This is a genomic window from Arthrobacter sp. LAR12-1-1.1, assembly GCF_040676555.1.
In the GTDB taxonomy this organism is placed as follows: domain Bacteria; phylum Actinomycetota; class Actinomycetes; order Actinomycetales; family Micrococcaceae; genus Arthrobacter.
Genome location: NZ_JBEGIG010000079.1, coordinates 1 through 115,343 on the forward strand (window position 1 = coordinate 1; position 115,343 = coordinate 115,343).

Sequence of the window (115,343 nt, forward strand, 5' to 3'; positions counted from 1 at the left end):
GCCAGGCGGGATGTCATCCGCTACATCGAGGGCTTCTACAACAGCCGGCGCCGGCACTCCGCCCTGGATTACCGCTACCCCAACGAGGTCCACTACAGTTACCAGCAGCCGCCCGCGGCAGCGTAGAGAAAACCACTAATCCGCTGTCCGAAATCTCCCAAGCGGCCCACTGAACCCGCCACCCACACAACCGAATTGGCCACCGCGGCAGCCAGGACAAGCCGAGGAACAAGCGTCGGAGGAACCCAACCAGGGTCAATGTGCACACGTTAAAGCAAAAACCCCCTCTGACGAGGGGGTCTACTGTGCCCGAGGTGGGACTCGAACTGCATTCCCTCCCTTGCAAACACTGGGCTCCCGCGGAAACATGCGGAATTCGGCCCGATCCGACCTGTATACGGACCGGTCCGAAGCCCGAAGTGTGGACAATGTACACACCCCCAATTGGTCAGCCCAAGGCATCGCAGCCGATAGTCCCACTCACGTAGCAGAGGTGAGGCCCTTCTTTGTGAGGACAAAATACCAGTGCCCGTCACCGGCTTGATCACCCTGCGGCAGACGCCAGTGCGCGACGTGCGCAATCAGCAACCCCGTAGGCATCTTCCAGGTTCACAGCTGCGACCGGCCCATCAGCGGAGACAGCATATTCATACGGGAGCCAAGCAACCCTTGAATGTAACGCACCGTTAAACAGACGGCACGACAAGGAGCACCGCTTGTCCGCAACGCTGCGTAAGTTCGACCTGTTGACGTACCTGGCGTAAACAGGGGCGTATCCATCCATTCGCAGGCCGGCCTTTGCGAGCCTGCGCGCCCGCAGGGAGCATGTCATGGCGGTTGCAGTCATCTTGGAGTTCGACGGAACGACTCTCGAGCAGTACGACGAGATCAACAGGCTGATGGGGCTCACTCCAGGCGGACCGGGCCCTGTCGGATCCATTTCCCATTGGGCCACGATGACGGACAAGGGTCTGCAAGTGACCGACGTCTGGGAGAGCCGCGAGCAATTCGATGCCTTCGCCCAGGAAAAGATCATGCCCCTCAGCCGGCAGGCCGGTTTCGCGGGGCCTCCCAAGCTGACCTTCCACGACGTGCACAATTACTACACTCCCGGGAACGGCGCCTGAAGCTTGGTATTGCAGGGAAGCGCCGGCCGCTTCAGTCCAGGAACTCCTCGGTGTCGAAGTTGGGAGCCACAACCGCTGTTCACTCGCGGCGCGTCACATCAAGCGCCTTGAGAACCTGCCTCTTCTTGTGGAGGTGGGTCACCGGCTGCTCGGTCAGCTCGCGGCGAATGAACGTCCCCTGCTCTTCAGCCTGATTCAGCTCCTACCAGCGGATGCTTTCGTCGGCGAGCATGGCTTTGCGCTCGCTCACCGGCACGCCGGCCAGGGTCCGGTGGCTACAACGGTGGGTCACGAGCATCCCGACGCTGTTCCTCATCGCGTCGGGATGCCACCACCGCACGTATGCCAGCACGACGTCGACTCGTCAAGGTGGTGGGTGCGGCCAACGAACAGGGCCAGGGTCTCGACCTCGGGCCGGAGCCGGTTGAACTTAGACGTGGCCAGGGCAGCGGCAGTTGAGACGATCTTCTGCACCTGCCCGCCGAACCACGCTTGGGTGTAGGCGAACGGTACCCCCTCGGTGCTGTGCCGCTTGCGCTGTAACCATATGTCTCAGAGTCCAATCCCAAAGGCCAGACGCTCGTCCAGCGACGGCAATTCAACCGCCCAGATCGATGTGACGGATCTTCCCCCGGTGCGAGAATGTCTGCATGCTCACCTTCCTGGAGACTGAACGCCTTCTGCTCCGGCAGTTCACCGCCGACGATGCGGAGCTACTCGTGGAACTGGACAGCGATCCGGGCGTGATGCGGTACATCACCGGCGGTATCCCCACCTCCCGGGGCGAAATAGAAGGCGACTTCCTCCCGGCCTTCCTCGACTACTACCGGCGCTTTCCCGGCTACGGGTTCTGGGCCGCGCTCGAGAAGACGACCGGGGAATTCCTTGGCTGGTTCCACTTCCGGCCAGGCCCCGACGATCCACAAGATCAGCCGGAACTGGGCTACCGGCTGCGCCGCGCGGCCTGGGGAAAGGGCCACGCGACAGAGGGATCGCGGGCACTGATCGCTAAAGGCTTCACCGAGTTCGGGGTGCAACGGGTTGTAGCCTCGGCCATGGCAGCCAACACGGCCTCCCGAAGGGTGATGGAGAAATCCGGGATGCGCCTCGTGCGGGCCTTCGTCGGCGACTGGCCGGGGTCCGTTCCCGGCGAAGTGCACGGCTACGTCGAGTACGCGATCACCCGAGATGAATGGGAGGCTGACGATTCCCGCCTTCGTCCCCAGTGACCCGCCGGTATCAGCCGGCCGCACGTAAGACATTGCTGAGGTGCACCGCAGCGAGGTCCGCGATCGACTCTGAGGAGATTCCACAAGGCCAGACCAGCGCGAACATCACAGCGGCGAGGGCCGGACTGAGACCGAAAGCACCCTCCCTCTGCCCATCGCCCAGGTTGAATCGACCGTCTTTGGGGCCGGCCAACTCTTTTCGGCGCATGGAACCGAAGGGACGGCGCTGCGGAAGAGGATGGGGACTCCTGAACCTCGAGAGTTTGCCCGACCCGGATCTCAGCCTTGCGCGTCTCCGGGGACCTCGGGCCGTCTCGAGCTTTCATGGGGTCATGGCCGGCGGGCGGCCGCCGAGTCTGCCCCTGGCTCTCGCGGTCGCTTGCCCGGCCTTCATGCCTTCTTGCAGCCGCGGTCGTTCGTACGCTGCACGAGACGCGAACATGTCGAAATTTCGCTTCCGGTGCGATCTTGTTGTGTCCAGCCAGGGTTCGGTAGGTGACCGGAAACCTATCTCTCGACGTCCAAGAACCCAGACCCTTCGACTCCGGACCAAGTGGCCGCCCGCTAGCCGCCGGCGCTGCACGGGGCAATGGATCGGGGCGCAGGTTCGGCCGCGGCCAGATCCTTTATCTTGGCTATGCGGGCTTTAGTATCCGGGTCCGCCTCGAGTTTCGTGTAGACAGGGGCACCGGCAGCTTTAAAGGCGGCAACCTCGGCCACCGTCGCTACGACCACGGTTCCGCCTTCCTTGCAGAATTTCACCGCATCGTCCGCCGTCGCGGTCATTGTTTCCACGGCCCACGTGCGGGTGGCTGCCGCCGCGTCTTTCAGAGCCCGCCGCTGACCCTCGCTCAAGGCTTGAAACGACTTCGTGTTGATGACAAGGGAGTTTAACTTGGAGTAGAGGATCATGTTCCCGGTCGCGGTCGTGGCCTTCGGGAGCGACCCGGCCAACGCGAACGACGATTCCGCCGCCACCACCGTTCCCGCGGCCATCCCGTCATAGAACTGTTCGCCCACAAGATCGTCCGGAGTGGCACCAATCGTCCTCAGCAGATCGTAGGTCGTGTCGGACCGGGGAGCCCGTACGGTCTTCCCGGCAAGATCAGCCGGCGTCAGCACTGGTTCGAAGAAGGAGAAGAGCATCCGCGGGCCTTCTGGGAACAGGGCAAGACCGGACACACCGACCTTGTCCAGCCCTGCAAGCATTTCGCCCGCGACTGCCGGGTCCGACACCTTCGCCATCAGTGCATTGGATGTCACGAGGAACGGCGCATGAAGTGCCGCAAAGGAACTCACCCCTTCGGTGTCCCAGGCCCGGGCAGGGACCAGCCCCATATCGAAATCTCCGGTCACCACTGCGCGTGCCACTGCTTGATCCGGGTCGTCCTTGTCCTCACCCACGGCTTTCCACACCGGTTCGATCAGGACCTTGCCCCCGGAGTGTTCCTTCACAATGCGGGCGAATTCCTCAATCTGGGCGGCGGCCGGGCGGCCGGGCTCATCATCGGTGGCTATCCGCAGGGTCTTGGTCTGTTCTGCCGCCGGCGGCGGGCTGGCCGTCGTTGAGCTGCATCCCGCTGTGGTCAGAAGTGCTGCTAATCCGAACCCTACAGAAGTCATGAAGTTGAACGGATTTTTCATAACCACGCGCCTTCCGGACGATGAATCAGTGATGCAGACTTTGGGACGGGAGACTGGTGAAGCAGCGCAGCTGGAAACGTGCGTGTCCGCAAGCTACGCCCAACGCCGCAGCGAAGCAATAGCGGGCGGCAACGCCGGACCGCCGTCCTGTTGCGCAGCGAATCTTCCGCTGTGATGGCCCAACCGAGGACAGTTCGGGGCCCGTTTAACGGTGTGGACTATCTACACATCACGTATGGCCGGACAATGCAGTACACAAGGAATCCGGGGAAAAATCTTCAACAAACCCCCGCGAGTCATGCCAACACCACAACTCCACGGCATGAAGAGGTGCAAGACCAACCATGCCCACTGGGACAGGTCAGAAAGGAGGCTCGAATGACCCACATCCCAGCATACGGAGGACCTACAGCCAAGGCGCCTGACCCCGCCACCCACAGTGGCGGGCGGAGATGGCAAATCCGTGGGTTAGGTGATCTCCTCGCATGGTGGTGCCGGCTGAGCGGTTACTACCTGGGTATTCGGATCGTACTCCAGGGCCGGCCTTCCGGCCACGATCACTGTAGCCCGCTCCCACGGCCGGTCTTCAAGTAGAAAGGGAATTTCTTGTTCTTCCCACTCCCTGTGCAGGTCTTCTTCTTCCTGGCCATCTCGTGCCAGGAGGCGACGTCGGGCTTCAAAGTTGTCGCACTGCACCCAGATCGAAGCGTCGACTAGGTCGGAGAGAGCTTGGCGTGATGATCCGCTCCCTTCCACCCACACCACGGAACGCCCGGCGGGTAGAGCTATGGCACCTGAACGTTCTCGGGCCACCCAACCCGGCGGACGATAATGGACGGCCTCGCCTTGGAGCAGGGGTTCGAGGACACCGTCACGGAGTTCATCGGCCCAGTCAAAAAACGAGAGATGCCACGCCACATCGTCCGTGTGAACGACATCTGAGTCCGGCACCCGAGCTAACAGTCGATCGACCAGGGTGGTCTTGCCTGCCCCGCTCCTTCCATCTACCGCTACAATCCAGGGGCGGTCCGGACGTTGTCCTGCTGCCGGCAGTAACCGCCGCACCAGGCCTTCCAGTGACTCGGCTTGCCAGGGTCCCCCAGCGGGTTCGCCGACTTCCGGTTTCATATCCATGGTTACCTCGACTTCGACTATCGGTCCCACCCAAAGCTGCCTGGTATGGAGTCTCGAGAGTCGCCCTGTTTAGCGCAAGCTCTTTTCGTGGCCGAGGACGGCTGGTGTACTAATCTACGCCGGCCTGCCGTGTTGCGGGTGTCCGGCTGATTCAGTGCGAAGGTCTAAGGTCATTTCCCCTTTGGGGGGAGAGCGCGGTGCCGTAGCGCAGCAACGTGCGCTACTCGCGGACCGGCGGTTCGAAGGCCCATGCTGCCGAGTGCCGCAGCTTTTGAGCAGCACTTCACTCGGACACGGCGTCGATGCTTCTGGCACTCATTGAGCGCCTTACTGCCCATCGAGCATTAGGACACACGTCCAGCCAAAACGTCTGCGAAGCCATGAACAGAATTCGCGACAGAATGATACCCGACCTCGACGCGAGGGATACGCGGTGGGCTCCGTGATGCCCCTACGGGACCAGAACGCCCACTGCGAAGTCTTAGTGCTTGTAGCTCCCAGTGATTCCATTGGGCTATTCACAACCACCGGCAGCGAAGCTGCGGGGACGCCCCCAGGTTCCGGCAGTTGGCCGCTAAGACGCCCTGGCAGCCGACCAATGCGGAGTCGCGCTCATACGGCGTGACTGTCAGGTTGTACGTCGAATTGATAGTTTGGCTGTTGAGTGTCCCCGTGAAATTCAGCGTATGTACCGCCACCGGCCAGGCGCCAGCAAAATCCCGTAGCGCCATTCAATTCGGAGCGCGGTTCTGACCGAAGCGACTCGCAACTTAGCTGTCAAAGACGGCACGGCTGGCTGCCCGCTAGCGATCCGTGGCATGGGACCACATGAACAGATGCACGAAACGCACCGGGTCCCGCACGCACGGTCAAAGCTGGCGTGATGCCAGCGTGAACACGATTCTTTCCAACGTGGCCAGCATTGCCGCACTTGCTCAGGCCCGCAGGTTGGGGGCGTGGTCCTGATGTGGGGCCGGTGGCACTACCGGGACGGGTTGCCGCGAACCGACACCAGCCCGCGAAAGGATTGAACGCACGTTTGGGGCCGTCTAGAATCGGGACCAGCCCGCCATCCGGGCCGGGTCGGGCCGCGCCCCAGCACCAAACACCCCTTGCCGGGCACTAGCCACACTCCCCGATGCGCACCCGAGCATCAAATACGAGGGCGTTCTCCCTCTGGTGTGCCATGCAGTTTTCGAGCGAGGCGTTTTTCGGTGCCAGGCATGCCGATAAGGATCACGCCCATGGTGTGGCGGTCGTACTAATCCCTGACCTGCCACCCGCGCCGTTGTTTTCAGCGGCGCGACCCGCAATACCCTGGTCGTGCTCCCGCTGGCCTTGGCGCTGCCGGGCCGCTAGCGCTGGCAGCTTTGATGGTCGTCACCCAGACACTCGTTAAACTGATCGGCGTGGTCGTCTATGTCAGGTTCCTGCCCCTTGATCGTCCGAACGGAGCCCAATCGGGCAGCCCGCTTGGAACGCGCCGGATCCATGTGCTGATCGGAGCTTCTGCTAGGCGACTTGACCTTCAAGTCAGTTCGAAGGTTTACCCTTGCGCGGACCGAGGATAACGCTGGGGGTCAGCGGCCGGTTTTGAGCGTTTCGCTTGCGAGAAGGACCTTTGTGATGGCGTCATTGCCAGCCTGGGAAGGATGCGTGTAGTCAGCTGCAAGAAGGACACCGGCCGGGGAGCGCCCATCGACCCCGTTAAATGCATGGTATATATCAAGGCAGGCCGCCTTGATGGCCGCGGCCTCATTACAAAGTGCAGTGTTCCAAGCATCCAGCGCGTACGCTGACTTCTCTGCAACCGCTGTGACTTTATCAGGATATTTGCTGGCGGCTTCCCATCCGATCCATGAGTTGTAGGAGTTGAGCACCCCCACGGAACTATTGGGTGAAAGTTCACGGACGCGGGAAAGGATGGTCGTTGAAAGTGCACGCAAATCTTGGGTTTTGCTGTCCATGCACTCCGCAGTGGTGCCGGCCAGTCCGCTGACGAAAGCGGCGTCGTCGTCGCTTTCCTTGACGCTCTGACACGGCGAACCCCCTGAAGCGTATGGCGGCTGGTCGTTGAACCCGAAGGACAGGAGCACGACATCGGCTGTGCCCAACTCGGCTATGAGATTCTTGTCCACGCCCAGCTGCTTTGCGATGTCCTGTGTCTTGGCTCCGTCGTGACGCGACCTGTTCCGCACTGTTACTTCGCCCTTGCCCTCCGTCGCAAGCGCCTTGGCGAACGAGTCGGCGAAACCGGTGCAGCCGGGGCAGTCGTCGGGAGAGTTGAAAGGAATGGAATCGCCAATGACCAGAACTACCATCGGCTCATTGGTGGGCGTTGGACCGCCGTCAGCGCTGCTGCTCGGTACAGGATCGGCGCAGGAAGTCGTTGTTAGCAGAATTACCAAGGCTATGAGGGCCGCACCCCGGATCAGACGCATGGACGAAGGCTATACCCGAGGGACCCCAATGCCTAGGGTGCGCGTTGACTCGTAGAAAACCTCCGCGTAGCCGGATACGTTGCCTCATTTGAAAACCTCCGCCTGGCGGCGTGGTTGACGGTGTTGGCGGCGGTTGCCGGATATGCCCGTTTTCATGGAGCTCACGATGGCCCAGCGGCAGGCTGTGACGAAGAAGAAGGCCCTCGCGTATCGGGACGCATCGAGGAAGGCGAAGTCCCGGATCCTCGATGAGCTGGTTGAGCTGACCGGCTGGCACCGGGACTACGCCCGGGCGGCCCTGCGGGATGCCTTGGTCCTGAAGGCCGTTCGGCCCCGGCCGGGCAGGGCGCCGGTCTACGGCCCTGATCTGCTGCCGGCCCTGATCAGGTGCTGGGCGGTGCTGCGGGCCCCGGCCGGCCGGCTGCTGGCACCGATGCTGCCGGTCCTGGTGCCGTTGTTGCGCCGCGATAAAGAGCTTGAGCTCACCGACGAGCAGGCCGGCCTGCTGATGCGCATGAGCGCCGCGACGATCGACCGCAAACTCGCGGGCGAGCGGGCGAAACTGGTCCCGCGCGGACGGGCCCACACCAAGCCGGGGACCTTGCTGAAGTCCCAGATCCCGATCCGCACCTGGGCCGAGTGGGACGACGCGGTCCCGGGCTTTGTTGAGATCGACCTGGTCGGCCACGAGGGCGGCAACAGCTTCGGCGAGTTCTGCTTCACCCTCACGGTGACCGACATCGCCACCGGCTGGACGGTGAACCGGTCCGTGCGGAACAAAGCGGCCAAATGGGTCTTCGAAGCCCTCGAGCATGTCACCGCCGTGTTCCCCTTCCCCATCATCGGCATCGATTCGGACAACGGATCGGAGTTCATCAACGAACACCTGCTCGCCTACTGCCACGCCCGCCGGATCACGTTCACCCGGTCCCGGCCCGGCAACAAGACGGCGCCCACGTGGAGCAGAAGAACTGGGCCAGGGTCCGCGAACTCGTCGGCTACCTCCGCTTCGACACCGCCGCCGAACTGGACAAGCTCAATGAAATCTGGGACCTGGACCGGACCTTCACCAACTACCTGCTGCCCCAGCAGAAACTCATCGGGAAGCACCGCCACGGGGCCAAAGTCACCAGAAAACACGACGCACCGGCCACCCCGTACCAGCGCGCGGTCCGGCACGAGACCATGCCCAAACGCCCGGTCATCACCATGAATGCCGCCTTCAAACGGATCAAACCCGGCGCACTCTCACGCCAGATCCTGGCCCTGACCGGGGAACTGGAAACCCTCGCCCTGGCCAAGAAAACCGCGCCTCCCAAACCCGTCAACCGGGCCTGGAACGCCTGACCTTCCCGGAGGTTTTCAAATGAGGCAACGAATCACTCTTCCCGGAGGTATTGCAATGAGGCAACAGGGGGTGCGAGTAACTTCCACTGGACACTCGCGAAGTTCCGGCAGGCCGCATACTCCGTCAAGCCTCCCAACCGATTTCAATGCCTCGAGGTCACTAAGATCAACGATTCGGTCGGTCTCCACATTGACCTGCAACCGCTCAAGATTGGGAGTGCGATCGTCGAAGTGGGCGATCATCGCAGCGGCAATACCGTCCGGCGACGAGCTGAGGTACAGCGTTGGTACGTCCGGAGGTGAATACCGGCCGGCGGACCGTGGACGAACCATCGACGGCGGCATCCCCGTCCGGAAGTGTCGCACCTACCCACAGCTTTCCAAGACACCCACTCAGCTGCCGCCTAAGGGCGCCGAATAGAGGGGAAGCGGGCTCATGCATGTCTTGAAAACACGTCTCACATGAATAGTCTCGGCGGGCCACCTAGTGGGACTTTCTGAGCCGGAACTGCGAGGCAAGATATCTTGGCGCGTGTGAGTTCTCGAGGCAGGACGTGCAGAAGCACCTCTTCTCGAAAACGAAGGAATCTGGGATTGACTTCGAATCGATAATCCGCAGTACCGCCTCACCGGACACAGGCCTAGCCCGATTCTCACAACCCGCGCTCAGAACGGCGCCGTCGACCGCGAACGTCGGCACGAGTCTTGAAATGCGTGCGCCTCGCCGTCTTCGATGCCGCCGGGTCTTCTGGGCGCCGCGGAGATGGCGACGATTCGGGCGACGAATTCCATGGGGCTGCGAGGGCCTTGAACGTGTTGGTCCTGGCGGCCGTCCGGGCCGTCGATACTCTGGTCGTCACCAGACCCGGTCGGTTTGCCCAGTCCCTACTTGCTGTTCGAGAACATCATCGAGGACATGACGACGGTGTCCCAGGAATTCCGGGTGCCGACAGGGACGACCATGAAGATTTGATCCCAAGTCGCAGCAAGTCATGCAGTTCCAAGCACTCCCGGCCATGAAGGAGTACACAGCAATGCCGCTGTCCAAGCCAAGAGAAGGAGCCGCCAGACCAGCCGCCACCAACAAAAATGGGCCCCCGCAGGGGCCCATAAAGGAGATTTGTACACACTCAGTGGCCCACAAGCCTCTGAACAGGGGAATGCCGTGCCCGAGGTGGGACTCGAACTGCATTCACTCCCCCGCAAACACTGGCCTCCCGCGGAAACATGCGGAATCCGGCCCGATCCGGCCCCAGTACGACCCGATCCGCAGCCCAAAATGTGTACTTTGTACACACCCCCAAATTTGCCAGTTCAAGGCACGCAGCCATCAGCCGCATCGACGTCGCAGAGGTGAGGCTCGTCTGATTCGTACATCAGGTGCTTACGGAATGGATTTCCGGTCAACCGCAGCACCAGGCGCCCTCCGCCGCTGGAGACAGAACATCCGTTATCGGCGTTTGATCATGATGTTCAATAGTCGAGAGAATCACGCATTCAACGCCGGAACGATCCGCCGCGATATTTAGTAAGTTGGCCTCGGGTGGATGTGCAAGGAGGCACCGCGCTCTCCCCGCAACAGGGAAATGACCTAGACCTTTATCGCACTGAATCAGCCGGACACCCGCAATACGGCAGGCCGGCGCAGATCGAAGTACACCAGCTATCCTCAGCCATGAAAAGAGCTTGCGCTAAACACGGCAACTCTCGAGACTCCATACCGGGCAGCTCTGGGCGGGACCGATAATCGAAGTCGAGGTAACCATGGATATGAAACCGGAAGTCGGCGAACCGGATGCGGGACCCTGGCAAGCCGAGTCACTGGAAGGCTTGGTGCGGCGGTTACTGCCGACAGCAGGACAGCGTCCGAACCGCCCATGGATTGTAGCGGTAGATGGAAGGAGCGGGGCAGGCAAGACCACCCTGGTCGATCGTCTACTAGCTCGAGTGGCGGACTCAGATGTCGTTCACACGGACGATGTAGCGTGGCATCTCTCGTTTTTTGACTGGGCCGATGAACTCCGTGACGGTGTCCTCGAACCCCTGCTCCAAGGCGAGGCAGTCCATTACCGTCCGCCGGGTTGGGTGGCCCGAGAACGTCCAGGTGCCATAGCTCTACCCGCCGGGCGTTCCGTGGTGTGGGTGGAAGGGAGCGGATCATCACGCCAAGCTCTCTCCGACTTAGTCGACGCTTCGATCTGGGTGCAGTGCGACAACTTTGAAGCCCGACGTCGCCTCCTGGCACGAGATGGCCACGAAGAAGAAGACCTGCACAGGGATTGGGAAGAGCAAGAAATTCCCTTCCTACTTGGAGACCGGCCATGGGAGCGCGCTACAGTGATCGTGGCCGGAAGGCCGGCCTTAGAGTACGATCCGAATACCCAAGTAGTAACCGCTCAGCCGGCACCACCATGCGCGGAGATAACCTAACGCACGGATTTGCCATCTCCGGCCGCCACTGCCAATGCAACAAGATTGAGCGACTAACTGCCGGCGGGCCAGTAGTCCAAGTAGATTCCCCCACTGCCGTCAAGCAGCCTCCGATCCGGTGGTTGGACCCGGCCAACCTGAAAATCGATACCACAGCCGTCTACACCACCGGTGTCGCATTGGGGGGACCCTGGAGCGGCGGCCGTTCGGTGGAGTGGCTGGACAAGTCCTTCGACCATCTCTACGTCCCCGCCGACCATGCAGGCGAATGGATCTGGAACCGGGAAGCCCGCATCCCAACGACGTTCTTTAGCGAGGAAGCTAAAGCAGAGGACATCAAATACCAACAATCCCAGGCTGGCGAACCCAGCAGCACGGGAGAACTGCTGCGAGCACCGGGGGGAAACTTCTACGGAGAACAGCGGCTGCTGTTCGCCGGCTTGCCTCTGGATGAAGGCGTGAAGAATCTGCCCCGCGACCCCCAGGCCCTCCTGGAACGCAATTCGTCAGCGAGGCAAGCAAGGCAGGCCGGAGGCCGAAACGCTGGAAAGCATCGCGGCCGCGCTGAGGACCGGAGTCGTCCCGGCCGACCTCCGCGCTGCACTGTACAAAGCGGCCGCGCTCATTCCCGGAGTCACCGTCGTAGACAGGCAAGCGAACCTTGACGGCAAGGTAGGCACAGGGATCGGGATCGAGAGTCCGAACAGAGAAACCCGGATGGACATCATCATTGATCCCGCCACCGGGCTGCTGATCGGAGAAAGGGAGATCACGCTGACACCCGGCAAGACCTTCCCAGCCGGAACCGCGACCGCCTGGACCTCAGTCCAGACCTCAGTCGTCAATTCAGCGCCATAACCATCCAAGCACCGCGGGACAAGGCCGAGGCTGTCGACCACTCTTGGAGTGGTCGGCCGCCCATTCCTCTAACGGGCTCGCAGACCGCCACAGGCTGCCATCTAACGCCGTTCCCGGCTAAACGGTCACAGGGCTGGCGGTGGTTGCCCCTTCTCATAAACGAAGGATTTCGAGAACGGTCACAATCGAGAACTCAACGCCCGCGCGCCCTTAGGGAAAGGCACCACGATAACGGTTCTCGAGATCGTACTGGCGCTCAAGATCCGCGACTCGGGTTTTGAGAATCGAAGGGGATCCACAGGCTGGTGTCCTATGCGCCGTCCCTCACCGCGACGCATTTGACTGCCCTCCGGTCACAAAGAATTCTGTGGGTTCTCGGAGTCGTCTGCACATAATGTCCGAGGCCGCCTGCACAACTTGGCTGGAGCTGATCGATGTGTCGGCGTGGGAGGCGTTCTACGAGCGGGCGGGATGCTTCTGAGGCTTCCCAATCGTCTTGCGTTTTTCGGCCTAAACGCCCGATCCGGCGGCCTTCACGCACGGCTCGGCGCAGCCACTGGACACTAGGTCAAAGTCGGGCCCAAAGCCCCTCGTGAACCGGGCTGAGTACGCCTAATTTTAGTAATGTCCGGCCCGGGGCACCGCGGAAGCGAACCCCGGTTGATCATTGAAAGGCAGGATGCGTGATGGGCAGCGCAAGCGGTCCTGACGATGCGCGACGACTCGACGCAGACTGGGACGGCACTCCGGAACCCCTGAATCAAACGGAAAACCGCGCTTCTGACCACAGTGCTGACGACCGCTTCGACCAAGAGACTGACGGTGTTCTCCCCTATGGCGAGAACGACGGGTACTTCGATGACACAGGCGCCCCGGTCGACGGTATTTTGCCAGGAGACCAGGCCGCCGCCGCTATCCGTGAAACCGTGGTTGCCCGGGAAGAGGAGCGGTTCGGCGGCATCAAGATCGGCTCGGCCTTCTTCGGCTGGCTGGTCTCGACCGCAATGGCTGTTTTGCTGGGTGCTCTGGTTGCGGCGGCCGGCAGGGCCGGCTTTCTGCCCGGCACGGACCCGCTCCCCCGAGCTGGCCAGGAATCGTCAGGCGGCATGACCGGTATGATCGTGCTTCTGTCGCTCCAGCTCCTCGCCTATTTTTCGGGTGGCTACGTGGCAGGGCGGATGGCGCGTTTCAACGGTGTCGGCCAGGGGCTCATGGTGTGGCTGTGGGGCGTCATCGGAGCCGCAGCGATGGCACTGCTGGCGATTACTGGGCAATACAATGTCCTGACCACGCTCAACAGTTTCCTTCGCCTTCCACTGGTCGAGGGGCAGCTGAGTCTAAGCGGCATCATTGCGGCCATCGCGGTGGCCGCCACAGCCCTGATAGGCGCCGTGCTGGGCGGGCTCACCGGAGTTCACTACCACCGGAAAGTGGACCGTGCGGGCTATACTCCGACGGAGGAGTACTACCAGCCCTAGGAGCGCACCCGGTTTCTCATGCGTCACCAGGGCCGGCGAGTTTGAGCAGTAGTTGCTGGCTCCCGCTCTGAGCCTGCCCCACCGGAGCGGCACTCCTCCCCTTCGCTCCACTATTTGGCCATGTCGGTGCCGGATTGCCAGATGTCTCTGCGCGTCGCCTATATGTCGCCTAAATCAGGTATCGGTAGACCGTGGCGAGGGAGACTCCGAGCATCTTGCCGATATCGGAGGCGCTGACTGCTTTGCCTTTGAGCTCCTTGGCCCTGGCAGCGGCAGCGTCGTCCACTTTGCGGGGCCTTCCGCCGTGGCGGTTGTTGGCCGCGGCGACGGCGAGACCTGCTTTGGTGCGTTCGATCATCGTATCGCGCTCCAGCTGCGCGAACGCGGCCATGATCGTCAGCATCGCGGTGCCCATGGACCCGGTTGTGTCCAGTCCTTCGGTCAGTGAACGGAAACCAGCTCCCTGTTCCCGGATGTTCTCGATGACATCAATGACGCGCCGGGTGTTCCGTCCCAGACGGTCGAGCTTCCATACCATGAGCACTTCACCGGTCTCCAGCCGTTCCAGGGCCTTGGAGTTGAGGGCGTTCCGTCGTGGACCGCTGACGCCATTGTCGGCAAAGATCCTCGCAGCGCCGGCGGCATCGAGTGCAGTTAGCTGCAGATCAAACCGCAGCGCTAAATGGCGTCGTGTCCGCAGCACTAAAATGGCCGACTGCTTTATCAGGCGGGGAGTCCACGACAGCGGGGGGTGCACGATCCAAGTTCGTCAGCGTCAGGTCCCTGAAGCTGACTGTCAGGAGAACCTGACAGGAAGACCCGGCGCTTACCTGCCAGCTCCGCCGCCAGCCAAGCGATAGGACTCCTGCAGCAGCTCGTCCAGTTCCTCGACATCGATCCTATCCAAGCGGACCAGCACCAGTTTCGGGGACCGTTCGTGGTGGGGCGTCCAGAAGTAGGTGCCGGGGCCGGTCCCTGCGAGTGCTACCCGTTCCTCGGTTTTCACGGTGAGGACGCCGTCTTCCCAGATGCGTGCCATCAGGGTTTTCCCGAACCACGCAGGCTGGCCCCAGCTGGGCCGCTCGTTAACCCCCGGCAGTCCACGGCAGATCTGCCGGACATCTTCCTCAGTGGCCATGGTTCACTGTGGCACACCGGAGCCCTGACCAGGCAATCTCAGAACCTTGGAACCGGGACAGTCGATGGAAGCCGGCTTTGAATGCCTTCGCCATCACCCTTGAAGGAAAAATCAACTAAATGCCAACCGTGCAGAATCTCCCTTTCCGGAAAACGTTTAGACGATTGCGGCAACGGCGTTGTCGCACCGTAGTCGAAGATTCGCTCCCGTTTTTTCCAAGGTCGCAGAGGGACAATGATCGGGCCGGCGGCGGTCGCCCTCCAGGCTCGGCTGTCTAGCCCAGTCCGCCGCCGGTCTCAGCACCCGCAAGGGGGGCATCCCTCAAGTTGCCGGATGGGCAGCCCGGCTCCAATTTTCATACTTCCGACCGCTCATCCCTCCGGGACCGCGGCGTATCGGGCGTGTGGGTGAACCTGCGAAACCCCTGGATGCCGACTGGCTCGCGTGGTGTGTGCCAGCCCAACGCTTCAATCGTGAGGGCCTCGGTGTTGGAGCTTGCGTAGCCCATCCGCGGGAGCCCGCAGCCGCCGGGCTGGCTGCCCGCCCACTGTCATCAAGACCGGTAGACCTCCCGTGCCCACTGATTGAGGTGTGCCAGTGCGCTACTTCGGACCCCCTCTGCGCGACACCACACCACTTCGGGGCCGCCCGGCGAATGACCGGCATGTGAGGCTTCCCCTATGCGCTGCACGACCGGGAAAGTCTCACTGAAAACGAACTCATGGGCTGCGTGCTCAATTGCAGCCAGCCATTCTATTGCGAGCTGAATCGCCCTGGATCTGGCGAGGCCACCGCGGACTTGGCCGGCCTTCCTGCGTCCGTCGCGTCCTTCGGTGCCCGGCAAATCGGAAAGTTCGGCGTCAAGTACTGCTGTCCCCTCCCCAGCGTCGCGCCAGATAACCGCTGCTTCCACCAGGTCCTCGCTTCCGGCGGGAGTGAAGCGAAGATATACGTTCACTTTATGAAAATGATTCGGCAGAGCAAGCCCTTGAGCTGATTCGAACCGGACATCGGAAAGGATTCCGTTCATCTCCAGGCCCCGTACCAGAAGGTCCTTCATGAGACTCTCCCATGCCCCGACGGGGTCCTCCTTGCGGGCAATCCCGTTCAGCCAAGTCAGCGACTCGGCAACTGGGATGTGCTGGCTCTTGTCGCGGTGCACCTGTGTCGTCGCTGCATCCCAAATTTAGGACAGGGCCTGAATCGCCTCGTTGACGAGTTCTCTGGACGTCTCACTCTTGAGCTCTGGAAACTCCGAATAGCCTAGAACGGTTGACGCATCGTCAGGCAGTAACGCCGCTTCTGCGCCATTGAGGCTGATCCACTTTCGGCAGCCGGCTTCCCGGTCCCTCGGGTTGCCGGCCAGACCATACCGGAGCCGCAGCTCAAGATCGCCGAGGTCGGGGTCGAGGACGTGCCCGGACACTGCCAGCGAACGACCGTTGTGAATCTGGACGCGTTCGAGTCCGCCCCGCCCGCAAAGGCGTGCAAAGCGACGGTCATCGGCGGCTGGCGTGTTCATAGGCGGCTGGCGTGTTCATGGGCGGATCGATTCCTAGTTACCCCTGCCTTAACGTTAGAGAACTGAGGCGCCTGATGGGAATGCCAACTCGACCGGCCGATACCTGGCAATGACTTCTGAGTCTCATGGCTCGATGCAGGCGCGCTGGGCCGGCGTAAGTGATGGACAGTCCCACTCAACCCTTCAAGGATGGGGGCTCTTGCGGGTGGGTGCACAGCCGCAAGGCGAGGCGCTGTAGCCGCACTGTGGGACATCGATTCACTTGCGGAAAAGAGCCGGGAGTGGCCACCTCGCACTTCGAACAGTTCCTCCTCGAAGCCACTGTTCAGGATCAAACGCAATGCCCCCTGGGGTAGGTCCGACTGCCTCGACGGCCCCGTACACCAGCTGGTGGCTGCTCCACCACATCCACCCCGGAACCGAAATCACCTTCCGGGCGGCCATGCACCGCCGCGGCCGCGACCAGCACGGACGCCGACTGCGGATGGCCGGCCCCGGAGCGGCAGACCACATCCTGGCCAGCCATCCCGGCGGGGAATGACCGTGGCCATCCTCGAGGCAGCCTCCCCCCCGGGACGGCCACCGCCAGACCGACCACCACGGTCCGGCAAGAACAGGATCGGCGCACCTGAGGACTGGGTCCAGCGCTGGATTCAACCTGCACACAGCCGCCCCGACGCCGAAGACAGACCCGAGCACCCAGTGTCTTGCAAGAGGGTCTAGTCGACCAGTGCTGTGGGTTTGAGTAGCCGGAAGGCTTCATCGAGCAGTACCCGGGATGTCACGGCACCGTTGCGGTGTACCAGTTCGGCTGAGGAGACGTCGAGGCAGGTTAGAGCACAGAGGGTGATTGCCCGTGCGTGGTACTGCCGTTCCGCTTCGGGTCCAGTCAGGGCGGCGGCGACCAGTGGCACGAGAACAGTCATCCAGGCCAGGTGTTTCTCCGTGTTCCGAGCGCGCAGAGAAGGCGTGCGGATCATCACTCGCGTTGCACGCAGGGCCCATTCGGGGTTCGATTCGACTGTTTCCACCACTGCCTCGAACCCTGATCGCAGGGCTTCCCAGACCGGCATCGATTCCAGGGCCTGGGCGAGTCGCTGTCGAACGGGTTCGCCGTAGAGCATCGGGTCACCCAGAACGACGTCCTCCTTGGAGGCGAAGTACCGGAAGAAGCTCCGGGGCGAGATGCCGACCGCTGCTGCGATCTGGTCGACGGTGGTCTCATCGAAACCCTGCTCGTCGAACATCACAAGAGCAACCTCGGCGATCTGCTCACGAACCGCTTCTCGCGTGCGCTGCCTCAACCCAACCCCGCCACTCCTACTTCCACTCATGCATTAAGCATACAACGCCTTAGTTGACAGTCACTGCCACAAAGGGCATAAACTGCTCTTACCGCATTCGGTCAGATGCCCTCCTTGCAACGACCGAGGCACCCCGACTCACTCACCTAAGGAAAAGTCATGCCAACCACTGATCAGATCGATGTCTTCTTCACCTACCGTGTCCTCGATCAGGACCTCTTCGAGAAGTACCTCGCCGCGGTGCTTCCCGTCACAGAGAAAGAGGAGCCGTACGTCCTCGAGTACACCCTGGCACGCTCCGCTGACGGGACGATCCTGCAGCACGAGCGTTACGAGAACGAGGAAGCGATCGGCCGCCACCTCGCCCTGACCGCCGACGGGCAGAAGATGTGGGGGGAGTCCACCGAACTCACCAACATCCGCTTCGTCGGGCCCCTCAGCGAGAAGTTCCGGACCGAGAACGCGCTGGAACCCATCGCCTCCTGGTGGGACCGCTACCAGTCCATCGCCCGATAGCAGAAAGGCAACTCATGCAGACACGCACATTAGGCACACAGGGCCTGACCACTTCCGCCATCGGCTATGGCTCGATGGGAATCTCTCTGGCATACGGCCCTGGCGATGAACAGGAAGGCATTGCCGCGATCCAGACAGCGCACGACCTGGGCGTGACGTTCTTTGATACAGCGGAAGTGTATGGCTGGGGCGCGAACGAGGAAATCGTCGGCCGTGCCGTGAAGTCCTTCCGCGACGAGGTCGTGATCGCCACGAAGTTCGGCTTCACACCCGATTACGGCCTTGACAGCCGCCCCGAGCATATCCGCGAGGTGGTCGAAAACAGCCTCCGCTACCTCGGCATGAACCACATCGACGTGCTCTACCAGCACCGCGTGGACCCCAATGTCCCCATCGAGGACGTCGCCGGAACCGTGAAGGAGCTCATCGACGCCGGCAAGGTGAAGTACTTTGGCCTCAGCGAAGCCGGACCGGAGACCATGCGCCGTGCCCATGCCGTTCAGCCCGTCTCGGTACTCCAGACCGAGTACTCCCTCTTCGAGCGCGAAGTGGAGGTGTTGTTCCCCGTCCTGAAGGAGCTCGGCATCGGCTTCGTCCCCTACTCGCCCCTCGGACGCGGGTTCCTCACCGGCAGTGCGAAGCCGGCTTCCGAGTACGACGAGACCGACATGCGCGGTGGCGACGCCCGCTGGCAGCCCGGCAACTTCGAGAAGAACGTCGAGGCCACACGCCAGCTGACCGAACTCGCCGCATCCAAGGACGCCACCGTCGCGCAGCTCGCCCTCGCATGGCTGCTCGCACAGGGGGAACACATCGTCCCCATCCCCGGCACCCGCAGTGCCAAGCGCGTCGAGGAGAACACCGGCGCCGCCGACCTCACCCTCACCGGAGCCGATCTCACCCGGATTTCTAAGATTCTCCCCGAGGGAGGATTCGGCTCCCGCTACCCCGAGGGCATGAGCCCGGACTGGAAGTAAGAAGCAAAAGACACACAAAGGCGCGGGACCTTCAAAATAGGCACCCGCGCCTTTGGTCTGCGCCATGAATAGAGAGGGAGCGGGGAGGAAGGGGAGAGCCCCGCGCTGCTGCCATCGGTTCGATCCGTCCGAGCATGGTGTCAGGCCCGGCGGGCCCCATTCAGCGGATCGTGCGCTGTGTGGCCATTGAGACCAGAGCTCGGTAGGCGTCGCTCACTGTGCTCGTGTCGAGTGGGTCGTCATCGTTGAGGGCGCGGTAGCTCCACCACCCCCACATGAGTGCGTCGACAGCCCGGGCTGCGCCGTCCGATAGAGAGCGGCGGAGGATCACGAGGGACTCCTCCTGGAAGTCGCGGAGGAGGTCCGCGACCCGTGGACTGCGTGCACCGTAGCGGTGCATCTCCTCGTACAACCGGATGTCGTCGAGTGTCGGGGCCGTTGAGCCGCACGTGGCAGCCACGAGTGCGTCAACGATGTCGGCGTCGGTTCGCGCGTCGCGCACTGGGGCCGCGTATCGCGGTTCGAGTCCGTCTCGCAGGGTCTCGAACGCGCTGACGATCAACGTTTCCAGGTCGGAGAAGTAGTACGTCGTCGACCCGAGCGGCACGCCGGCCTGCGCGGCGATGCGTCGATACGACGCCGCGTGCACGCCTTCTGACGCGATGACTTCCAGTGCTGCACGGAGGATCCGGGTTCGGCGTTCCGGGTCATTCGGTTTGCCCTTCCGCATGCGCTCCTCCTCAATATCAGACCAAGTATGTACCATCGTACGCATATTCGGATAGGCTTGTTCCTGCCAGCGACCTCAGGAGGATGAACATGCAGGCCGACACGCTGCAGCAGTACGCCCGGAACCGCGTCGAGGAGCTTCCGGGTGCTGGGTTGGAGCCTCCTTTCGGGCCGGACTGGGAGGTGTTCAAGGTCCGCGGCAAGGTCTTCATGCTGATCACCGACATCAAGGGTGAGCCGATCGTGATCGTCAAGGCGGATCCGGAGGACGGCAAAGCGCTCCGCGAGCAGCACGAGGACATCACGCCGGGGACCACATGAACAAGCAGCACTGGATCACCCTGCATCCCGGCGGGGACCTCCAGAAGCGGCTTGTCGATGACCTGGTCACCGAGACTTACCTGCTCGTGGTCGAGAACCTGCCGCACGCGAAGCGCCCGGTCGACCCTGAAACGTTCGGCCGGAGGGACCAGTGACTCTCTCGGGCGAGCAACTGCAGCAGTACGCCCGTGACATTGCGGCATCGCTCGAGGACGTCACCAATGGGCGCCCGTTCACGCCGCACCTTGATGTGTGGAAGGTGCACGAAAGAGTGTTCCTCATCGTCACCGACGATGATCCGGACCTGCAGATCATTACCCTGAAGGTCGACCCGGACCAGGGGGATGCGCTCCGCCGCGACTTCGACACGATCACGATCGGGCACTACCTCGACAAGCACCACTGGATCTCCATCGGGCCCGGCACCGGGATCACGAAGCAGCTGATCGGAGACCTGGTGCACGATTCCCATGACCTCGCCGACAGCCTCCACCGGAAGCGGCACCCGTGAGTGAGGCGCCGTCGCTGTTCGACGTCGATGATGCCTCGCGGCCACTGGCTGACCGGCTCCGTCCGCGCACCCTGCAGGACGTCATCGGGCAGGACCATCTGCTAGCCGCGGACGCGCCGATCGGGCGGATGGTCGGCACGCAACGGCTGGTGTCGATGGTGCTGTGGGGGCCGCCAGGGTGCGGGAAGACCACGATCGCACGGCTCCTCGCCGAGCAGACCGACCTTGCGTTCGAACCGCTTTCCGCCACTTTCTCCGGCGTCGCGGACCTTCGTAAGGTGTTTCAGGTCGCGCGGCGTCGGCGCGAGGTCGGTCAGGGCACGCTGCTGTTCGTCGACGAGATCCACCGGTTCAACCGCGCCCAGCAGGACTCGTTCCTGCCTTACGTCGAAGACGGCACCGTCGTCCTCGTCGGCGCGACCACGGAGAACCCCAGCTTTGAACTCAACGGCGCGCTGCTGTCCCGCAGCCAGGTTTTCGTTCTAAAGCGCCTCGACGACGCCGCGCTCAGCACCCTCATCACCCGCGCCGAAGCGCTCATCGGTCGGCCGCTGCCACTGACTGATGAGGCTCGCCAGGCACTGACTGCGATGGCGGACGGTGACGGCCGGTACCTGCTGAACATGATCGAGCAGGTGCAAGCCCTGCCTGCACCCGTCGGCCCGGCCGCCCTCGCCGCCGCCGTGCAGAAACGGGCGCCGCTGTACGACAAATCGCAGGAAGGCCACTACAACCTCATCTCCGCGCTCCACAAGTCGATGCGCGGCTCCGACCCGGACGCAGCCCTGTACTGGTTGGCGCGGATGCTCGACGGCGGTGAAGACCCCCTGTTCATCGCCCGCCGCATCACCCGGTTCGCCACCGAAGACATCGGCATGGCCGACCCTAACGCCGTCCAACAGGCCCTCGCGGCCTGGGACGTCTACGAACGCCTGGGCTCACCCGAGGGAGAACTCGCAATCGCACAAGCTGTCATCTACCTCGCGACCGCGCCGAAGTCGATCGGCGTATACCGCGGCTTCACCAAGGCGCGCGCCGCCGCGAAACGCACCGGCTCGCTGATGCCGCCGGCGCACATCCTCAACGCCCCGACCCGGCTGATGAAAGACCTCGGCTACGGCAAGGGCTACCAATACGACCCCGCCACAGAGAACGGATTCTCCGGCGCGAACTACTTCCCCGAGGGCCTGCCCCGGGAGACATTCTACGAACCCACCACGTTCGGGTACGAGCGCGCCTTCACCGAACGGTTGCGTCACTGGGCGCAGCTCCGCCACGGCGATACTCCCCTCGAATCCGACGCGGACTAACTCACTTCCGAAAGGAACCGTCACATGACCGACACTTCCCCAACGCACACCGTGCGCTCCTGGCTCGGGATCCCCTACGCCACGGCGGAACGCTTCCGCCGCCCCACCAGCTGCCATTCGACCCCGACCTGCCTTACGACCAGAAAGGTCCCGCACCGCTCCAACCCGGGGACACCAGCTGGCTCGAAGCCGACAACGGATTCAGCGAGGACTGCCTGAACCTCAACTTGTGGGCACCCGAAGACGTTGGCGACGAACCCCTCCCCGTCATTGTCTACATCTACGGGGGCGGTTTCGAACTCGGCGCCAATACGCAGACCACATCCAATGCCTCTGGCCTCGCCGCCACCGGACGCGCGATCGGGGTGTCCCCGAACTACCGGCTCGGCCCGTTCGGATGGCTCTCCCTCTCCCAATACGGTGGTGCACTCGAGGAAGCCACGAACCTCGGCCTGCAGGACATCATCACCGCGTTGCAGTGGGTACGGAAGAACATCGCCCAGTTCGGCGGAGACCCGAACAATGTCACGGTCACCGGCCACAGCGGCGGCGCGTACTCGACCATCGGTCTCCTCGCCGCCCCCGCAGCCGACGGGCTGTACCACCACCTCGCCGCATTCTCCGGCGGTGCATCACGCATCGTGCCCGCCTGGTGGGCAGAAGAGCTCGCGCTCACCTTCCTCACGGAGCTCGGCATCGCCGTACGGCATCGTCGGCCAGGCACGACCAGGCCGCAGCGATCAGCAGACCATCCGCGACACCTTCGTCCGCGACACCCTCCTCACACTCGCATCAGGTCACATCGACGAGCTGTGGGACCCCGTGACGGCTGAGGCCACCACGAAGGGCATCGGCAACCCGCCCTACGACCCCACCACCCACGCGGTCGACGTCCTGCACACGTTCCAAGGCATCGAACGCACCTGAGCACAACCACCAAGCCGCGGGGTGTGGGCTTTTACCAAGAGCCGCACCACTAAATGGACATCGTTACAGGCCACGCCCCCCGGAAGCGTCGGGTCGGTAAGAGTGCGCGCCTTTGAGGACACGCTTCATGTCTCTCGCAGGTCACCCCACCGGTAGTTACGAGGCCGTCATACGCCGCCGACTGGATCTCTACCATGAGCAGACCGAGGCAGTTGTAGCTAAGTACGCCGACCGCCGCATCCTCACCCAGGTTGACGGCATCGGCCCCATTCACGAGGTCACCGACCGCATCATGCAGTCCCTTAAGCAAGACTCACCCAAGCCCGACAAAAGAGGCGGCACCGGCAGGTATGTGATCCGAAGTTGTGCGTCCTTGAACACTCCTAGTCAGCCATGAGCTGGCATCGCTGACGACATGTGGGTAGTAGCGGCGTGAAATTGCGAGCTGAACCAATAGCGTTAGTTTGAGTACACCTCACCCCGACGTCGGGCATGTGGACAAGGGCTGTCAGAATAGGGTTTGCCTCGTAGTTTTCTGACAATGGCCCGAGCAACTCTTAGATCCCAACCTGACACTACTAACCCTGTACAAATGGCAGCGCGACGTATGGTCCATTATCGGCACTCCGAATCGGCTGGAAGAGGCTGACATTTTTTTTCGCCGATAATCGTCGCTGGCGTCATTTTACCTAACTGAAATGGAAGCCATTTTCCATGAAATCTGCTCGTACGCATTGCTGTCGGCTCACTGCGCTTCCACGGCCCGCTCAGAAGGTTATTCCGACGCTTTCTGCGGCACCGATGACTCCAGGTAACCCCACCATTTGTGTAGCGAAGACGGAGATCCCTCCGGAAGGTGGCACACCTACTGTCACTATGCGACTGTATTCAAATGCGAGTTGCGTTAAAATGCCGACTACCTTGTTTTCCTCGTTGACGATGATGGACCCCGAGTCCCCGTAGTCGGCGAAGATTGGAGGAAAGATTCCTTGGCTCCAAATCTCGAAACTGTTCCTAGGCGTCCCTATGCCGAGCGGCTGAAACCCTACGCCACTTACTTTTCCCGTGGTGAGCAAGGTCGTCCTCCCCCGCTTACGCACAAGGTCTCCCACGTTTGCCCTAGCCATTCCCGCGTAGCTCCCGATGTCGGCGATCTCTTGGGCGAAGGCTGCATTATCAATTGTGAAAACAGCTGTGTCGGTAGAATCCGACCAGCGGTACAGACTGCCAATCCTTCGGTTGTCAGGTTGGAATATTGGATCACCCTGCTGCACGGCTTCAGCGCTCTCGGCGACCACGTGGGCACATGACACGCCAACCATGCCGCCGAACATCAAGTCCTCGGCAATTCCACCAATCGTGCCTGCACCGTTGCTCAATAGGAGAGGACCATGTGCCGCACGTATTGTGACGCCGCCAACGACAGGGTCGTACTGTCCATTGTCGGCTAGCGGCGTGAAGGCTCGTTGGACGAACACAACTGGAAATTCGACCGCCTGGGTCATCTGCACCAACTCGAACGGCACATCGCGTTCGTCCGTCAAAAAGATGCGGATAGCCAGTTCGTCCGTGAGTTCGGCGCCATCCTCACGCAAACCGATGTCGATGCCCAATACCCCTGGCAAAGGAAATTGTTGCAGCATTGATGTGAGTGTGTCCTGAGCAACCAGCATCTCTGTCGGGATTTCCATTATTCAGGGTCTCCTTGTGTATAAGTGCGTGTGTCTGTAACAAATCGCACTGCCCTGGTAGATCAATTAGAATTCCAGCAACGGTTTCATTGGGAATTCGACTCCGTGGTTTAAACCTTGTGTCGACCGCGAACTGCCTGCCTGGATCGTTGGTCGCACGAACTACGAGTACACGGGCCACGCCTTTGAAGAAAAAGTGTGGAAAAGACCGGTGTCTCTAAGAATCGTCCTTTGCAAGGAATATTGTCAATGGCCAGCTGCCTTGACACCTCTTCACCAGAAGGCCATTATTCTCATTAGGTGGCGGTCGGGCGAATTCTTCGGTCAGCATGCCTTATTTTGTCGCGTCAACTAAGGCGGCGGGCCGTGAACCGGATTACGAGTGTAGGTTCTTCTCACTTCCGTTGCCGTGTAACCGCAGGTCTCTGTGATGCCTGATCTGCCGAACAGTTTGTGGCTACTGCGCCCTGCTGACCTTCTGGTCTTGGAGGTCCGGTTTTCGAATCTTGAGACGTCTGACGACGGCGCGCGCCTGGTGCGGGTGGAGCCTGAGCTGCCCGCTAAGCTGACATACATTCTTCCCTACCAGCATGTGGCTGAACGGGCTTTTTTTGAGTTTGAGTCGAGCCGGGAGCACACCGACGACCCTCCCGTCCAAGCTTTGGCGGCCGGGCCCAGTCGGCTGGTGTTTGCCTTGCCCGATGGCCAGACGGACATAGCGCTGACTCCTGCCGGGTTGCTGGACTGGGCGGCTCTTGTTCCGCAACTGGCTGCAAACGCCCTTCCCGAGGGCGCCATGGGCACCGCCCGGCCTGCGCTGCCGTCTCCTGAGGAGACGGCAATCGAGTTTCCCTACCGGTTGTTTCTTTCGCCGGATGCAGCGGCGGTGTGGGGGCATCGTTCCGGACCCTTTACGTCCCACGGCCGGACGGAGCTGTGGCATTCACGTCTAATTTGGGATGGGTCACCGTCGGTTCCGTTGCGTGCGATAGCCCGAAGGGCCGTCGCGGATTCCATCCGGGGCTCCTTGAGCGATGAGGACCTCAACGACCTGGTCACTCTCACCTCTGACTTCGGCATCAAACCGAAGAGCGCACAGGAACTCGGGATGTTGCTGTATGACGAGTGGCGGCCGCGGCTGATCTCGGGCCGCCTGTTTGGTTTCCGGTACCAGCCCAAGCCGTTGGAGTCCAGCAAGTTCATGATCACGGCGTTGGGTGCGACAGCGCAGCTTCGCGGGAACTGGGAATATCCGCCCAAGGAGTACCCAGCCAGCCATGACAACCTTGTGCTGTTCGGGATGCCGACTCCAAGCATGCAGTCATACGAGCACGTGGCCGGGTTGGGCAGGGACCAGTTCGTCAGGGTGGTACGGCGGGGATGCGTTTCCTCCGGGCATCCGGCATCCTTGGTCAAGGTCACAGAACGCCGATTTGAACCGTACGTCGTCCGTACCGTCCAGGGACCCGAGGGCCCGGGCGCGGTCTTCGGCACTAGGGCGTATCTGCGGCAATATTTTCAGATCATCATCCAGAATCCTGAGCTGGACCTAGCTACGCTGGCCTCGCACGGCGGCTATGAGTTTGGCGGGCGGGAGATGCCGCTACGGACCCTGCGCCTCACCACCTTGGTAACGCCTAAAATTGACCTGCCCGTGGCCCAGAACCTGATCGAAAACGAGGCCCAATCGCTCTATAGCATCGACAATCCGCAGGCTGACTTTCCAGGCCTAGAAGATCCAGAAGCGCAGCCCTACCTGCAAGCCGCCATGGAGGCGGCCTTCCACAAGCCCTTCTGGATCCAAGTGGGTAATGCAGACTTCAGCTTCGGCGCTCACGGAACCGATTGGGAAGACAATTCGATCTCGTTCACGATGCCGCTGATGTTCATTCCCGACGCCGCGATCGACCCAGTTGCCGATGTCCTGCAAGCTTTCGATGCTCTGGCAGCCGAAAGGCCCGAGCGGAAGAGGCAGGACCTGCACAACCAGATCATGGCTGTGGCAGACCCCGCGGACACGGCACCAGGCTCCACTCGAGTACCGGTCGCAGCGCTGACCCTCGGGTTGCAGCCGCTGGCCGCGGCAGTAAGAGATCAATTCCTCCAAGCCGGCTACCGCCCCAGCTGGCTGTTGTTTGTGGACAACGCGGATGTGCACGTCGATGCTGCCGAAAGGGTCACCGGCCCGCAGCAGGCAGTCAACATGCTCTTCAACTCCACCTACCTGAAGTATGGAGTGGCGTCGGACCAGAACGCAGCCGGTGTTTTCGGTGACTTCCCGGAGATCAATCTCGGATTCTCCGGAGACAAGGGAGGAGGCCTCGCCCGGCCGAGTGCCCTGTTAGACCGGCTGTCCGCCCGGCAAGGTGCGATGTCCGCGGCGTTCACGGCCCCCTTGAACGCAGCCACACTCGCCACCTTGTTCGGTGAGGCCAAACTGTTCGGTTCAATACCGCTGGCGGCGATCTTGTCCGAACTTGACGTCCCGGACGGATCCCGGTTCGCCGCATCAAAGCTCAACGATACTGACCTATCACGCGTCATCGAGAATCCGGGAACCCAGCTGCAGGTCCCACTCCTGAAGGTCCGGCCACTGACCACAGCCGCTGGCATTCCCGCCGTCGAGGCACGGTACCTATGGTCACCCGCCATCCAGTGCCCCACTGGGCTCTTCGACTTCCTCAAGGTGGACGACGCGGTGCTGGTGTTGGACTCCCGGACCGTGACCTTCGATGACGGCAGCGGCTCGACTGCCACACTGTTGGGCGAACTGCGGAACTTTTCGCTCGAATTCGCGGGGATCATCCGGCTGACCATGGACCTGCTGAAATTCAGCGCCGAAACGGGCAGGAAACCGGACGTCACCGCTGAAGGCTTCGGCGTGGAATTCCTGGGCCCCCTGCAGTTCATCAAAACTCTGCAGGAAATCCTGCCCGCGGACGGGTTCAGCGATCCGCCATCGGTGGAAGTCACCACCGCAGGGATCAGCGCCGGCTACACCCTGGGCATCCCCACCGTGGGCATCGGAATCTTCAGCCTTCAAAACCTGTCCATCTCCGCGATGCTGAGCATCCCGTTCAACGACCAGCCGGCGGGCTTCCGCTTCGCGATCTCCGAACGGCACAGCCCCTTCATTGTCACAGTCACGATCTTCGGCGGCGGCGGATTCTTCGCCCTCGGCGTCGGCGCCAAAGGCCTGGAATCTTTGGAAGCCGCCATCGAATTCGGCGGCAGCGTCGCTCTGAACCTGGGCGTGGCCAGCGGCGGGGTCACCGTGATGGCAGGCATCTACTTCGGGATGACCGGAACCTCCACCGCCCTCACCGGCTACCTGCGCTGCGGCGGCTACCTCTCCGTGCTGGGACTGATCAGCATCTCGATCGAGTTCTACCTCGCCTTCACCTACCGGGACAAGGGCGGAGGACGCTCTGAAGTGTGGGGGCAAGCCAGCCTAAGCGTCTGCGTGAAGGTCGCCTGCTTCAGCAAGTCCGTGACACTCAGCATCGAACGCCGCTTCGCCGGGGCCGCTGGAGACCCAAGCTTCGACCAGGTGGTCGACCCCGGTGACTGGCAGCAGTACTGCCTGGCCTTCGCCGACTGAACAATTGGGGGAACAATGACCGTGCAACAACATATCTTGTGGACCGCACTGCCCAATGGGCCGGCGCCGGCCGACGGGCGACTGCGCCTGTCGGTATTCGTCACACCGCGGCTCCGCACCCAGGCGCTGCCAGGGGTGGTGACCACACTGGGCTCCTTCCCGGACTTCCTCCATTGGCCCGAACAAGTCGGGGCCCCGGGAGCCTCCTTCACCGTCGAGGTGGATGGCGGGGCGGCCATACCGGCCACCGTTGTCAGCGCACCACCCAGCCCCGATCTTTGGGCGTCCTTCTTTGACGGGACCACTCCGCTGGCGCCGTTCGAGTTTGATGACTACGCGGACCGGCCGCTCATCTCCTTCTCGGTCGTGGCGGTCTTGGACGAGATCCGTCGGGTCTACACGGCCGTGGCTGCCGCATCGCCCTCGGATCTTCCCCGGATGCAGCCCACACCCCACGGCGAGGAGCCGAACCTGGCCGGTATCTTCGAAGGCATCCGCGCCGTCGCCAGCAGCGGGCTCGCCGAGGCACGCGACGAAACGCATCTGGACCGCCGCATCAATGCGCTCCTGACCGACGCCCGCACAGAAGCCGCGCTCCGGCGCTCCGGCGCGGACCGACGTCGAGCGCCGCTGGAACCGCTGCCGCCCGCCGAGGATGGCTTCGGGAGGGTGCCCCGGGAGTTCTCCCGGGCCCTGCTGTTCCACCGCCGCCCCGGTGACGGCGTCCCCGTCGATATGCCAGCCGACGCCAGTCATTTCAAGGCAACCATTGATTTTCATCAGATGCTCGCCGCGCTGGGTGATCACCCTTGGCTGCTCCGGCGGTTGGGACTGGTGGTGGACCTGGAGGTTGATGCGGCGGACATTCCGTCCTCCCTGCCGGCTGCACCGCGGCGCCTGCGGGTGGTCCCGATCTGGCAGTCGGAGCTGCCCGCTGAACAACAGTCCTCAGCCAATCCATGGACCGCGTACGTGAACGGGGTTGCCGGGGAGCGGATGGTTTTTGCCTCTGCGGACCGGGCACCGGACCTGACCGGGCTTCTGCCCACCGGGCTGCTGGACCTCTCCGGTAGGGACTACAGCGTCCAGCAGGTGGACGTGGACGGCGCGGCGCTCAAGGCCCTAAACCTGGCGGCGACCCTCAACCGCGTCGATACCAGGGCCGAGGGGGACACCCCACTGGGCGAGGCCGAGACCGCCGGGGTCCCGGCCCTGCGGACCGGAGGACTCGCACTGGTCCACACCGGCCGTGCCGGAGCCCTGCAGGGAGACTTCGCGGACGCCGTCGAGGTCAATGACGCCATCGACGCCGGGACGGACCTGACGCTCCACGCCCAGGACCTGGTACGCGGATACCGCCTGGACGTCTGGACGCCCACCACGGATGGTGCCGGGGCATGGCGCTCCCTGCACCGGCGCCGGGTGCAGTACACCGCTGAACGGTTCGGGAACGCGCTGCCGACCGTGGTCGATGAAGGCTTCTTCCAGCTCAGCCTCGCAGGGAAAGCCGCGCCTCCGAACCAGAAGCCCGATCCCAACGGGGAGCTCTACATCCACGAAACGGTTGTCACGTGGGACGGCTGGAGCCTGTCGGCCGAGCGCCCGGGGAAGTCGCTCAGTAGGGATCCCCGGGCACCTCAGGACGACGCCCCGGAAACGCAGCCCTCGCACGTCAGGAATGACGCCGTCACGGCCATGGGCCTGGGGATTGAAAGCAGGGTGCAGCGCGCCAGTCTGCCGCGTCTGCGTTTTGGCGAGGGCTACAGGTTCCGGGTGCGCACCGTGGACCTGGCCGGCAACGGCCCCACACTGGACGCCGCCGACAGGATCCTCATGGACGCCGCCGTCCCGGACCAGGCCGCCCCCGCCGGCGGGCCCGCCAACTACCTCCGCTTCGAGCCCGTTCCGGCGCCTGCCCTGGCCCCCACCGAACGCTTCGCCGAGGGTGCCTCCTTGCTGCGCATGGTGGTCCGCAGCAACGCCGGCCTGAACACCGACGAGTACGCGGCGCAGTTCAATGCGTCCGACGAGGTCCTGGCCCGCGGGCATGCCCCCTACCGGCCGGTCGAAGACCGGCATGTCATCCCGCCCAAGGCTGCATTGCAGATAGTGGAACTGCACGGTCAGATGGACATGTCCATCGGTTCGGACGGCACCGATCCGGACGCCGCGAAGCTGGAGGCAATGTCCCAGGCCTACGCCGTCGCCCGCCGGGAGAAAGGGTCCCTGACCCAGGTCTCCACCGATCCGGACAATCCGCAAGGCTATGTGGTCTGCGGCAACGATCAGTTCGAACTGCCCTACCTTCCGGATCCGCTGGCCACCGGCGCCGTGTTCTTTGGCCTTCCGGGTGTGCCGGACACGGAAAGCTTCACAATCCGTTTCGAGGGCCCACAGTGGTACACCGCGGCGCCGTTCCGGCTCAGGCTCGCTGAAGGCACCGGCGCCCCGATCTGGGATCCTGAGCAGCGGCTCCTGGTCGTCAACCTCGCCCAGGCGGCAACCGCCACGGTCCGCGTCTGCTCCCTGCTGGAATCGGATGTTGCGAACTTCGGCATCATGCGGTGGTGCGAACAGTCCCTGCCGGCCGAGGACCTGGACCGCGTGTACCAGTCCGCCAAGGAGAACCACTTCTGGATGATCACGCCCTGGCACGAACTGAATCTGGTCCACGCCGTCCAGCAGCCGCTACAACAGCCACAGGTGCACGAATTTGACGTCGGCAGGTCTGGCTCGGAGTTGTCGGCTGACCTGTTCGGGCTGCTCTCTGTGGATGCCGCCAGTACGGAACAGATCGATTTGGTCGGCGCGTGGCAGGAACCCGTCGACGACCCGGCGGAGGCCGCTCCCGTGGTCCTTTCCAAGGAGGGTGTGGTCTTCCGGTTGCCCCTCGCCCTCGCAGCGACGGGCGCGCCGTACACCGGGCCGGGAAGCACATTCTGGAGCCTTGAAGACGGCAGGCAGCTGAGTTTCGCCACCATGGCGAGGGAGCAGCACACCCCTGAACTTCCGCCCCATGCCTTCGGCGACACCAAGCACCGGCACATCGCATACCGCGCCGTCGCCACCACCCCGTTCCGAGAGTACTTTCCCACGGAATGGGCCAACAAGAACCACCTCAGCAGGGCCAGCACGCCGGTTGAAATCGACGTGCCCAGCAGCGCCGCACCCCACCCGCCCAACGTGCTGTATGTAGTGCCCACCCAACAATGGGAAGAGCAACCAATGCCCGACGTCGGGCCACGCCGGCGCCACCGCCACGGCGGAGGCCTGCGCATCTACCTCGCCCGGCCGTGGTACTCCTCTGGGGATGGCGAGAAACTTGGCATCGTATACGGGCCGGATGCGATCTCCTCTCTCTCCCCCGAATACCCGTTCATCACAATCGTCGGGCAGGACCCTGTCCGCGGCGGACAAGGCCTGGCGTCAGCCCAGGACAGCACGTTCGTCAATGCCGAAGGGACCGCCGCCGGCATCACGGTCCCCGGAGCCCCCGGCCCCCTCCGAATCGCTTACTTCACCCCGGAATTCGACCCGGAAACGAAGAGCTGGTTCTGCGACGTCGAACTCGCCACGGAGTCCGCGTATATGCCCCTGCTCCGGCTGGCACTGGTCCGCTATCAACCGCAATCAGTGCCCGGGATGCATGCCTCCAGCGTCGTACTGACTGACCTAACAACCGTTCTGGCGGACCGAACCCTTAGCCTGACAACACCACACGGTGATGCTGAAGTCGTAGAAATAACGGTCACTGGCCCGTCCTACACCTCCCTGCGCGGTAGCGGCCCTGCACGGACAGATGCGCTGGCCCGAGCACGCATCGTGGCCACGATCGAAGAGCGGGATGCCACCATTGCCGATGAAACCCTCGGCTGGCACCCCATCGACGGAGCAAGGGTGGAGCTCCAGGGCTCGATGAACGCCGAAAACACGACATGGAGCGGGCAGCTGGAACTTCCAGCCGCCGCCGGAGCCGCCCGAAGGATCACAGTTGTGGAACGCGACTATCTGGCGGCCGACGCTGAAACGAGCGACGATCATGGCTTGGCTGGCCGGGTCGTGTATGCAGATTCCGTCCGAATCTGACACTAGCTAGCGAATATCCAGGATTCACCGGGGCATATCTATAAGAGATGAGGTCAAGACGTGAGTCCTATCACAATCAGCCAGACTAACGGGCCTGAACTTACGAACCCACATGAAGTGATCAATCCGGTGATCAACCCCCTGATGCAGGGGGACTTCCTCACTGAGATGCCGCTGAAAACGGCGATCCAGGAATTCCTCTTCAGGCTCGAAAAGGATGGGTCAATCTTTTGGGTCGGCGTCGCTTTGCCGCTCGGGACGACAGATTTCACGCGAGTCCAAGTCTTTTTTCATCCAACCGTCGTCCAGGCCGGCACCGTACACGCCGCAGACGCTGACTATCCTGCATTCGGCGGCGGTTGGTCCAGGTCTATCCAGAGATACGTCGCTATGGAAGGTGGGCAGCTGGCCGGAGCCCGCTTACTGCCGCTACTCGTTCCCTTCACCACCATGGGGGCCCTCAACGATCCCGCAAAGAACATGTTCAGCATCGAACCGCTTGAAACGCTCAATGCCGTCCTGACCGCCGTCCAGGCGGAGGTCAGCCCCTTTCCTCTAGGCGATGTTGAGCTTAGCAAGATTGGTGTCTCTAGCTTCAGTTCCGGTATCGGGGCTACACGGAAGTTTATCGAGACCATGAAACCGACTGGAACCGTCCAGGAGGTGACTGATTTTGACAGCCCATTCATCATCGCCGAGCCAAAGCATCTGACCCTCTCGCCTGGTGCCGTGTCCAGATGCTACACGCAGGTCGCACTTCCCCACCCACCGGTGGGTTGGATACATCTAGCGCCGAATAGCTTTTCGCACCTATCCAGTTTCAAGTCAGATCCGCACGCATGCATAGGTTGGATGCTGTATTTTGCGGGAATGCTTTCCAGCGTCATTGTCTGAGACTGGAGCCGCACCGGGAGGGTCGCGGTGTGCCTCAAGACGGTACTTCACCCGCTTTTTTGCCGATCCGTTAGGCATCAGGTGCTCACAGCGGTCCTGGTAGTTCAGCGCCAGGACGACCGAACAGTTCAAAGCCGCTGCGGATGTCGGCCGAATCGGCTGAAAAGTCGTGTTGAGCGAAGTGCGCGGCGACGGTTTTGGATGTCATGGACGTTCCCCGCCACAGCTGCTGGATCAGGGAATCTATCTGGGGTCCCCGTCGACTTTCTACCGGGTGCTGGCGGAAAACAGTCAGGTCAAGGAACGCCGGCGGCTGGCCAACACCCGCCCCGGGCGATTCCTGAACTGGTCGCCACGGCCCCGGGCCAGGTCTACACGTGGGACATCACCAAACTCGCGGGCCCGGTCAGAGGCGAGTACTTCGACTGTTACATGATGGTTGACATCCACTCCAGGTTCATCGTCGGCGCACACGTCCACGCCACCGAATCCGGGGTGCTGGCCATGGAGATGATGAGGGGAACCTTCGGGATCCACGGCATCCCGCACATCGTGCACGCGGACCGCTCTAGGAGGCACTCCGTTCGCGAACTCAACTCACTCATTGTGGTTCGTCCTTTGAACCGGCATCAGCTCGGTCGTTTGCTGGTACCTGACCCGCAGAGCCAGCGGTTCTTTGGACGCAGGAAAAACAATCGCGTCCATCCTGTTACAGGCTCCAAGTCCGGAGCGCCAGCTTGGACTGAGTGGAGACCGTGTCCATTGTTGCCCCCAAGTTTCCCAGCACGCCTGAGGCGTCCTCAATGACCTGCACGAGCCGTTCCGCATACTCCGGTAACGGATCATAAGAGCTGTATAAGTGATCCAATAGCAGAATCTGCCGAACAGGACCCAGTGATACGCCCTCCCCGGTGTGGCGCGCCTGGCGTCGAAAGCCGCGTCAGTACAAGGGTTTCCGAGTAAACCGGCTCTCCGCGGTTCGTGGTGATTTCCACTGTGCGGTGGATGTTCAGGCCGCTGTTCTGGCGGCGCTTCTGAGCATAATGCGGGTCGTGTAGTTCCGGCTATTGACGAATCCGCGTCCTGTCCGTTTCAGGTGTTTGATGGCGGTGTTGTTCGCTTCCAATTTCGCTGTTGTTGCGCCGGTGACAATGAGGACTTCGATTTCCTTCCACCATCGGCAGACCGTGCGCCAGAGCCTGGTCGTCTCGGGCTGGGCGGCGTGGTCGACGAGTTCCCCGAGCCTGGTCTTCGCGGCGCTGGCGTCCTGGAGCGAGCCGGTGCGCAGCAGGGCGCGCAGCTGTTCCTTGACGTTCCACGCGGCCTGCAGCTTGCCGGTCGGGTCATCGAGGTCGAAGACCTGGCTGAGCCGGTCGCTGTAGCGGTCCGAGAGTGTCTCGCCGGCCCGGAGCAGCAGCGCCAGCTGTCCCGGAGATGCCAGTACCAGGGGTGGCGGGTCGAAGATCTCCCCGACGTGGGTGAGGACTTCTGAGTCGATGACGTCGGATTTGTTCTTGCCCATGATGGCCCCGCGCAGCCGGGAGGAGTGCCGGGCGCCGATCATCTCCATCCGGCCGCCGGCCCGTTCGACAGCGAGGGCCAGCGCCAGCCAGGTCATCGATGTTGGTTCCACGACCGCAGTCAGCGGCGCCGGAACGGCGGCCAGCCGCTGCGAGAGTCTCTCCAGTCCGGCCAGGGTCGGGTCGACCGTGAAACGGCTCAGATGCTCTGTTCCGTCGTCGAAAAACTCCCGGACCGCGATATGGTGCCGTGCCGTGATCGCGGCGTCGATACCTGCCACTGCCCGCACGAGCCCGGCGGGTTTATCCTGATCCTGCATGATGGTTCTCCCTTTTCGCATCGAATACGTGCGATGGGAAAAACCCGTCGTTGCCGGTCCACCAGCCGAGTCACCAAGCCGGGCTTCCCCATCCTTGGGGAGAACCGTCATGCGCTAATCCGAGCGCCGGCGGCGACCTCCCTCACACGCCCGCAACTGCTGAGGAAGCGTCGGATACAGTTCCCGCGCTTGTGAGTCATTCGGTGCCCGCCCGGATGAAACCTGGTGCTGCGCACCGTTTTCTCCCGGCCACCAATTCCCTCAATCGGGTCTGCTTGGAAGACAGGCCGGGGGCGACGATCTCTTTCACGAGCCATGACGCCCAGCCGAAAACCGGAACCACCCCGGCCCCTCCCAAGGCCACCGTAAACGACGACCACCCCACCTCAACAGGGGGTACTTAAGAGATACAAGCCAGTAAACGGCGGTTTGCGGCTTCGATGTGCGCTGTTGCCGGACTCTGGATTCCTGATGCCCGATTCATTGACAACTAGGACCGGGCCCGGCGGCCCGGACACCCACTCCGTGATCCCGGCGCCTTGGCGGCCAGGGTCCGGCGCAGAATTTCACCAGTCACACGGTCAATCGCGCAGCATTCTCTAAAAACGCTCCGGCCCCTGGGTAACCAGTGGCTTCACGCATGTGCTTCACCAGTAACGGCCAAGTAACGGCGAATAGGTAGATTGCAGACTACATGCTGGTCCCCGAAGAGAATACTGTTCGGGGAATCCTCGTGCAGAATTGCACATTCCAAGGAGATAATCGAGGTCTATGATGCGCATTTACCGTCTTGGCACAGCAAGGCCTAGCACCAAAGATTTGCTGGACAGCGCCGCGCGTCTGTTCGAGATCGCTGATGGGGATGATTACCAGCTTACGGACGGACCTGAACGCCTCAGATTGCAGTCGAGATCCCACCTCGTCGAGCTGAGTTTGGCCAGCGGCGGGATCTGGGCCGCGGACCAGACTCAGTTGTTCAATCCGAACCTTCACCCAGAACTGCCTCGGGTTGAAGATACGCTGGGGCTTGCACGTGATTTCGTTGAGTCTCGCGCTCTGCTACCTAAACTCGAAGGACCTGCTTCGTGGGGAGGCTTAGTGGAAGCCGGGACGAGACTCGCCACATTGAGCGACGGCCAGCGAGCTGAAGTGGAACTGGACCGGCAAGTCGTCTTCCCCGTAACCGTTGACGGGCTCCCCGTTGTCGGCGGTGGCGGTGACTTCACTCTTGTACTCGGCGATGGAGGCCAGCCCATTGGCTTCCACGGCGTCTGGCGTGAACTGCTGGACGCCTTTGAGGTGGAAACCATATCGTCGGAGCAATCCGAAGAGGAATACCGTAAGAACTTCCAGGGGCTGAGCCTCAAACTCGAATCCGTTACGAGCTTCCTCGCGTACTATTCAGCACCAGTTTCTGAAAATCAGGAATTTCTCTTTCCCGTCCACGTCATGGGCGGCACGGCTCGTGTGGGGGATCAAATCATCCCCCTACGGAAGGCCATGCTCCCGGCTACAGAGTTTGGTCCGAAGCCGGACCGCGTCGAGCCAGAGCCTAAGCGTACGGCGCGGACAAAGCCGTCCGAGGAAGACCGAAATGAACAGCTGCACGCGCGTCGCAACTATATGGCGCAGACGGGGGCGGAGAATCTACTTTCTCTACACGCATCGGCGAACCCTTGGGAGGCAGGCGCGTCCTGGATCGGAGTCTCAGGCGGACTCAGCGGAAGCAAGAAGAATGCCCAGGGTTTCATTGACCAGTGGCGTGCGGACGGTTGGAACATTAACTTCAACTGGGGTGACGCCAACGCTTGGGAGTCTGATTGGCGGAGGAATGACGACACGTGGGTGGACGCCGCTGACTTCGTGTTTTACACCGGACATGCGAGCATGAACGGCTGGACGTTAGCCAGTCCGGACGATGGAGGACTGCTATTTAGTGAAGTCGGTGCCGCGCCGTCCAATCCAGGAGATCTTTGGGGACAAAATGACCTTGAGTGGGTCACTATCGCGGCCTGTGGTCCCCTTCAGGACGATATTCTGTCCAGCGGCGGCGGGAATGTCCTTAATCGTTGGGATGGTGCATTCGACGGCCTCCACTTGTTGATGGGATATGGTGCTATTACTTTCGACAATGAAAGTGAGGGTCGCCAGCTGGCAAAGTATGCACGCGAAGGACAGACATTGAAGGATGCCTGGTTTCGAACAGCTAAGGAAATTCAACCAGCCACCAACGGGGCCTCAGCCCCGGATGGGCCCACAGTCTGGGTGGGCCTCATGTGGGCAACCAAGTCGGGCATAGATCCGATCAATGACCATGCATGGTCCCATGGTTCGGTGTCAGCCGACCCCAGCTCACCGACGGGGCTGGCCTGCATGTGGACCGTCTGCTGAGATCACCCATTCGTTTCCCCCAACGGTTACATCAGGGCTGTCTTCGTTGAGGAAACTCATACTCCTGACTTGGCTCATTCGCTTAGTGCGTGAGTTTCGGTTGGTGGATGGCATCGAGGATGGCTTGCTGCTCTGCTGTGATGGCGGGTGCGAATGTCTGGGTCGTGCCGTTGATGGCGATGGTGGCCGAACGGAGGGTCCGGAGTTGTCTGATGACGTTACGCACGGCGAGCCCGGTCCAGGCCTGGACCGTTCGGGAGACGGCCAGCGCCGTGAAGACGATCGTCAGGTGGGCCTCGATCGCGTCGCGTGTGCGGTGGAACATGGGCCTGGCCCGCAAGTCCGACTTGCTCATCCGAAAGGAATGCTCGACGTGCCACAGGTCGTGGTAGGAGCCGATGACTTCCGTTGCGGCCATGACCGTCGGAGAAATGTTCGTCACGTAGCCTTTCAGCCCGGCCAACTGCCGGGCACGTGACAGCGATGCTTCGTCCAGACTGCGTTTCCCGCCGGCGGTCTTGACGAAGCGTGGGACCCGGGCCGCCTTCTGTCCCTCGATGACCTCCCGGGCCTGGTTCTCCTGGGCCGTGAGGGTGGTGGCATCACGGGCGGCTCTCTTGCTGGAGTAGGCCCACACGGCCCGCCATGAGCCCGGATGCCCAGTGGGGTCCCAGACCGGTTCGGTGCGCACGTCGGGATTGTTCTCGTTCCGGTGGCCGGTTCTGGGAGTGATGGTGTCGATCAGTTGCCCGTCAGTGAAGGCGTCGCCGTGCCAACGGAAGTGCGAGGCCAGATCGGTCGGGGCCTTCGTCATCCGGGAGCCGACGATAAAGCGCAGGTTCGCCTCGTCCAACTCGCGCAGATTGCCCGCTGAGAGCATGCCGGCGTCGGCCACGACGACCATGTCGGCCAGGTCGTGGCGGGCCTGGAACTGCTTGATGACCGGGATGATGGTCGCCGTCTCGGCCTTGTTGCCTTCGAAGCAGCCGATCTCCAACGGGAACCCGCCGCAGTCCACGAGCAGACCGACGACGATCTGGGGGTCGACGCGGCGTTCCTTGGAGTACCCGACCTTTCGCAGCTCGTCTTCCTTCTCGGCCTCGAAGTACAGCGTGGTGACGTCGTACAGCACCAGGGAGACGTCCCCGCTGGTGCTGGCGTGCTGGAAGCACCAAGTTGCGATCCGGTCGCGGTACTTGCCCGCGGCGGCCCGGCCGAGGGTGCGCTTCATGGTCGCATAACTGGCCGGGACCCGGCCCAGGTCCCGCAAGACTCTGCCGGCATCCAGCAGTGAGGTCGGTTCCACGACCCGGGCGATCACCAGGTCCCGGAACGCCGCGTCGCCGAGCCCGTCGAATCCCAACGCCGTGAACACCCCGGCCAACGCATCGAACAGGACCCGCGAGTCCGTTCCCACCACGCGTCCTGAACCGTCACGAGCGGCTGGCCCGACCGGCTCGGCCGCATCAAACAAGCCCGGCCCGCGGGCAGGCTCAACCAGGCTCTTCACCTGGGGTGTCGGCTCGACGCCGAGGTCAAGGACACCCTGTGCAGGGTCTTCAAGCAGCTCACGGGCGCGCTCCAGCAGCACGCCGAGCTCGGCCTCGGTATGCGCCGAGCCGACATGCTCCACGATCCGCTGACGACCGCGCATATACTCGGCGATCTGGACCGCCGTCGCTCCCGAGGCCGTCCGCACCTGCCTGATAAACACCACATCGGCGACACTAGGCCAAACCGTTAGTGCGTGAAAAGCCACCGGTCAGAACACATCACCGCAGGTCACGGCCCTAGCCGGCCATAAATAAACGACGCGTGAGCCAAGTCAGGTCGAATGGTTCGAAGACTGCCCTTACAACGAATTTTCGTGGCGTCGCGTTTCGCACGAGGCAGACTTGAGCAAATCTTGAACAAACGTAGGATTGATTCCTGAATCCTGTGCAGCAGGATCAAAGCAGCCGGGACTGCCGGGCCTCAGATGCCTTCCATGGCCGAAACTCCCACTGCGGCTAGCTGCTGATAACCAAGGGGACTCGGCGATGGGAAGTCCGCGATCTTCCATCATGTGGGCGGTCGCTGATAGAGAGTAAGGTGAAATGCCATGACCAATGATGATCCGTCAGGGATCTCGGACGAAGACGAGTCAGACCCGGTGATGCCGTCCATGGGCACGCTGGTCATCCGCACATGGCACGAGCCAGACCAGACGCCAGGTTTTCGCGCCAGGATAACCTACAGCCAAGCCCCGGGCGATGAGCCGAGCACTGTCTCCACTGCTGATCAGGACGAAGTCCTAAGCGTTGTCCGCCAGTGGCTCTCCACCCAGCCAGTCCCTCCTAGCGACGTCTAGATATCTCTCATTCGTTTGCAGCCTGGCTGTCACGAAACGTCAGCGACGAGGCGCCGAACGCCCTCCGACGGCGCAAGACCCATGTCCTGCTTCAGCTTCGCTCGATACCTTTCGAAAGCCCGAAGCGCGGCAGCATTGTTGCCCTGCTGCCTTTGAGCCTGAATGAGAAGTGCAACTGCACTTTCATAGAGCGGTTCAAGTTCCAGTGCTGCCTCCGAGGCCTCCAAGGCAGATTCATAGTCACAGCGCGCCAGCGACTCGCGGGCAATGATGTGGAATGCGTGGAGCCGGTCCTGCCGCAGCCTGCTCTGTTCGAAGAGCACCCAGTCGTCGTACCAGCCGGGGAGCAATTCGGCGTCCCGTAACTCGTGCAGACAGGAGGCCACATTTCCGTTGAGCCCGCTTCGGCGCAGCGCCCGGATCTGGTCCCGGACCCGGTGGAGGTCGACGTCGACCAGTTCGCCGAGGGACAGCACCGTCCCGCCATTGATCAGCAGGCCTGGGACCTGCCGCGAAACGAGATGCACGCTGACTCGCAGGCTTTCGAGGGCCCTGGACTCGCGACACTCAGGCCATAACAGACCGACCAGGAAGCTTCGGGGACGGGGACCGTTGATCGCCAGCGCAGCAATCAGCCGTTGTTGCCGCCCTGCAACGGGCACGACGTCGGTGTCCCGACGAAGTTGCCACGATTGAAGCAGGCTCAACTGAAAACCATAGCCGTCATTGCCCATGGGTACCCCCAAATCCGGCGTGGGTCTGAAGAGCTGGAAACCTATGTAGCAACGACTTTCCGCAGTTCGGAGCGTGAAGTCAATGGCGTGCGTCATCTGGCAGTTTCCCGAAGTAAAATAGCGTGAGCCTCAGCATCTTTGGGTTTAAATGAGCAACAATGCTGCTCCGAAGGAGAGAGCCTCCTCCGGAGCCTGACGAGTGCCTCGCCCACTCCTGCTCTCCTCTGTCTTGACTAATCCGCGCATCGCGAGTGTCGTGACGATCGAAAACTGAGCCATTGTGGGAAGTGTCGGATCGGGCCCAACGGGGCGTCGGCAATGTTTCTGCCACACCACGATTTTCGACGGCCCGGAGTGCCGGTGGCGAAGCTGCGCCGGCCGCGGTCTTGTTGGCGCCGTGGCGTGGCGCAGTTGCTTGCGGCCGGCGGCGGCCGCGAGGCCGGCCAGGGTGGAGGGGTCCTGCCGGTAGCGTGGAATGCTTGGCGTGCCCGGGGCCGGTCGAGGCGAGGCGTTCGGGCACGGCGTCGGCCGGGTAGGCGGTGTTGCCGGCCTTGACCGCCATCACCCAGGGGATGCCGCGGGCGCTCAGGCCGGCCCGGAAGTGCGAGTTGTCCCCGTACCCGGCATCGGCGACCACGACCGGGCAGGTGTGTCCCCAGACGGCGAGCTCGTCGACCATTTTCACTGCGAGCTCCACTTGGGCCGGTTCCGCACCGTTTCAGGGATCCGCGCCTTCGCCCGCCGGGGCGGCGATCGCTTCGGCCCCGGCGATGGCGTCCGCGCACGTGTCGTCCCAGGACTCGGGAACGAACAAGCGCCAGTTCACCGGGCACGAGGCCGCGTCGGTGGCCATGTGCACGGTCTCGGCGACCTGGCAGTTCCCGACCTTGCCCAAGGTGCCGGAGTACTGCCGGGCCACGCAGGCCGAGGCGGTGCCGTCCTTCCTGAACCCGATGTCGTCGATCACCCACGCTTCGGGCGTGATCGTTCCCTCGGCCAGCGCGGCCAGGCCGCGCCGGACGGGTTCGACCTTCCACGGCGAGGAGGAGACGAACTGCTGGAACTGCCGGTGGTCCACGTCCAGGCGCCCGGCCGTCGGCTGCATCGATTTCCGCCGCCCGTCCAGCATCAGGCCCTGCAGATACAGCCGGCCCTTCGCCCGCTGGTCCCGCCTCAGCCAGGCCCTGGCCGGACAAGGAGTCACACCAATAAGCTAAACGAGTCCCGAGTATGGCCAACGCCGGCGAACACCCGGTGGGCAGATCTGATGGCCATGACTGGGCAGATTTCATGGCCACCAGCTTGAATTCCAGCGGGCATTTCTGCTGGCCGCCCGTGGGCACAAACTAATGGCCATTGACATTCCTGGGACGTACCGGAACCTGACGCCCTCACTGGGTGAGCGCGTCAGCAGTAACTATGCCTAGGGGTCGAGGACCAGCCATGCATGCTGCGCGAAGTTGTCGGAGGTGGCCGTGCTGAAAGCAAGGCACGACTTGCCGGACACTGCGGCGACGGCGGCCTTCACTTTTTGTGTCTCGGCGCTCCTGCCCGGACGTACCTTTCCGCCTCCGTCGACGACAACGTAGCCCCATTCGAAAAGGGCGTCGCAGCCCAGGTTGCAGACAAGCATGGCTGCGGCCCGCCCACCGAAGCGATCAACGGCGTCATCGAAACAACCCGCAGAATCGCCCGCGGTTTCCGCAACTTCACCAACTACCGACTCAGATGCCTACTCGCAGCCGGCGGACATCGCCCCTACCGAATCAAACAGACCAACCATGCCTAAATGCGAAGGGCCTGAAAAGCATCAAGGGCGTTTTGAGGAGCAGAAGTGTCAGGCATTTGTTTTGTCCTCCGGGAGACACCCTTAGAGCTCGAAAAAGCCGCTGGAGCTCACCCCGCAGGGCCAGAATGCAGCCGGAAAACTCGTCGGCTCGGAGTGCCCGATTCCTGGTGCTCATTTTATCGGAACGACATTGAATCTAGCACCACGACGGGAGCATCATGTGAGGAAAGCCGGGACACAGATCGGCAGAGTGATGGATTCAATGTGGCGCAATAAGAGGGGTTTGTTCATAGGCCTATGCCTTTTCATACTCCCGGCCTGCTCTGGAATCGCGCCGGTTGAGAGCGACGCTACTGCCGCCGATGAGACGAGTCTCGTCCTCTCCGAAAACATCGACGGCACTGCGGCGGCTACAGTTCAAGGCCAGGCTGCTGTATCCCGGACTGGCGCTGCGACGTATACCGTTCCCATCTGGGTCCCTCCGGGACGCCTGGGCCTTCAACCCTCGCTCGCCTTACGCTACTCGTCCGAGAACGGCAACGGTGTGGCTGGTATGGGTTGGTCGGTTTCGGGCTTGTCCCGAATCTCTCGGTGTGCTCGCACGGTGGCACGGGATGGATTCGCACAAGGAATTACCTTCAGCGACGGTCTGGCTGGGGACAGGTACTGCCTTGATGGGGAGCGGCTTCTCTTGCGTGACGGCGAAGAGGGTGCGAGCGGGGCTACGTATCACCCAGAGACGCAGGCCGACACGAAGGTTACCATCGCGGAATCTGATGCCAGCGGACCGTTGACTTTCACAATGCAGACCGGAGACGGCGCCATTGTGAAGTTCGGAGGGCACGGGCAGGTGAGGTTCGGAGGGCGCGGACTAGAACCTGGAAGTGGCATAACCGAGGGCGAACGCTTCGGCGTTCCACCTAGTAATCCTCTGAGCCTGACACCGCAGGGCCAGTCATCGGTCCGGTTGACATGGCCTGCAACTCGAATTCAAGACAGGCACGGAAACTATCTCACTGTTGCCTATGCAAGGATGGAGGGCAAAGGTATTGAAGTCCTCCCCCAGGTCATTAGGTACACCGGTTTCGATTCAGAAACAGCTGCACTTGCGCCCGACAAAACTGTGACTTTCAAATATGAGGCACGTCCGGATCGCCAAACTTCCTATGTGGCCGGACTGGAATTGCAACAGGCATTTCGGCTCAAGGAAATAGGGGTTGCCGTACGCGGACAGGCGGTCATGACCACCGAACTGGCGTATAGCCAGTCTGCGGCCACACGGCGAACTCTGTTAAGTAGCCTCAAGCAATGTGACCGTGACGGTATCTGTACCAAGCCAACGATCATTCGGTGGCATGAAACACGCGGACCTTCCTTCAAAATCGTTGAGGGCGGGGAGTATAGGGCGAGCTGGGGAGACCTTAACGCGGACGGCGTAGACGACATGCTGGTGCCACCACAAGGGCTTGCACCCTACGCTCCCTCTAAAGTGCAACTCAGCAATGGATCAAGCTTCGGTGCACCCTTAGCAACCAATCTTCCGCTCCTCGATCAACTCTATTGCGATATTGGTTGGGCAACGAACGACCGCTTTCCGCAATTCGCACCTGCCACAAAGAACGCACTAACAGATCTAGACGCCGACGGGAAGGCGGACTTCCTGGGAGCACTATATCGGCTCGTGAAACATAGGAACCCAGATGGTTCACTCCAGTACTGCTCACTTGAGAGGTCTCTACAGATCTTCAGGAATACAACAAGCGATTTCACGAAGACGGTTACGTTCGAATTGATGTATTCCGAACCATTTAGAGAATCAGTTGCTTACGACGATAACCCAACCTTTGCTGACATGACCGGGGACGGATTGCCGGACTGGATTGGCAGGATCGACGCGGACCACCACGGTTTCCGTAAAAACCTGGGAAGTGCGGCGTTTACCCCGTCGGCAGCGTTCGACCACTATCAGTCGTTCGAGAACATGAGCTCCCTGAAAGCCACGGACTCCTACCTGGTCACGACGAATGATGGAACGGGACGAGCCAGCGTTGTGGGTCGCGGTCCGCAAGATTCGCTGGTGATGGTTGACTACACCGCGCGCCTCGCCACGCGAACAGTCGCGACAGAATGGCTCTCCCCGCAGATGGGGTTAGACAACTTCATCTCTGCGGATGTCAATGGGGACGGGTTAACCGACATCATTAGGCGTGTCCAGACCAAAGTGAGTCGCCAGGAGTGGGAGTTATACGTCGGCCTGAACACAGGGAACGGGTACACGGCACCATCCCGCTGGACAGTGGACGGCGTCAATACGGTGTACGCCACCGGGGATCCCAGCATTGATGATTTTGACGGCGATGGTGCGGATGACCTCCTTTGGGGTGGCCACTCCTTAGATGACAGCCTTTGTCTGCCTCATCCTGGAGGTTGCAGATCTTTCTTCCTAGCAAGTCGTTTAAACGGCAGTTTCGAAAGCGCAAAAATCCCCGTGGGAAGCATGCAAACGCCGAAGGGCGGCTTTCTTGATTTCCTTGATTTTCTCCGGCCACTAGAATCCTTGGACTTCAATGGAGACGGACAGCGTGACTTCTTTCAGGCTGCGCCTTCAACAGGGCATCCTGGCAATCGTATTTATGTTCGTGACGCAGACAATTTAGATCTTGTAGTGGGCGTAGTTGATGGATTCGGGAAGCAAGACTTATTCCGCTACGGCTCAACCGGAACACGTGATGTTTATACTCCCGGTCCAACAACGGCTGATAAGGGGCAGTCTTCCAGCCTCGGGGGGCAATGGGTCGTAAACAACTGGACCGCAGCAACCGGTGCAGGCTGTGCAAGCGATGCAGGGTGTGTAAGCGTAGATTACCGATACGAGAACGGACGATTCGACCTGCGTGGTTATGGGTGGCTGGGTTTCGGCAAGGTGATATCGAGAGACCGAGGGTCGGGCTTAGTCACGGAGCAAATATATGACGTCTCTAAGAATGTTGCAGGTCTTGCAGGTCATTATCCCGGCGGGGACCAGCTGCTGTCGGAGAAGCGAACGATAGTTGATGGGCAAGTTACACACGTTTCTTCTACGCTCCTGTCGCCAACCTACTTCGCGCGGTCCGATGGAGTCTACGGTCTAGCCCGCCTACGGGCAGTGACTGAAGAGAAGGAACAAGCGGCAGGCGCGCCAGAGGTAGTGATAAGCACAGACGTCACAAACGTAAGATACGACGCGTTTGGTAATGAAGCTTGGCGCGACTCGACGATAACTTGGGGGCCGACACAAGACGGAAAGTTGCACAGTTATTCCACTTCAGTTGACACTCGTTATCAGGATAATTTCGACGCTTGGCTGGTAGGCAGATTGCGGTCCGTTTCCACAACGAGCCGCGACGACGAGGGGCGCTCAGTAACCCGCGCCATGGCCTATGAGATTGATGCGGGAACCGGCGACTACATTGCCCAAGTTATCGAGCCTGCAACCAGCGACATGGCCGTCTGGGAGAGAACCGAGTACTCGTACGATGCACACGGTTTACTCGAACTCATCAAAAGGACCGACCGCTCCGGCAAGACGCACCAGGAATCAATCGGCTACGACGACCAGACTCACACGTTCCCGACTTCATTCACGAACCCGATGGGGCATTCCGAGCTACTGAAATACGACTCGACTTTCGGAGTCGCAGTCTCGCGCCAGGATGCCAACACTCTCACAAGTCGATGGACATACGACGGTTTCGGACGCCCGCGTCATGTGTCAATTCCCGGCAGGGGAGACCTTAGCTTGTCATACAACATCAACAGCAACGGTCTCATGGAACTTCGTGCCAACTATTCTGGCGGAAACGATGTCTTTGTAACGCTGGATGGATTCAGCCGCGAGGTTCAAAGAAGGTACCGGGGGTTCGACGGCAACTGGGTCTTTGAGGACCGAACATACAACAAGCAGCTGGGGTTTCCTGAAGCACGGACCCTGCCACATCAGCAGGGGCAAGTGCCGGAAAGTATGTTAGTAGAGTATGACGCGCTGGGTCGCCCTGTTCTTTTTTCCGCCCCAGACGGATCCAAGTCCCATCTTTCGTACGCGGGTCTCGCGATCTCCGCCGTGGACGAGGACGGGCATAGGACGGCAATTGAAGCTGACCCCATCGGCAACGTACTTAATACCGCATCCTGGGATGCGCAGGGGCGGCGCATCGCAACAAGCTATGTCTATGGGCCCTTTGGCCAGGTGTCTCGAACAATCGACCCAGAGGGTAACGAAGCGAGTTTGGGGTACGACCTGCGCGGCCGACAAGAATGGGTCATGGATGCCGATAGGGGGCTCTCACTCTTCCGCTACAACGCATTCAGTGACCTTGTGGAGACCTCCGAACCTTCAGGTGTGATCCAATTTGAATTGGACGCGGCAGGCCGAACAACGAAAGTCAGTTCGCGTGGGGAGTCGGCTTCCTATGAGTGGGATAGTGCCCAGAATGGAATCGGAAGGTTAGCTTCCGCTACCTCCCCGGATGGGACGAGGGTGTCTTTCGGTTATGATGCCGAGGGTCGACAGAATATGCAGGCGCTCGAAGTCGATGGTGAAGTCTTGTCAATGCAGCAGTCATACGATCAATACGGTAGGCCGTCAGTAATTAAGTACCCAGCCGTCGGTGGCCGGCAATTGGGTGTGGAGACTCTGTACACCGCCTACGGCGACGTTAGCGAACTCCGCAACGCCGCAAGCGGGAAAATCTATTGGAAGGCAATTTCAAAGAGCGCCCGTGGAGAACCTCTGGTCCAGAGTTATGGAAATGGGCTGATCTCCGAACGCACCTACGACGCGCGGGGTCGTGTGACAAATATTCTGAGCCAGGTCGGCGGGGGTACCGTTCAGGACATCCGCTACAGCTACTCAAACGCCGGTTTAATGCGTCAACGAACCGATGCTATCACCGGTTCAAATGAGACCTTCGAGTACGACCCCCTGGGCCGTCTATCTCACTGGAGACTTTCAAATGGCTCTGATTTGCTGCACTACCGGTACGCTTACAGCGACTCTGGCAACCTACTCTCAAGAACACTGCTAGAGGGCCAAGGTTCCGGGCATCAAATTACATATTCGACTCTGGGGGTTAGTCCGCACGCCGCGAAATCGATGGTCATGGATGCGGAAACGGTTGATTATTACAGCCTGATGGGCAACCAGTTCCAAGCCTATCGACGCGATGGGCAATCAACGCACTTGCTCCGTGAAATCGACTATAACCTGCATAATCTCCCCTCTACGATTCGACGCCCAGACCTCACCACTACTTATCGCTACGATGCCTTTGGTCGTCGGATTACACAAAACTCGCGTTCTGAAACAACTTTGAATTTCGGTCGGGAGATGCAGCGCCGCACAGGGGCGCACGGACAAGATACGTTTGCATTTAGATTGCAGGCCAGGGGTGAAATTGTTGCAGAGGAAATATGGGAAGTTGGGAATCGAGGCCTGGAAAAGGCGAAGATTCTTTACAGTCACCCGGACGCACTTGGGACACCTGCAGAAAGAACCACTGAATCCGGCCTCGTAGCGCAGAGACAGCGGTTCGACCCGTTTGGCGTAGGACTTAAGCCGGATAGCGTCGGGCCTGTTGAACCATCGACGTCCAACTCTATGTCCGACCTCGGTTTCACGGGTCATCATCTGGAGGATGCATTCGGCATCATTGACATGGGGGGGCGTCTCTATGACCCACACTTGGGCCGCTTTTTGACGCCTGACCCGCTCGTTGCGAGCTTGCCAAGCACGCAGAACCTAAACCCATACTCCTACGTGCTCAACTCGCCACCGAACTTGGTTGATCCGACGGGCTTCGAACCGGTCGGGTGGCTCACAGACACTTTCTCAACAGGGTCTGGCTCTGGCTTCACTTTCGGATTCCACTATTGCTCCTGTGCTGGTTCTCGATCTTCGCCGCCGGCCCCTCCAGCGCCTACGTTTGGAGAGATCGGGCGAGGTGGGGAAGTGCCTCGGCCAGAGCCGCGTTACGCTATCAGCACCAAATTCGGCTCCACCCCATCATCTGCTGGGAATCTCTCATATCGTGTGGGCCGTGTGAACCTGGACGGATCCAAAGTCCGTTACCCTGACCCTTTCGCTGTTCAAGCTGGAGCAAGCACTGGCCTCGCAGCCGCCTACTCTGCGGATGCGACCTTGGTGGCGATGGGCGCTGCATTCATTCGCGGGCAATTGACAGCTCTGGTCAGTGGAGTACGTTATGGCGCGAGGGCAGTCGTGAGCTATGTTGACAAGTTCTTTAACCGTGGTCGCTTGATGCTGCCGACACCTTCGGCTTCGGGGCCAGAATTCAAGCCCTATATTCCAAGAACCACCAGCGGTGAGGTCGTAGAACTCAGCATGAATCAACCAAAGGGGGGAATCGACGTACCCCTTCCCGATCCTCGCGCCAACGGATACGCGCACACGGTGCTGGGTGGCCGCTACGGAACTCAGGGCGAGGGGCTATACCGGCAATCGGCAACTTTTACAGAAGCGGGCAACCACACGGTTTACGGGGGACAGCCGGTACCGTTAGGGCGCATCGACTGGACCACACATAACCGCCCGCTACAGCATGCGTTCCCTCACATTCATGGATACTATTTCGATGGCCGGACGCTAAGGAAGGCTGAGGAGATCCTTGGGTTCCCGCTCCCCTCGCGATGACTTCGCACCCCTTCCAGCCCCGTTGCGAGACAGTGTGCGAGACGGTGGAACTTCGGATTTCGGCGAAGAGCAAGACACTATCGATTTCACCTCCGGCCCAATTTCCACGACGGCTCCGGCCAGCGGCATGCCCCGGACTACCTTCGTTTCGGGGCTCGCACTTCTCCGCGGTTTCCTTTCTGGTGGGCCCGTTCAATGAGTTCGCCGCCGTTGAGCCTCCCTCGCGGTTTGCTGATCAATTAGGTGCCGCGCCGGCCTTGTCATCTCGACATGTCGCCCGAAATCCGGTCGGGAGAGAAGGGGCCCAGGCCCGAAACTGGCCTAGAGTCCGATTCCAGGTCCGCGGTCGTGGCGAACTTCCTTCTCCCCACCTTGGCGGGTTTCCTCGTACCGGGTCTGTTCTTCGGCGCGGCGGGCCTTGATCTGCTCAAGGGCTTCCTTGACGGCTTCCGGGGTACTGGTGATTGCGTCGTCGGGTTTGTTGGTCTTGGCCCGGTTTTCGCGGACCTTGCGGGCCAGCGCGGCCATGCGTTCGGCACGTTCTTGGGCGGGGCTCAGCTGGGCCTCGTTGCTGCGGGTTTCCTGAAGGTGGTCCACGACGTGCTCTGCCGGGGTCTGGGTCTCCTTCACGATGGCTTCGACGTGGGCGGCTTCGGCCATGAGTGCGGCGTCGGCAGAGGACAAGGGTTCCTTAGCGGCTTGTATCTCTTAAGTGGCTCTTCGTGGTTCGTGGGGAAATGATTCCGTGTCGTAGCTAAAAAAGGGGCCCGTGGCCCTGCTGGGATGAGTGTGTCTAGCATTCAACCAGGAACAGGACCACGAGCCTTGACTGAGCCTACCGTTGTGGCGTTCGACGCTGCCACCAGCATCTTCAACCTGCCCGACTACCGCGTCATTTCGGCCACCGCACTGGCTGATGGCCGGCGCCAGATCATCGTTGAAACCGACCAGCCACCGGGCTGCCCCAGCTGCGGTGTCGTGGCGACACGGCGGAAGGAACGGCGCTTCCAACGGATCCGGGACATTCCCGTCGCCGGCGCCGTAGAGGTGCTCTGGTCCAAGTACCGCTGGCACTGCGAGGAACCCAGGTGTTCCCGGCTTTCGTTCTTTGAATCCACCGCCCAGGTCCCGCGCCGTGCCCGGTCCACGGGCCGGCTCCGGGACCACGTCGTTGACGCCGTCATCAATTCCGGCCGGGCCGTGTCCGAGACCGCCGCCGCGTTCGCGGTGTCCTGGTGGACGGTCCGTGCCGCGCTGACCGAAGCCTGCCTCCTGACCCTGCCGGACGTGGATGAGCTCAGGCCGCGGATGCTGGGCATCGATGAACACCGGTTCCGGTCCGTGCGCTACTTCCGTGATCCTCATTCCAGCTCGTGGGTCCGGCATGAGCCGTGGATGACGACCATCGTGGATCTGGACACCGGGCAGGTCCTGGGCGTGGTCGACGGCCGGGACCACAGGGGCGTCGGCGACTGGCTCTTCGCCCGGCCGCTTCAGTGGCGCTTGGGCGTGCAGGTCGTCGCGATCGACCCGTCGGCGGCGTTCCGGAAAGCCTTGAGGATGTGGCTTCCACGCACCGCTGTCGCAGTCGATCATTTCCACCTGGTCGCCCTGGCCAACCAGGCCATGACCGAGGCACGGCAGAACCTGTCCCAGCAGGTCAAAGGACGCCGCGGCCGCGGCGTCGACAAGGCATGGGCCCACCGGATGCTGCTCCTGCGCGCCGGCGACACGCTCTCCGGGCAAGCAGCCCGCCGCCTGGCCGCGTTCTTCGCCGCCTACGACGCCACCGGCAAGCTGCAAGCCGTGTGGAAAGTCAAGGAACAAGTCAGGGCCCTGCTGCACACCAGTTCCCTCCAAGACGCGGCCGCGGCGAAAGAGGAACTGAAGATACTCGTGGACGCCGCAGCACGGCCGGAGACAAACAAGCTCTACCGCACTGTCTGCAGGTGGTGGAACGAGATCGAAGTCCTCAACGTCACCGGCGCCACCACCGCGCCGCGCCACAGGCAAGGACGTGAGAAGAGTCCGAGCCTGTCCGCATCACAGCGGCGGCTGATCGACAGAGCGAGTGGTCCACACAAGTAGCTAAAGATGGGGGAAGTCGCACTTAGCCAGGGCCGCGTCCAAATCTGAAAAAGAGCTTCAGAGCGGACCCAGCGGACCTGTGGCAGGCCAGTTAAGCCTACGACCATAGTCCTCTACGTAAAAGGACGTAAACCGCCCGAACATCGCGGACAGACGCTCCGGAGATTCTACTTCTGGTTCCGGTTTGGTTCGTTCAAGGGCTGCATAGCAACATCGATGCAGTGTCACAATCGCCCGAACACCTGCAACGTCAAGCCGGCCGCTTTCGGATTCGAGTTCATCGAAGGTTGGAGTGCGCCGACTAATCAGGTACTCACTAAGGATTTCCTCACCGAGCAGGTCGCGTGTTTGCGGACTCAATAGGCTCATCATCCCCTTAGCCATATGGGCGCGGACTCATGGTCGAGAAGTTCTTGCCCGGCAACTGGCGCGACAGAGCCACCGTTGGCTTCGGCTCCGAGGCCGCCTCCACTGCCGCCCGGGCGCAATGAATGCCGGCGGATCCAGGCTAAGAGCGAGTTGCGATTACCTCTCAGGCTAGATTATCGCCGAGTTCGTAACGACGTTGTAACGCCGCTGCGTCACGCTGAGACAAGCAGGATTCGTAGGCTTGAGACGAGATTACCCTCGAGGTCCATCGGACTAATCGATTGACGGAGGTTTACCCGTGGCGTTACCGGTACGGCCAAGGTACATTGAACGACTTCCGGGAGGACTCCTTCGAGCGTTATTCGCTGGCCAGTGGCTTCCGATTGTCGGTGCGGGAATCAGCAGGACTGCCGCTACAGAAGACAACCGGCGGCCGCCGTCGTGGGCTGAACTGGGTAAGGCGCTGGAAGGAGATGTTCCGGGGGCGGCGTCAGACCATCCTATCGAAGCGATCTCGGCTTTTGCCGAACTCTACGGGCGCCCTGTTTTGATTGAACGTCTCACGGAACTGCTACTGGTTGATGATGTCGAGCCAAGCAGCGTTCACCTGGAATTTACAGGGCTGCCATTCGATACCGTGGTAACAACCAATGCCGATTTTCTCCTGGAGAGTGCCTATCAGCGCCGGCATCGCCCGTGCGTTCCATTGCTGGGTGAGTCGCAACTGTCGATAGCTCGTCGTCCCGAGGCAACGTACCTACTGAAGTTTCACGGTGATCTTAGGCATCCAGGGGATCTGGTCATGACCGAGGATGACTACGACGGATTTACTCGCCGGAGACCACTTCTTTTCACATACCTGTCCTGGTTGCTTCTGACACGTGAACCGGTCCTATTCGGGTACAGCCTGGACGATAGCGATCTCCGCGAGATACTCGCTTTGCTTCGGGACCGGCTGGGAAAGATGAGCCGGGCCGGATGGGCGATTCTGCCAACTGATAAAGGCGGGCTCGCCACCAAGTTCATGCGGCGGGGCTTGAAAGCGATTGTTTTGGACGAGAACCCAGAAGCATCCCGACAGGATGTTTTAGAGGAGTTCTTCTATGAGCTGCGTGAGGCCTGGGAACGCGAAGTCCTGCCAGAAATTGCGGCCCGGACCGATGCTACGACGGCGGAGCTACGTCGTGCATGAACCCTTCGCCCCGCAGCTTGCGATGTTTGTAGCAAGCAGGCCCCTACTTGCTCTCTACCGTGAGTTCGTATTCCCGTCGGTCCCGAGCGTGACGGGCCTTCTGCCATCTGGCATAGACGACATACGGGCCAACGTCCAAGCAAACACGCCGCTCGCAATTGATGTCGCACTGTCTCGCGCAGCGGTCGTCGTTTACGACTCTGGTGGAAGGAGCCGCCTACAACTGGAATACGTGCAGGCACTGAGAAACGGCGAAAGGATCATCGTCGTCGCCGCTCCCGCGGGAGAGAATGATGGACCGGTGAATGAGCCACAACGGCAGGCCTCACAGAACACCTTGGGCCGGCCGCGCGAGATGAGCGGCTGGCCTGAAAGTTTCGTTATGCCGCTGCTGACTCAACTGATGACATCGGCCATCGTACCGAGCCGCGAGGAAGTCGCTGCAACACTCAGCCGCCTGTCCGCTGCAGGCCAGCAGAGCGACCTAATTCTCACTGCTCTAGCCCTGCTGGAGCGCGAGATGCGCAAACCACAATTCGGGGCACCGGCGACTGGGCAGAATCTACCGACCCTCCTGCCCGTCAGTCCCACTGGCGGTGCAATGGCGCGGTTACAGGAGTATTTCGGTAATGACTATCGACCCGTAGTCGAGGCCGTATCTTTCCGGCACGATCTCCTGCAGAATTTGAAGCCGCCAGAAAAAGAGTTGAAACGCGTCGCAGACAGCGTTGCGAATATTGCCCGTCAGCGGCTTGCCTTGCCGCCGCTGTCAGGTCGCTCCCCAGAGAGCCATCCCTGATGACCTCCACCGCAGTCGGGGCGCCTTCGGCCGCGAGCACTATCACCCGATCGTTCACCTAATGGCGAGTCCCACGAGACCATTTCAAGATGATTGTCGGCAAGTCGCGCGATTTCGCGACCGGGATCAACCTCCTCGTGGCAGCCCAGGCGGATCGCTTCGTCTTTGAGCATCCGGAGGACAAAATCCACGAGAACCTGGCCGGCGGGACCGTCCCGCCGTCACTATTGTGAACAGATAAGGTCTGAACGACCGTCCGGGGCCATACGGCGGCGATGGCCTCGGGCAAGCCCTTGAGCCCGTCACAGACCACGATCAGGCAGTCCTGGGTGCCCCGGTTCTTGATCTCCGAGAGCACCCGCATCCAGTACTTCGCCCCCTCCCCGTCGCCGTGCTCGCCGGCCCACAGTCCCAGGATGTCCCGGGTGCCCTCGCCGGTCACCGCCAGCGCCACGTAGACCGGCCGGTTCGCGACCTGCCCGTCGCGGGTCTTCACGTTCACCGCGTCGATGAAGATGACCGGATAGACCGGGCGGTCGGTTCTGACAGGCCGCCAGGCCCTCCAGGGCCTTCTCCGTGATGGTGGAGATGGTCTGCTTGGACACCTCCGCGCCGTAGACCTCGGCCAGGTGTGCGCAGATCTCCCCGTGGGTGAGCCCTTTGGCGGACAGCGAGATGACCAGATCATCGAGCCCGGAGAGGCGGCGCTGGCGTTTTTTCACCAGCTGCGGGGTAAACGAACCGTCTCGGTCCCGGGGCACCGCGATCTGCACGGGTCCGGCCTCGGTCAGCAGCTCCTTGGCACGGGTGCCGTTGCGCGAATTCCCGCCGTCCCGGCCCGCCGGATCGTGCCGGGTGTAGCCCAGATGGTCCTCCATCTCCCCTTCCAGCGCCGATTCCACGACCATCTTCGTCAGCCGGGCCAGCAGACCGCCCTCGCCGGTCAGCTGCAGTCCCTCCGCCCGGGCTCGCTCGCCCAGCTGCCGCACGAGCTGTTCGTCCACCGCGTCCGCCTGAACCGGACCGGCAGCCGCTTCCGCCGCCTCCGTCTCTTTCACCACATCAGTCACGGCTACCTCCTAATTCACTGGAGTTACACCGTTTAAACTACAGTCCCGGAACGGTACCAACGGCTCATAGCAAGTCCGTTTAATCACGTGGGGCGAAAACCAGGAATCCAGTAATCATGTCCAGTCCAGTTTTGAGTGCAGTACGCGAAGATAGTGCTGTGAGTAGTAGTACTAGTAGTGACGGGCTGCGGGCCGGTGGTCCGCGGCCTCACCGCCCGGTCGTTCACCCCGGTCCAGAAGCTCGAGTTCTTGGCCGCGTACGAGACCGCCTGTGAGAGCGATAAGGGCGGTGCGTTCCTGCGTCGGGAGGGACTGCATTCCTCGCAGATGACCGAGAGTGGCGGCGGCTGAGGGACGCCGGCGTTCTGGCCGGGAAGAAGGCCGGGGAAACGATTGGGTAACTGTCGGCGGACCAGGCCGAGAACGCGCGTCTGCGCCGCCAGTTAGAGGTGAGTGAGAGCCGGTTGAAGAAGACCGAGGCAGCCCTGGAACTAATGGGAAAACTACAGGCGTTCTTAGAGAGGACCTCAGAGGATATGCCGGACGGCCCCGGTCCTAAGAAAAGCTGATGGCCACCTACCGGTCGATGCTGGAGCTGAAGATTCCCATGCGGAAGGCAGCATCATTGAGCGGTGTTTCCAGGACGACCACGAACCGGAAACCGGCCCCCGCCGCGGGACGAGATGCCGGTGTGCCGCAGAACAAGCTCAGCGCCGCTGAGCGGGCAGAGATCCTGGCTGTACTGAATTCGCCCGAGTTCGTGGACCTGGCACCCATGCAGGTCTACACGAAGCTGCTGGATCAGGGGATCTATCTGGGACCCCTGACGACTTTTACCGCGTGCTGGAGGAAAACAAGCAGGTCAAGGAACGCCGCCGGCTAGCCAAACACCCGCCTCGGGGCAGTTCCCGAACTGCTCGCTACGGCCCCGGGCCAGGTGTTCACGTGGGACCTTACAAAGCTCGCGGGCCAGTCAGGGGGAAGTATTTTGACTGCTACATGATGGTCGATATCCATTCCAGGCTAATCGTCGGCGCGCACGTCCACGCCACCGAATCCGGAGTGCTGGCTGTGGAGATGATGAAGGGGATCGTCGGCATCCATGGCATTCCCCAGGTCGTGCACGCGGACCGGGGCACGTCCATGACGTCTAAAACCGTGGCCGCGCTGCTCTCGGATCTCGAAGTCCCCGGTCTCACTCCCAGGCCCCGGGTGTCCGATGACAATCCCTACAGCGAGGCGCGGTTCAAGACCTTGAAAAACGGTCCGGAATTTCCCGAACGTTCGCCTCAGTCCACGACGCCGGGGCATTTATCAGCGGTTTCGTGGACTGGTACAACCATCACCACCAGCACTCCGGAATCGGCTTCCATACACCCGCGAACGTGGACTACGGCCACGCCGCCGGCGTAGTCAGGGAACGCTCGGCAACCCTCGCTGCAGCCCGGACGAAACACCCCGAACGCTTCACGACCACCATGGATCCCAAAGTCCTCGCGTTCCCCGGACCGGCGTGGATCAACCAACCAAAGGAAATCCCCGAACAGCCGCCTAACTCCCGTTGGTACCGTTCAGCTTGAAAAATTCCGCTGCAGAGATCTATACCATTCCACGGGGCCGTAACCGGTCAGACCGGTCATATGCCCCCGCTGGGTCCGAGTTTATCCAGACTCATCCGCTCGGTCCGGCCACAGCATGGCCAGCATTTCCTTCTCGATCGTAGAAGGTTGCACGGCGTCAGCGTAGTGTGGGGCGGCTCCGACCGGGATGAGCTCCAGCACGACCTCGTCAACCCCGTCAATATCCAGTATGGCTGCTACTTCATCATCGATGAAGCCGCCGACCGGAGTAGCCGCCAGGTCCAGGGAAGCAGCGGCGAGCAGAATATTTTCTGCGGTATGGCCGGCTTCGAGCACCATAAAGCGGTATGCCCGTTCCTGGTACTTTATCTGAGTGCGCCCCAACATTCCCGTGAGCATCACGGTGGCACCCGAGGTGGTGAAGAGGTGATCATATGAACTTGCACGACCGAGTTCCGGCGCAATGTCTTGGTCTGCCATCTGTTCGAGCCGGTGTCCCCTGACGTCGTAATGATAGGTGCCCGCCGCGATGCCCTGGACTCGGGAGACAGCGACGTATATCTCTATCGGATAAAGCGCGCCGGCCGAGGGAGCCGCCCTCAGGGGACGTTGGCGACCGTGGCCAGTGGATGCTGTAATCCCGTTCCCCAGCGCAAGGACGTAGGAGAGCTGGCTTATCCCCAGTGGGTTGGAGCCGAACCGGTCGACCGAGCGGCGGGATTCCACTGTCTCTTGCAGAGAATGTCGGTTGCATCTTTCAGGCGCCGGCAGGTCGATGGTCGGCGCTCCCGCGTATGTTTTGTAGCTTCCGGCGAACAGTTGCTGCATGGCGGGGCTGTTGTTCATTGCCATGATTCGCAGGCCGAAACCGCTGTCATATCTGCGCTGCTTCGAGTTCTCGTGGTACAGCTCGGCAAGCGATATGCGCTCTACACTCTCGGAATACCTGCCGGCAGCTGCCTCGGAATGCTCTTGGTTCATGGGTACGGATGAGGGTCGGGATTGAGGTCGGCGGGTGATTTTTCGCGGTCACTGAGCCCGAGGCGACGGGGAAGTTCATACAGCCGCCGGCCGCCCAAGAAACGCTTGCGGTAGTCGGCGTCGAGCGGTTGAAGCTCGGGTATGACAACCTTGACAACGCAGAAACCGCACTGGGCGGTGTCGGGCGTCGTCAAATCAATCACGATGGCATCAAGCCCGGCTTCGTGCAGTAGCTCTATTGCCCGGTGGAGTGCGGCATCTCCGCTACCTTCCCATGTTTGCGGCTGTCGCGGCTGCACAACAGGGCCATCAAGTAAGAATTCGACTGCCTCGAGCATCCCTCCATGGGCGTATAACGCAACATGATCCTCAAACGTTCTGACCTGCTCCGCATCGTTACGCAGCGCCGTTGCTCCCTCGGCCGGGAGTACTTTTGCCCATTCGCGTGTCTGGGCTGCCTCCATCATCGCTTTCAGCTGTGCCCTAGGCGTGTCAAAGCTGCTCGCTCCGCCTATCGAGATCATAGGGACCGAATTCCGATCATCAATGAGAACGCAGAGATAGGACGGAACTGGCGGGTCGAGCGTCACATCGAGGAGGGTGTAATGCAATCCTGGTTTTGCCAAACGCTCGTGATAGACGGAGGCGATGGCATCCTCGGCCTCTGGCGCGATCCGGCATGGGGTTATGCGGTTCATCCAATGGATAACAAACGCGTCACGCTCAAAGCATTCGTATAGTCCGCCGAGCACCGCCTCCGGGTAGGAACGCGCGCAGGCAAGGCCTGTGGAAATTGCGGGTGCAGGCACCACCTCACCCGCCTCTTGCGGATGGTAGGGCATGTACACAAGGCAGGCGGGAACGAGAGTTTGTTCATCCGAAATGAGTGAGCGTCCGATGACCCAGGCCAGGCGTGTAAAATTGTCGAATGTCGGGAATCTGGCTCCCTGGCTCGGATGAAACAACGCGAAAGTCCCAGGAGGCGCCACACGGTGCGTCTTGGCTAGTTCGTCTGCATTCCCGACTTTTAGCTCCGCCGGATCATAAACCGATGCGCAGTAGCGTTCCAGGCCTTCGCCAACTGCCGCGGCCTGGGCGGCCGACAGTGTTAGTCCGGCACCGCCGTTCATGTCATAACACGGTACGCCGAGATACCGCTCGGTCCGGGCCATCCGCACGAAGCAGTTAAATATCTCCGGCTCACCCGCCGCCCAAGGCAGACCTCCGAGTTCATGGATGATACCGGTGCGGGGGTCGACCGGGGATGGCACCTTGGTCGTGGCGTAATGAGGGTCGGCATATGACCGTTTGCTCCGATTGTGACCCTGGGGCGGGGTGGACTCAACCGGGTTCATGGGCCGCAGGAAATTGAGTTTGGAGGCCTGCAAATTCCCACAGGCGGGGCTGTGGACGCTGCTGATGAGAGGCGCCGCAGGATGGACAACGAGGGATCTTCAATACGGGGTGGGACTTGCTCGCAAGGGTGAGCAGATTCAGCGTGAACAGTTGTCCAATTGTCGTCGGTGCCACGAACCCTGTCAGGATCTTTGCTACTTCGAGGGCGGCCAGGTCCGTGCCTGGATTGATCATCAGCGCCCCAGAATGCAGGTCGTCCTCCTTGAGATGGGTTTCGAGCAGCAGGTATTCCTCGTAGTCGCTCATGTTGCTCTTCAGACGCAGGTCAAAGCATGTGTAGCATGCTGTCTCACCCGGGATCACCGTGGGTCCGATGCAGACGTCGAAGCCGTTCAGCCTGAAACCCGTCCACGTCGTTTTTGACTCCAACGCTGCGAGATTAAATTCCTCATAGCTCGTAGGGTTGAAACGGTCTTCTGCGAGCACCGCCGTCGTTGCCTCGCCGAGGAGATCCGCCAGCGGCTCGTTGTCGCTCCTGCCTGCAATGAACTCAGTGCTTGGGTGGCACGCCTGGATACGGGTTGCGACTCGCTCCGCACGATCGCTCCCTATGTCCGTACTGGCGAACCACGGATCCTGTGCCACATCGGCTGATCCAACAGCGGATGAGTCCAGCCCAATGATGGTGCCGACACCCAACGTGCAGAGGGCGCGACACAGGCCCGTTCCGATGGGACCCAGGCCACGCACAAGTACCGTGGCGTCTTTCAACTTCGATTGGAAGTCCGCACCAGGTGCCGCAAAGGCGTCAGCGCGAGGTCGTGCGAAATGAGAGAAAAGCGCTATCTGCTTTGCGTAGCGCTCCCGCTCGGCGCTCGTCAGGCCGTCATGATTCATATCGGCCTCGGCTTTCCCGAGGATCCCGGCCTCCACCAGGTCCTCGAGTAGACCGACAGCCGCTTCGGGACCCAGCGGCTCCATCGCGTCGAGGATCTCCTCGATATATCGTGTGCCGTCCGCCAGCAATACAATCCGACGAACATCGCCAACCGGGTCCTCGATCGATATTGCGTGGGTGAGGGACTGAAGAACCAGCCGCCCTGGGGACGGCGAGAGTGCCGTGAAGCGCCTGGCCATCTGGGGACGTGCCGGCAGGTTGCGCACTTCTCAGCCCCACGAGCAACTACAGCTGCTGCAGCCGTAGCAGGAACTACTGCATGAGCAGCCGCCGGGTGATGCTGCGGTTGTCATCAGCATCACGATGGCAGCGTCGGCCACGGAAGGCGCTTGCTTCGAGATGGCAATCAGATCGTCAGCGCCATACACTGCCCGAGAAAACTCGTCCCGGTGAAGGGTCGTAAAGGCTAAATGAGCAACCAAGCTCACCTGTCGGCCGGATAATTCGACCAGAGGCTGCGGAGAGTGCAGCATGTCCAGCCGTTCGACGACAGCCTCCACTCCCTCGGCGGCGAGCTCGTCTTTGCTGAATGTCTGCCGGAGCAGGTCACCCTCGTAAAAATCCAAGGAAATAAACTCAATCAGGTCAGTACGGCTCTGAACATGCACTACGACTGCTCGGGCAAACCCTCCTTCCGAGACACTGATGGCCCCATGGGCGGTTAGATCCTCCGTAACAAAAGGAAGGATGCCCACGCTAAGTGACTTGCGGCTCTCCCGGCTGTAGATCCCGAACAGCTGTGACCGCTGGGCATTGGGTGTCAGGCCTTCGTCTTGTAGCGCCCGAAACAATGCCTGCGCTGTTTCAGACGCTTCCAACTGTTTTTCGATGAAAGCTACCGCATCATCCGCGTCCAGTTGAAAGACAGTTCCGCTGTTCATAATCGTTCCCGCTTAAGATCGCAGATTGTTTGAATGGTCGGCGGTGTCTGGGCGTTCGCTGCGACACCTGACACCGCGCGGCAGAAGGAATGGGCAGGAACGCCAACTCACGCCATCTGATGGATGAACTCTAACTAGGGAACGTTACTGGACCGTTACAGATGTCCCCGTCTGTTGACGCCAACCGAAAATAGGGCAAAAACGCCAACTGAAAATGAGGCCACTGACCTTATGGAAGGTGATCACATTGGATGTTTGGCCGCAGATAGGCCACCGATACGCGACGGAGAAAATCTCCAAGAGGGAGCTGGCTAAACAGCTCGGGGTTTCCCGGGGGACGGTGGACCGGGCGTTGGAGGCGGAGCGGTCGCCGCAGTATGAGCGGAAGCCGGCCGGTTCGAGCTTTGATGGTTACGCGCCGCGGGTGCGGGCCTTGTTGGCGGTGACGCCGACGATGCCGGCCTCGGTACTGGCCGAACGCGTGGGCTGGACGGGCTCTGCATCCTTGTTCCGGGACAAGGTCCGTGGACTCCGGCCCGAGTATATGCCGGCAGATCCGGTGGACCGGCTGGTCCGTGAACCGGGCCAGGCGATGCAGTGCGATATGTGGTTTAACCGGACGGACCGGAACCGGTGTTCGTCGATGCCCAGCATCCGCGGCCGCAGCCGGTCCACGTCCGGCAGCCTGGTTGCCGCCATGTTCAGGGCCCGCTGGACCAGCCACCACGAAACCCCGTGCGCGGCGGCGGTCTCCGTGGCGGCGCGGCCGGAATCAATGACAGCGGAGACGAGCATGTTCCCCGCAGCCGGCGGGTGGAGCGGGGCACGGCGCGGGACCTCGAGGGTGGCTTCGAAGAAGGTTCCGCGCGGGCATTCTGATTCATCGCAGAAATACCGGCGCTTGGACCAGATGACCTCCACAGGTCCGGCGACGGGAATATCGCGGACCCGCTGGCGGCGCCGTGAATGCCGGCGGGTGCCGATCACACCGCAGTCCGGGCACCCGGATTCGACGGTGCTCTCGACGTGGATCCGGCGCTGTCCGAAGCCCAGAATCTCTGTTTCAAGAACACGGTAGTCCGGCAGGTTGAAAATGGCGGTGGCAGCATCAGCGCACCGGGAAGTAAGCTCGGTCAAGACTCGTAGTCCTGTCATCGATGAATGCGTCAAGAACATCCATCACAACAGGGCTACGGGCCCTCCGCGTCTAAAGACACGAGCCCGAATTCACCACCAACCACGGAGAGCCCCCTTGCTGGTCAGCCTGGCGAGCTCGGCCTCGATATCGTCGACAGTGAATTGAGCGAGTGGGATGCCGTCTTCGACACGCCTAGGAAGCCGCGATTGCAACCGCACCTAAGGAGCGCCGGACCGCTCAAAGCGAGAGTAGCCCGCGGTCAATCCTCCCGAGCTCCTCTGGCGCGAAGTTCCGCTGAGAACCATTCTTTGACCTGGGCGTCAGTGGCGTCGGACAGGTCCAGAATCGTACCTCCTGCCCGAAGCTGGACAGGCGATCGCTTGCCCCTATTGAGCAATTTTTTACGCCATTCGATGATTTGAAGAGCCATTGTTAGCCCAGCATTTGTAGCTCCCAGAACTGCGGCGATGTCTTTGGCCATCCCTACTAGTTCCGTCCACTCACCGGATAGATTCTTCCCGACGGGGCCAAACTCGTACTTCTCCTCAAGAACTTGGAGTAATTCTTCTCCATCAGCCTTGCTCAAAGCCGGCGAGATCGACACTCCTAATGCGGGTACTCTGGTCATGGCTTCTCCTCTCCGTTCGTTTCAAATAGATGCAGGTGACGGGAAATTTCGGTAAAATGTTCCACAAGATTTGGGACGCTTAAGAAATAACGCATCCAATCGCGCAATTCATCCTTAATTGTCTCGTGAATCGGATTATTGCTAGTGAAGTACGGAGCTAGTAGTGCCTTTGCGCGCACTTCAGCGCTTGGATGGCCTGAGGGCACCGCGGCGCTGGGCCCGATTTCGGGGTTCCTCTCGATAAGGTGACGTAGCGTGAAGTAGTCCATCGGCACGAGGAGGTCAGTGGTACTGAGGCTCCCCGAGAACCAAGGAGTCATCGTCCACGCGTTGAGATAGGTGAGCATGCCGAAACGGTCCGCGTCAAGCTCTTGGCGGCCACGGCGGCTCATCTCTTCGGATTCGTTTTGCCCTTGATCGAGCTCAGGCCGCAGATGGTTGAGAAGTACATGTTGAACTTCATGGGCGAGAATGAAGATCTCGGTGCGAATGCTGTGGATGAGCACCACGTGCATCTCCTCCTCTGTGATGCCTTCGAACGATCGTGGGTAGGAGGCCTGCCCGTTGTTGGCGTAGAAGAGGAGTAGAAACGAGTACGACTCCAAGAGGTGGCTTTCGGAAGCTTTAGGCCCACTCTTCTTGCGAATGTGATTCAATGCCGCCTTCATTTCCCACCAGTACGATACAAGCGACGCCACGCCTTGGTTCAGCAGGATCACAGGTTTTCCGTTGGGGGCCAGCCTTGTTTCGGCGTTCAGGGTCCGTAAGTTTGCAAAGGCAATGGGTACGTTGTCAATTCGCATTCGCTCCGCTGGGTCTAGCGTCTCGAGAATTGGAGCGAGGAGATAGTTGCGTATGTAGCTTTCCCTGAAATCGAGCAAAGCATCCTTCGAAGGAGGCGCATTTGAAATTCCCAGCTGTTGGTTGCGCGCCTGATGCCATGCCTGCTGCGCCGGGGTCCATTGGTCCCCTGGACCATCTGGTTCGCCATATAGTTCCAGCAGGGTCATAAGGTAATCTTGCTCGTCCATCGGCCGAATCCCTTGACTTGTCGAGTGTCGCAGGAGCGTCGACTAGGACACTCACATAGAAAAGATAAGGGAAAAGTCCATGTTCGTGCCATGTTTCGCGTAGCCGAACGCACGGCTCGCGTACGCAGTGGCCTTCTGCACTCGCGGTAGGGGCTACAGGATTGATCTGGAGTCCATGTTGCTGCCGCGTGGCGCTGGGGGACCACGGGCAAGGTTCTGTCAAGTGATTCCCGCCAAGCAATCGCACGCGTGCAGTTGCTTGAGGTATACGTCAACCGAACGTCAGGTGGGGGCCAGGAATCACGTCAGGCTAGGGTTGCATGCCGTATTTGTTGACGCCCGCAATTGGGGATCGTAGAGCTCAATCTGACACGCGGCAGATGCGCTGTTATCGGCGTTTCTCGATGTCGATCGTGGACTTCAGGACGATCCCGGTGCGTCCGAAGCAGCAGAGAAGTTCCGCCACCGCTGCAGTGCAAATACGAGAAGGTTCCTCGGGCGAGACACAATGGCCGGGAACGGGCTACGAAAAGGTAATAGAGGTCTCGGCGGTGGCTTCACGGAGCAGTCGGAGCAGTCGAAGGAGACGGCGGTTGAACCAGATGACTGCAACCGAGTCGGCGACGAAAATCTGACGGAACCGCTGCCAGTGCCGGTTCCCAATGACCCCGCTCTGGATTCCCTGGTGCTTTTAGTGTGGATCCGGCACTTGTCGAGATGACAGGGAACGGTGGTCGGGACATTTGAGGATCGCCCGTGGCCGAGACGTGGCACGAGAAATAAGCGCCGCCAGGGCTCCTGTCGCCAGCGATGTGCTTTAGAGACACGAGCCCTAATTCGCGACCAACTACGGAGATCCATTAAACTGCGTCGCTAATCAGCACCGTCCATGTTAAGGAAAGCGCACCTTATACTAGGCATCAAAGCTAAAGTCGGGTGAATTAAACGACATCGCCTCCAGCACTTACTTCTTCATAGGCGTCATACGCATCCAGAATTGTCTTAACAAGTTCCCAAATCGTCTCTGCCGCCTGGACTATGGAATCGATGAGGCCAGCTTTCGGATCCCAATAATGAAGAAAAATAACATGATCCACTTCATCGATGACATCGGGTGAGATCTCCCAAGACTCCGTCTCGTCCCTCATTCCACTGCCAAAGGCGCGGCCATCGCATCCATATCTGGTCCTAATCTCCACACTCGGTATGATGGTCCCGTTTTCCCGCACCAAAAGTGCCGTGACTCCTGCGCGCCATCCACCGAACCATGTGGTTGCCTGCGTTATTGTCCGCATGAGATATTGGTTCCCATCAAACCATCCCCAGCTTTCCAGCAAATGGCCGGATCGAAGGTCACTATAGAGATAAAATGTCTGATCACCAGGGCCGCGATCATTACTTTTTGGATAACTGGCTAAAACAAGAGGACTGAAAAATTTTACATCGTCTTGAGTGAGTTCGGAGGAAGCCTGTTCGGGGGATATCGATTCAAGTGTTTCCCCATCGAATAGAAAAAGTTGGTTTGGCTCAGTTTTTGATGCCACATAGTCACCGGCACTGGGATTCTCCTGTGCTGCCGTCCTTGAATCGGCCGCCTTCGCGACTCCTGGCGCACTCCGACCCCATGTATTGATGGAGCTCGGCGCTTCCTTTGCTTGGGCGGGGCCCGGCGCTTCCTTTGCTTGGGCGGGGCCCGGCGCTTCCTTTATTTGGGGATTCACGGCTATTCTTCCTTCAATAGAAAATGGAATTTGCGACTCGAAGGCCCTCCGGCGAGGTCCTTCACCCTGATAGCTCGGAGTCTGACTAGGAACAAGCGCATTCTGTATTTGAGAAAAAAATGACTCATAGCCTCCCTTGAATGTTCCATTTCGCCACACCGACTTCAGTGCAGCCGTAAAACGGCCGTTGGAAACTCCATCTGCTGCCGTCTCACCGTCGACGCTTCCCCCTAGCCCTATAAACGTTGCTCGTAAAGGCTCTTCTAGTTGCTGCCGAGCTTTTGATAGTTTCCCGTTGTAGAAAGCTTTACGTGACGCGTATGTGCGCTCGGCGACCCAAGTAGGCATCCCCCGACTCTTGATGCCAGGAGCCATCCGCGCTCGAGCCATAGGCGCTCGCGACGTGGTTCCAGAATTACAGCAATCCGTAATAAATAGCACGCGTACCCCTCGCCGGAAACCGCGAAGGGCCGCACGGGTCTCATCGTCGAGCCATTGTCCGTCGTAAAGACATAGGGTCTCGTCTAAGGCATCCTTTTCCTCGGAATTCAGATCACGCAACTGACCGCCATGCCCCGAGAATGTAAACAGAAATATATCTCCCGCAACTAATTCCTGTGCCGCAGTGGAGAATAGCTCCCCCAAGGCTTTGCGCGTGCACTGCTTAGTGGTCAGTCTTATTGTCCTAAAGCCCTGAGCTGCCGCAATACTCTCCATATCGCGGGCATCACTTTCACAAGCCCGAAGTGATCCATGCCAACCTGAATAAAACCGTGGATTTACTCGATTTAGGCCAAAACTAACACAAAGACCCGACATTGGTTATCTCCAAAGTTACCTTCATTGCCTTTTGACAGATCTGCAACCTGATGACACGAATGTAGCGCAGTGGCGTTACCGGGGCGTTACTGGGCCATGGACGCTGGCCGGGCACCACGCGGGCGCCCTCGCCATGGCCTGCAACCGGCCCTCTACACAAGACCGGTGAAAAATGGCCGCTGCGAGGCCTCTGTCAGCTCATCCGCAGTTACCTTTCAGGAATTCGCAAGTTCTGACGTTTCATCGCACCGGGCTTGATAGCACCATACGTAACCATCTACCAGATCATCATCCCGGGCACCTGAGCTCCCGGTAACCATTCAAGACAGCAGAGATGACGACCTTCTCCCGCCACCGGGCACGCCCGTGCAAAAATGTCTCTGCGGTACTCCTGGCTGCCGCACTGGCGTGCGCCGCACATCCCACCCGCACCTATCCAAGAGACGTGCCCACAAGCCTCACCTGAAGTCGCGCCTTCGGCGCACCCATACGAATGCAAGCCGTTTGTCTGGGAGGCGGCGTAGGAACCGGCCGCCGTCCCCACCAACACGGGAGCCATGAAACGCGGCTCGTGATGGCGGGTATCGACACGACTGTGAATCAATTGACCATGGGACGCCTCCGGACAGGCATGGCAAAATGGACCATCATCCTTCGGGCCGATCGACGGTATTTCCCCGAACGCCCACGTCCGCGTCATGCAGGCCCTCAAGACCGCCACCCAGGCAGACTGATCAGGGCATAAGTTATTCGAGGCCCCTCCGGACCGCGAGAGGGGCCTCAGAAATTTCGTGGAGTCGCTCGCGCTCGGCGATCACCGTTGCAGGCATCCTGGGATTGTCCTTCAACAGCGCCCGGATTTTCGGCTCCATGGCCTGGATCGCGGAATCCCCGGCCGCCCGCTCATACTTCGGCGGACTCCCGGATGCCACCGTCCCCGCGACGGTATTCCTCAAGACACCCAGCGGCGCCGATATCGACCTCACCGATTCACCCTCGCCCAGATGCAACCGCCGAATCAGCGACCAATCTTCCACTGTGATCACCCGTTCAATCCTTCGGAGCAAGTGGCTCACTTTTCGACCGTCACCGACACACCTGCCTTCGTGAGCCATTCCATTTACCCAGCGTCTGTCATGTCCGCCGCCCCAAACAATCGCATGGAGGAACGAAGGGAAGGTACAAACACGCTGGATACGACGACGTGGAACGTGAGCAGACAACGCAGCAATCCACGCCCCCATGAGCCAAAGGGCGCAGGACGCATGAACAGAATTGTCGCACCCTCAGGGATGTATGAAGCAGCGCCCTCAGCGCACGCACACAATTACAGGCCGCTGCCCGGAGAGCCATGCGGACACCGTGTCGCGGAAGCTTCCCCGCACAACGGTGGCGATGAAACGAACCTGACGCCACCGGGTATCCACACGCATGTGAAGCAGAAACTTCTGTACTGCGACTTCTACAACTTCATGTCCCTCGAAGACTTCCTGGCCTGGGTCGAGAGAAATGACGGTAGTGAGCCGGACATCTCGCACATACAGGGCCAATGACCACAAGACGCCCCTCACGCGCATCCGGACAGGCGTGAGCAGGATGAGCAGAGGCTCCGCGAGAATCCGGCCGAGTACTCGCCGGAGATTCGGACATGACCACTCTCAGAGTCATGCCAATCATCAGCGGTGCCTTCTGGTCCCCAATCATCGCTGGGCGGTCCCTTCACGCAACCCGGGCGCTCCGCGCCGGGCATTCCCCCAAGAATTCTTCCTCGGCGCTCCTCCGTCGCTTATTTCCTCGCAAGAATTCCCTCCTCCTGCCCGGTCCCCCAGGTTGCCCTCCGGGCCCTTAAACCCAGCGGTGATCTCCTATACCAGAAGACTCCACAAGAGCAGACGGCCAAACACACCGGCAACGCAAAACAGGAGGAGACCACCATGGAAACGCTTCACATCACCACCGCGGCTGACTTGATCAGCTTGATCGGGCACAGCCTAGGCTATTGGCCACACGAGAGCTTGGTCTGCATCTCGCTGCAAACCAACCGCATGGGCGCCACACTGCGGCTGGACCTGCCCTCCAACTCGGAACATGCAAAGATCTATGCCCAGAGCGTCGCCGGCCATCTCGGAACCGACGCCGACGCGACAGCAACAGTGTTTGCCATCTTCACCGACGCACCGTGGACAGCCCAACGACGGGAATTTCTCCGGCCGAACATCCACGAAGTCGCACAACAACTGTCACATTCCGGCATGCCAATCCGTGCAGGCTGGATCGTAGGGCCCTCATCATTCGCTGAATACCAGCCGCACACAGCGTCCTACGGCCCGGAAGTCCCGCTGGATGCTGTCCAGTCGAGCTGCATCAATGCGGAACTGGTTTTCCGTGGCAGCCAGGTACAAAGCGGTCTGTCGCTGGCACTTCCCCAGCGCATGCCGACGCCTAAATTTGAAATCGACGTGGAGACAAATAAAAAGATGATCTCCTCGCGAAGTGCCACCGTGCAGATGGCACAAGCTCGGGCGCTGTGGAACCTCCTGCTTGAAGGCGGGAATGATCCGACGCCGGCACAGCGGGCAGAGCTTCTGGCGATTCTACAATTTCCCGGGCTCCGGGACAGGCTTATCGCCGATATGCCCGGGCTTGATCTCCCAATGGGACTTCTGCTGTTCGGCCAGTCCGACAGCGCGCCCCGATGGGATCGCATCGACGCTGCGGAACGACTCCTTCTGCGACTGTTTTCTATCGCTTCCCCGCAGCATGCAGCAGCACCGCTGACGTTGCTGGGCTGCATCGCGTGGTGGAAAGGCAGAGGATCCACGGCAGCCGACTTCATGGATCTCGGCCTGTCCTTCGATCCCGGGTACCGCCTCGCCCAGCTGATGAAAGAGATGCTCAGCTGCGGGCTCGTGTCGGGGTGGGCCCGAAGCAAAACCCAGGCATACCGGCAGCTCTGACCGCAGATATCTGATCGCGTGGTTTTCCCAGAAGGGTGAGCACAGTGCACATCGTCATCTACAGCAAGCCGAACTGCCAGCAATGCCGCATGACCTGCTTCAGCTTCGACAGGGCAGGCGTCGAATACTCGACAGTGGATCTCACCACCAGCGAGACTGCCCTGGAGTACGTACAAGACCTCGGATACTCACAAGCACCGGTCGTGGTGGTGGACGATCATCACCACTGGTCAGGATTCAATCCACTCGAAATCGAACGGCTGGCGTTGTCGCTCCAGAATGACGCCAGCGAACAGCCCACCCGGCACAGCGTTCCCTAGATTCAACAAACGCGGCACTAACCCAAGACCGTCGACCCGCCGTCGACGGTCTTTCCTTATGTTCCAGCCAAATCACGGCTCCACTCCCCCAGGCATAAAGTCGCCCAGCGACTTCCCCACAGGTGTGCCATTAGTCCGCGTCCGCCCGCTACAGACAGCCTTACGACGCCGCCACCCAACGCCCACGCGCACGCCGACAAAGCGCCTCACACCTCTGGCATCTTGATGCGCCCGTAACGAACCGCCTAACGCCCAGTCATGCCGACTCACACCCTGGAGCCCATGGACGGGTGTGAACGACCAAAAATGCCCGGAATGCCTTGCCAGCTTCTCGCCCGTCCGCCGAGGACAGACATTCTGCACACCCGGCTGCGCGAATCGACAACGGCAGCGCCGGTACCGAGCCGCGCGCCGAGGGCGGACGCACAATCTCCCGCTCGCCCACGAGCCACTCCCCCTCCGTTCCGCCGTCCAGGATGCCGGTACGCTGTCCGAGCATCGCGCCGAGATCTCACGCCTCCACGCGAGCTACGAGCGAAGACTGCAAAGAATCACTGCCAATCACGACCAGGAACTTGCAATCTCCTACGACCGGCTAAACGAGGCGGCGGTGACAACCGATCGAGCCGTCATCATGTCGAATGCACTGGCTGAACGTGTCCGCACTCTCCCGAGCGAGAACTCGTCGCTGCGCCAACGCCACCGCCAGGACGTGGGTGATCTCCAAGTACTGGCCGCCCGGTTGGTGTCGATAGCGACAACGACGGCGGGCGCCCACCTTGGGAAACAAGTCACCGACGTCTTCGCTCGCCGGGGATGGAGCATGAGGAGGGCAGACCCATGACTGTTTCGATTGCCAGGCTGTCCGGTGAATCCGGGGTGAAGTACTTGCTCAAGACGACTCTGCGGGCTGACGTTGCCACACGAAGTCTGACCGACTACTACACCCAATCCAGCAACCCGCAGGGCAGATGGCTAGGAACAGGACTGGCCGGCATCGGCGTCGAACCGGGCGCCACCATCACTCCGTCGGCCGCGCAAGCACTCTTTGAACGGGCAGAAAATCCGACGACCGGAGAGGCCCTGAGGAGGCACACGCAGCGAGATCCACATGATTTGCGCCCGACGCCGTCCAGTCGACGCCCAGCAGTCGCGGGTTTTGACCTCACGTTCAGTGTCCCGAAGTCGATTTCAGTGCTGTGGGCGCTGGCCGGCAGCACCGACAAGGACAGGATCCTGCAGGCCCACCACGCAGCACTCGATGCAACCATGGCTTGGTTGGAGCAAACTGCAATCCACACCCGAGCCGGCCACAACGGCGTCGCCCGACTCAGCGTCCGCGGTGCGATCGCGGCCTCCTTCGATCATTGGGAGTCCCGAACAGGCGATCCCCAACTCCATACTCACGTCGTCATCGCCAACCGCGTCCAGCGCATCTCCGACGGCGCTTGGGGCACCTTGGACTCACGCACGCTCTACAAGGCCACGGTCGCGGCGAGCGAACACTACAACGGTCTGCTGTTTGACGAACTCAAGCGCGACCTCGGCACTGACGCCGACGTCCGCCGGCCTGGGAAAGCCGAACACAACCCCAAACTCGAGCTCACCGGCGTCGAGGACGAGCTGATCCGCGAGTTCTCGAGCCGGACGCGGCTCATCGACGTCGAAACTGACCGGCTTGTTCATGAATGGGCCCAGGCCCACGGCCACGAACCAACGGCAACCACCAAGATCCGGCTTCGGCAGCAGGCCACGCTCTCGACCCGCACGGCCAAACCCGACCGCATCGTTCCGCTCTCCACCAGGACCGAGGAATGGCGGAGCCGCGCGGCGGCCAAAGGGTTCGACGCCGAGCGGGTCATCGCCGAAACTGTCGACCGCTCACGTACAGCCCCTCTGCACGAATCTGACCTAAGCATCGCCTGGATCCAGGCCACCGGCCGGCTCGTGGAACAGGCTGTGGCAGGCAGGCGAGCGACCTGGAATCGGTGGAACCTGCTCGCCGAAGCGGAACGAATCTGCCTCGAAGTCCGCTGCGCCAGCCCGGAAGACCGTCGACAGATCATGGACGCTGTCGCAACGTCTGCCGAAGCACAATCCGTTCCCCTGAACGAGTTCCGCTACGGCCCGGCGACCTCCGCCGCACCCGACGTCGCCTTCAACGGGCACAGTGTCTTCGACTGGCCCGCTGGCCACCTCTATACCGACCTGTCCACGCTGGCCAACGAGGCCCGCGTCATGGCCGCCCATCAGTCGACGGATGCACCCAAACTGGACCCGTCCGCACTCTATGGACTCACCGGGTTCACAAACTCGAGCAGCGGCGGTTTGTGGCCGGATCAGCTCGACGCCGCAGCCATCATCCTGGCAAGCGGTCGGAGGCTGGACGCCGTCGTGGGGCCAGCCGGAACCGGCAAGACCACCACTATGTCCGCCGTGAAGAGTCTCTGGGAACAACGCTATGGGCCGGGAAGTGTCATCGGTCTGGCCCCTGCTGCGGCCTCAGCCGACGTCCTCGGCCACGAACTCGACTTGGCAACCGACAACGTCACCAAATGGCTTTACGAATCCACCGGCCCCGGCGCCACGCTGCGCGCCGAAAGATACTTCGAGTCCGAGCAACGGTATCTGGATGCCCTCCCTACCGCCGGGACTGACAGGAGGTCCACGCGCTACCTTCGAAGGCTGGCCCAGCAGCTCTGCGCCCTCGCCGCGACCCAATCCAGATGGCAGTTCCGGCCCGGCCAGCTCGTCATTGTCGACGAAGCGTCCATGGTCCCAACCCACCATCTTGCGGCCCTCGTCGACCAAGTAGAGGCTGCCGGGGCCAAACTCGTCATTGTCGGCGACCCCGCCCAGCTGGACGCGATTGATGCCGGTGGCATGCTCGGGTGGCTCGATCGCACTGGCAAGGCCGCGCAGCTGACAACGATCTGGCGCTTCGCTCAGCCTTGGGAGCGTCAGAGCTCCCTCAAACTCAGATCGGGTGACTGCCAGGCAATTCAGGACTACAACAGCCACGGACGGATCCGCTCCGGCACATACGACGCCATGGTCGATGCAGCCTACGACCGGTGGAACAATGATGTCCAGGCCGGCCGGACTTCCATCCTGATCGCGCCCGATAACGACACCGTGGCACTGCTCAACGAACGCGCCCAGGCTGACCAAGTCGCCACCGGCCGAGTCGACCCGGAGTCGGCCGTCCTGCTGAGTGATGGACTCCACGCCGGCCGCGGCGACAGAATCTTGGCCAGGCGCAACGACCGCCGCCTCACGGACTACACCGGCGACTTCATCCGCAACGGCACACTCATCACGATCACGCATGCGCCAGCCGCCGACGGATCCGTCACGGGCATCAGGCTGGACACCGGCGCCACCATCACTCTGAGCGGCCGCTACCTCACCGAGTCCGCCGAGCTCGGCTACGCCACGACAGCCCACCGCTCGCAGGGAATCACTGTCGATACCGGGCACGCCCTCGTCTCCGAAGGACGACTGACCCGCGAACTCTTCTACGTCTCGATGACCCGCGGACGCCAATCCAACACCGCTTACGTCTGCGAACTAGACCCTCGCGACCACCACGCCATCGATCCCTCAACTCTGCCGGACTGGCAGCAGATCCTCAGTCAAGTCCTCGCGGCCGAAGGCGCCGAACACACGGCCCACGAAATCCGAGCCGCTGAGGCTGCCAAGGCCAACTCGCTGAGCCAGCTCATGGCCGAGCGGGACTACCTCCTGCAGATTGCCGCGGACGACGACGTCGCTCGGCTCATCAGCGCCCACTCACCTGACGCTTTGGAGAGGTTGCGGGAATCCGCGGAGTTGGGCGCCATTGTTTCGGCGTGGAGGCAGGCCTCAGCGGTGGACCCCTCGGCTGCGGAGCAAGTATTCGTCGAAGGACTTCAATTCGGGGCTGGCGATGACCCGGCGTCTGGCATCCGGTCTCGGCTCCTCGACGTAGCGCAACGAGGTTGGCCGTCGGACTCCACCGCGGCAGCCTCTTCGATATCTCCCCGGGAAGACATCAGCCTCTTGCTGGAGGAAGTCGAGCATTGTATTGGCCAGCGAAATCGGAACATCGCTCGCGCCGCACTAGCCGACGACACCAGGTGGAAGGAAACTCTCCGGGCTTCACTTCCGGGACGGATCGCTCCGCAGACGTGGCATGGCCTCATCCGGGAGGTAGCCAGATACCGGGACCGCTGGGATATCGACAGCGAGACGCTTCCGCTCGGACCCAAGCCGGCCGCGGCCGACGCATTGCAGTCCACGGAACGCTCGAGGGTCCACTCCTTGGTCTCAGCTGTGGCTGCTGGGTCGCCTGAGACGAACGACTCGACAACTTCCGGGATCCCAAATGGAACCTCCCGCGCTGCCACCACTGTTCAGCCAGTAGACCTTGGGAGCTAATATTGGGTGGTTATTGGGCGGTGCAAATGAACACTAATCCATTCGTGAAGCCAAAAGTACTGACGGGCTGGCTGTTAGTTGCCACTGCCTCTGCGGTCCTCTGCTTTGCGTTCAGCGCATCCGCGCTCTTGACGACCCCAGCGTCTCCCTACCTATGGCTGCAGGTTGTTCTATCCCTCGTCTTTGCAGGGGCAGTGGCCGCAATCTGGGTCGTCCGAGAGCGTCGGGCGAAACGGTGGACCGCACAAGCAATTGAACAGTGGCAACGGCTCGAGTTGACTAGGCGTCAGATGGGAACGACCACTGAAGTCACAGTTCTGGCCATTGAGTCAGTCGAACCGACCGGCACGTGGGTGACGTTGCGCTGGAACCAATTCGACCACGTTCAGCGGGCCTGGATGGAAGCTCTTCCCGAGGAGATCTGGGAAGGTGCCGTCCTATTGATCTCCCCTGATCCGACACAGATCCAGGTCGGCAGCCCATGGCCACCGATCTACCACCTGAGCGCTCGGAACTACCATGGCTTCGCGCCGGCCGCTGCCCGGTCGGACTACGGGAAACTTCAACGCTAGGACATTGAGTCCATCCATTCGTGCCATGAGTACTTGTAAGAAGATTTGACGAATGCCTGGCCCGCTAGATCACGCCTTCCACGTCTTTGCATCCCTATCAGTGATGCGTTCAACATAGCGTGCGCATGAGGATACGCACCGGGGAATCCTCTCTTGTTAGCCGCACGCCTTCCGCAGAAGGGGGATTCACGGGATCTCCGGCAATTGGTGCGAACGGACATCTCGTCGGCATGGGCTGAAGGACCCATCCCAGTCTCAGTTGCCCTCATCAGCCCTCGGCAGCAATTCCTCGGCCGCATCCTTCCACCCGTGGCTCTCCAGATCGTCCATTCCAAAGTTGTCAGGGAGAGCGGTCCCAACGGGAGCCGTGAATGCTCGGACCTGTCCGGGTTGAACCCAAGAAGTTGCAGTCACCGTGACTTCGTCGGTGAAGAGGCTTTCCCGTAGCTCCAGCCAACCCTTCACCTGCAGCTGCTCGATCAGATGAAGGGTTTCGACGGTGGTAAGCATCTCGGAACAGACTGTTCGCATAGCTGACAGATAGATCTCTTCCAAGGGCATCAGTCCGCTGTACGAACGCCGAACAGCGTCTTCATGGAGCAAGTGACCGTACAGCCATGCGCCGGAGAGTTGTTTGTTTGACAGGGCACTTCCGTCCCAGTCTGATTCTGGTTTACCCGAAGGGTAGTCGGGGTCGGCCTGTCGAAAGCTGGTGCGGAGCTCCTTGGCCTTTGCCACCAAGTCGCCGGCCCCTGAGCGGCCCTTTAAGGCAGCGTTCACCGTATCCAGGACGCTGTCATAATGCACCTTGTCGCTCTTGAGAAAAATCGGCCTAACCCTGGCCGCTGCTGATTCCAACTGCTCAGTGGGGATCAGATCCACAGGCTTCAAATTGACGCTCGTTTCGCCGGTTGCCGGCTTGCGCGTAAATACGAATTTGAACGTGGTGTCAGCCTGTTTTCTCAGGTCCTCAATATCGCGCGCCAGAGAATGGTCTTGAACAATGCGGGCCCGCAGCACAAACCTCTCCAACAGCTTCAGTTGCTGCGCGTTCAATTCCCCCACCGACCGCTATCTCCCCTCACGCCGCAAACTCCCAGCTCATCCTAGGTGATAGTCGACACGGCCTCGGCCCATGCGCCGCTCATGCTCTCTTATTGGATTAGGGTCAAGGCATGGCCAACAGTCTTTCTCCTGATGACCTTCGAACCGGTCAGCTCATCGACGGCAACGATACGCCTTACCAATCCTGCAGCCTCAGTTATGAGCATCGTGTGGGACCGGTCCTTTCCGTACCTTACGTTGAACGTGAGGTGCAGTTCTCCCACACTGAACAGTGGTTTCAGGAACGACCCCCGGAATCGCTCATTTTTAAGGACAATCTCGGCACGGTCACTCTGACAGGGCTAAAAGTAAGAAGTGTGACCGGAAATACTTATGCTTTGGGCCGCCTCCGCTCCAACGTAGCCGTCTTCGGTCTACCGCGGGAGTTGAAACCGGAGTACCAATTCAAGACCCTGACGTCGAGAATTGACGGGCTGGATGACTTCGCATCGTTCAGTTCCGTGGCATCCGAAGTTGAGCAAAGCGAACACGGTCATCGAGTGACGGTCGTGGTCGAGTCGAAGGACAGGGTCCAGTTTGACCACGGAGATTTCCAGTACACGATCCGGCCAAGAACCCCTTGGACTTCAACGCAGGGCCAAAGTTTCGCCGCGAACACCGAGGCGGTTATTGAGACAACGTCGTCGGATGGTGCGACAGCTGATGCTCATCTGATAGCCCAGTGGCCGATCAGGGCACTGTTGATCATGGCAAACGGGAAAAAGCTGTACTGGCGTGGTCACCACATCCTCGACGAGCAGTTCCCGCTATGGATGCTCGATGGATCCAGTCGGATGCACGAGCCCTGCTCCGTGTTACTCAGGAGGACAGTCGAAGACTCAGAGCAACCGGAGCCTTCTCGCACTGATGTCGCCCTGCCCATGTTCAGCCTAAGGGATCTTGGGGAAAGGGGCCTGCGCAAGTGGCTGGACCTCTACCAAGACCCTGTTCTTCGCCGAGCCATAGAACCTGTCGTGGAAGTGATAAACGGTGCATCTCGCTTTCTCGAACCACAGGTCCTAATGACCGTTCTTGCACTCGACGCCATGGGGTACTACCGCGATGGACACCGTGCCGGCAACATTCCACTGTTCAAGCAAATCGAACGCTGTCTTGGTGCAGCCGGAATCGACTTCAGTTCGATCGGGCCTGCGCTGGGGATAGCGAAAGCGATTGCCAACACGAACAACGAATTGAAGCACCCGGACCGGCAGCAACGCCCAGATCCAGTCCACATGAGCCTGGTGGCGAGGCTGTCGATAGCGGTCATGCGGCTACAACTCTTTGATCTATTGGGCCTCCCCGAGGATAGTCGTACGCGCTGTGCGAGCTACGGCGACATTCGCCAAGCGATCAATGGCTTCGGACAGGCTGGGGTAAAGATCGACGCAACCGGTAAATTCGTTTCGCAGTTGGAGACAGCCCTAGACCTTTAGAGCCGTAGGCAGGAAGGCTGACGTCGTGCTGACACCGCCGACCCACTCGGCTACGGTCCCCCGCCGGACGCGAACAGGCTTTCCAACCTTGGACGGTGCCGTCACCCATCACTGCGAACACGACATTCGATCCTGCGGCCAGGGAATTTAGGTCCTTCAGGTTCGAGACTGTTTTCGCGGTCGCGTTGGCGCCCTCCGGACGCCGTCCCCCGTGAGTCCGAGATCGTCTGACCTCCACGACTGGAAAGTTCCCTTCAGTCGACCGCCCCGGCGCAACCGCCACATCCTAACCGCGAGCTTGGGCAGTGCTTTCCTTCAGGTCCGACACCTCGTCGCGCTTCGATTCCAACAAGATGGCCGCTGCGTCCTCCCATCGCTTGGAATCCACATTCCACTCATGTGAATGGCCCGTGGTGTCGAAGGCAACGAGCCGGACTATGTCCGGGCGAAGTTCAGCGACTCGGCGCGTCACATGAAAGGGCGTTGAGGGGTCCTCCAGACCGTGCAGCACAAGCATCGGCTTCTTGATCTCCGAAGCTCGGCTCAGCCAATCCAAGCGCGCGAAGTCGACGGGATCCTTCAGGCCGGTAACCCATCGCATCTCCGGCGATTGCAGGACACGGAGACCGAGGGCTGTAATTGGGCGTGGAAGTCCGCTGGCGTCGGCGTTCTCGATTAGAGTCGTCGTCCAGTCCATTACAGGCGCATCGAGGACCAACCCGACTATGCGACCCGAGTGGGCCGACAAATCCGCAAGGCGCAGGGCAATGGACGCGCCAAGAGACCAGCCGAAAAGGACTATCTGCTCCGCACCGTTGTCGACGGCATACTGCACAGCCGCGTCGACGTCGAGCCATTCTGATTGACCAAGGGTGTGCCGACCATCAAATGATGGCGGAGCTTCCCCATCATTCCGGAACGAAACAACCAACGACGTGAAGCCCAGCCGCTGGGCCACCGGAACGCCTCTAAGGGCTCCGGCCCTCTTTCCGCCCATTCCGTGAATGTGGATGGCCCAGGCATTTGGCTTTGTCGACGCCTCCCCCGGGTCAAACCTCCAAGCCGGCGCTATGCCAGCATCCACCGATATCTCGACTTCAGAAAAAGGCAACCCGAGCTGTTCTGCCTTCGAAAAGACGTATGCGCTCCAGATCCCCGCCTTTGCGGAACGAAGATCACCAGAGTCGACCCGTTCCACTACGCGAGTGACACTGCCGGCGTCAGGATCGTTCGCGACCACTGGTCCTATGCAGGCATGCCCTGAGCCCGTGGCGAACCAAAGGCTGTACCGGCCGGGTGCTGATGTCTGTCGCGACGCTGGCAGTTCAACCAACAGTTCGCCGTCAGCTCCGTCAAAGACACGTCGGATGGGAAGGTCCTCCTTCCGCGTGGTCTTAGGCACGACAACTTGGCGTGCGAAGTAAGCAGCGCCGAGAAGCGCAACCGAGGCGCCGACTCCGCCTACCGCCGCCAGCCCTAACAGCAACCTACGAACCGCCGTCGTCGCCCCCACCTCCCAATCGTTCGTCGATGACCTTCCGAAGCCGCACCAGGGTTTCCGGGGAGATGCCCTGCAGCTGCCGAGAGGCGAAGTTTCGGACACGAGCTTCCCGCATTGTGCGCAAGAGTTGCAACTGGGCATCCACCAGATCGGGAACTTCGTCGGTTTCGTCCAGCAGATAGTTGGAGTCGACGCCGAAGAACTCTGCGAGATTCCTCAGCAGAGCCGCATCGGTCGCCAGTGAACTGTCGCCGCTGCGCATATAGGCCCACCGCGAGCGCGACAAGGGCGTCCCGCGCTGAGCCATGTGGTGGCTGATCTGCGGATAAGTCAAAGGCTGCGAACCTTGGGCCTCAAACAAATCAAGCAGGAGGTTGAGCTTGCGAGCGAGTCTGGCTTGGGGCGTCTCGAGTGGCTCGCCAGCTGTGTCCGTCACGAAGTGCGGTCCCCCTCTCGATGTCCCGCAGCTGCCTTCCATTCGGACTCGAGCTTTGGTGAACCGCCAAATATTCCTCCACTCGCGCCAGCACCTGAATGTCCCGATCGTTCAATAACCTAGCAAGTGATGGATCAACGAGCAGTGCGTCCTGGGTCTCCACGAGCATCCTATGCAGATGCCACCTCGCGGAGTCACGCTGATCGGCAAAAATTGCGCTGGATTCAAGCCGAAGCTCCGTCCTAGTCCCAGTGGTCCTTTCCCAGATTTCAGTGAGGCCGTTGACCAGGAAGGGTTCTGTTTTCGCTTGGGTCCTTCGCCCAATACGGCGAGCAACCGGCGGTAATGCCAGGCCAGCGCACAGAAAGGTCATGGCTCCCAGCACTGCTCCGTCGTAGACCGCTGAGAGGGCACTCATGGAGTCCAGGTCGCCCAGCAGGTGGAACATGTCCATCCCAAGAACGGCCAAGACCAGAACGATTGCCAGCGCGCAACCCACACCGATCAGGGTGAAGGCAATCCGGAAGTAAGGCCTTGTCATGTCTCCACGGAACCTGAAGCACGTGTAGCCCGTGACACCGACGACTACTCCGATGTACACAAACTGCACCGCCGAGTAGACAGCCGCCGACCATTGGTCGCCATAGACCCTCATGAAGCTCGTCGATGTTCGGGGAGCATCGATCAAACTAAAGCTGACAACGAGGGCCGCCACCACAACACCAAGGACCGCCAGACCGAATTTGTACGAAAGTGCGGGCGCCTCGCTCGGGTCGGCAGCGCGGAGAATCGCCCTCGACAGGAAGTAGATTCCCACCACCATCAGGATGTTCGAGCCCAGATCCAGGACGTTGCGACCACCGAAGACTGCATCCCCACTCAAATACACAGGATCGATGTTCAATGTCAGCGCCGATGCTATCGTCACAGCGGCAACGACTATGCTGTGGTCCTTTCGCCGTCTGATCCCAGGCAAGAGGCACAGAACCAGCCCCCAAATGACGGCGGCGGCGATGGTCTGGATCATCCGAATACTCTTTCGAACGATCGAGGTTCCTGAGCGCTATCCCGAATGGCGGCTGCAAACAGATCGGCGAGAGTCTCCGCGGCTGCCTCGATCTGATCGACGAAGCTGCTCCGCATGAGGACTCGTCGCACCATCCGACCTGGGATGTTGGGGAAGACGCTACTCGCGTAGTCGGCCGGCACGCCCACCTCATCGTGGCGCAGAACCATGTGACCCAGCTCGTGCAGAACGAATTGCTGGCGGTGGAGCGCGGACGCGGTGTCTGCGTGGAGAATGATCTCTTTCGTGTCCGTAGACAACCAAAGCCCGCAGACGGATCCCCCGTTGAGGCCATCCGCGACGTCGATCTCAATGGGGCGACCGCGGAGAGATTCCACAACTGAAACGAGCCGTTCGAGAGTCAAATGGATTGGAAGCCGTAGGGAGCTGAACGCTTGCGCCGCACAATCCGCGGGCGTTGAGCCTGTGTCGAATGAAGGATCTTCCATATGCATCCCATCATTTCAGCGCCCGGCCAACAACAACCTCAGCCCGGCATTTATGAGTCAAACCCGTAGAAGAAGCGACCCGACGACTTCCACTATTGAACCCCTCGTGCTCTGGACATGTCCAGAGCACGAGGGGTTCACCCCGAATGCGCTACAGCTGAATCCCATTTGCAGCGTAGTCCGCGCCGACTGGAGCAGACGAACGCCCCTGAGGAGCAGCTCCCCAGTCCTGCCCCGGATTTAAGTCGCGCTGCGCGGGACCCGTAGGGGCTGGGCCGGCAAACACATCGGTGTTCGCCTTTGGCGTCCGCTGAAATGCGACCGTTCCGAATCGAAGGTCGGGTCCCACGGTGTCGGCAACGATGCGATGCGCTTCGTGCTGCACCCCATCCTTGTCGTAGTGGCGGAATTCCATCTCTCCGCCGATAGCAACGGGGTCACCCTTCTTCAGGGAGTTGGCCACATTCTCTGCCAGCGCACGGAATGCCGACACATTGTGGAAGAGCGGTTCTCCGTCCCGCCAGGAGCCGTCTGGATTCTGTAGTCGCTGATTGACGGCCACGCGTAGTTTCGCGTGGGCAACCCCCGACTCGCCGTAGGTGAGTTCCGGATCGGCGACGAGGTTGCCGGAAATGGAAACCGGGATTCTGGTGCCCATGGTTGGTGCCTACCTTTCTCGTTTCCAGGCGGCCAGTCCGACTGGAAATCTGGGGGATCAATTCGCGCGAAGGGCGGCGGGGCGCGGCGCTACAGCCATCGGACGGGAATCGAGTCCCACATCAACTAGGGATGACTGAAGCGCCGTCAGCTTCCCACCCGCTCCAGCAGGACGAGTGATCTCAAGAATGTCGCGGCAGGTTGCAGTCACCCGGCCGAGAGTCGATCGAGCGACATCCATCCGCGTCAAGTGGCCCGCCGGCTCCCCGGTTCCGGACTTCCCGGCCCGTTCAACGTCGATGACCCTGTCGGCCCAGCCGGCTAGATAGCTCGATGACTGAGACCCACGGTCGATGCCGTGTGCGCGCAGGACGGTGTATGCCACGGACTCGGCCTCCACCTCGGCCAGTCCACGGTGCTGCAGCCCGCTGCCATACAGCTTTCCCACCTTGTCGTGGGGGCCGTGGAGATATACATGTCCGAGCTCGTGAACCAGGACGGCCGCGGCGTCCTCCCTGCCAAGCCACGCACCGACCTGAATCCGGCGATCCGCAAAATCGGTGTACCCGCTCGACATAGACCGCTGGTTGTCCGAAACGTCCACGACGAAACGGCGGCGTTCCGCAGCCTCAACCAGAGCCTCCCAAAGTCCCGCAGGAATATTCGTCATTCCGACGCCGGGACGCGGCACATAGATGGGCTCGCCTTCCGTCTGAGAGACATCGAAGACCGCCTGGCCTCGCCAGCCGACAATCTTCCGGTCAGTCCCGGAATCGGCTACGGGCGGCTCTGCTCCCCTGCCGTCAACCTTGTCCCCCACAGTCGCCTCAGATAGCTGGGAGTCTTTGCGCGCGGTTCGTGGAGCCAGTACCCACAGCGCGTGCTCCCCTTTGAACACCGTGCGGCCATGCCGTTGCCACTCCCGGTACCCGGCCACCAACGTCGGCGGCTGCAGCCCGAGCATTTCCCGTTGCGCCATCAGCAGGGCCACGTTCCCGCCAGAGTACCGCCACAGGGTGGCCGAAGTGTCCAGGAGTTGATGCCATCGGCCAGGCGATGAAATCGCCCCTTCCAGAACGGCGTGCAACTGGTCTGTCAGCTGAACGATGCGGGCTTCTGGGCTTACCTCCACACCACGGCCAGAGCGCCCACGGCTCCTCTCGCCGTTAGGCGCAGCGTCTCTGTTAGGGGCCACGACAGCCACCTCCGTTGCTTCTCAGTCTGTGTCCGCCCCTGCTAAGGCCGGACACCTATCCATGCGTCGCACCCGGGCTGGTGACATGATCTGACGACACAGTGCGTACTTGGTGCGGCTCGGCAATCCAGGAGAGAAACTCAGAACCGGGCTCAGGCATCGCCCGTGGACTGAGCTCCCGGTGGGCCTGCAACCCGACACAACCAATCGCCTTAGTGTGGGTACGGAGGCGCTCGACCGCCAGCGGGATTCGTTCGTGGAACCCCAGCGGCCCGAACCCTGAGTCCGCCTCCCCAAAGGACGCCAGCTCCGCCCGCTGCAGGGCGTAGAGTTCCGCAACTAGTTCGGAATGTCTCCACCAGCAGTCTGGTACCACGGACGAAGACAGCCGGTACGTGGAAACGAACCAGCGCACCCAGCGGTCCAACTCCAGCCACGCCGTCCTGACCGTGTGCGGATCAAGGTCACGCCACCTGTACGTTGGCGTAGTTGTCGCCCGGGCTGCCGGCTCAAGTTCGTCAAAGAGCAGGGCCAGTGGGTCGCCGTCCTCCTCAAACTGTCCCATCGGGATCCTTCTCAACAGGCGCTAGATGAACGGCATGGCCCAAGGCCAGGGCTTCCTCAGCCTCCCGTTTGAACCGTCCCAAGTCTGCCGCGTCTTTCCGTTGATGCCAGCCGCGGAGATCCAAGAGGATGGGCCTCGTTCGCCTTCCCAGCATCAGGGCAGTACCGGGCGGGAGACGGCGGATCTCGTGTAGCGCGATGACAGGCAAGTCCCGGATTTGCTCACCAGTCTGCCGTCCTTGAGAGGACCAGGACCGGGTTCTGTAAGTGAATTGCCGATCCCCGATCAGCGCGGCAAGATCCCGCAGGTCGCGCTCGTCGGATCCACCGCCGAAAATGACCTTGATGATGGCCGATTCCCAGATGGTGGCGGCTTCCTCGATGGACCAGAGCCCGAACGTGCCTGGGACAGCGACTGGAGAACAACCATGGTGGAAATTCCGATGCCTCCTCCGTCCGACAAAGTCACCGGCAGGCCTGGCCAGGGCGAGAGATTCGCGATCTCGTCGAGAATGAGCGACAGGGGCGGATCGAGTCTGCCGCCCGCAGCCGTGAAGGCCATTTCTCGAGCTGTCGCGTCAATATCGTCGATGAGGGCCGACAAATATGGTCCTGCGGCGGCCGCTCCGGTCTTGGTACCGATCAGGTAGAGCGTGCCGCGCTCGCGTATGAATGTCCGGGGATCGAATTCGTCATCCGGATTTGTCGGGTCCAGGGCAGCGAGCACCTTCGGGGACGATAGCGGCGCCACTGCCGCGGAGACCCCGATCCAGGAGTTCGACGTATTCCGGGGATCGTCCTCGAGGATGCCCATCAGGTCGGACTGCCAGCCCAATGCCGCTTTCGGGCTCTGAAGTACTTCGAGTGCCTCGGCAGCGAGCACGGGGTTGGAGGACCAACGGCGGAAGGCCCTGATTCCCTCGCCGGAGAGGGCCGCCGCATGCAGGAGGGTCTGCAGGACGATCTGGGCACGTTTTTGCCAAGCGGCATTCTCGCCCGTCATCTGGGTGTCGGCCGAGATCACTAACGCTCGCCGGACAGCAATGTCAGGGTCCTCACAACCACGGACCGGCGACCAGCGAAGAGTCGAACCGAGCCCTGACATCCCCTGAGGATCAAAGACGGTAACCGGACGCCCTCCACTGGCGCGGGCTTTCATGGTGACTGCGAGGTTGTCAGCGCGCGTTGACGTTGTTACTACAGCGCCAGGGGCATCGAGAATGGCGTTGATGACCACGAAGAGGCCTTTTCCAGAGCGCGGCGCACCTTGGATGACCATTGATTCCTCGGTGGAGACATTGATCTTCACGCCACGCGATGTACCGAGAGTCCACGACACATCTGCCAGGCGTAGCTGTTGCAAGCCGGGCCTCGTCACGTGTCCCCGTCGCAGCGCAGCTCGACGCCCAAACTCCCGAACGATCTCGGCCCGCTTCGCGATCCCGTCTCGGCCCAGGATTTCCAGCCGAAGCCATGCGCCCGACTGCCGCCAGCTGTGCCAAGCAAACAAGAGAGCGACGGCACAGGCCACCAAGACGGCGAGCGCCGCACACACCAGCAACCGGACGAGGAAGATGTCGATCGCGCAGCCGTCCGGTATTCGGCCAATGGCGCCCACGTCGCCCGTGACCAGTCCTACGCCGGCGAACGGACCGTGAAAGGTCACCAGCCCTCTCCCGCATTGCCACTGCGCCACGAGGCTCGTAGCCGACTCTGCCACCGCGCAGGTAGCGACGTAGCCGGCTAAAAAGAGGAGTCCTAAGTTGAGGAGCGGGTTCTCGTCGTGATGACTGGATTTCATTCCAGCATCCTGTGGTCCGTAGTGAACACTTCAAGCTCGTCTGTGGTCACACGGTTTGCGACGATGAAGGACCGGCTTCCCACCTTCCACAGGCCGACGCCCTTCGGGAGGTTTTCGACTTGTTGGCATTCGGCGGCAGTGAGACCGAGCGCCTGCTTGGTCAGGCTCATGGAGTCATGCTTCTGCCGGTAGATGATTCGAGTGTCAGCTTCCGTGAGCAGGCCCAGGGCCTTTTGGCGGTGCCCACTGGAGCTGTCACCTATTTCATTGAGGTCTGCCACTTTGTGCATGATCAGCAAATTCGCGATGCCGTAGGTTCGCGCCAGCCGCCATTGCTCGCTCATCTTGACCAACATGAACGGGTCCGCCAGCATTCGCCAGCCTTCGTCGTACACAACGATCCGCTTGCCGCCATCCGGATTGGTGATGGCCGCCTCAAGCCAAGTGGCGCTACATGCCGCGGCCAGCGAGAGCGCCTGCTCGGAGGCTCCCATGAGCGCAGAGGTGTCCATCACCATCATCGGAGCATCGGCGTCGAACTTGACCGTTGAAGGCGCATCGAACATTCCTTCGAGGTCCCCGGACACGGTGCGCCGAAGCGAGTGTGCAACGGACGTGCCGCCGTCGGGCCCCACCAGCTTGCGCGTTTCCGGTGCAGGGTCCAGGAGCCGGTCCAGAACCATGGGAAGCGTAGGGGTCGCGTTAGCTGCTACAGCTTCGGTCAATGCCATGTCCAGCGCGGTGTGTTCGACCGGCAGCATGGGCTCACCCTGACGCATGAGTGACACGAGGGCCACGAGCAGCTGCCGGCGACGCTGCCTGACGACGGCCTGCCACTGGGCATTAGACAGATCGCTCGCCCGAGGTCCGGCGTCCAGCGGGTTAACGCGTGTCCGGCGCCCGGGTCCAACGGAAATCACCTTGCCGCCGACAGCCTGGGCAACTCGGACCCACTCCCCCTTCGGATCCGAGGCAACAGCAGCCTTACGGCCAAGCGTGATCGAGCGGGCCACAAGCGACTTGCCGCACATCGACTTGCCCGTCCCCACTGTGCCGATCACAACGATGGACGGTCCACTGATCACTCCCCGGTCGTAGAGAATCCACGGGTCATAGGAGAATGCGCCGGAACCGAAGACGTCGGAGCCGATGTAGGTCCCTTCGTGTCCGAGTCCCGACTCAGTGAGAAACGGATAGGCCGCCGCAAACGTCATTGTTGACGCGCGGTGCGGGGACGGTTGAAGTCGATGCTGACCGGCCATCTCGTGCGGACCACGACGACGGTTCCCGGGTCGTGCCTTCAACCCGCCGTCAGTTGGTTCCGCCGTCAGCCGCTTCCAGATTTGTTGCATGGCGCCATCGTCATTTCCCTGGCCTCGGCGGCGTCGTTCCCTGCGAGCGCTTCGCGTCTCACCGGCAGATACGAACTCGACGCATTTGCTCTTCGGCTTCATTTGAGGCCCCTACCGAAGGGCAGCGCGCCCGCAATGAAAGCCGCCCACTGTTGCCCGACCAGTAACCGAAGGTCGACGAAGGCGCTCGCAGCAGCGGACTCCAGTTCCTGCCGACAACTTGACAGTTCCTCCAGCGTCGCGGCGGTGATGGTTACATACGCCGCCTGCCGGACATCTCCGTGGCCGGCAACGATCTCTTCCTCGCGCTGTTGCACTTCCTGTTCCTCGGCGAGCTGTTCGCGCGTAGTTGGGCGGTCAAACTTCGCGTTGATTCGGCGTCTGGTCTCGTGGGCTTCCTGAGCGGACCGGATGTCTTTGAGTGCCCGGTCGGTGGGAACAGCCCGAAGCACCTGCGTGACAGTGTGCCGGAAGCCGCCGACGTAAACGAGCGGATGAAGAAAGCCTGCAAAGACCTTTTGCCGCGGCCATTCTGCAACCCAGAACGTCTGATGGAATCCGGTGTCTGTCCGAAGATGAGTCCAGTGTTCCTCCATACCCATCGGTCCGGCCTGCGCAGGGTCTATGCCCTTGGGGCCGCCTTTTCGCTGGCCGAGTTCGACGATCGAGGACGGGTCAAAAGTGCCCCTGAGGATCTCAGCAAGCTGCCTGTCCGAGAGCCATTCTTCGACTCTCACGGCGTGCGTGCTGAGTCCGGTTGCCAGCGCCTCAAGTTCGGAACGCATAGTCTGCTCCGTCCCGACAAGACCACCTCCAGCATCACGGATTCTCCGGCGAGCGCGCGCGGTGTCGACTACCAGTGTCACTAGGATGTCGTGGCTGCTCGCAGCTCCGGCTGCCGAGACGAGATCCTTGTACGAGCGATCTCCCCACTCGGTGCTGGCGGCAGTCGGATTGCGTGCCGCCACCCGACGGCTGTAGTACTCCTCCAACGCAGAGGCAGGGAACTGGACGGTGTAATCCTGAATTGCGATCCGGGCAACACCTGGACGTTTAGCAAGGTTGGCTTGCACGCGGGACCATTCCTGCACGGCATAGGCCTTGTCTTCGTCCTCCAGCAAAGCAAAGGCAGTCGCCCGGCACCTCATGACAGCAAATGCCTCGCGCGCCTCACTGTCGACGACGAAGCACCAACCCTGGGCTGTCTTGTGGATGGTCAATGAAGACAGTCCGCCCGGGAGAACCAGGGATCCCGTAGCTACGGGCTTCTCGGTGGACGCCAGGAAACTGGTTTGGTGTGTTGCTGTCCGGGCCACGAATCGAGCAGCGGTCAGGATCCACACCGGGTACGGGATCCTGTCGTACTGCAGGAAACCAAGTAACAGCAATGAGAGCCAGAGCGGACTCGTCCAAAACAACCTGTGAGGTCCGCCCGCAGCAGACGCCACGCATCCCGCGAGAACTCCGGCGCCTGCGAGCGCCAACTGATACCACTGCAGACCGAGCAGCACTCCGTGGCGTTCTTGCCGCGGAAAGCCGACCGGACTCAGGGCCCTGCTTTCGTCAGTCATTGTGGCCTCCAATCCGTGGTGAGATCACCGTCGTCGGCGTCTCGGGTTTTTGTACGGGCGCTGTTGGACCAGGAGGGTCAGGCCTCGGCTTGATCCTGAAGCGTTTGGCGGTACCGGTCTCATGCCCAGCAGTACGCCCGCGGGATGCTGTCTGGCTGGCCTTGGATCCGGTTTCGACTCGCTCCCCAGGCCGGGACGGCGCAGTCCCGGAGTTTGGAGACCCCGAGACCAATTCGAGCGGCGCTGACCCGACGGCTGTCGAACCTCCATGACCCGCAGATCGCGGGATAGTGGTTGCCGGCCCCGAGACTCTTGCCATGCTCGGCTGTGGAGTTGAGGGAACGGCTGAAGGGCCGGATGCTCTGCCGTGTCCCAAAGAAAAGTGATGGCTTCGGATCTGTTGCCCGAGTTGGCGTCCGGAGAAACCGGCTGCCGTGCGGGCGACGTGGCCACCACCTGCAGCACCCGCGGCCGCGGCCAGTTCGCCTCCGGCAAATCCAACCAACTTGAGCGCCAGCAAAGGCGCAGCGCAGGCAACTGTCATTCCGACTGCCCCTGCGGCGATGCCTGCAAAGGAAGTCGAATCGGCATAGAGCTTCACTGCGACGGCCAGCACTGTAGCGGCCAGTGGTTTGGCGAGCAGCAAGGCAACTACCACTTCGCACCAGCGCGCCATCCATGACTTTGTCTTCTCCCACGGCATCATCATGAGAGCTACGGGAGCAACGGCCCCGAGGACGATGAGGGCAAATGACCGGAATATCATCGAGCACATAAGAATGAAGGCAAGAATCCAGATGATCAGTGTGGCGAAGACGGTAATCAGCAAGGTTCCGCTGGCCGCCGCCTGGGTCGCAGGAAGCGTCTCGCTGATGAGCTTCCACTCGCTGGCGGCTCCTGCGGGTGCTCGCTCAAAGCCGAAGAGGCGCATGAAGACGACGTACGGATCGGAGCCCAAAGTTTCCAGGAGGGCTGTTGAGGCTTCGTCGCTCACGTGCGTCAGTGTCTGCATCACGTAGATCGCGGCTCCCACGGCCGGGATTGCCACCAAACCGCCTATTAGGGCCCTCCAGATCCGGCGCGATTGTTGGGCGATGAGACCGGACAGCAGTTGGAGAATCATGGCGACGGCGAGGGGTGTCGCCATGACGACAACCCACCATCCAGTGAGCCCCTTCACGGCAACCCACTGGGAGTCATCGACATTGGACACTCCAAACGCGCTGGAGATGAAGGACCACAGCCAGGTGGCGATGCTCGCAAGGATGCCGGCGAGAAAGTCGTTGAACGCGGCGATGGCGCCGTTCTGAGCTTGTGACACCAAGCCACAGCCCGGCGGCCACCAACTCCCGGGCTCACATAGATTCGGCAGCACTGTGGCGCCCTAGAAACCGAGTTGAAAAGCGCTCTGAGACCACAGGATGTAGCCGTTTATGCCGCCAAGGATCGCGGCGACGGGTCCGGTCCATAAGAGGATCATTCCCCCGCCGGATGCCAGGCGTGATGACTGACTAAGTTTGCCGGCCAGAAGCATTGCTGCGCCGATGACGGCGACGATCGCAATTACGATGAAGGCCCCGACGAGGATGCCACCACCGATCTGCCTCAAGGACTGCAGGAACGGGAAATCGGTGTTGGGGACGATTCCAGGGTCCACTGCTAAATACTTCATGACTTTTGCTCCTCTTTGGGTTTGGATGCAGGCCGCCAGACCTGCCCTTGCTTCTCCATGGCCGTGTTCGATCCGCCGTGCATGACCTGCGGGACCGTTCCTGGTTTGGGTCAGCGGATTAGCTCAGGAGTGTGAAGAAGCGGCTGCCGGGGTTCCAGTCGATGGGATGGAGCAGCGTTCCGACGCTGGGGTTAAGGGCGCTGTACATCATCCCGCCGCCCGCGTAGATCCCCACGTGGCCCCAGTGATCCGGGCCATCGGGGTTCTGCACCACCAAGTCACCGGGCAGAGGCGTCGTCGTCGGTGTACCCACAACCCATTGGTCGACGCGCGGCAGCCGCCTGCCGATCTGGGCGTAGACCCACATCAAGTATCCGGAGCAGTCCCATGCCCTGAAGGCTGTCCCTCCCCAGACGTAGCGTCCGGTGAGTCCCTGTTGGGCGAATCCCAGGATGGCGCGCCTTTGGTCATCCAACTCTGGCGGAATCATTGGCGCTGGACGGCCGCCGTTTTGGCGCGGACTCTCGCACAATGGAACGTTGCTCTGGCCATCTAAGGAGGCGATGATCGCGGCGGCAACCGGCTCCCATCTGGCGTAGAGCTCCGGGAATGCCGAGACCTGCACGGCTTGGGCGGCCTCGGCGGGAGACATCCGATCCCACCCTCCAACGTCCAGGAGTCCACGCGGTGAGCCGTGATTCGGACCTCTGGCGCCGCCGAAGAAGGCAGCAGCGTTGTACTCGGGGCGCATGAGGTCCTGCACGCGTCCCCATCCGGCGCTGGGCCGCTGTTGGGCGGAGCCGATGGAATCGTGGTCGTAGCCCAGACCGTCGTTGGGAAAGTCCAGGGACTCCGGAACTGCCGGATTGGCAAGCATGCGCAATCCCGATTCCTGCAGGGCTGTCATGATTGAAATCTGGATTGCCTGCCCGGACACATTGAGGGAACGCCCAATCGTGATATAGGCCATGGCGACCTCCTGTTGCCGCGTGTTGAGGGTCATCGGTGCCGCATTGAAGCCCGGGACCGTCAGAACTCCGCGGATGCGCCCGTGGAGGGCTTTGGCCTCACTGCCTCCGGATTGATCCGGCCATGTGCACACATCTGCCGCACCAGAGATCCCGGAGCCAACGAGAGCGAGCGACCCGCTGACAACAGCCGCCGAACCCATCAGCACGACCAGCGTGCCGGCGGCCATCGATCGAACGATGAGCCGGGCGCCTACTGCCTTCCGGATGCCCATCAGTAGACGATCCTGGCGGGATCGGTGTAGAAGGCGACCAGCGCGCATCGGTCTCGTGGAGCGGATTCTGCCGGCGGACAGTTAGCAACGACGCTCACAGGCACCGTGTAAGGCGCGGATCCCGTGTCCGACGTCGAGCGATCAGTCACGCTGACGGTCACCGTGCAAACGTGGAGGCCCTGCCAGGGAGCCGGATGCTCCACGTAATTGGCGAGTTCGCTGTCGCACCTGGTCTCGACTACGCGCGAGGTTCGGTGGGCCTTTCGGGAGGTCAGCTGGGCGAACGCTGCCGCATCGATGCCCGTTCCCTCGAACTGCGCCGTGTATAGGCTCAGAGGATTCGACCCGTCGTCCAGCACCATCCACCAGCCACGTACGCGGGCGTAGATGTCCGTGTATGCCAATGTCCGCGTATCCCACGTGTAGAGCGCTGTTGCTGTCGACTCGGCCAGAGATCGGTGGTCAAGCGTGTGGGGGCCAGTGTCCGAGGTTGGAGCGACGCTTATCGCCGGAACCGGTGAGGATGTCGTCGGTGTCTCTGACCGTGGGGCGGACTGAGTCGGTACCACGGCCACGTCTGCGACTACTGGCGCCTGGCTTGGGGCCAGCAGAAGGGCGGCAACAGCTATCGCGAGGACTATTAGGCCGCAAACCAGGATCCACAACCTCGTGGTTCCCGTTAAATGTCGGACGTGATGGTTGGTGTGCTTCACGGTGCACCTCCTTCACCGGTCCATGACGACCGCGCGTCTAGACGACATGACGTACGCGCTTCACAGGTTGCGTCAGGTCGGCCTTGGGCACTGGTTGGAGGATCGGAGCAGTAATTTCTGTGGCCGCCGCATAAAGTTGGCGCGCCCTGCCTATCTGCACCTCGACGTATCGCCGACTCACACCGAAGTCAGATGCGATCACCGCAATCGCCTCCGCCCGTTCCGCCTTGTGCAAGTCCAGCCTGATAACGTCCTGTGCAATGTGCTGCAGTAGCGGAGTTGGCAGGCATCGCGCCACGAACGTCGTTGGCTCCCCTATGTCGCGGCCCTCGGCATCAACGGCAGCCAGAGCCTGCCTCACCGTGATTGCCATTTGCCGGACGAATACGAGGTGCCGGTAAGACCGACGGTTTGCGGTTGAGCCGGCACTGACGCGGTCGTCCGCGAGCAGTATGGACATCGCGGCATTCCACGCAACGTCGCCGACATGGCGTCTTGTTGTCCGGAGGACGCAGAGTGCCCATTCTCTCTCCGCTACTCCTTCTGGCAAGAGCTCAAGTTGCCCGCCAACCTCCCGCTGCTTGCAATCCGCCGGATCAATAAAGAGCGGCAGCGCATCTTTCGAATGAGCCTTGGACAGGTAGGCCGAGCAAATGTGGGCTGCGATCCCTTGAACCCAGGCGCCAAATCGGATTCCGGGAATCTGCCGGTAATGGCCCTCCGCCACTCCTCGCCAGACTGCAATATGGATGTCTTGAAGAGCATCTTCAACCTCACAGCCATGTCCCGAGCGGGACATCCGCGATTTTACGTATCGCGAGACTTCGTTGATTGCCGAAGTCATCTGTTCCATCGAAATGGCTGGCGGATCTGCTTGTTGCTCACTTCGCTCGCCTGCAACTCTTACGACGTCCGCACTATGGCGTTTGAGAGAACGAGTCGTCATGACAGCTCCCGAGCAGAGAATTCCAGTGATGTTGTGAGAGGTCTGGCCTCCGCCTTCGGCGGTGAAGGTCAACCCAGAGAGAGAATACTTTAACTATTCTCAACACTCACTAAAATAGAGTCAAGAGTGCATCGCTGGAGATTCAGGACTCTTAGCGCAAGAATGAAGTCATGCCGAGAATTACGCAGCCTGAAGACGAAGCCTGGTCGCCGGACGTCGAAGCTGCCATCGCTACGTTCGGCAACAGGTCCCGGAATGAGATTCTGCGCTTCTTGGCGGCCAACGGCCCTTCAACTCGGGGGGACATTGTCGACGCAGTTAGCGCCACTGAGCCAAGCGTGGCAAAGCACTTGCTAGCGCTGGAGGAAACTGGCGCTGTCCGCGCGGATTTGGAGCCTGGACGGCGGCACGGCCGCTCGCCGCGCTACTCGGTAGATGACGCGCGTGTCAAAGCTCTACTAGCGGCCCATCTGGACTACCTTCTGAACCGTTAGCAGCGGACGACTCCCCCGCCGGGTGCCTGGCAATGTCCTGGTTGAGGTACTCGGTGATGGCCCGAAGAGTCTCCGGGGAAACGTCCCCCAAGGTTCGTGCGGCGAAGGTCTTCACCCTCGCGGCGCGCAGGGACTTCACGAATTCCAGCTGAGCGTCTATGCGTTCGGGAACTTCCGCCCCGTCGCTGCCAAGGAGATAGCTGGGATCGACCTGGAAGATTTGGGATAGCGCAGTCAGCAGTTTTGGATCGGAGACCATTCGGCCAGTGCCGTCCTTCATGTAGAACCACCGCGCCCGGGAAAGGTTCACACCGCGCGCGGCCAATGCCTCGCTCACCTCACGGTATGTGAGAGCTGCACCGCGCTCGGCAACAACGGTGTCGAGTAGGAGGTTCAGTTTTCGGGCGAGCTCCGCCTGCGGCGTGCGGCCAGCGTCGTCGCCCATCCTTGCACCTTCATTTGCTTCCACTTGTCGCCGTTCTGATGATCCGATTGCTGCCCCCAACAGCTATCCATGCGAGACCAGCGCTTTGGGTACAAGTATTGCTTCCGCTGCGCGGACCAACAAGGCTTTCACCCCGAAGCCATTACGCATCTAGCCAACCCGTTTACTTAGGCGTACATTGTGGTCATTGCAGACGGGTCTACACCTTCCAGCCTCCCAGGTCTCAAGCGGAAGTGGCAGCGATGACGAACCTCCTCATGAACAGGACGCGGAGCCGGCTCCTGCACTTCCTCAGCAAGAGTGGACCGTCGAGCAGCACTCAGATTGCCACCGGCATTGGACTCAGCCCGAGCACAGTCCGAAAGCATTTGTCAGTCCTCGTTTTGGGCGGCTGTGTCGAGGTGTCGCGAGGTGAGCATGCACGAAGCACCGCGGCGCTCTACTCCGCCAACGCTGGGAGGATCCAGGAGCGCATTGAAGCCGCCCAACATTTCACTCGGATGGACGAGTAGTTCCAGCCGCTCGTGACGCGGGATCTGTGCACCTTCAATGACCTGATCTAACAGCGGGAACGTGGCAAAGCAGGAGAATTATGTTGCACTCGTCAAGTCCTCAGAAGCGAGGACATAGCCCCTACCTGAGTAGAACAGCGAGCATCGAGCGTATTCGAACATATGTTCTATACTTTTCCCGTGATCAAGAGTGGTTCCCCGGAAGATGTCGAGCGCATGATGGCTCGCATGGACGCTGAGGCGAGCCGTCCGATTGATGATCGAGCTCCAATCCGAGAGTTCCCGAAGTATGGCCGGCCACTTGTGTACGTCGGCGGTGTCTACGGCAAAGCTGTGGGATGGACACACAGCTACGGCCTAATTGAGTGGCTCGATTCTTCTGGCAAGTACCACATGGGCTGGGCGCACGCATCAAGCATCGCGCGGGTGTCGCCCGAAGAGTGGAAGGGTAGCGGCCGACTGTAGCGAACGTGATTCAGGATTCAGCGCAACAAACCTTCGTGCATTACTAAGCCTTAAATCGGCGTTCCAAGCCGTCCAGTTTCTCAAACCGCCGCAACGCTTCCACGACCCCGGCAAGGAAAGCACGCTGAGTCTTTGTTGCCGTTACTGCGCCCCGGGCAACTTCCCGCACGAAGCCTTCCAGTTGCTCCGCCGACCCGTCTGCATCGCGATGCCGACTTGTTCGCTGTTCACAGGTAGTCCTTGCAGTCCAAGTTCCGGTTATTGGCGAAGGTCGAGTAGGTCGATCAGATCCATGCGGACTGAACACTTGCCCGGAATTACTCGATCAGCGGTACATCTTGGCGCGTTGTTCAGCTTGGACAAGAAGTGCACTGGAAACCATGGAGACAAGGAAACAGGCCGCAGCGCGACCGCCCGAGCAAGAAATCGTCCAAAACAGGCTCAACATTCTTGAACAGATCATGTCCCGACCGACTCAGCGCCGCATGAACTTCCAAGCGAACCACGCGACATAGGAGTTCCAGTGGACCTTGAGTTCTACGAGCCGGCTGAGGCGGCCGCCCTTATGCGGTGCACGGAGGCCTGGCTGCGGGAGGGCGCAGCCAGCGGGAGATTCCCGCACGTCTGTTGGGGCAAGGGAAAGATCATCTTCACCTCAGAGCACATCGCGGAGATCGCCCGTCTGCGCGAGGTCCCGGTACATGCCGGGTCAACTCCCCAGGAACGGCTGATCGGCACGAGGGCACGGCGCCGCCTCGCGCCGGTCAGCAACCAGCAACCATGACTGCGACGCGGACAAAGTCCAGTGTCAGCGCACTGCGACGGGGACAAAGTCCAGTGTCAGCGCGTGAACCCTGTAATCGACCTCTCAGTGGCGTCAGCGCCGGCCTGCAACGCCTCCGGCATCAAGTGGCCGTAGACCTCCTCCGTAGTCCGGGTTGAGGCGTGACCAAGGCGTCGCGAGATCGTAAACAGAGACACACCGTCCTGGATCAGCCAGGACGCATGCGTGTGCCGGAGGTCATGAATGCGGGGCGACTTCTTCAGTCCATGCGCCTGAGCCGCATGGACAGCCGGAACCCAGTAATCGTCCCAATACAGCTTGTGGACAATCCGCTCACCCTTGGGCGTCGTGAACAAAAGTTCATCGCCAGGCCGGCTGGCCACGAGGGGTACCAGAAGTTCCACCAGCGCCGGGTTGAGGCCGATGGTCCGCTTGCCCGCACCTGTCTTGGTGGCTCCGATGTAGTACTGCGACTGACCGTCCCGTTTCCAGGCCTTGTTGATTCGCACCGTGGGCGGCTTAGACAGCAAATCGACGTCGGCCACTTTGAGTGCCGTGGCTTCCCCGAATCTGGTGCCTGTCATCACGAGGAAGTTCGTGAAGGTCTTGTACCGCTCCCCCATGACTTCGAGGATCATGTTGTACTCGGCGTGCGTCAGGAACATGGTTTCGTCCTCAGCCTTGTCGATACTCGGCAGCTGAACGCCACGGCACGGATTCCGGGGAATGTAGTGCAGCATTTCCGCGGTGTTCATCGCTGCGGAGATGAGGCCATGAACGTTGTGGATCGTCTTAGGGGACTTGCCCTTCGCCATCATCGACTTAGCCCAATGGTTGAGGTGCCGGTAGTCGAGCTTGTCTACGGGAATGTGGCCAATGACGTCCCGGATGTGAAGGTCCAGCATTACCTGATAGGTCCTGACGGTTCCGCTGGACGGGCGGATCAGCAGGTCGATGTGTTCCTGGACAACCGCGGCGACTGTGGGAATTTTCGCCTGGTTGGAAAGTATGGCCTGCTGGGCAATCTCGAAGGACTGACCGTTCGCGTCCAGCAGGCGCTTGAGCGTTTCCGCCTCCGCCTGAGTTGCGACTGTCAGGCCTTGATTCTTACGTGTTCCCCGGTCACGCCAGCGCACCATGAAGGACTTGGAACCGTCTTTTTTCACGCGCGTGCTGATGCTGGCCACAGCAAAATGCTACGCCGCTGTACACACTTTTTGTAGTTTTGTACACATTCAGCGGCCCGAAGGCCGCTGACCTGCGAAAACACTGTGCCCGAGGTGGGACTCGAACCCACACACCTTTCGATACCGCATTTTGAGTGCGGCGCGTCTGCCAATTCCGCCACTCGGGCGCGGAGTACACCGGTGTAACAATCACTCAACCACAGTGCTGTGAGCAACGCGATCGCTTCCAGTGCGCGAAATTACTCTACATGCAGATAGGCTGAATTCCAGAATCGCGCCAGTGACGCCGCATCGAACCAAACCGGTCCAAGTACATCGGCGGACGAAACCTATGATGGTGTAGTTCCCGCCGTACCTTTCCAAGGAGTTCCCGTGTCAGAACAGACGGAGTCATCCCCCACTTCCCAGCCGGCTCGCCGCGTTGTTGTCGCCGAGGATGAGACTCTCATTCGCCTGGACATCATCGAGATCCTGCGCGGCGAAGGCTACGACGTCGTCGGCGAGGCGGACAACGGCGAGAAGGCCGTGCAGCTCGCCGAGGAACTCAAGCCCGACCTGGTCCTGATGGACGTCAAGATGCCCGTCATGGACGGCATCTCGGCCGCAGAGAAGATCGTCAAGGCCCGGATCGCCCCCGTGGTCCTCCTGACGGCCTTCAGCCAGAAAGAACTCGTGGAGCGCGCCCGCGACGCCGGCGCCATGGCGTACGTGGTCAAGCCGTTCACCCCGGCGGACCTCATCCCGGCTCTGGAGATCGCGCTCTCCCGCCACGAGGAAATCAAGGCCCTCGAGAGCGAGGTCACCGACCTGCAGGAGCAGTTCGCCACCCGCAAGCTCGTGGAGCGCGCCAAGAGCCTCCTGACCACCAAGATGGGCCTGACGGAGCCGGAAGCCTTCCGCTGGATCCAGAAGACCTCGATGGACCGCCGCCTCAGCATGCGCGAGGTCGCCGAAACCATCATCAACCAGGTCAACTAGCGCCGGGCTCGAAGCGACTCAGCACCAAGCAACACAGCCACAAAGCACCAAAAAGGGAGGATCCCCGCCAACCGGCGGGGATCCTCCCTTTTGCGTTCAAGCTTTCAGAACTAGGCCTGGGCCCGGTTCTTCTTCTTCTTTTCCGGCCACGGGCCGAGCTTGTCCTTGGCCACGGCTGCTTCGCCCTGGCCGCCGATGTCGGCGAGGTCGCCCACCTTGTGGACCTTCAGCAGGTTCGTCGAACCGGCCTTTCCGGGAGGCGAACCGGCGGCGATGACCACCAGGTCACCGTCCTCGACGACGTCCAGCTCCAGCAGGCTGCGGTCAACCTGGGCCGTCATCTCGTCAGTGTGGCCAACCATCGGGACCAGGACCGGCTGGATGCCCCACGTCAGTGCGAGCTGGTTCCAGACGTGCTCCACCGGAGTGAAAGCGAAGACCGGCTTGATGGGGCGCAGACGCGAGAGGCGGCGTGCCGAATCACCGGACTGGGTGAAGGTACAGATGTACTTCGCTTCCAGCTGGTCGGCGATCTCGACGGCGGCGCGGGTGATGGCACCGCCGCGGGTCTTGGGCTTGGTGCCCAGCGGGGGAACGCGCTCCAGGCCGTGCTCTTCGGTGGATTCGATGATCCGGGCCATGACCTTGACCGTCTCGATCGGGTACTTGCCCACGCTGGTCTCGCCGGAGAGCATCACTGCGTCGGCGCCGTCGAGCACGGCGTTGGCGCAGTCGGAGGCCTCGGCGCGGGTCGGGCGCGGGTTCTCGATCATGGACTCCAGGACCTGGGTGGCCACGATGACCGGCTTGGCCCAGCGGCGTGCCAGTTCAATGGCACGCTTCTGCACGATCGGCACTTCCTCGAGGGGAAGTTCCACACCGAGGTCGCCACGGGCCACCATGATGGCATCGAAGGCGTCGATGATCTCGTGCAGCTGCTCCACGGCCTGCGGCTTCTCGATCTTGGCGATCACCGGCACGCGGCGGCCTTCCTCGTCCATGATCTCGTGCACGCGGACGATGTCAGAAGCATCCCGCACGAAGGACAGGGCAACCATGTCCACGCCGCGGCGCATGGCCCAGCGCAGATCGTCCTCGTCCTTTTCGCTCAGCGCCGGCACGTTGACAGCAACGCCGGGCAGGTTGATGCCCTTGTTGTTGGAGACCCAGCCGCCAACAATCACCTGGGCAACCACCTTGACGTCGTCGACGTCGATCGCGCGGAGGGCGACCTTGCCGTCGTCGATCAGCAGGGCATCGCCGGGGTTGACGTCCTCGGTGAGGCTCTTGAGCGTCGTGGAGCAGATGTCCTTGGTGCCGGGAACGTCCTCGGTGGTGATCGTGAACGTGTCACCGACCTCCAAAAGGTGCGGTCCGTCGACGAAGCGTCCCAGGCGGATCTTCGGGCCCTGCAAGTCGGCCATGATGGCCACGGCCTTGCCGAGCTGACCCGCAGCCTTACGGACGTTCTCGTAGGTGTTGTCGTGCACGGAGTAATCGCCGTGGCTCATGTTCATGCGTGCCACGTCGACGCCGGCTTCCAGCACGGCAAGCGTGTTGTCAAAGCTTGCGATTGCCGGTCCGAACGTGGCCACGATTTTAGCGCGTCTCATATACCTACCCTAGTGGTCTGTTGCATGGATGAAGTTGAAGCGAGTGTGAATCCCAGAGGGCCTGTTGGATCAGCGACCTGTTGGACTACAGAACGGCCATCGCACGGTCGGTCGGCGCCACGGGTGCCGGCAGGATGGTGCTGCCCATCAGGAACTTGTCCACCGCGGCCGCGCAGGCGCGCCCTTCGGCGATGGCCCAGACGATCAGGGACTGGCCGCGACCGGCGTCGCCGGCGACGAAGATACCCTCAGTGTTGGTCATGTAGTAGCCGTCCCGGGCCACGTTGCCGCGGCCGTCGAAGTCGGCCTGGACCTGGTCCGTGATCCCGGCAGGCTCGGGGCCGGTGAAGCCCAGGGACAGGAACACGAGGTCCGCGGGGATGATCCGCTCGGTGCCGGCCTTCGGGAGGCGTTTGCCGTCGACGAATTCCGTCTCCGCCACCTTGACGCCCGTGAGTTTGCCGTTTTCCCCCACGAACTCAACGGTGGAGGCGAGGTAAGTGCGTTCGCCGCCTTCCTCGTGCGCGCTGGCGACCTCAAACAGGGTGGGGAACGTCGGCCACGGCTGGTGGCCGGCACGCTCGACGGGCGGCTGCTTGCCGATCGCGAGGGTGGTCACGGACGCGGCCTGGTGCCGGTGCGCCGTACCGAGGCAGTCGGCTCCGGTGTCGCCGCCGCCGAGGATGACGACGTGCTTGCCCGCGGCGTTGATCTGGTTCTCCACGGTCTCCCCCGCCACCACCCGGTTGGCCGGCACGAGGTAGTCCATGGCGAAGTGGACGCCCTCGAACTCGCGGCCCGGGATCGGCAGGTCACGCGGGACGGTGGCACCAGTGGCGATCACGACGGCGTCGTACCGGCGGCGCAGCTGCTCCCAGGTCACGTCGGTGCCGACGGCCACGCCGGTGCGGAACCGGGTGCCTTCGGCCTTCATCTGCTCCAGCCGGCGGTCCACCTGCTCTTTTTCCATCTTGAAGTCGGGGATCCCGTAGCGCAGGAGTCCGCCGATCTTGTCGTCGCGCTCGTAAACGGCCACGGTGTGGCCCACCCGGGTCAGCTGCTGGGCGACGGCGAGGCCGGCGGGGCCGGAACCGACGACGGCGACCGTCTTGCCGGTCAGTCGCGCCGGCGGCAGGGGATTGACCCAGCCGTTCTCGAAGGCCTGGTCCACGATGGATACCTCGACCTGCTTGATGGTCACCGCGGGCTGGTTGATGCCCAGCACGCAGGACGCCTCGCAGGGGGCCGGGCACAGCCGGCCCGTGAACTCGGGGAAGTTGTTGGTGGCGTGCAGCCGTTCCATCGCTTCCTCGCCCTTGTCCCGCCAGATGAGGTCGTTCCATTCCGGAATGAGGTTGCCCAGCGGGCAGCCCTGGTGGCAGAAGGGGACACCGCAGTCCATGCAGCGGCCGGCCTGGCTCTTGAGGACACCCTTTTCCTGGGCCTCGTAGACCTCTTTCCAGTCCATGATGCGGACCGGAACGGGACGGCGGGGCTGGGTTTCGCGCTGACGTACTTTCAGAAATCCGCGTGGATCAGCCACCGGTCACCTCCAGGATTCGAGACCAAACTTCTTCGCCGTCGGGGTCCAGGCCCTCTTCGATGGCGTCAAGACGGGTTTGCAGGACTGCCGCGTAGTCGCGCGGCAGCACCTTGGTTATGCGGGCTGCAGTGTCATCGAAGTTCTCGAGGAGCCGGGCCGCGTGGAGCGATTCGGTTTCCTCGACGTGCTTGACGAGCAGCCCGTGGACGATGTCGCGGTCCTCGGCGTCGAGCTCGAGCAGCTGCAGCTCGCCGGACTCGAGGGCCTGCTTGTTGACGCGTTCGGTCTGCAGGTCCAGCACATAGGCCGTGCCACCGGACATGCCGGCACCGAAGTTGCGGCCGGTGCGGCCGATGATGAGCGTCTGGCCACCGGTCATGTACTCGCAGCCGTGGTCGCCGATGCCTTCGGCCACTGCGGTGGCGCCTGAGTTGCGGACCAGGAAGCGTTCGCCCACCTGGCCGCGCAGGAACATTTCACCGCTCGTGGCGCCGTAGCCGATCACGTTGCCCGCGATCACGTTCCGCTCGGCCGGGAAAACGTTGGTGCGGTCCGGCCGGACGATGATGCGGCCGCCGGACAGTCCCTTGCCGACGTAGTCGTTGGAGTCGCCGAACATGCGCAGCGTGATGCCGGCCGGCAGGAACGCCCCGAGCGACTGGCCGGCGGTGCCATTGAGCGTGATGTCAATGGTGTCCGTGGCCAGGACGTCGGTGCTGAAGGTCTTCGTGACCACGTGGCCGAGCATTGTGCCGACCGAGCGGTCCGTGTTGATGACGTTCACGGAGATCTTCACCGGCGTGCGGTCACTGAGGGCTTCGGCCGCCATGGCGATCAGGCGCTGGTCGAAGTGCTTGTCGAGTTCGTGGTTCTGGCCGGTGAGGTTGCGCAGCGGCGCGTCGTCGTCGAACTCGAGGCCGTGCAGGATCGGATCCAGGTCCAGCCCTTCGGCCTTCCAGTGGTTGATCGCGTCGCGGGAGTCGAGCATCTCGGCATGGCCGATCGCCTCCTCGATGCTGCGGAAACCCAGTTCCGCGAGGATTTCGCGGACTTCCTCGGCAAGGAATTCGAAGAAGTTCACCACGAACTCGGGCTTGCCGTTGAACCTGGAGCGCAGCTCGGGGTTCTGGGTCGCGACGCCGACCGGGCAGGTGTCCAGGTGGCAGACACGCATCATGATGCAGCCGGAGACCACCAGCGGGGCGGTGGCGAAACCGAACTCCTCGCCGCCGAGCAGCGCGGCGATCACGACGTCGCGGCCGGTCTTGAGCTGGCCATCCACCTGCACCACCACACGGTCGCGCAGGCCGTTGAGCATGAGCGTCTGCTGGGTCTCAGCGAGGCCGAGTTCCCACGGGACACCGGCGTGCTTGAGCGAGTTCAGCGGCGAGGCGCCGGTACCGCCGTCGTGTCCGGAAACCAGCACGACGTCGGCCTTCGCCTTGGTGACGCCGGCCGCCACGGTGCCGATCCCGACCTCGGAGACGAGCTTGACGTGCACCCGCGCCGACGGGTTGGCGCGCTTGGCGTCGTAGATCAGCTGCGCGAGGTCCTCGATCGAGTAGATGTCGTGGTGCGGGGGCGGCGAAATGAGGCCGACGCCGGGTGTGGAGTGCCGCGTGCGGGCCACCCAGGGGTAGACCTTCTGCGCCATCAACTGGCCGCCTTCGCCGGGTTTGGCACCCTGCGCCATCTTGATCTGGATGTCGTCCGCGTTGGACAGGTACAGGCTGGTGACGCCGAAGCGGCCGGAGGCGATCTGCTTGACCGCGGAACGGCGTGCGGGATCGAGCAGGCGGTCCACGTCCTCGCCGCCTTCACCGGTGTTGGACTTGCCGCCCAGCCGGTTCATGGCGATCGCGAGGGTCTCGTGGGCTTCCTTGGAGATGGAACCGTAGCTCATGGCGCCGGTGGAGAACCGCTTGACGATGCTCGAAACCGCTTCCACTTCCTCAAGCGGCACCGCGGGACGCAGACCGGCCTTGAACTTCAGCAGCCCGCGCAGGGTCATGAGGTTCTCGGACTGGTCGTCCACGCCCCGGGTGTAGGCCTTGAAGATGTCGTAGCGGCGTTCACGCGTCGCGTGCTGCAGCCGGAAGACGGTCTCCGGGTTGAACAGGTGGGGTTCGCCGTCGCGGCGCCACTGGTATTCGCCGCCGCCGAGCAGGGGCTGGTGCGGCAGTTCGATGCCGTTCTCAGGGTAGGCCATGCGGTGCCGTGCCAGGACTTCGGCAGCAATGACATCGAGGCCGACGCCGCCGAGCTGGGAATGCGTGCCGGAGAAGTACTCGTCCACCAGGTCCTGGCCGAGGCCGAGGGCTTCGAAGGTCTGGGCACCGGTGTAGGAGGCCACGGTGGAGATGCCCATCTTGGACATGATCTTCAGGACGCCCTTGCCGAGGCCCTTGATCAGGTTGTAGACGCCGTCCTGCGGGGTGACCCCCACGACGTCGCCGGAGGCGATGAGCTGTTCCACGGATTCCATGGCCAGGTACGGGTTCACGGCAGAGGCGCCGTAGCCGATAAGGACGGCGACGTGGTGCGTCTCGCGGACGTCGCCGGCCTCCACCACGAGGGCGGTCTTGGTGCGGTTGGCGCTGCGCAGCAGGTGGTGGTGAACGGCGCTGACGAGCAGCAGGGACGGGATGGGCGCCCACTGGGCGTTCGAGTCGCGGTCCGAGAGCACCACATACTGGACGCCACGGTTGATGGCGCCGGAGACCTGCTCGCAGATTTCGGTGAGCCGGGCGCGGAGGGCGTTCTCGCCACCTTCCGGGCGGTACAGTCCGCGGACTTTCATGGCGACCTTGCCGCCGTCGGCACTCTCGATGTTCGCGATCTTGGCGAGCTGGTCGTTGTTGATCACGGGGAACGGCAGCGAGACCTGCGGCTGGCGGACCTGCTTGGTGTCCAGCAGGTTGCCGTTCGGGCCGATCGCGCACGTCAGGGACGTGACGAGCTCTTCACGGATGGCGTCCAGCGGCGGGTTGGTGACCTGTGCGAAGGACTGCACGAAGTAGTCAAAGAGCAGCCGCGGGCGCTTGGACAGCACGGCCACCGGAGTGTCGGAGCCCATGGCGCCGAGAGGTTCTGCGCCGGTGCGGGCCATCGGGCCCAGCAGGATCTTCAGTTCCTCGGTGGTGTAGCCGAAGGTCCGCTGCCGGATGTTGACCGAGGCGGCGGTGTGCACGACGTGCTCGCGCTCGGGCAGGTGGTTGAGGTCGATCAGGTTGTCCTTGACCCATTCGGCCCAGGGGTTCGCGGCGGCGACCTCGGCCTTGACCTCGGCGTCGTCGATGATCCGGCCGGCCCCGGTGTCCACCAGGAACATCTTGCCCGGTGAGACGCGGCCCTTCTTGACCACCTTGGAGGGTTCGACGTCGATCACGCCGACCTCGGAGGCGAAGATGATGAGGCCGTCCTCGGTGATCCAGTACCGGCCCGGGCGCAGCCCGTTGCGGTCCAGCGTGGCGCCGACCAGGTTGCCGTCCGTGAAGGAGACGGCCGCCGGGCCGTCCCACGGCTCCATGAGCATCGAATGGTACTCGTAGAAGGCGCGGCGGGCCGGATCCATGGTGGCGTGGTTTTCCCACGCCTCCGGGATCATCATCATGATCGAGTGCGTGATGGGCCGGCCGGAGAGCCAGAGCAGTTCCGCCACCTCATCGAACGAAGCCGAGTCCGAGGCGCCCGGGGTGCAGATCGGGTACAGCTCTTCGGGTGAGTCCCCCAGCAGCGGGCTGGACAGTTGCGACTGCCGTGCCCGCATCCAGTTGCGGTTGCCCTTGACCGTGTTGATCTCGCCGTTGTGCGCGATGGTGCGGAACGGCTGGGCCAGGGGCCAGGACGGGAACGTGTTGGTGGAGAAGCGCGAGTGGACGATCGCGAGCTTGGTCTTGAAGCGCTTATCCGAAAGGTCCGGGTAGAACGGTTCCAGCTGCGCGGTGGTGAGCATGCCCTTGTAGACGATGGTCCGGGAGGACAGCGACGGGAAGTACACGCCGAACTTGTTCTGGGCTCGCTTGCGGATCCGCCAGGCGCGGGAATCGAGCTCGTTGCGCTCGAGGGTTTCCCCGGTGCTGGAAGCGAAGAAGGGCTGCGAGAAGTGCGGCATGCAGGCCCGGGCCATGGCCCCGACCAGGTCGGCCACGATCGGGACTTCGCGCCAGCCAAGGACGGTCAGGCCCTCGTCCGCGGCGAGGCCTTCGATGCCGGACCGGGCGGCGTCCGATTCGCGCTGCTCGGCCGGCAGAAAGGCGGTTCCCACGACGTACTGTCCGGGGGCCGGAAGTTCGAAGTCCGTGACCGCGCGGAAGAATTCGTCCGGCACCTGCATGAGGAGGCCGGCGCCGTCGCCGGTACCTTCATCGGCGCCCACGGCACCGCGGTGCTCGAGGTTGCGCAGGGCGGTCAGGGCGGCGTCGACGATGTCATAGCCAGGCTCGCCGCGGAGCGTGGCGATGATGGCCAGGCCGCAGGCGTCCTTTTCGTTCTCCGGGTTGTAGAGTCCGGCGGCTGCCGGAATCGCCGCGAACCGGCTGAAGGGTGACGCGGCAGCCGGGGTCGGGTCCGGATCGGACCAGCTGGGGCTGTGAAGAGTTTGGGTCATTGGAGACGTCCTTCCTCCTGATCGTGCGTATGGGAGGGACAACATTGGCCCCACTCGGAACGCCGGTGTGTGACGGGCGCAACAGAGTGTTTTCTAACTGGAATTGTAGGCCAGCCCGGCCTCCTGTACTAACAGTTACGCAGGTGCTGGCCCGGGCTTGCACGGACAGCGTCTATCTGCTGTCCGCAGCAAGCCCTCTTGCCACGACGCTGTGGAGCCGGGTCTTGCGAGCGGTGGCTCCGCAACCCGAGCTGCCGGTGCTGAGCTACTTGGTGCCCTCAGCCTCCGGCGCGGTTCCAGATCCCTGGCGGCCGGATACTACTCCGGCTGCCGGAGCTCAGTTGGCGGGCGCGGTGCCGCCGGTGGAGTCCTTGTCCGCATCCTCGGATGCGCGAACTGGTCCGCTTTGATTATTCCGGAGATTAGCACGGGATTCACTATCTGAGACAGCAGAGTCCGCATGGCGGACAACTGTTGCCTCCGCGGGAACGGTGGTGCGGTCCCCCTCGGCGGCGTCATTGGCCCGGGCGTTGGCCCCGGCGACGGCGGCCGGTCCGGCAGCGCCCGCCGCGCCGGTGGTGCGGTCGGCGTCGGTGGTGCGGTCGGCGTCGGCCGCTTCAGTGTCCGTCTTTGACTCTGCCGACTTAGACTCCAACGGCTTGCTCTCCGCCGGTTCGCGGCCCGGGAGGAACGGGGTGTCCGGCTCGGAGGGCTTGCGCAGGCCCAGGATGATGAAGGCGAGCAGGGCTCCGGCAAAGACAATGATGCTGGTCCAGACGTTGAGCCTGGTGGTGAGCCCGAAGAGGGTGATCTGCTCGGCGTCGTCGATCCGCATGGCCTCGATCCAGACGCGGCCAAGGGTGTAGTACATGGCGTAGACGCAGAAGAGCCGGCCACGGCGGAAGTTGAATTTCCGGTCCAGGGCCAGCAGGATCAGCACGCCGGCCAGGTTCCACAACGACTCGTAGAGGAACGTCGGGTGGAAAAGCGTCTCTGCCGGCATGCCAGCCGGGAAGTTCGGGTTGTTGGGATCGATCTGCAGCCCCCACGGAAGCGTGGTGGGGCCGCCGAAGAGCTCCTGGTTGAAGTAGTTGCCCCACCGGCCAATCGCCTGGGCCAGCAATAGCCCGGGGGCCGCCGCGTCCATGAAGGCGCTCAGCTTCACCCCGGCACGCCGGCACCCGATCCAGGCGCCCACGGCACCCAGCAGGACGGCGCCCCAAATGCCCAGGCCGCCGCGCTGGATCTGCGGAATCAAGGACAGATCGCCCGTGCCATCGAATCCGGGACCAAAGTAGGCATCCGGCGAGGAGAACACGTGGTAAAGCCGTCCGCCGATGATGCCGAACGGGATGGCCCAGATGGCGATGTCCCAGACGCTGCCCTCGGGTGCGCCGCGGCGCGCCCAGCGGACGGAGGTGAGCCACAGGCCGGCAATGATGCCGGCGAGGATGCACAGGGCGTAGGCGTGGATGCGCAGGGCCCCCCACGGCAGCGGGATGTCGAATCCGGACCAGCTGGGGCTCGGAATGCTCGCGGGAATCATCGCCGCCGCGTGGAGGACTGACTGCATTGCTTACGCTTCTTCCCTGGTAAGGCCGGTGCTGAGGTCTTTCGTCAAGGACGCTACCGCATCCACGCCGCCGTCCCGGATAGCCGCGACGAGGGCGGTGCCCACAATCACGCCGTCCGCATACTCGGCGATCTCGCGGACGTGGCCTGCGTTGGAGACGCCGAGGCCCACGCAGACGCGTTCGGCGCCCGCGGCGTGCGCGGCGGCGACTACGTTCCTGGCCGCCGAGCTGACCGAGGTCCGGGCGCCGGTGACGCCCATGATGGAGACGGCGTACACGAAGCCGCGGCTCGCATCGACAGTGCGTTTCATGCGTTCCGGGGAAGACGAGGGAGCCACGAGGAACACCCGGTCCAGTCCGTACTTGTCGGAGGCGGCCATCCATTCGGCGGCCTCGTCCGGGATGAGGTCGGGGGTGATCAGCCCGGCTCCCCCGGCCTCGGCCAGGCGGCGGGAGAACTCGTCCACGCCCATCCGGACTACGGGGTTCCAGTAGGTCATGACCAGCACGGCGGCGTCGGTCTTGCTCGTGATGCCGCGGACGACGTCGAAGACCTCCCGGACGTGGAAGCCCTTCGCGAGGGCCTCAGTCGTGGCCGCCTGGATGACCTGGCCGTCCATGACCGGGTCGGAGTACGGGATGCCGATCTCGATGAGGTCGGCGCCGTTCTCGGCCAGGGCGATGCCGGCGGCGATGGTGTCTTCAACGCTCGGGTAGCCGGCCGGCAGGTAGCCGATCAAGGCCGCCCTTCCCTGGGCGCGGGCGCGGTCAATGGCCGCCGCCGACTTGCTGGCGTGCTGCGCGGCGTTCTGGTTGCCGTCCTGGCTGGTGCTCACAGCTGTTCCCCCTCTTTGGCGATTACTGCTTCAGGTGAGTCCTTGTCCAGCAGGTCGAACCATTCCGCGGCGGTGGCCACGTCCTTGTCGCCGCGGCCGGAGAGGTTCACGATCACAATCTTGTCGGCCGCGCCTGTTGCGTTGCCTGTGGCCGCGTCCGCGGCGAGCCGCTGCCCCACCTTGATGGCGCCGGCGAGGGCGTGGGCGGACTCGATGGCGGGGATGATGCCCTCGGTGCGGCACAGGAGCCGGAAGGCCTCCATGGCTTCGCTGTCCGTGATGGGCTCGTAGCTGACCCGGCCGATGTCGGCGAGGTAGGAGTGCTCGGGGCCGACCCCGGGGTAGTCCAGGCCCGCCGAGATGGAGTGCGACTCGATGGTCTGGCCGTCGTCGTCCTGCATCAGGTAGGACCGCGCGCCGTGCAGCACACCGGGTTTGCCGAGCGTAATGGTTGCCGCGTGGCGTCCGGTTTCGACGCCTTCGCCGCCGGCCTCGAAGCCGTAGATCTTGACCGACGGGTCATCGAGGAAGCCGTGGAAGATGCCGATCGCGTTGGAGCCGCCGCCGATGCAGGCACAGACGGCGTCCGGAAGCCGGCCCGTCTGATCCAGGATCTGGGCCCGGGCTTCCTCGCCGATCACTTCGTGGAAGTAGCGGACCATGGCCGGGAACGGGTGTGCGCCGGCGGCAGTGCCCAGCAGGTAATGCGTGTTGCCCACGTTCGCAACCCAGTCGCGCAGGGCCTCGTTGATGGCGTCCTTGAGCGTCTGGGATCCGTTGGTCACCGGGATGACCGTGGCGCCGAGGAGCTCCATCCGGGCCACGTTGAGGGACTGTCTGCGGCAATCCTCGGCACCCATGTAGACCACGCATTCCAGGCCCAGCAGGGCTGCCGCCGTGGCGCTGGCAACACCGTGCTGGCCGGCACCGGTTTCGGCGATGACGCGGGTCTTGCCCATCCGCTTGGCGAGCAGCGCCTGGCCCAGGACGTTGTTGATCTTGTGCGAGCCGGTGTGGTTGAGGTCTTCGCGCTTCAGGAAGATCCGAACCCCGCCGGCGTGCTCGGCGAAGCGCTTGGCCTCGGTCAGCAGGGACGGGCGGCCCGAGTAGTTCTTGTTCAGGTCGGCGATCTGGGCTGTGAACTCCGGATCGGCCTTGGCCTTCTCGAAGGTGTCCTCGAGCTCGTCCAGGGCCGCGATGAGCGACTCGGGCATCCAGCGGCCGCCGTAGTTCCCGAAGTATGGCCCCGGGGCGTGCCGCAGGGACGGTTCGCCCTGCGCGGGATGCTCCTGGGGGCGTTCGCCCTGCAGGAACGCGTCCACGGCACTTTCGTCAGAGCCGGCTGCTGGCGCATCGACCATCAGTCTCACCATCCTGTTCCACTGCTAGCTTTGCGGATCTGCAGACGAGATCCGCTCATTGTCCGGGCAAATGGCGGGCCCGGTACCGCTTACGGTCCGGACGGAGGCGCCAGGACCGGCCGGCCTCAGGCGCGGGCGGCGATTGCCGTTGCGCCGGCAGCCATGAACTCGGCGATCCGCTTGCGGGGCGTCGCGTCACTGACCAGCGCCTCGCCGACCAGGACCGCGTTGGCGCCGCGGGCCGCGTAGTGTTTGACGTCCTCAACGTTGCGCACACCGGATTCGGCGACCACGAGGGCGCCGGCGGGAATGCTGCCGGCCAGATCCGCGAAGACGGAACGGTCGACGTCGAGCGTCTTGAGGTTGCGCACGTTGACGCCGATGATCCGGGCCTCCGCGGCCACCGCACGCTCGATTTCCCCGGCGGTATGCGTCTCCACCAGCACGTTCATGCCGAGCTCGCGGCTGAGGGCCGTAAATTCGCGCAACTGGGCGTCCGAGAGCGAAGCCACGATCAGCAGGATCAGGTCGGCACCGTGGGCACGGGCCTCCCAGATCTGGTACTCGTCAACCATGAAGTCCTTGCGCAGCAGCGGAATGTCCACTGCGGCCCGTACGGCGTCGAGGTCGGCGAGGGAGCCGCCGAAGCGGCGCTCCTCGGTCAGGACGCTGATCACGGCGGCCCCGCCGTCGGCGTACTGCGCGGCGAGGGACGCGGGATCGGCGATGTCCGCCAGCCGGCCCTTGGACGGGCTGCGGCGCTTAACTTCGGCGATGACCTTGAGCTGGTCCCGGGTGCTGGAGGTGCCGCCCAGGGCGGCCCAGGCGTCACGGGCGGGCGCCGCCGCGGCGGCGCGCTCCTTCAGTTCCGCGAGCGTGACCAGACGCTGGCGCGCCTGCATATCCTCCCTGACACCGGCATTGATGTCGTCGAGAACGCTCACGCTCAGTGGCCGGAGTTCTTCAGCTTGCTGCCGCCGACGCCGTAGCCGGCCTTGCGCATGGCCCAGCCGGCGAGCAGCCCGATCACCATGATCGCCGCACCCGCGACAAAGATCGGCGTGTTGGCGATGACGAAGGCGATGGACGCAATGAGGGCGCCGACCAGCATCACGATCACGCAAGTCCACGCGGCCGGGCTGTTGCCGTGACCCGGTGCTTCGCTGTGGTCGACGTCGTCGTAGACGCCCTTCGGCGCAGCGGACGTGGATGCGGAAACAGTGGCTTTGCTCATTGAAATCTCCTCAGGATGAATACTGCTTACATTCTGCCATTTTTTGGCTGTGTGTTTTGGCCGCGTTGCTAGTCGCGTCGCTGGCCGCGCCCGCGGCATCGGCTCAGGTGGGGTCGTCGCCGCGGGACAACCGGTCCCAGCTGTCGATCTCGTCCGCGGGGGCGGCCGCGGCAGTACCACCAACTGCAGTCCCGCCGGCGGCGGGCCCGGCGGCTGCCGCGTCATATTTGGTGCGGCTCTTCCAGTAACGGCCGGCCGGCACGATCGCCAAGGCGCTGAGTCCCAACAGGGCCCCGGCGACGACGGCGAGAACGGGGAACACTGTTACGTCCACGTGCACGCTGCTGCCACTGATCCCGGTGGCGGCCGCGATTGATCCCTGCGCCGCGGACAGAGGGTCCGCCAGCACGACCGCTGCCGCGGCGACGATGCCCGCGGCCGCGAGGAGGATGATCGCCGTGATGACCCAGCGGGCCACGCGGCCAGCGATGGAGGCCGCCAGGCCGCCGGCCAGGGCAACAAGCGCCAGGGCCGTCACAGTGGTCGCGGCCTTGCTGCCCTGGACCTGCAGGCCGTCCTGGCTGGCCACGGCCGCGCCGAGCTGCGTGGGGTCAAGGTGCACGGTGAGCCAGGTCTGGGTGGTGGTCCCGAACACGGCCAGCGCAAGGGCAGCGATCACCAGGACCAGGGTGGACTTGCGGGCCCAGCCGGGAACGGCGGGCCGCGTGGTGGTCTTCACGGTGTTCTTGGCGGTGTCCTTGGCAGAGGCGTGCGGCTGCTCCATCAGTTGTCCGCCCCGGCGTCGGGCACCGTGTCGGCGGTGATGTTGTGCAGCGAAGTGGCGGTGTGCACGGCGCGGAGCGGCGCGGCGGCCTTGTTCACGGTTTCCTGGGCCTCGGTGGGGTTGACGGAATCGGCCACGATCCCGCCGCCGGCCTGGACGTAGGCGCGTCCTTCCCGGAGCAGGGCCGAGCGGATAGCGATCGCCATGTCCATGTCCCCGGCGAAGTCCAGGTAACCCACCACGCCGCCGTAGATGCCGCGCCGGTGCGGTTCAAGTTCGTCCAGGAGGCGCAGGGCCCGCGGCTTAGGGGCACCGGAGAGGGTGCCGGCCGGGAACGTGGCCTTGAGAACGTCATAGGCCTTGGCGGCCGGGGCCAGCTCGCCGACCACCGTGGACACCAGGTGCATGATGTGGCTGAAGCGTTCCACTTCCATGAATTGCGTGACGTCGACAGATCCTGCGACGCAGACCTTGGAGAGGTCGTTGCGGGACAGATCGACCAGCATCAGATGCTCGGCGCGTTCCTTCTCGTCTGCCAGCAGTTCCTCGGCCAGGGCCTTGTCCGCCTCCACCGTCTTGCCGCGCGGCCGTGAGCCGGCGATGGGGTGGGTGATGACCTCATCCCCCGTCACGGTGACCAGGGCCTCCGGCGAGGAGCCGACGATCGTGTACTCGCGGCCCGCGGCGTCCTCGAAGCTGAAGAGGTACATGTAGGGGCTGGGGTTGGTGTTCCGCAGGACCCGGTAGACGTCGAGGGGGTCGGCGCCGCACTCCATTTCGAAGCGGCGGGAGATCACCACCTGGAAGACCTCGCCGTCCACGATCGCCTCCTTGCCGCGGTCCAGGGCGGCCAGGTACTCGGATTCGTCCCAGCGTTCCTGCACGCTCGACGCGAAATCCAGGGCGGCTGTTTCGAGTACGGAGACAGGCTGCTCCACGGGACGGCTGATCTTTTCCAGCAGGGCTTTGACGCGGGCGACGGCGTCGTACCAGGCGTCGTCGACGCGTTCGGTGCTGTTGTCGAAGTTGATGGCGTTGGCGATCAGCAGGACGGTGCCGTCCATGTTGTCGTGGACCGCCATGTCCGTGACGAGGTTGAGGGCCATTTCCGGCAGCTGGAGGTCGTCCTCCGGCGGGCTGGTCAGTTTCTCCCAGTGCCGGACGGTTTCCCAGCCCAGGAATCCGACCAGGCCGGACGTGAACGGCGGGAGGCCGTCGAAGCGCTCGGTGCGCAGCGCTGCGACGGTGTCGCGGATGGCGTCCACCGGGTTGCCGTCCAGCGGCACACCGACCGGGGGCTCGCCCAGCCAGTGCGCGTTGCCGTCCTTGGTGGTCAGGGTGGCCCGGGAGCGGGAGCCGATGAAGGAATAGCGGGACCAGGCGCCGCCGACCGCCGCCGATTCCATCAGGAACGTCCCGGGCTGGCCCTGGGCGAGCTTGCGGTAGAGCCCGATCGGGGTTTCGGCGTCAGCCAGCACCTTGAGCCGGACAGGGATGACGCGGCTGTGGCCTGCGAGTTCGCGGAACTCTTCGAGGCCGGGGCTGATGATTCCAAGGTCCTGCATGGCTGTGCTTTCCGCCTGTTCTTTAGGTGGACCTGTCACAGGATCCGGTGATGGGATCCAGTGTGGGGTCCGGTTCGTGAAGCTGTGGAAGCGCCGGGGCGCTCTGCCGGTGTTCCTTTGCCTGTGGCGTTTGCCGGGGTCCTTCGCCGGGGGCGCTTAGCCTCCGTGGCCGACGACGGCGTCGAGCTCGCGCCCGTCGAAGCAGGTCCGGGTTCCGGTGTGGCAGGCCGCGCCGACCTGGTCGACCCGGACCAGCAGGGCATCGCCGTCGCAGTCCATGGCGAGCGACTTGACCCATTGCACGTGGCCGGAGGTGTCGCCCTTGCGCCAGTACTCCTGGCGGGACCGCGAAAAGAAGGTCACGCGTCCGCTCGTCATGGTGCGGTGCAGCGCCTCGTCGTCCATCCAGCCCAGCATCAGTACCTCGTGGGTATCGAACTGCTGGACGATCGCGGCCACCAGGCCGGCACTGTCCCGTTTGAGGGCGTCCGCCAGCCCGGCCGGAAGGGGGCTGCCGTTGGTGGGGCTGCCATCGACGGCGCTGCCGTTGACGGGGCTGGGGGCGGGGGCGGGCTGCTCAGACATCAGATCAAGTCTAGTGCCTCCGGGCAGGCGGTCGGCCTGCGGGTCCGTCCCGCCGCTTAACACTGTGGCCCAATCAGGGCGCCCGCCGCGGTGCCCCGCCGGATGATGCCGCCAGGGACGGTTGCGGCGGCGATTCCTGTGCCCACGCACGGCCGTCTCGTGCTAGTTTCACAAGTGATGCATTTCGTCGAACCGTCCCGAGAAGTCCTGGCCGAAACCCTGCTGGCGGCCGGCCCTGATGCCGCCACGCTCTGCACAGGTTGGCTCACCCGCGATCTTGCCGCGCACCTGTACCTGCGCGAGCGCAAAATCGCCGTCGGACTGGGCCTGCTGATCAAACGCCTCTCCAAGGCGTCAGACCAGGCAACGGCCGAACTGGCGCGCACGCTGAAGACCTCAGAGGACTACGCCAAGCTGGTCAACGACTTCCGTGCCGGTCCCCCGGCCCTGTCTCCGTTGCGGATCAAGGCCCTGGACGAGAGCTCCAACCTGATCGAGTACTTCGTGCACACCGAGGACGTCCGCCGCGCTGTGGACCGCTGGGCACCGCGGGCCCTGGACCAGGCCTACTCGGACGCCCTGTGGGATGAGCTCGTCAAGCGGGCGGCCATCCTGTACCGCGGCGTGGACCTGGGCATTGTGCTGGTGAGCCCCTCCGGTCCGCGGCATGTGGCCAAACGCGCCCCCGTGTCGGTGGCCATCGTCGGCGAGCCGGGCGAGCTCCTCATGCACGCCCACGGCCGCACCCGCCACGCCCTCGTGACGTTCGAAGGCCAGCCGGACGCCGTCGCGCTCCTGCAGTCCGCCGAAGTTGGACTTTAACCCAGCGCTGCAGCCTAAGAATACAAACGAAAACGCGGGGCTGGTACCAGATACCAGCCCCGCGTTTTTTGTCCGCAGTCTCAAGTCCGGAATCAGCGGACTTCGAAGCCTGCCTCGCGGATCGCTGCCTTGACCTGCGCGATCATGTCCAGCGGGCCGAAGTGGAAGACCGAGGCCGCCAGGACGGCGTCTGCGCCTGCTGCCACGGCCGGCGGGAAGTGCTCCGGTTTGCCGGCGCCGCCGGAGGCGATGAGCGGGACCTTGACCCCGGCCCGCGCCAGGCGGATCAGTTCCAGGTCGAAGCCGTCCTTGGTGCCGTCGGCGTCGATCGAGTTCAGCAGGATTTCACCCACCCCGCGGTCGGCCGCTTCCCGCGCCCAGGCGATGGCATCGATTCCGGTCCCCTGCCGTCCGCCGTGCGTGGTGACCTCGAAGCCTGACGCCGTGGGCTGCGAGCCCGGACGGGTGCGCCTGGCGTCGAGGGAGAGCACCAGGACCTGGGAACCGAAGTGCCGGGTGATCTCGTCGATCACGTCCGGCCGGGCCACGGCCGCGGTGTTGATGGCAGCCTTATCCGCGCCGCAGCGCAGGAGTTTGTCAACCTCAGCCACGCCGCGGACGCCGCCGCCGACCGTCAGCGGGATGAAGACTTCCTCGGCGGTGCGGCGGACGACGTCGAACGTGGTCTCCCGGTTGCCGGAGGACGCGGTGACGTCAAGGAACGTCAGCTCGTCGGCGCCGCTGTTGTCGTAGCGGTGCGCCAGTTCCACCGGGTCCCCGGCGTCGCGGAGCCCCTCAAAGTTGATGCCCTTGACCACGCGGCCGGCATCGACGTCGAGACACGGGATGACGCGCACGGCAACAGTCATGACTTCTCCTGGTAATGGCTGGCGGGTAATTGCTGCAGGGATTTAGCGGTGGGACCCGGCGGGTGGGCGCCTAGATGCGGCAGGCGTGGATGCTGCTGACCAGGATGGCGCGGGCGCCGAGGTCGTAGAGCTCGTCCATGATCCGGTTGGTTTCCCGCTTGGGGACCATCGAGCGGACGGCCACCCAGTCCGAATCGCGCAGCGGCGAGACGGTGGGCGATTCCAGGCCTGGAGTGAGTCCGGCGGCCTGCTCCACGAGTTCCTTGCGGATGTCGTAGTCCATCATCACGTACTGCCGGGCCACGAGGACGCCCTGGAGCCGGCGGATCAGTACCTCGGTGGCCGGATTCTGCTCGCCCTTGCGGCCGATCAGCACCGACTCTGAATTCAGGATCGGCTCGCCGAAGATCTCCATGCCGGCGGCCTTGAGCGTGGTGCCCGTCTCGACGACGTCGGCGATCGCGTCCGCGACGCCGAGGCGGACGGAGGATTCCACGGCGCCATCAAGGCGGACCACCTTGGCGTTGATGCCGCGCTCGGCCAGGTAGCCGCGCAACAGTCCGTCGTAGCTCGTGGCCAGGCGCTTGCCCTCGAGCTGGGCGACCTCGGTGAAGTCGCCTATCGGGCCGGCGAAGCGGAAGGTGGAAGCGGCGAAGCCCAGCGGCAGCAGCTCCTCAGCCTCGACCTCTGCGTCGAGCAGCAGGTCGCGGCCGGTGATGCCGACGTCGAGCGTTCCCTGGCCCACATACACGGCAATGTCGCGCGGGCGCAGGAAGAAGAACTCAATATCGTTGTCCGGGTCCACCATGACAAGCTCGCGGGTATCGCGGCGCTGGCGGTAGCCGGCCTCGGCCAGCATCGCCGCGGCAGCTTCGGACAGGGATCCCTTGTTCGGGACGGCAACTCTAAGCATGGGAAAAGTCTCTCTTGGATTCGGAAGGATCTGTTGGGGCACATCGGCCACGCGGTGCACGGGATCCGCCAGCAAAGTCATGGCGGTTTCCGGTGCGGGCGCGGCTAAAGATGCTTGTAGACGTCTTCCAGGGTGAGTCCTTTGGCGAGCATCAGAACCTGCAGGTGGTACAGCAGCTGCGAAATTTCCTCCGCGGCGGCCTCATCGGATTCATATTCGGCAGCCATCCAAACCTCGGCTGCTTCCTCCACGACCTTCTTGCCGATGCCATGGACTCCGGAATCCAGTTCGGCGACGGTGCGGGAGCCCTCCGGGCGGACGGCTGCCTTTTCACTCAGTTCTGCGAACAGCGACTCGAAATTCTTCACGCCCCCAAGCCTACTTGCTCCCGGCGCGGGAACGCCTGCCGGGCCGTTGCATGACGGTGAGGATGTGAGGTATTGCACAGCACGTCAACCACGGCCGGCGCGGGCGGCCAGGGTGGCGCCCGCGCCGGCCGTGGCTGCAGCTTGGGGACTCAGCCGAACTGCTTGAGGGTCACTGCCGTGGCCAGGGCAGCGGTAACCGCCTCGTGCCCC

General features: G+C 62.1%; 90 protein-coding genes, 1 tRNA gene and 10 pseudogenes (1 of these 101 running past the window's edge). 41 read left to right on the forward strand and 60 right to left on the reverse strand.

Annotated elements, in window-relative coordinates:
* A pseudogene (locus tag MRBLAR12_RS23085) lies at positions 1–126 on the forward strand (IS3 family transposase); the annotation flags it as partial.
* 704 nt (positions 127–830) lie between these two features.
* A complete protein-coding gene (locus tag MRBLAR12_RS23090; RefSeq protein WP_364748766.1) occupies positions 831–1,127 on the forward strand; it encodes a hypothetical protein in 297 nt (98 codons plus the stop codon).
* 312 nt (positions 1,128–1,439) lie between these two features.
* On the opposite strand, the gene MRBLAR12_RS23095 is transcribed toward MRBLAR12_RS23090, so the two are convergent.
* Positions 1,440–1,601, reverse strand: coding sequence for a hypothetical protein (locus tag MRBLAR12_RS23095; RefSeq protein ID WP_364748768.1), 162 nt, complete (start codon positions 1,599–1,601; stop codon positions 1,440–1,442).
* A gap of 176 nt (positions 1,602–1,777) precedes the next feature.
* On the opposite strand from MRBLAR12_RS23095, the gene MRBLAR12_RS23100 reads away from it, so the two are divergent.
* Positions 1,778–2,356: a GNAT family N-acetyltransferase gene (locus MRBLAR12_RS23100; RefSeq protein ID WP_364748770.1), complete on the forward strand. Its 579-nt coding sequence runs from the start codon at positions 1,778–1,780 to the stop codon at positions 2,354–2,356.
* 322 nt (positions 2,357–2,678) lie between these two features.
* Here MRBLAR12_RS23100 and MRBLAR12_RS23105 read toward each other — a convergent pair whose 3' ends face one another.
* Both MRBLAR12_RS23105 and MRBLAR12_RS23110 read right to left on the reverse strand, forming a co-directional pair.
* Positions 2,679–2,939 carry a recombinase family protein gene (locus MRBLAR12_RS23105; protein WP_364748772.1) on the reverse strand — a complete coding sequence of 87 codons (261 nt, stop codon included), beginning with the start codon at positions 2,937–2,939 and terminating at the stop codon, positions 2,679–2,681.
* Positions 2,921–4,000, reverse strand: coding sequence for a TRAP transporter substrate-binding protein (locus MRBLAR12_RS23110; protein ID WP_364748775.1), 1,080 nt, complete (start codon positions 3,998–4,000; stop codon positions 2,921–2,923). Before MRBLAR12_RS23110 ends, MRBLAR12_RS23105 begins: the two co-directional genes overlap by 19 nt.
* Before the next feature lie 2,409 nt (positions 4,001–6,409).
* Between MRBLAR12_RS23110 and MRBLAR12_RS23805 the strand changes: the two are divergent.
* Positions 6,410–6,570 (forward strand): annotated as a pseudogene (locus MRBLAR12_RS23805) (arsenic resistance protein); the annotation flags it as partial.
* Between the two features lie 144 nt (positions 6,571–6,714).
* Here the strand turns inward: MRBLAR12_RS23805 and MRBLAR12_RS23120 are convergent.
* Positions 6,715–7,575, reverse strand: coding sequence for an SGNH/GDSL hydrolase family protein (locus tag MRBLAR12_RS23120; protein ID WP_364748778.1), 861 nt, complete (start codon positions 7,573–7,575; stop codon positions 6,715–6,717).
* Between the two features lie 166 nt (positions 7,576–7,741).
* Between MRBLAR12_RS23120 and MRBLAR12_RS23125 the strand changes: the two genes are divergently transcribed.
* The 4 genes from MRBLAR12_RS23125 (at position 7,742) to MRBLAR12_RS23140 (ending at position 13,688) form a co-directional block, all read left to right on the forward strand.
* On the forward strand, positions 7,742–8,788 hold the full coding sequence (locus MRBLAR12_RS23125) for a transposase family protein (RefSeq protein WP_364748781.1): 1,047 nt from the start codon (positions 7,742–7,744) through the stop codon (positions 8,786–8,788).
* A complete protein-coding gene (locus MRBLAR12_RS23130) occupies positions 8,761–8,922 on the forward strand; it encodes a hypothetical protein (protein ID WP_364748783.1) in 162 nt (53 codons plus the stop codon). The genes MRBLAR12_RS23125 and MRBLAR12_RS23130 overlap by 28 nt, the downstream gene beginning before the upstream one ends.
* Positions 8,923–12,069: 3,147 nt before the next feature.
* Positions 12,070–12,210, forward strand: coding sequence for a hypothetical protein (locus MRBLAR12_RS23135; protein WP_364748786.1), 141 nt, complete (start codon positions 12,070–12,072; stop codon positions 12,208–12,210).
* 686 nt (positions 12,211–12,896) lie between these two features.
* On the forward strand, positions 12,897–13,688 hold the full coding sequence (locus MRBLAR12_RS23140) for a hypothetical protein (RefSeq protein ID WP_364748789.1): 792 nt from the start codon (positions 12,897–12,899) through the stop codon (positions 13,686–13,688).
* A gap of 169 nt (positions 13,689–13,857) precedes the next feature.
* Here MRBLAR12_RS23140 and MRBLAR12_RS23145 read toward each other — a convergent pair whose 3' ends face one another.
* The 4 genes from MRBLAR12_RS23145 to MRBLAR12_RS23160 form a co-directional block, all read right to left on the reverse strand.
* Positions 13,858–14,391, reverse strand: coding sequence for a recombinase family protein (locus MRBLAR12_RS23145; RefSeq protein WP_364748792.1), 534 nt, complete (start codon positions 14,389–14,391; stop codon positions 13,858–13,860).
* A gap of 123 nt (positions 14,392–14,514) precedes the next feature.
* The gene (locus MRBLAR12_RS23150; RefSeq protein WP_364748795.1) at positions 14,515–14,826 is read right to left on the reverse strand and encodes an MmcQ/YjbR family DNA-binding protein; all 312 of its coding nucleotides are present in this window, start codon (positions 14,824–14,826) and stop codon (positions 14,515–14,517) included.
* Between the two features lie 553 nt (positions 14,827–15,379).
* Positions 15,380–15,886 (reverse strand): hypothetical protein, encoded by a 507-nt coding sequence (locus MRBLAR12_RS23155; protein WP_364748798.1) that lies wholly within the window; start codon positions 15,884–15,886, stop codon positions 15,380–15,382.
* Positions 15,887–16,012: 126 nt separating this feature from the next.
* The gene (locus MRBLAR12_RS23160; RefSeq protein ID WP_364748801.1) at positions 16,013–16,348 is read right to left on the reverse strand and encodes a hypothetical protein; all 336 of its coding nucleotides are present in this window, start codon (positions 16,346–16,348) and stop codon (positions 16,013–16,015) included.
* A 340-nt stretch (positions 16,349–16,688) separates the two neighbouring features.
* Here MRBLAR12_RS23160 and MRBLAR12_RS23165 point away from each other — a divergent pair, with 340 nt between their 5' ends.
* Positions 16,689–16,889 carry a hypothetical protein gene (locus MRBLAR12_RS23165; RefSeq protein ID WP_364748804.1) on the forward strand — a complete coding sequence of 67 codons (201 nt, stop codon included), beginning with the start codon at positions 16,689–16,691 and terminating at the stop codon, positions 16,887–16,889.
* A 178-nt stretch (positions 16,890–17,067) separates the two neighbouring features.
* On the opposite strand, the gene MRBLAR12_RS23170 is transcribed toward MRBLAR12_RS23165, so the two are convergent.
* Positions 17,068–17,682, reverse strand: a complete 615-nt coding sequence (locus MRBLAR12_RS23170) for a TetR family transcriptional regulator (protein WP_364748807.1) — start codon at positions 17,680–17,682, stop codon at positions 17,068–17,070.
* Positions 17,683–17,811: 129 nt separating this feature from the next.
* On the opposite strand from MRBLAR12_RS23170, the gene MRBLAR12_RS23175 reads away from it, so the two are divergent.
* The gene (locus tag MRBLAR12_RS23175; protein ID WP_364748810.1) at positions 17,812–18,168 is read left to right on the forward strand and encodes a hypothetical protein; all 357 of its coding nucleotides are present in this window, start codon (positions 17,812–17,814) and stop codon (positions 18,166–18,168) included.
* A 14-nt stretch (positions 18,169–18,182) separates the two neighbouring features.
* The gene (locus tag MRBLAR12_RS23180; protein ID WP_364748813.1) at positions 18,183–19,145 is read left to right on the forward strand and encodes an aldo/keto reductase; all 963 of its coding nucleotides are present in this window, start codon (positions 18,183–18,185) and stop codon (positions 19,143–19,145) included.
* Between the two features lie 160 nt (positions 19,146–19,305).
* Here MRBLAR12_RS23180 and MRBLAR12_RS23185 read toward each other — a convergent pair whose 3' ends face one another.
* Positions 19,306–19,875 (reverse strand): TetR/AcrR family transcriptional regulator, encoded by a 570-nt coding sequence (locus MRBLAR12_RS23185; RefSeq protein ID WP_364748816.1) that lies wholly within the window; start codon positions 19,873–19,875, stop codon positions 19,306–19,308.
* A gap of 89 nt (positions 19,876–19,964) precedes the next feature.
* On the opposite strand from MRBLAR12_RS23185, the gene MRBLAR12_RS23190 reads away from it, so the two are divergent.
* From MRBLAR12_RS23190 to MRBLAR12_RS23215, 6 genes and pseudogenes are all read left to right on the forward strand, one after another.
* Positions 19,965–20,195: an MmcQ/YjbR family DNA-binding protein gene (locus tag MRBLAR12_RS23190; RefSeq protein ID WP_364748819.1), complete on the forward strand. Its 231-nt coding sequence runs from the start codon at positions 19,965–19,967 to the stop codon at positions 20,193–20,195.
* Complete coding sequence (locus tag MRBLAR12_RS23195) at positions 20,192–20,350, forward strand: hypothetical protein (protein ID WP_364748820.1); 159 nt, start codon at positions 20,192–20,194, stop codon at positions 20,348–20,350. Before MRBLAR12_RS23190 ends, MRBLAR12_RS23195 begins: the two co-directional genes overlap by 4 nt.
* Positions 20,347–20,706, forward strand: a complete 360-nt coding sequence (locus tag MRBLAR12_RS23200; RefSeq protein WP_364748823.1) for an MmcQ/YjbR family DNA-binding protein — start codon at positions 20,347–20,349, stop codon at positions 20,704–20,706. The genes MRBLAR12_RS23195 and MRBLAR12_RS23200 overlap by 4 nt, the downstream gene beginning before the upstream one ends.
* Positions 20,703–22,016, forward strand: a complete 1,314-nt coding sequence (locus MRBLAR12_RS23205) for a replication-associated recombination protein A (RefSeq protein ID WP_364748826.1) — start codon at positions 20,703–20,705, stop codon at positions 22,014–22,016. The genes MRBLAR12_RS23200 and MRBLAR12_RS23205 overlap by 4 nt, the downstream gene beginning before the upstream one ends.
* A 110-nt stretch (positions 22,017–22,126) precedes the next feature.
* Positions 22,127–22,849, forward strand: a complete 723-nt coding sequence (locus tag MRBLAR12_RS23210; RefSeq protein WP_364748977.1) for a carboxylesterase family protein — start codon at positions 22,127–22,129, stop codon at positions 22,847–22,849.
* 254 nt (positions 22,850–23,103) lie between these two features.
* Positions 23,104–23,340: pseudogene (locus tag MRBLAR12_RS23215) on the forward strand (hypothetical protein); the annotation flags it as partial.
* A gap of 370 nt (positions 23,341–23,710) precedes the next feature.
* Here MRBLAR12_RS23215 and MRBLAR12_RS23220 read toward each other — a convergent pair.
* Positions 23,711–24,634, reverse strand: a complete 924-nt coding sequence (locus tag MRBLAR12_RS23220; RefSeq protein ID WP_364748829.1) for a S1 family peptidase — start codon at positions 24,632–24,634, stop codon at positions 23,711–23,713.
* A 1,027-nt stretch (positions 24,635–25,661) separates the two neighbouring features.
* Between MRBLAR12_RS23220 and MRBLAR12_RS23225 the strand changes: the two genes are divergently transcribed.
* The 4 genes and pseudogenes from MRBLAR12_RS23225 to MRBLAR12_RS23240 all read left to right on the forward strand — a co-directional run.
* On the forward strand, positions 25,662–28,235 hold the full coding sequence (locus MRBLAR12_RS23225; protein WP_364748831.1) for a hypothetical protein: 2,574 nt from the start codon (positions 25,662–25,664) through the stop codon (positions 28,233–28,235).
* 15 nt (positions 28,236–28,250) lie between these two features.
* A complete protein-coding gene (locus MRBLAR12_RS23230; RefSeq protein WP_364748833.1) occupies positions 28,251–32,321 on the forward strand; it encodes a hypothetical protein in 4,071 nt (1,356 codons plus the stop codon).
* Between the two features lie 117 nt (positions 32,322–32,438).
* A complete protein-coding gene (locus tag MRBLAR12_RS23235; protein WP_364748836.1) occupies positions 32,439–33,215 on the forward strand; it encodes a hypothetical protein in 777 nt (258 codons plus the stop codon).
* 223 nt (positions 33,216–33,438) lie between these two features.
* Positions 33,439–33,786 (forward strand): annotated as a pseudogene (locus MRBLAR12_RS23240) (IS3 family transposase); the annotation flags it as partial.
* 438 nt (positions 33,787–34,224) lie between these two features.
* On the opposite strand, the gene MRBLAR12_RS23245 reads toward MRBLAR12_RS23240, so the two are convergent.
* A complete protein-coding gene (locus tag MRBLAR12_RS23245; RefSeq protein ID WP_364748838.1) occupies positions 34,225–35,055 on the reverse strand; it encodes a transposase in 831 nt (276 codons plus the stop codon).
* A 771-nt stretch (positions 35,056–35,826) separates the two neighbouring features.
* On the opposite strand from MRBLAR12_RS23245, the gene MRBLAR12_RS23250 reads away from it, so the two are divergent.
* Positions 35,827–37,446, forward strand: coding sequence for a DUF6345 domain-containing protein (locus MRBLAR12_RS23250; protein ID WP_364748841.1), 1,620 nt, complete (start codon positions 35,827–35,829; stop codon positions 37,444–37,446).
* 82 nt (positions 37,447–37,528) lie between these two features.
* On the opposite strand, the gene MRBLAR12_RS23255 is transcribed toward MRBLAR12_RS23250, so the two are convergent.
* The gene (locus MRBLAR12_RS23255) at positions 37,529–39,163 is read right to left on the reverse strand and encodes an IS1634 family transposase (RefSeq protein WP_364748844.1); all 1,635 of its coding nucleotides are present in this window, start codon (positions 39,161–39,163) and stop codon (positions 37,529–37,531) included.
* Between the two features lie 384 nt (positions 39,164–39,547).
* On the opposite strand from MRBLAR12_RS23255, the gene MRBLAR12_RS23260 reads away from it, so the two are divergent.
* On the forward strand, positions 39,548–39,796 hold the full coding sequence (locus MRBLAR12_RS23260; protein WP_364748846.1) for a hypothetical protein: 249 nt from the start codon (positions 39,548–39,550) through the stop codon (positions 39,794–39,796).
* Between the two features lie 29 nt (positions 39,797–39,825).
* Here MRBLAR12_RS23260 and MRBLAR12_RS23265 read toward each other — a convergent pair whose 3' ends face one another.
* The 3 genes and pseudogenes from MRBLAR12_RS23265 to MRBLAR12_RS23275 form a co-directional block, all read right to left on the reverse strand.
* A complete protein-coding gene (locus MRBLAR12_RS23265) occupies positions 39,826–40,530 on the reverse strand; it encodes an AfsR/SARP family transcriptional regulator (protein WP_364748849.1) in 705 nt (234 codons plus the stop codon).
* A 79-nt stretch (positions 40,531–40,609) separates the two neighbouring features.
* Positions 40,610–41,659 (reverse strand): annotated as a pseudogene (locus MRBLAR12_RS23270) (IS701 family transposase).
* Positions 41,660–41,953: 294 nt separating this feature from the next.
* Positions 41,954–42,163: a hypothetical protein gene (locus tag MRBLAR12_RS23275; RefSeq protein WP_364748989.1), complete on the reverse strand. Its 210-nt coding sequence runs from the start codon at positions 42,161–42,163 to the stop codon at positions 41,954–41,956.
* A gap of 15 nt (positions 42,164–42,178) precedes the next feature.
* On the opposite strand from MRBLAR12_RS23275, the pseudogene MRBLAR12_RS23280 reads away from it, so the two are divergent.
* The 3 genes and pseudogenes from MRBLAR12_RS23280 to MRBLAR12_RS23290 form a co-directional block, all read left to right on the forward strand.
* A pseudogene (locus MRBLAR12_RS23280) lies at positions 42,179–42,319 on the forward strand (transposase); the annotation flags it as partial.
* Between the two features lie 262 nt (positions 42,320–42,581).
* Positions 42,582–42,902 (forward strand): annotated as a pseudogene (locus MRBLAR12_RS23285) (SpvB/TcaC N-terminal domain-containing protein); the annotation flags it as partial.
* Between the two features lie 450 nt (positions 42,903–43,352).
* Complete coding sequence (locus MRBLAR12_RS23290) at positions 43,353–49,007, forward strand: RHS repeat domain-containing protein (protein ID WP_364748979.1); 5,655 nt, start codon at positions 43,353–43,355, stop codon at positions 49,005–49,007.
* Positions 49,008–49,328: 321 nt separating this feature from the next.
* Here the strand turns inward: MRBLAR12_RS23290 and MRBLAR12_RS23295 are convergent, their stop codons facing one another.
* Positions 49,329–49,691: a hypothetical protein gene (locus tag MRBLAR12_RS23295; RefSeq protein ID WP_364748852.1), complete on the reverse strand. Its 363-nt coding sequence runs from the start codon at positions 49,689–49,691 to the stop codon at positions 49,329–49,331.
* Between the two features lie 141 nt (positions 49,692–49,832).
* On the opposite strand from MRBLAR12_RS23295, the gene MRBLAR12_RS23300 reads away from it, so the two are divergent.
* The 4 genes from MRBLAR12_RS23300 (at position 49,833) to MRBLAR12_RS23315 (ending at position 53,688) form a co-directional block, all read left to right on the forward strand.
* On the forward strand, positions 49,833–51,095 hold the full coding sequence (locus MRBLAR12_RS23300) for an ISL3 family transposase (RefSeq protein WP_364748855.1): 1,263 nt from the start codon (positions 49,833–49,835) through the stop codon (positions 51,093–51,095).
* 667 nt (positions 51,096–51,762) lie between these two features.
* Entirely contained in the window at positions 51,763–52,656 is an 894-nt protein-coding gene (locus MRBLAR12_RS23305; RefSeq protein ID WP_364748857.1) for an SIR2 family NAD-dependent protein deacylase, read from the forward strand.
* On the forward strand, positions 52,649–53,455 hold the full coding sequence (locus MRBLAR12_RS23310) for a hypothetical protein (protein ID WP_364748860.1): 807 nt from the start codon (positions 52,649–52,651) through the stop codon (positions 53,453–53,455). Before MRBLAR12_RS23305 ends, MRBLAR12_RS23310 begins: the two co-directional genes overlap by 8 nt.
* Positions 53,456–53,544: 89 nt before the next feature.
* Entirely contained in the window at positions 53,545–53,688 is a 144-nt protein-coding gene (locus MRBLAR12_RS23315; RefSeq protein WP_364748991.1) for a hypothetical protein, read from the forward strand.
* Here MRBLAR12_RS23315 and MRBLAR12_RS23320 read toward each other — a convergent pair.
* Positions 53,643–54,525 (reverse strand): annotated as a pseudogene (locus MRBLAR12_RS23320) (IS256 family transposase); the annotation flags it as partial. The gene MRBLAR12_RS23315 and the pseudogene MRBLAR12_RS23320 overlap by 46 nt on opposite strands.
* Positions 54,526–54,702: 177 nt before the next feature.
* Between MRBLAR12_RS23320 and MRBLAR12_RS23325 the strand changes: the two are divergent.
* Positions 54,703–56,105: pseudogene (locus tag MRBLAR12_RS23325) on the forward strand (DDE-type integrase/transposase/recombinase).
* Between the two features lie 81 nt (positions 56,106–56,186).
* Here MRBLAR12_RS23325 and MRBLAR12_RS23330 read toward each other — a convergent pair.
* The 9 genes from MRBLAR12_RS23330 to MRBLAR12_RS23370 form a co-directional block, all read right to left on the reverse strand.
* The gene (locus MRBLAR12_RS23330) at positions 56,187–57,086 is read right to left on the reverse strand and encodes a SagB/ThcOx family dehydrogenase (RefSeq protein WP_364748863.1); all 900 of its coding nucleotides are present in this window, start codon (positions 57,084–57,086) and stop codon (positions 56,187–56,189) included.
* Positions 57,083–58,216, reverse strand: coding sequence for a YcaO-like family protein (locus MRBLAR12_RS23335; protein ID WP_364748864.1), 1,134 nt, complete (start codon positions 58,214–58,216; stop codon positions 57,083–57,085). Before MRBLAR12_RS23335 ends, MRBLAR12_RS23330 begins: the two co-directional genes overlap by 4 nt.
* A gap of 211 nt (positions 58,217–58,427) precedes the next feature.
* Positions 58,428–59,606, reverse strand: a complete 1,179-nt coding sequence (locus MRBLAR12_RS23340) for a TOMM precursor leader peptide-binding protein (RefSeq protein WP_364748866.1) — start codon at positions 59,604–59,606, stop codon at positions 58,428–58,430.
* A gap of 3 nt (positions 59,607–59,609) precedes the next feature.
* Positions 59,610–60,281 carry a hypothetical protein gene (locus tag MRBLAR12_RS23345; protein WP_364748867.1) on the reverse strand — a complete coding sequence of 224 codons (672 nt, stop codon included), beginning with the start codon at positions 60,279–60,281 and terminating at the stop codon, positions 59,610–59,612.
* Positions 60,282–60,692: 411 nt separating this feature from the next.
* The gene (locus MRBLAR12_RS23350; RefSeq protein ID WP_364748869.1) at positions 60,693–61,418 is read right to left on the reverse strand and encodes a transposase family protein; all 726 of its coding nucleotides are present in this window, start codon (positions 61,416–61,418) and stop codon (positions 60,693–60,695) included.
* A 260-nt stretch (positions 61,419–61,678) separates the two neighbouring features.
* Entirely contained in the window at positions 61,679–62,047 is a 369-nt protein-coding gene (locus MRBLAR12_RS23355) for a hypothetical protein (RefSeq protein WP_364748872.1), read from the reverse strand.
* On the reverse strand, positions 62,044–63,078 hold the full coding sequence (locus MRBLAR12_RS23360) for a hypothetical protein (protein ID WP_364748874.1): 1,035 nt from the start codon (positions 63,076–63,078) through the stop codon (positions 62,044–62,046). The genes MRBLAR12_RS23355 and MRBLAR12_RS23360 overlap by 4 nt, the downstream gene beginning before the upstream one ends.
* 941 nt (positions 63,079–64,019) lie before the next feature.
* A complete protein-coding gene (locus MRBLAR12_RS23365; protein ID WP_364748877.1) occupies positions 64,020–65,618 on the reverse strand; it encodes a caspase family protein in 1,599 nt (532 codons plus the stop codon).
* Positions 65,619–66,364: 746 nt separating this feature from the next.
* On the reverse strand, positions 66,365–66,664 hold the full coding sequence (locus MRBLAR12_RS23370) for a hypothetical protein (protein ID WP_364748880.1): 300 nt from the start codon (positions 66,662–66,664) through the stop codon (positions 66,365–66,367).
* An 888-nt stretch (positions 66,665–67,552) separates the two neighbouring features.
* On the opposite strand from MRBLAR12_RS23370, the gene MRBLAR12_RS23375 reads away from it, so the two are divergent.
* From MRBLAR12_RS23375 to MRBLAR12_RS23390, 4 genes are all read left to right on the forward strand, one after another.
* The gene (locus MRBLAR12_RS23375) at positions 67,553–68,575 is read left to right on the forward strand and encodes a DUF4192 domain-containing protein (protein WP_364748883.1); all 1,023 of its coding nucleotides are present in this window, start codon (positions 67,553–67,555) and stop codon (positions 68,573–68,575) included.
* 35 nt (positions 68,576–68,610) lie between these two features.
* The gene (locus tag MRBLAR12_RS23380) at positions 68,611–68,895 is read left to right on the forward strand and encodes a glutaredoxin domain-containing protein (RefSeq protein ID WP_364748885.1); all 285 of its coding nucleotides are present in this window, start codon (positions 68,611–68,613) and stop codon (positions 68,893–68,895) included.
* 840 nt (positions 68,896–69,735) lie between these two features.
* Positions 69,736–73,314: a MobF family relaxase gene (gene mobF / locus MRBLAR12_RS23385; protein ID WP_364748888.1), complete on the forward strand. Its 3,579-nt coding sequence runs from the start codon at positions 69,736–69,738 to the stop codon at positions 73,312–73,314.
* A gap of 290 nt (positions 73,315–73,604) precedes the next feature.
* A complete protein-coding gene (locus MRBLAR12_RS23390) occupies positions 73,605–73,886 on the forward strand; it encodes a hypothetical protein (protein ID WP_364748890.1) in 282 nt (93 codons plus the stop codon).
* A gap of 255 nt (positions 73,887–74,141) precedes the next feature.
* Here the strand turns inward: MRBLAR12_RS23390 and MRBLAR12_RS23395 are convergent, their stop codons facing one another.
* Positions 74,142–74,951 (reverse strand): hypothetical protein, encoded by an 810-nt coding sequence (locus tag MRBLAR12_RS23395; RefSeq protein WP_364748893.1) that lies wholly within the window; start codon positions 74,949–74,951, stop codon positions 74,142–74,144.
* A gap of 110 nt (positions 74,952–75,061) precedes the next feature.
* Here MRBLAR12_RS23395 and MRBLAR12_RS23400 point away from each other — a divergent pair, with 110 nt between their 5' ends.
* Entirely contained in the window at positions 75,062–76,426 is a 1,365-nt protein-coding gene (locus MRBLAR12_RS23400; protein ID WP_364748896.1) for a hypothetical protein, read from the forward strand.
* A 286-nt stretch (positions 76,427–76,712) separates the two neighbouring features.
* Here the strand turns inward: MRBLAR12_RS23400 and MRBLAR12_RS23405 are convergent, their stop codons facing one another.
* From MRBLAR12_RS23405 to MRBLAR12_RS23470, 14 genes are all read right to left on the reverse strand, one after another.
* A complete protein-coding gene (locus MRBLAR12_RS23405) occupies positions 76,713–77,666 on the reverse strand; it encodes an alpha/beta hydrolase family protein (protein WP_364748899.1) in 954 nt (317 codons plus the stop codon).
* A 247-nt stretch (positions 77,667–77,913) separates the two neighbouring features.
* On the reverse strand, positions 77,914–78,261 hold the full coding sequence (locus tag MRBLAR12_RS23410) for a hypothetical protein (RefSeq protein ID WP_364748901.1): 348 nt from the start codon (positions 78,259–78,261) through the stop codon (positions 77,914–77,916).
* A 28-nt stretch (positions 78,262–78,289) separates the two neighbouring features.
* Positions 78,290–79,390, reverse strand: a complete 1,101-nt coding sequence (locus MRBLAR12_RS23415; RefSeq protein WP_364748904.1) for a hypothetical protein — start codon at positions 79,388–79,390, stop codon at positions 78,290–78,292.
* Between the two features lie 639 nt (positions 79,391–80,029).
* Positions 80,030–80,536, reverse strand: coding sequence for a single-stranded DNA-binding protein (locus tag MRBLAR12_RS23420; protein WP_364748905.1), 507 nt, complete (start codon positions 80,534–80,536; stop codon positions 80,030–80,032).
* Between the two features lie 57 nt (positions 80,537–80,593).
* Positions 80,594–81,739, reverse strand: a complete 1,146-nt coding sequence (locus tag MRBLAR12_RS23425; protein WP_364748907.1) for an ArdC family protein — start codon at positions 81,737–81,739, stop codon at positions 80,594–80,596.
* Positions 81,740–82,281: 542 nt separating this feature from the next.
* Positions 82,282–82,677 (reverse strand): TraM recognition domain-containing protein, encoded by a 396-nt coding sequence (locus tag MRBLAR12_RS23430; RefSeq protein WP_364748982.1) that lies wholly within the window; start codon positions 82,675–82,677, stop codon positions 82,282–82,284.
* Positions 82,581–84,095 carry a type IV secretory system conjugative DNA transfer family protein gene (locus MRBLAR12_RS23435; RefSeq protein WP_364748909.1) on the reverse strand — a complete coding sequence of 505 codons (1,515 nt, stop codon included), beginning with the start codon at positions 84,093–84,095 and terminating at the stop codon, positions 82,581–82,583. Before MRBLAR12_RS23435 ends, MRBLAR12_RS23430 begins: the two co-directional genes overlap by 97 nt.
* Positions 84,092–85,309, reverse strand: a complete 1,218-nt coding sequence (locus tag MRBLAR12_RS23440) for an ATP-binding protein (protein ID WP_364748912.1) — start codon at positions 85,307–85,309, stop codon at positions 84,092–84,094. The genes MRBLAR12_RS23435 and MRBLAR12_RS23440 overlap by 4 nt, the downstream gene beginning before the upstream one ends.
* Positions 85,310–85,545: 236 nt before the next feature.
* Positions 85,546–87,018: an SCO6880 family protein gene (locus tag MRBLAR12_RS23445; RefSeq protein WP_364748915.1), complete on the reverse strand. Its 1,473-nt coding sequence runs from the start codon at positions 87,016–87,018 to the stop codon at positions 85,546–85,548.
* Entirely contained in the window at positions 87,011–88,339 is a 1,329-nt protein-coding gene (locus MRBLAR12_RS23450) for a type IV secretion system protein (RefSeq protein WP_364748917.1), read from the reverse strand. The genes MRBLAR12_RS23445 and MRBLAR12_RS23450 overlap by 8 nt, the downstream gene beginning before the upstream one ends.
* Positions 88,340–88,402: 63 nt before the next feature.
* Complete coding sequence (locus tag MRBLAR12_RS23455; protein WP_364748919.1) at positions 88,403–88,690, reverse strand: hypothetical protein; 288 nt, start codon at positions 88,688–88,690, stop codon at positions 88,403–88,405.
* A 118-nt stretch (positions 88,691–88,808) separates the two neighbouring features.
* Positions 88,809–89,933, reverse strand: coding sequence for a C40 family peptidase (locus tag MRBLAR12_RS23460; RefSeq protein ID WP_364748920.1), 1,125 nt, complete (start codon positions 89,931–89,933; stop codon positions 88,809–88,811).
* Positions 89,933–90,337 carry a hypothetical protein gene (locus MRBLAR12_RS23465; RefSeq protein ID WP_364748923.1) on the reverse strand — a complete coding sequence of 135 codons (405 nt, stop codon included), beginning with the start codon at positions 90,335–90,337 and terminating at the stop codon, positions 89,933–89,935. The genes MRBLAR12_RS23460 and MRBLAR12_RS23465 overlap by 1 nt, the downstream gene beginning before the upstream one ends.
* Positions 90,338–90,683: 346 nt before the next feature.
* Complete coding sequence (locus tag MRBLAR12_RS23470) at positions 90,684–91,664, reverse strand: hypothetical protein (protein WP_364748925.1); 981 nt, start codon at positions 91,662–91,664, stop codon at positions 90,684–90,686.
* A gap of 98 nt (positions 91,665–91,762) precedes the next feature.
* Here MRBLAR12_RS23470 and MRBLAR12_RS23475 point away from each other — a divergent pair, with 98 nt between their 5' ends.
* Positions 91,763–92,086: an ArsR/SmtB family transcription factor gene (locus tag MRBLAR12_RS23475; protein ID WP_364748926.1), complete on the forward strand. Its 324-nt coding sequence runs from the start codon at positions 91,763–91,765 to the stop codon at positions 92,084–92,086.
* Here MRBLAR12_RS23475 and MRBLAR12_RS23480 read toward each other — a convergent pair.
* Positions 92,040–92,531, reverse strand: coding sequence for a hypothetical protein (locus MRBLAR12_RS23480; RefSeq protein ID WP_364748929.1), 492 nt, complete (start codon positions 92,529–92,531; stop codon positions 92,040–92,042). The two genes, MRBLAR12_RS23475 and MRBLAR12_RS23480, sit on opposite strands and share 47 nt — an antisense overlap.
* A 257-nt stretch (positions 92,532–92,788) precedes the next feature.
* Here MRBLAR12_RS23480 and MRBLAR12_RS23485 point away from each other — a divergent pair, with 257 nt between their 5' ends.
* The gene (locus MRBLAR12_RS23485) at positions 92,789–93,043 is read left to right on the forward strand and encodes a helix-turn-helix domain-containing protein (protein ID WP_364748984.1); all 255 of its coding nucleotides are present in this window, start codon (positions 92,789–92,791) and stop codon (positions 93,041–93,043) included.
* 988 nt (positions 93,044–94,031) lie between these two features.
* The gene (locus MRBLAR12_RS23490; protein ID WP_364748931.1) at positions 94,032–94,292 is read left to right on the forward strand and encodes a hypothetical protein; all 261 of its coding nucleotides are present in this window, start codon (positions 94,032–94,034) and stop codon (positions 94,290–94,292) included.
* 56 nt (positions 94,293–94,348) lie between these two features.
* On the opposite strand, the gene MRBLAR12_RS23495 is transcribed toward MRBLAR12_RS23490, so the two are convergent.
* Positions 94,349–95,479, reverse strand: a complete 1,131-nt coding sequence (locus MRBLAR12_RS23495) for a tyrosine-type recombinase/integrase (protein WP_364748934.1) — start codon at positions 95,477–95,479, stop codon at positions 94,349–94,351.
* Between the two features lie 85 nt (positions 95,480–95,564).
* A tRNA-Leu gene (locus tag MRBLAR12_RS23500) sits at positions 95,565–95,646 on the reverse strand.
* Positions 95,647–95,851: 205 nt separating this feature from the next.
* Here MRBLAR12_RS23500 and MRBLAR12_RS23505 point away from each other — a divergent pair.
* Entirely contained in the window at positions 95,852–96,457 is a 606-nt protein-coding gene (locus MRBLAR12_RS23505; RefSeq protein WP_090581781.1) for an ANTAR domain-containing response regulator, read from the forward strand.
* Between the two features lie 110 nt (positions 96,458–96,567).
* Here the strand turns inward: MRBLAR12_RS23505 and pyk are convergent, their stop codons facing one another.
* The 11 genes and pseudogenes from pyk to hisI form a co-directional block, all read right to left on the reverse strand.
* Positions 96,568–98,070 carry a pyruvate kinase gene (gene pyk, locus MRBLAR12_RS23510; RefSeq protein WP_364748937.1) on the reverse strand — a complete coding sequence of 501 codons (1,503 nt, stop codon included), beginning with the start codon at positions 98,068–98,070 and terminating at the stop codon, positions 96,568–96,570.
* An 85-nt stretch (positions 98,071–98,155) separates the two neighbouring features.
* Positions 98,156–99,613, reverse strand: coding sequence for a glutamate synthase subunit beta (locus tag MRBLAR12_RS23515; protein ID WP_229995242.1), 1,458 nt, complete (start codon positions 99,611–99,613; stop codon positions 98,156–98,158).
* Positions 99,606–104,222, reverse strand: a complete 4,617-nt coding sequence (gltB, locus tag MRBLAR12_RS23520) for a glutamate synthase large subunit (protein WP_364748940.1) — start codon at positions 104,220–104,222, stop codon at positions 99,606–99,608. Before gltB ends, MRBLAR12_RS23515 begins: the two co-directional genes overlap by 8 nt.
* A 265-nt stretch (positions 104,223–104,487) precedes the next feature.
* Positions 104,488–105,795, reverse strand: a pseudogene (lgt, locus tag MRBLAR12_RS23525) (prolipoprotein diacylglyceryl transferase).
* A 3-nt stretch (positions 105,796–105,798) separates the two neighbouring features.
* Positions 105,799–106,632 carry a tryptophan synthase subunit alpha gene (gene trpA, locus MRBLAR12_RS23530; protein WP_229995245.1) on the reverse strand — a complete coding sequence of 278 codons (834 nt, stop codon included), beginning with the start codon at positions 106,630–106,632 and terminating at the stop codon, positions 105,799–105,801.
* Positions 106,629–107,993 carry a tryptophan synthase subunit beta gene (gene trpB, locus MRBLAR12_RS23535; RefSeq protein WP_229995246.1) on the reverse strand — a complete coding sequence of 455 codons (1,365 nt, stop codon included), beginning with the start codon at positions 107,991–107,993 and terminating at the stop codon, positions 106,629–106,631. Before trpB ends, trpA begins: the two co-directional genes overlap by 4 nt.
* A 125-nt stretch (positions 107,994–108,118) precedes the next feature.
* A complete protein-coding gene (gene trpC, locus MRBLAR12_RS23540) occupies positions 108,119–108,937 on the reverse strand; it encodes an indole-3-glycerol phosphate synthase TrpC (protein WP_364748944.1) in 819 nt (272 codons plus the stop codon).
* Positions 108,938–108,939: 2 nt separating this feature from the next.
* Positions 108,940–109,227: an HGxxPAAW family protein gene (locus MRBLAR12_RS23545; protein WP_229995248.1), complete on the reverse strand. Its 288-nt coding sequence runs from the start codon at positions 109,225–109,227 to the stop codon at positions 108,940–108,942.
* 103 nt (positions 109,228–109,330) lie between these two features.
* Positions 109,331–110,011, reverse strand: a complete 681-nt coding sequence (locus MRBLAR12_RS23550) for a Trp biosynthesis-associated membrane protein (protein WP_364748948.1) — start codon at positions 110,009–110,011, stop codon at positions 109,331–109,333.
* Positions 110,011–111,576, reverse strand: coding sequence for an anthranilate synthase component I (locus MRBLAR12_RS23555; protein WP_364748951.1), 1,566 nt, complete (start codon positions 111,574–111,576; stop codon positions 110,011–110,013). Before MRBLAR12_RS23555 ends, MRBLAR12_RS23550 begins: the two co-directional genes overlap by 1 nt.
* Before the next feature lie 156 nt (positions 111,577–111,732).
* Positions 111,733–112,161, reverse strand: coding sequence for a phosphoribosyl-AMP cyclohydrolase (gene hisI / locus MRBLAR12_RS23560; protein WP_364748953.1), 429 nt, complete (start codon positions 112,159–112,161; stop codon positions 111,733–111,735).
* Positions 112,162–112,338: 177 nt separating this feature from the next.
* Between hisI and MRBLAR12_RS23565 the strand changes: the two genes are divergently transcribed.
* Positions 112,339–112,983 (forward strand): TIGR03085 family metal-binding protein, encoded by a 645-nt coding sequence (locus MRBLAR12_RS23565; protein WP_229995670.1) that lies wholly within the window; start codon positions 112,339–112,341, stop codon positions 112,981–112,983.
* A gap of 92 nt (positions 112,984–113,075) precedes the next feature.
* On the opposite strand, the gene hisF is transcribed toward MRBLAR12_RS23565, so the two are convergent.
* The 4 genes from hisF to ribH all read right to left on the reverse strand — a co-directional run.
* Positions 113,076–113,852 (reverse strand): imidazole glycerol phosphate synthase subunit HisF, encoded by a 777-nt coding sequence (gene hisF / locus MRBLAR12_RS23570; RefSeq protein ID WP_090581810.1) that lies wholly within the window; start codon positions 113,850–113,852, stop codon positions 113,076–113,078.
* Between the two features lie 70 nt (positions 113,853–113,922).
* The gene (gene hisG / locus MRBLAR12_RS23575; protein ID WP_229995671.1) at positions 113,923–114,765 is read right to left on the reverse strand and encodes an ATP phosphoribosyltransferase; all 843 of its coding nucleotides are present in this window, start codon (positions 114,763–114,765) and stop codon (positions 113,923–113,925) included.
* Positions 114,766–114,869: 104 nt separating this feature from the next.
* Positions 114,870–115,133 (reverse strand): phosphoribosyl-ATP diphosphatase, encoded by a 264-nt coding sequence (locus MRBLAR12_RS23580; RefSeq protein ID WP_018772463.1) that lies wholly within the window; start codon positions 115,131–115,133, stop codon positions 114,870–114,872.
* 149 nt (positions 115,134–115,282) lie between these two features.
* A protein-coding gene (gene ribH, locus MRBLAR12_RS23585; RefSeq protein WP_229995672.1) for a 6,7-dimethyl-8-ribityllumazine synthase crosses the window boundary here: on the reverse strand, positions 115,283–115,343 show its 3' portion. It continues 425 nt past the right edge of the window; only the last 61 of its 486 coding nucleotides appear in the window; its start codon lies beyond the right edge, outside the window; its stop codon occupies positions 115,283–115,285.

Coding starts and splice junctions, on each gene's coding strand:
- MRBLAR12_RS23330 (WP_364748863.1), bottom strand. CDS start 57,086: ATGAACCAAGAGCATTCCGAGGCAGCTGCCGGCAGGTATTCCGAGAGT.
- MRBLAR12_RS23250 (WP_364748841.1), top strand. CDS start 35,827: ATGATGCGCATTTACCGTCTTGGCACAGCAAGGCCTAGCACCAAAGAT.
- MRBLAR12_RS23170 (WP_364748807.1), bottom strand. CDS start 17,682: ATGAGTGGAAGTAGGAGTGGCGGGGTTGGGTTGAGGCAGCGCACGCGA.
- MRBLAR12_RS23460 (WP_364748920.1), bottom strand. CDS start 89,933: ATGGGCATCCGGAAGGCAGTAGGCGCCCGGCTCATCGTTCGATCGATG.
- MRBLAR12_RS23135 (WP_364748786.1), top strand. CDS start 12,070: ATGGACATCATCATTGATCCCGCCACCGGGCTGCTGATCGGAGAAAGG.
- MRBLAR12_RS23155 (WP_364748798.1), bottom strand. CDS start 15,886: ATGAAGGACCTTCTGGTACGGGGCCTGGAGATGAACGGAATCCTTTCC.
- MRBLAR12_RS23245 (WP_364748838.1), bottom strand. CDS start 35,055: ATGCAGGATCAGGATAAACCCGCCGGGCTCGTGCGGGCAGTGGCAGGT.
- MRBLAR12_RS23125 (WP_364748781.1), top strand. CDS start 7,742: ATGGCCCAGCGGCAGGCTGTGACGAAGAAGAAGGCCCTCGCGTATCGG.
- MRBLAR12_RS23180 (WP_364748813.1), top strand. CDS start 18,183: ATGCAGACACGCACATTAGGCACACAGGGCCTGACCACTTCCGCCATC.
- gltB (WP_364748940.1), bottom strand. CDS start 104,222: ATGACCCAAACTCTTCACAGCCCCAGCTGGTCCGATCCGGACCCGACC.
- MRBLAR12_RS23290 (WP_364748979.1), top strand. CDS start 43,353: ATGGAGGGCAAAGGTATTGAAGTCCTCCCCCAGGTCATTAGGTACACC.
- MRBLAR12_RS23110 (WP_364748775.1), bottom strand. CDS start 4,000: ATGAAAAATCCGTTCAACTTCATGACTTCTGTAGGGTTCGGATTAGCA.
- MRBLAR12_RS23550 (WP_364748948.1), bottom strand. CDS start 110,011: ATGGAGCAGCCGCACGCCTCTGCCAAGGACACCGCCAAGAACACCGTG.
- MRBLAR12_RS23185 (WP_364748816.1), bottom strand. CDS start 19,875: ATGCGGAAGGGCAAACCGAATGACCCGGAACGCCGAACCCGGATCCTC.
- MRBLAR12_RS23440 (WP_364748912.1), bottom strand. CDS start 85,309: ATGACGTTTGCGGCGGCCTATCCGTTTCTCACTGAGTCGGGACTCGGA.
- MRBLAR12_RS23100 (WP_364748770.1), top strand. CDS start 1,778: ATGCTCACCTTCCTGGAGACTGAACGCCTTCTGCTCCGGCAGTTCACC.
- MRBLAR12_RS23355 (WP_364748872.1), bottom strand. CDS start 62,047: ATGACCAGAGTACCCGCATTAGGAGTGTCGATCTCGCCGGCTTTGAGC.
- MRBLAR12_RS23120 (WP_364748778.1), bottom strand. CDS start 7,575: ATGCGTCTGATCCGGGGTGCGGCCCTCATAGCCTTGGTAATTCTGCTA.
- MRBLAR12_RS23315 (WP_364748991.1), top strand. CDS start 53,545: ATGATTGTCGGCAAGTCGCGCGATTTCGCGACCGGGATCAACCTCCTC.
- MRBLAR12_RS23335 (WP_364748864.1), bottom strand. CDS start 58,216: ATGAACGGCGGTGCCGGACTAACACTGTCGGCCGCCCAGGCCGCGGCA.
- MRBLAR12_RS23375 (WP_364748883.1), top strand. CDS start 67,553: ATGGAAACGCTTCACATCACCACCGCGGCTGACTTGATCAGCTTGATC.
- MRBLAR12_RS23220 (WP_364748829.1), bottom strand. CDS start 24,634: ATGGAAATCCCGACAGAGATGCTGGTTGCTCAGGACACACTCACATCA.
- mobF (WP_364748888.1), top strand. CDS start 69,736: ATGACTGTTTCGATTGCCAGGCTGTCCGGTGAATCCGGGGTGAAGTAC.
- MRBLAR12_RS23150 (WP_364748795.1), bottom strand. CDS start 14,826: ATGGCCACTGAGGAAGATGTCCGGCAGATCTGCCGTGGACTGCCGGGG.
- pyk (WP_364748937.1), bottom strand. CDS start 98,070: ATGAGACGCGCTAAAATCGTGGCCACGTTCGGACCGGCAATCGCAAGC.
- MRBLAR12_RS23455 (WP_364748919.1), bottom strand. CDS start 88,690: ATGAAGTATTTAGCAGTGGACCCTGGAATCGTCCCCAACACCGATTTC.
- MRBLAR12_RS23275 (WP_364748989.1), bottom strand. CDS start 42,163: ATGCTTGTCTGCAACCTGGGCTGCGACGCCCTTTTCGAATGGGGCTAC.
- MRBLAR12_RS23555 (WP_364748951.1), bottom strand. CDS start 111,576: ATGCAGGACCTTGGAATCATCAGCCCCGGCCTCGAAGAGTTCCGCGAA.
- MRBLAR12_RS23230 (WP_364748833.1), top strand. CDS start 28,251: ATGACCGTGCAACAACATATCTTGTGGACCGCACTGCCCAATGGGCCG.
- MRBLAR12_RS23090 (WP_364748766.1), top strand. CDS start 831: ATGGCGGTTGCAGTCATCTTGGAGTTCGACGGAACGACTCTCGAGCAG.
- MRBLAR12_RS23545 (WP_229995248.1), bottom strand. CDS start 109,227: ATGAGCAAAGCCACTGTTTCCGCATCCACGTCCGCTGCGCCGAAGGGC.
- MRBLAR12_RS23475 (WP_364748926.1), top strand. CDS start 91,763: ATGCCGAGAATTACGCAGCCTGAAGACGAAGCCTGGTCGCCGGACGTC.
- MRBLAR12_RS23445 (WP_364748915.1), bottom strand. CDS start 87,018: ATGACTGACGAAAGCAGGGCCCTGAGTCCGGTCGGCTTTCCGCGGCAA.
- MRBLAR12_RS23260 (WP_364748846.1), top strand. CDS start 39,548: ATGACCAATGATGATCCGTCAGGGATCTCGGACGAAGACGAGTCAGAC.
- hisI (WP_364748953.1), bottom strand. CDS start 112,161: ATGTCTGAGCAGCCCGCCCCCGCCCCCAGCCCCGTCAACGGCAGCGCC.
- MRBLAR12_RS23265 (WP_364748849.1), bottom strand. CDS start 40,530: ATGGGCAATGACGGCTATGGTTTTCAGTTGAGCCTGCTTCAATCGTGG.
- trpB (WP_229995246.1), bottom strand. CDS start 107,993: ATGGTCGATGCGCCAGCAGCCGGCTCTGACGAAAGTGCCGTGGACGCG.
- MRBLAR12_RS23485 (WP_364748984.1), top strand. CDS start 92,789: ATGAACAGGACGCGGAGCCGGCTCCTGCACTTCCTCAGCAAGAGTGGA.
- MRBLAR12_RS23190 (WP_364748819.1), top strand. CDS start 19,965: ATGCAGGCCGACACGCTGCAGCAGTACGCCCGGAACCGCGTCGAGGAG.
- MRBLAR12_RS23565 (WP_229995670.1), top strand. CDS start 112,339: ATGCATTTCGTCGAACCGTCCCGAGAAGTCCTGGCCGAAACCCTGCTG.
- MRBLAR12_RS23360 (WP_364748874.1), bottom strand. CDS start 63,078: ATGGACGAGCAAGATTACCTTATGACCCTGCTGGAACTATATGGCGAA.
- MRBLAR12_RS23130 (WP_364748783.1), top strand. CDS start 8,761: ATGCCCAAACGCCCGGTCATCACCATGAATGCCGCCTTCAAACGGATC.
- MRBLAR12_RS23420 (WP_364748905.1), bottom strand. CDS start 80,536: ATGGGCACCAGAATCCCGGTTTCCATTTCCGGCAACCTCGTCGCCGAT.
- MRBLAR12_RS23165 (WP_364748804.1), top strand. CDS start 16,689: ATGCCCCCTGGGGTAGGTCCGACTGCCTCGACGGCCCCGTACACCAGC.
- MRBLAR12_RS23400 (WP_364748896.1), top strand. CDS start 75,062: ATGGCCAACAGTCTTTCTCCTGATGACCTTCGAACCGGTCAGCTCATC.
- MRBLAR12_RS23160 (WP_364748801.1), bottom strand. CDS start 16,348: ATGAACACGCCAGCCGCCGATGACCGTCGCTTTGCACGCCTTTGCGGG.
- MRBLAR12_RS23195 (WP_364748820.1), top strand. CDS start 20,192: ATGAACAAGCAGCACTGGATCACCCTGCATCCCGGCGGGGACCTCCAG.
- MRBLAR12_RS23415 (WP_364748904.1), bottom strand. CDS start 79,390: ATGATCCAGACCATCGCCGCCGCCGTCATTTGGGGGCTGGTTCTGTGC.
- MRBLAR12_RS23345 (WP_364748867.1), bottom strand. CDS start 60,281: ATGAACAGCGGAACTGTCTTTCAACTGGACGCGGATGATGCGGTAGCT.
- hisF (WP_090581810.1), bottom strand. CDS start 113,852: ATGACTGTTGCCGTGCGCGTCATCCCGTGTCTCGACGTCGATGCCGGC.
- MRBLAR12_RS23140 (WP_364748789.1), top strand. CDS start 12,897: ATGGGCAGCGCAAGCGGTCCTGACGATGCGCGACGACTCGACGCAGAC.
- MRBLAR12_RS23390 (WP_364748890.1), top strand. CDS start 73,605: ATGGGAACGACCACTGAAGTCACAGTTCTGGCCATTGAGTCAGTCGAA.
- MRBLAR12_RS23480 (WP_364748929.1), bottom strand. CDS start 92,531: ATGGGCGACGACGCTGGCCGCACGCCGCAGGCGGAGCTCGCCCGAAAA.
- MRBLAR12_RS23365 (WP_364748877.1), bottom strand. CDS start 65,618: ATGTCGGGTCTTTGTGTTAGTTTTGGCCTAAATCGAGTAAATCCACGG.
- MRBLAR12_RS23435 (WP_364748909.1), bottom strand. CDS start 84,095: ATGAAATCCAGTCATCACGACGAGAACCCGCTCCTCAACTTAGGACTC.
- MRBLAR12_RS23175 (WP_364748810.1), top strand. CDS start 17,812: ATGCCAACCACTGATCAGATCGATGTCTTCTTCACCTACCGTGTCCTC.
- hisG (WP_229995671.1), bottom strand. CDS start 114,765: ATGCTTAGAGTTGCCGTCCCGAACAAGGGATCCCTGTCCGAAGCTGCC.